The sequence below is a fragment of the Prosthecobacter gellanilyticus genome (assembly GCF_007992435.1).
In the GTDB taxonomy this organism is placed as follows: Bacteria; Verrucomicrobiota; Verrucomicrobiia; order Verrucomicrobiales; family Verrucomicrobiaceae; genus Prosthecobacter; species Prosthecobacter gellanilyticus.
This window is the reverse complement of sequence record NZ_BKAG01000009.1, coordinates 1-114,532: the sequence shown is the minus strand read 5'-3', so window position 1 is coordinate 114,532 and position 114,532 is coordinate 1. Positions and strand designations below refer to the sequence as shown.

Sequence of the window (114,532 nt, the reverse complement as noted above, 5' to 3'; positions counted from 1 at the left end):
TCACCGCCTGACGCCCTCCGGATCTTCAAATTTCTGTCTTCCCCTCCATGACTAAAGTACTTTTCATCCTCAGCGCTGTCATCATCCTGGTCTCCGCTTTCTTCGCCTACCAGAATGGCCGTGAGTTCACTCGCGTGCGCACGTCCGTCATCGCCCTTAACAACGACGTCAAAAAGGCTCTCGATGATGCCAACAAGATCGTGAACGACGTGAATGGCGTCGTCACCAACATCGGCACCGTCCAGGGTGAACTGGACGTGGAAGGTGAGAAGGTGAAGAGCCAGAAGCTGAAACTCGCCCAGATCGAAAACGACCTGAAGCGTGACCAGGATCTCCTGGAGTCCAACAACAAGAAGCTCGCTGATCTGCGCCAGAAGCTCGACAAGCTTCCGAAAGGCATGAAGCCTGAGACCATGGTGGAGGAAATCAACTCCATGAAGAAGTCCACCGCTGAACTCCAGGCCCAGGCCGAGCTGAAGAAGAAGGACGTCGTGGCCGAGGAAGAGAAGATGGGCCAGGCTCGCAAGGATTATGAGGAAGTCGTCCGCAAGATCGAAGACCGGAAAAAGTCCTTTGATCGCAACAGCCTCGTCGCCCGTGTGGTGGCCGTGAATGACGCCTGGGGTTTTGTGGTGATCGACGCCGGTCAGAGCAGTGGCATCAATGAAGCCACCAAACTGCTGGTTACCCGCGGCACCCACACCGTCGGCAAGCTCAGCATCATCTCCGTTCAGGGCAATCGCACGGTGGCAAACATCCTTCCGGAAACCGTCGCCAGCGGCATGAGCATCGCCCCAGGAGACCGCGTCATCCTGGAAAACCTGTATCATTGATCCACGAGGAAGCGTATCAGGAGCCATCGCCCAAAGCCATGATTGCCCCCCGCACTGTCTTTTCCCTGCTCTTTCTGCTCGCCGCCGCTTCCTCGATGACTTCCTGTGCATCGAACGAACCCAAACGACGTGAGCGTGTTCCCCCGCCTGTGGCTGATAGCACCATGCCATGGAACCGCCCCGCCAAATGGGAAGGAACCGGCAAATACGGATCCATGATGCAGGGCAGCCGCTGAGCTTCCTGACTCGGACTCCAACAAACCTTCAAACCAAGAACCCGCTGAAAACAGCGGGTTCTTTGCGTTCGGGAGTTCGCTGAAAGCTGCGGAGATCGTCAGTCCACAAACATGAACTCGTTCGCGACCATCAGCACCTGGACGAACTGCTCCCAGACATCGAGCTGGGACTTGGGCTGGGCAGAGAAATCCTTTTCAGCATCCCAGACCTCGGCGGAGGCATCGCCACCCGCGCCAATGGTCGCCGCCTGCTGGATCCGCATGGACCAGAGGAATTGATCGCTGTTCAGCACATCGCCAATATCGACAATGAAGTCCAGCGTCTCCCCTTTCTGAAAAGCCAGGGTGGCAAAGTTCAGATCTGCCGTACCCTGATGCAGCTTGCCTGCGTGCAGCCTTCCCTGCTCGCTATGACTGATAAAAGAGCGGATGCCATCGCCCGAGGCCGGCTCATGCAGCAGGGTGGACTTCACCGCATAGACACCGTCCGCAGGCGCGATCCAGCGCCGCACCACCGCATGCTTGCGGTCATTGCCCGGGTGGCCTCCCGCAGCCGTGATCTGCGCCCAGCCCAGCTCCTTGTTAGGCCATGCTTCCTCCCCCTGCCAGGCACTGCCCGTGAAATGCGGCAGGCGTTTGAACTCCTTCACCCGGCCCTCCGCTTCATCCCACTCGCCGTAGCCATACTGCCAGGACCTGGAATGATCCGCCTCCGCCAGGACCGGCGGCTGTCTCTCCCCCACAAAGCTCAGCGCGGAACCTAGTTCATCCACACTCGGACTGCGTTGGAAAAGGATCTCATAGATCCGCCGGATGCGCGCAGAGGGATCCGCTGACTTCATCTCCGGGCGAATCAGCAGCGCCCTGACCTGCTGCACAATGAAGGGGTGGTTCATCCCAAACAGTGCCTGCTGCGGCACCGTCGTTTCGGTGCGCTTCGGGATGGAAAGATCTGGATTCGCGAAATCAAAGGTGCTCATCGCCGCAGGCAGACTTTCCCGGTCCACCAGAGTGTAGAGCGTCCGGCGCTTGTTGTTCGCTGAAAACAGCGGCTGCGGGTTTCCACCCATGCTCAGATCCAGCTGCCCCGCGGCTGCCAGCCAGGCATCTCGTGCTTCCTCAAAGCTCAGCCGATGCGTGTTCATCCGCCACAGCAGGACGTTGTCAGGATCCACCTGCGCAGCGCCTCCGTCCACCACCCCACCATCACTCCTCTGCTGATAGGTTTGCGAGAGCATGATGAGCCGGTGCATCGCCTTGAGGCTCCAGCCTGAATCGACGAAGCGCTGCGCCAGCCAGTCCAGCAACGCCGGATGACTGGGCGGCGTGCCCTGCTTGCCGAAATCACTCGGCGTGCTCACCAGACCGCGCCCGAAGTGATGCTGCCAGAGGCGGTTCACCATCACCCTCGCCGTCAGTGGATTCAGCGGATCCGCAATGGCCTGCGCAAGCTCCAGCCGCCCACTGCCTTGAGCGAACGGCTTCTGGTCGCCAAAGAGGCTCAGAAACTGCCTCGGCACAGCATCACCCTTCGTCAGCGGATTGCCGCGCGTGAAGATTCGCGGAGTGCTGGGTTTCGCACGATCAGCCAAGATCGTCGCATGAGGTGTCCCGCCTGCGCTATTGATCACATGACGATCCACATCGCCTTGAGCTTTCCAGAGCGCCACAATGGTGCCAGTCGGGAAATACATCTCATTGTTGGAGATATGCTCGTCCGGCACATGGCAGGGTGAGTCAGTGCCATAAAGCACAAAACGCAGTCTCTCCTTCGGGGCATCCGGCAGCGACCTTGCCTTCGGCTCAGTCTTCAACAGCGCCTGCCACTGCTGCTCGATCTCCGTGAAGAGCTTGTCATACCGCTCCGCACACGCCTTCAGCTCCTCCACACTTCCCCTCTCGCGCAGCGCATGCCATTCGGAAAAGACAGGCTCCGCGCGCTTCGCATCTTCCGCCAGCCAGGCCTGCCAGCGCCGCACGATCACAGGGTTCAGATCGTCCGCATCCAGGATCTGGCTGAAGACCTCCTCCGGATACTGCTCCAGATGGAGCTGGGCTTCCAAATGCTCCTTCACCTGTGATCTCGTCATCGCCATGCGCTCCTCACGAGACTTCGTCATGAGGTCTCGATTCTTCTTCTGCAACTCGGCCAGTTTCTGACTGCTCTCGCCTTTGCCACAAGGAACGACAGCCTCCGCGCAGCTTTGGAACACACCATAAAGTGCATAGTAATCACGCGTCGGGATCGGATCGAACTTGTGATCATGGCAGCGCGCACAGGCCACCGTAAGCCCCAGCGTGCCGCGTGTGACCACATCAATGCGATCATCGATGATATCATGCGTCACACCAAGGAAACGCCGCCCCAGGGTCAAAAAGCCCATCGCGGCCAAGTCTGGCGAACCAGCTGGCACCATCTGATCCGCCGCGATCTGTAGGCGCAGAAAGCGGTCATAAGGCATGTCATCATTCAGCGCCTCCACCACCCAGTCGCGATACGGCGAGGCATGCACCCAGCGCTTTTCCTCTCGCGCATAGACATAGCCCTTCGTGTCCGAATAGCGCGCCACATCCAGCCAGTGCCGCGACCACTGCTCACCATAGTGAGGAGATGCCAGCAACTCATCCACCAGCCGAGCATAGGCTTGATCCGAAAGCTCCGTCATTCCCTCAGAAGGCGGCAAACCCGTGAGGTCCATGGTGGCGCGCCGAACCAAAGTGCGAGCATCCGCCCGAGGTGATGGTTTCAAACCTTGTTCGGCAAGCCTCCGCTGGATGAACTCATCGATGCTGCTGCCCTGCACCTTCTTCAACGGCTGAAATGCCCAATGCTCCGCCGCGAAGAGACTCGCGGAGGCCCACAGCGCACCCAGATGGATCATGGAACGGAGCATGACAGGACTACTACGCTGCCCAGTCCCAAACCTTTACCACCACCCCGCAGTCCGAAACCTTGGCGAAAGACTCTCCATCGCCCTGAGCTCCGTAGCCTTGGTGAAGGATCCTCCGATCAAAACAACCTGGATCAGGTTGGATTCACCTGGATTCCCTCAATCCACCTCGAACACCAACACCGCTAACACTCAGGCGCGGCAGCGCCCCCAAAACCCCGGTAGGGATGAGCTGTGCTCGTCCCTAACTCAAACTCACCGTACCCCGCCATCTTCCCGAGGCCCTACTTTTTCCAACCCCGCCCTCGCCCCCTGGAACAACACCCTCGCCCCTGCCTCCACCGACATTAAAATCAGCCGCAGCAGCAGCATCAGTTTCAGCATCAAGAAGACCATCAGATGAGTTCATAAAGGTAAGCGCCCACATGGGCTCCCCACCCTCCACGAACTCCCTCCAACCCCAAGTGACCCAAGCGGACCCTTTGGACACCGCGCCAATCGTACAACCCCATTCCAATGGGGTTGCCCCCTGATCCTCCCCGATTCACCTAACAAACAATAAATCACGAACACACCGCCCCTAGTTCCCGTCCCCCTTTCCGTGTCTTCCGCGCGTTCCGTAGGCCGTCCCCAAAATCTCTCTCCCAAATCATAAATCCCACGCCCCTCACTCCGACCTCACCGCCACCGGCGAACGCCCGCTCCACGCCTTGAAAGCTCGGGAGAAATGCGCCGCGCTCTTATAACCCAACTCCGCCGCCACCGCCTTCACCTGCGCTTCCGGCTGGCGCAGCTTGATCATCGCCTGAGACATCTTCAGCCGCGTCAAACAAGCCAGCGGCGTCTCCGTGTCATAACGTTTAAATAGACGGGTCATGTAAGCCGCCGAGACATGACAGTGCTTCGCGGCCTGCTCGATGCTGCCCAGCACTGGATAGTTCCGCAGTAAATGACCTCGACACCTCAGATACGTCGCATAAGCCGGATCAAATTTCATGGCCGCATGCTGCCGCGAATCCGAGCAAAGTGCCAGTGCATGCTCCAAAGCCGCGCCGGCCACACGCAGCGCCGTCTTGCCACCACGCAGCGCATGATCGATCACCTCTTCTAGCAGTGCTGTGACACGTCCCGCATCCAGCACACGAATCAGCGTTCCCGCCTTCAGTTCCAGATCTTCCAGCAGTGCGGCGGCACGGTTGCCAGAGAGATTGAAAAAGTACTTCACCATCGGTTCGGCATTGTCCGACTGAATGACATGCGGCGTCGCCGGATCATAGAAGAAGGCATGCCCCGCGCTCAGCTCATGCCGGCGTCCCGCCATCGTCACATGCCCGCCACCACGCGCCACAAACTCAAACGCCACAAAGGGGAACTGCCGGCGATCAATCACAAAGTCCGGCGCGCACCATTCGCAGCCCCCCGCCACCAGCATCGCAGCCTCAGCACCAGCCCGCTGTTTCTGGGATTCCTCCACAAAGAACCTCCGCGTGCGCAGCACCTGCTTGGAGAAGTATTCGGCCGTGTCGGAGATTTTCATCGCCCTAGCATCGTCAAAAGGTCAAGAATCGTCAAGAGGCTGCCAAAGATGGGAGCGGGGCATTTTTTGAGAAAGCCCTCCAGCCTCCGTTAACATCAGGCTCATCCATCCGACCATGAAGACCATCCACCTCGTCGCCAGTGGCGACCTCCGCATCGCCGCCAACCAAACTTGCTGGGCTGCCCAAAAAGCCATGGAGGACGGCCTCGCTGTCGCGCTGAAGGCGGAAGGTTCCACGCTGAAGCGCGCCCACCCTTATGACCGCGTGAAGAAGCACGGCTTCATCGACTCCCAGAAGATGGGCATTGAGGTCTTTCGTGGCATTGATCCCGACGCGCCCCTCATCGTCGCCGAAGCCGTGTGGCAGTATTCGCATCACGTGCTGGCCGGACTGACCACGCATCGCGGCCCGATCCTGACCGTGGCCAACTGGAGCGGCCAGTGGCCCGGCCTCGTCGGTCTGTTGAACCTCAATGCATCCCTCACCAAAGCAGGCGTAAACTACTCCACACTCTGGAGCGAGGACTTCACAGATGCCTTCTTCAAAAACGGTCTGCGTGAGTGGCTGCAAACTGGCACGGTCAAACATGATCAAAGCCATGTCCGCGACCTCAACCTGCTGCGCCTGCCCGCCGATGATGACCAAACCGGTCGCGATTTCGCCCGCCGTTTCCGTCATGAGAAAGCCATCCTCGGCGTCTTCGATGAAGGCTGCATGGGCATGTTCAACGCCATCGTGCCTGATCATCTTTTGCATCCCACAGGCTGTTTCAAAGAGCGCCTGAGCCAGTCCACACTTTACGCCGCCATGCGCGAGGTCAGTGATGAAGATGCCGCAGGTGTGCTCGCCTGGCTGCGTCGCAAAGGCCTGCATCTCGATCTCGGCACCGATGAAGCGACACAGCTCACCGAGCCGCAGGTGCTGCTGCAGTGCAAAATGTACATCGCCGCCGTGCGCATCGCGGATGAGTTCGGCTGCGCCGCCATCGGTATCCAGTATCAGCAGGGTCTCAAGGATCTCACGCCTGCCAGCGACCTCGTCGAAGGCATGCTCAACAACGTCGACCGCCCGCCCGTGCGCAGTGCCGATGGCAAACGCGTGCTCTTTGAAGGCGAAGCCGTCCCTCATTTCAATGAAGTCGATGAATGCGCCGGCCTCGACGGCCTCGTGACCTATCGCCTCTGGCGCGAACTCGGCTTCGCTCCCGAAAACACCCTGCACGACCTCCGCTGGGGCGCGACCTTCAAAGGCGACTACGTCTGGGTCCTCCTCATCAGCGGTGCAGCACCACCTGCGCACTTCATCGGTGGTTGGAAGGGCGCCAGCAGCGAGCGCCAGCCCGCCATGTACTTCCGTCTCGGGGGTGGCACAATGAAGGGCGTGAGCAAACCCGGCCACATCGTCTGGAGCCGCGTCTTCGTCATGGATGGCAAGCTCCACGCTGATGTCGGCGTCGCCGAAGTCGTGAAGCTTCCAGACGCCGAGACCGATCGCCGCTGGAAGGAAACCACCCCGCAGTGGCCCATCATGCACACCGTGCTGAAAGGTGTGTCCCGTGACCAGATGATGGCCCGCCACAAGTCCAATCACATCCAGGTCGTCTACTGCCCGAACGAAAAACAAGCCCACCGCGCCGCCCGCATCAAAGCCGCCGCCCTCGCCGAACTCGGCCTCGAAGTCTCCCTTTGCGGCGACGTGAAGCTCTCCTGATCTCAACCCTTGCTTACCACTAATATTCACTAATGGACACTTATGTCAGAGACTCTGAGGCTTGGTCACTAGTGCCCATCAGTGTCCATTAGTGGTTAAAAAAACCTGCTCTATATGTCTGAACCTCTCCGCGGCATCATCCCGCCACTCATCACTCCGCTCAAAGACCGCGACACCCTTGATCGCGAAGGCCTCGAGCGTCTCGTCGAGCATCTCATCAAAGGCGGTGTCTCCGGCCTCTTTGTTCTCGGCACCACCGGCGAAGGCCCCAGCCTCAGCTATCGCCTCCGTCGCGAGTTGATCGAGCATACCTGCAAGCTCACCAAGGGCCGCGTGCCCGTGCTTGTCGGCATTACCGACACCTCTTTCACCGAAAGCGTAAATCTCGCGCGTTACTCAGCGGAAGCTGGCGCCACACATGTCGTGCTCGCTCCGCCCTACTACTTCCCTGCCGCACCGCCGGAGATGCTCGAGTATGTGCAGGATCTCGTCACCGAGATGCCGCTGCCGCTCTTCCTCTACAACATGCCCGGCCTCACCAAAGTAAGCTTCGAGACCGACCTCGTCCGCCGCGCTCTCGACATGCCCGGTGTCTGCGGCGTGAAAGACAGCTCCTGTGACATGATCTACTTCCATCGCTTGATCGAAGTGGCGAAGCAACGCCCCGACTGGAGCGTGCTCGTGGGTCCGGAAGAACTCACCGCCGAAGCCGTGCTTCTCGGTGGTCATGGTGGCATCAATGGCGGAGCCAACCTGCATCCCGAACTCTACGTGAAGATGTATCAAGCCGCCGCCACGCAGGACCTGCAGCGCACCCGCGAACTCCACGCGGAAGTCATGCGCCTCGCCGGTAGCATCTACACCGTCGGCCGACACAAGTCCGCCATCATCAAAGGCATCAAGTGCGCCCTCTCCATCCTCGGCATCTGTGAAGACCACATGGCCGAGCCCTTCCATCGCTTCCGTGATGCCGAGCGTGGCATCATTCGTGAAAGACTCGTGAATCTCGGTTTGATCTCCTAAAAATCCTCTCCCCCCATCCAGCCATGAAATCCCTTTTGTTCGGCCTTCTTGCCACCGCAGCTCCATTGCTCGCTGCTGATCCTGCCATCCTTAAAACCGAGTACATCTACGATACTGGCCCTTATCCGCAGATCCATGCGACGACCATTGTCGAAACACCCACCGGCATGGTGTCCGCATGGTTTGGTGGCACGCACGAAAAGCACCCCGATGTCTGCATCTGGGTCTCACGCCTCGTCGATGGCAAGTGGACCGAAAGCGTGGAAACCGCGAATGGCGTGCAACCCGATGGCACCCGTCATCCAACGTGGAACCCCGTGCTCTTCCAGCCCAAAGATGCCCCCTTGATGCTCTTCTATAAGGTGGGTCCATCGCCCAGCACCTGGTGGGGCGAACTCAAAACCAGCACCGATGGCGGCAAAACCTGGTCCGCCGCCACGAAGCTGCCGAAAGGCATCTTCGGCCCCATCAAGAACAAGCCCGTGCAGCTTGCCAATGGCGACATCCTTTGCCCAACCAGCAATGAGACAGACACCAAGCCCAGCGCCTGGGCCATCTACTTCGAGCGCACCTCTGATCTCGGCAAAACATGGACACGCACCGAGCTTCTACACGATGGTATCAAGGTTGGCGCCATCCAGCCGAGCGTTCTCTTCCTCGGTGGTGACAAACTCGAAGCCGTCGGCCGCAGCAAGCAGGGCAAGGTCTTCCAGATCACGTCTGATGATGCCGGCAAAACCTGGGGCGAAATCTCCCTCACCAACCTGCCGAACCCCAACTCCGGCACGGACGCTGTGACACTCGCCGATGGCCGCCATCTGCTGATCTACAATCACACCGCCAAAGGCCGCAGCCCGCTGAACCTCGCCGTCAGCAAGGATGGCAAGACCTGGGAAGCCGCATTGGTCTTTGAGAATGAGCCGAAGAAGGAGTTCAGCTATCCAGCCATCATGCAGACCAAAGACGGCCTCGTGCACATCACCTACACCTGGCTGCGCCAGAAAGTGAAGCATGTCGTCCTCGATCCCACCAAGCTCACCACCAAGCCCTTCGTGGATGGCGCCTGGCCTCAGTAACAACTGAGATATCAGAGTCTGGGCAGCGAATTCACATAGAGGGATGATTTCATCCACGTAAGAAGGCACTCCACCATGCATCTCCGCCATCTTTTCGCCTCCCTCCTGCTTTCGCTGCCTGTCTTCGCCGAGACACAGCTTCCGCCGAATTCCCGCGTCGCCATCATCGGTGACTCGATCACGGAGCAGAAGCTGTACTCGCGTTTCATCGAGACCTACCTGCTCGCCTGCACCGGCCGCCAAGACATCAAATGCTTCCAGTTCGGCTGGAGCGGCGAGACCGCACAAGGATTCAGCCAGCGACTTGAAAACGACCTCGACGTCTTCAAGCCCACCGTAGCCACCACCTGCTACGGCATGAATGATGGTCGCTATGTGCCCTATGATCCCAGCATCGGCGCGAACTACGAGAAGTGGATGCGCCTCGTGCTGACCAAGCTCAAGGAAGTCGGCGTGAAGAACATCGTGGCAGGCTCACCCGGTGCTGTGGACACGCGCTGGTTCGTGAAGCAGAGCGCCACAGCGGATCAGTACAACGACAACCTCGCCCACCTTCGCGACGTCGACCGCAAGCTCGCCACCGAGTTTCAAACGGCCTTTGCCGATGTGCATGCCGAGATGATCAACGCCATGGGCCCTGCCAAGGCCAAGCTCGGTGCCGATTACGACGTTGGCGGTCGCGATGGTGTGCATCCCGGTGCGAATGGCCATCTGCTCATGGCAGCCGCTTTCCTCAAAGGCCTAGGCCTCGATGGCAACATCGGCGAAATCACCGTCGACATGACCGGCGCCAGCACAGGCAGTGAAGGCCACACCGTCAGCGGCAGCAAAGGCACCGCTGAGATCGAAAGCAGCAAGTGGCCCTTCTATCTCGAGCCAGAAACCCGCAAGATCACCGAGTTCTGCAAATTCAATGAAGAGCTGAACCGCTACACCCTGCGCGTGAAGAACCTCGAAGCTGCCAAAGCCAAAGTGACTTGGGGCACTGAAACAAAAGAGTTCACCAAGGAGCAACTCACCACCGGCATCAACCTCGCCGCCGAGTTCACCAAGTCTCCATTTGATGCACCCTTCATCAAACTCGCGACCGCCGTGAGTGCCAAGCAGGCCTACGAGACCCCAATGATCAAAGCCATGATCACCAACTTCCGTAACTTCGCCAATGATGCAAAGGATGACCCTGAGTTCGCCACCGCACTGAACACGCTGAAGCAGAAGATGATGGCCAAGCAGGAGAAGCTGGATGTGGATGCCCACGCCAAGCTCGTGCCAGTGAAGCACACGATCAAAGTCGAATCCCTCAAGTAATCCCATGAGATTCCTCGCGCTGCTTTTGCTCGTCACCACGGCCTGCCAGGCAGCGCCAGATGCAGAATCACCAGTCATGCTCTCCGGAGCATGGCTGCCATCAGATCCGCATCAACTCGACTTCACCAAGCTTCCCCGCGTGCCAAGCGAGCACGCTGTGGTCAATGATGTGCGTGCCAAAGGCAGCCCGACCGACAAGCTCAACAAAAAGGGCGGCGGCGTGAACCAGCACAACTACCTCGTGCATCACAACGGCCAGTTCTGGGCCATGTGGAGTGATGGCCCCGGCATCGAGGATCGCGTGGGCCAGCGAGTGAAGTATGCCACCAGCCCCGATGGCCTGAAGTGGAGCGAGTCCAAGTATCTCACCCCCATTCCACCGAACTCAGGCCCCGAATCGCCCTACTACGGTACTCGCAAGGACAACGGCATGCGCTACATCTCGCGCGGCTTCTGGAAGCGCGAGGGCGAGCTTCTGGCCCTCGCTTCTCTGGACGAAGCCGCCGGCTTCTTCGGAAAGAGCCTCGAACTTCGCGCCTTCCGCCTAACCAAAGACAACACCTGGGAAGACGCAGGCGTGGTGTATAAAAACGCCATCAACAACTTCCCTCCCCTCAAGCTGCGCACCGGCAACTGGATGATGTCCCGCCGCATGCATGACTACAAGGACACCGGCGTGCACTTCATCGTTGGCGGTGTGAAGTCACTTGATGATTGGCAGTCCTTCCCCGTGCTCGGCACCGCTTCCGAACTGAAAGCCGAGGAGCCTGATTGGTGGATCCTGCCAGACAACAACCTCGCCGCCGTCTTCCGCGACAACCGCCGCAGCGGTTTCCTTTATCGCGCCTTCTCCACCGATGATGGCCGCACCTGGAGCAAGCCCGTGAAGACCAACTTCCCTGACGCGACCTCCAAGATCAGCGGCCTGCATCTCAGTGATGGCCGCTACGTGCTTGTCTCCAACCCCAACCCGAAGAAGCGCGATCCCCTCACCCTTTCCGTCAGTCCCGATGGCCTCGTCTTCACCAAGATGCTCTACCTGGTCGGCGACCGTCACATCGACTACCCGCACGTCATCGAGCACGAAGGCTCCCTCTACATCGCCTTTGCCGGTGGCAAGCAGTCCGTCGAGGTGCTGAAGGTGAAGCTGAGCGATGTAGATGCCACACAGATGCCTTCCGCGCCCTTGCTCAAGTAGCTTCCATGGGCAATCGAGGCTCCATCATTCATCTGCATGAAGCCTCAACTCATCCTTCTCATCCTCGCAGCAGCCCTCATCGGTTCTGCTTCAAGGGCCGACGATGCATCCACGAACATCGAGCAAGCCTGGAATGTCACCTGGAACCGTTTCTATCTTCCCAAGGTCCAGACCTTTGGCGACTACCTCAGCAGCTATGAAAAGGGCAAGGAGCAGTCTCATCTGCCCACCGCCGAAGAGGTGAAGCGCCAGTATCCCAATCCCTGTGGCTACAGCACCGGAATGGAAGACGGCGCCATCCTCGGTGGTGCCATGCTAAGCCTTCTCTGTGATCGCTTCGCAGTCACGAAAGACGAATCACTGCGCGAGAAAGCCGCTGCTGTGTTCCAGGGCTTGCAGCGATGCGTGACCGTCCACGGCGTGCGCGGCTTTGTGGCCCGCAATGTGTGCCCAGAAGATGCCAGGAGCACTTATATCAACTCATCCCGAGATCAGGTCACACACCTCGCCCACGGCCTCTGGCAATACTATCACAGCCCGCTGCCCGATGAGGCCGCGAAGAAGCAGATCCAAAGCGTCCTCGCCGATGTGGCCGAGCGCATGATCGAGTTCGTCACACCAGAGAACGACTATGACTTCTGCCGCGCCGATGGCCAGCGCTGCCCGCTCGGCATCTGCCGCATGTGGAACGTGCAGCCCCACGAAGCCGCGCGACTCCCCATGATCTACGCCGCAGCCTGGGACGTGACCCGCAACGAACGCTACCGCGAGCAGTGGAGAAAGTATGCCGCTGATGCCATCGCCCAATCCGCCAACCCCGGCGAGCAAAAGCCCGCCTATGCCCTCTTGCAGATGCAGTGCTCATTGGAAGTGCTGCATGCCTTAGAACCTGATGCTGCATTGAAGGCCACTATCCTCGAACGCATGAAGTATGTGCGTCAACTGGCCGCCAAGCGCTTCAAGAGCGTGCTCTCAAGCCTGGCCAAGAAGACTCCTGAAGAGATGCTGATGCTCGGCCCCGACTGGCGGAAAGTCCCGGTGTGGAAGAACCAAAAAGGTTACCCCAATCCACAGTGGGGACCTTATCGCGAAATCTGGCATCTCACACGCGAGGCCGGTGAGTCCAGCCTCATCCTGCTCATGGGCGAGGCCGGCACTCTCTCGAGTGAAGAGCAGACAGCGTTGAAAGACCTCATCGCCCACTTCGATTACCAGCATAACTCCAGTTGCGGCATCATCTACCACCTTGCCGCTTACTGGAAAGCACGCCGCCATCAGATGCTCACTCCGTGAGATTTGTCCCCAACCTGAACACGAATGAAAATCACACCTCTCCTGATCGCGATTCTTGCTCAAATTATCCCGGCATTCGCAGACACGCCTGCACCTCCAGCCACCCTGATCTGCCAGCCAGATCAGCTGATCGCCGTCGAGAAGTTCGACCGCCCAGAATCCTTCGCCAAAGAAAAGCAACCCGGCACAGACGGGTGGCGCGCAGGCATTGGCACCTGGAGCATCAAGGGTGGTGCTGCCTATGCCCTTCAAGAAGCCCCGAGCGAGAAACGTCCCAATGGTCATGAAGCCGTCTGTGAGCATCTGGTGGATCTCGGCGACCTTGTCCTCACCGGCGAGTTCAAGCTTGGCGCCTCACCACAGATTGGTTTCGTCTTCCGTGACAATCACCAGCCTAACCATCACCAGGGTCGCGTGGTCATCACGCCCACCGCCATCTGGATTCAAAAGATGAGCGGCATCGCCAAGGAGACAAGGCGCGAGGAACTGAAGAAGATCGAGGTGAAGCTCGATCCCAACACCTGGCACTGCATCATCCTCGAAGTCTGCGGTGACAAGTTCATGGCCCGCATTGACGACCACGTGCTCGAAGCCACCCACGAGCGTTTCAAGGATCGCAAAGGCCGTGTCGGCATGGTCGCGAAGGCCGAAGGCGCACAGTTCCGCAATCTCACCCTCTGGAGCGCGAGACCAAAGTCTTGATCCTTGGCGCCCGCCTTATCTTCTGGCGTTTTTTCTGCCAGAAACCTACCCTGATTCTCTTTTCCTCTTTCTCACTGAACCATGAAAACCCCTGAAGCAGCCCCAAGCTCATCCCGTCGCCGTTTCGTCAAGCAATCCGTCGCCGCAGGCCTCGGCTTTAATTTCATCCCCGCCTATCTCACCAGCGCACGCGCGGCGGACAATCCCAAGCTGCCACCAAGCCGCCGCATCAATCTCGGCTGCGTCGGCATCGGTGGCCGTGCCGGCAGTGTGATTCCTGGACTCACCGCAGCAGGTTTCGCGGTGCCAGTGGCCTTCACAGATGTGGACTTTGCCATGGGCAAAGGCATCGAGAAAAACCTGGGCGCCTTCCCCGACGTGAAGCGCTTCGGCGACTTCCGCGAGATGCTGGACAAGATGGGCAAGGACATCGATGCCGTCAGCGTGGTCACCCCCGACCACACCCACTTCACCGCCGCCATCAGCGCCATGGCCCTGGGCAAGCATGTGTATGTGGAGAAGCCTCTGACGCACACCTTTGAAGAGGCGGAGATCCTCATGCGCGCCGAGAAGAAATTCAAGGTGGTCACTCAGATGGGCAATCAAGGCCACACCTCCGCTGGAGCCGAGCAGTTTAAGCAGATGCTCGCCGCAGGCCTCGTGGATGACATTGTGAAGATCGATGCGTGGAAGTCCCCTTCCCTCTGGTTCATGAACGCGGAGGAGCGCGCCAAGGTGAAAGGCTATCCGACCGAAGAACCGAAGCCCCAATCGCTCAACTGGGACCTCTGGTGCGGCCCGCAAGAAGTAAAACCCTTCAGCAAAATGTACCACCCCTTCAACTGGCGCGGCTTCCATCTGTATGGCGGCGGCATGTTTGGCGACTGGGGCGCGCACATCATCGATTTCGCCCATCATCATCTGAAGCTCGGCCTGCCCACTCGCATCACGCCTCTCGCGCTCGGAGACTACAATCAGATCGCCTATCCGCTGTACTCCGACATCCGTTTCGAGTTCCCTGAGCGCGGCGAAAAGATGCCCGCCGTGGAACTGCACTGGAAAGCCGGTGGCGATACCAAGATCGAGATCCCGGAAAAGTTCGGCGACCCCGGTGCGGACGGCAAAGTCTTCATCCCGAATCCCGGCAACACCGGCTCCCTCCTGCATCGCAAGCAGGGTGACTACCTCGTCCAGCGCGGCTCGCACGACCGTCATTCACAGATCTATCCGCGAGCCAAGATGGTAGAGAACAAGGACACCATGGCTCTCCATCCGCCGAAGTACAGCCACTACGAAAGCTTCATCCAGGCCTGCCTGGGGAATGGCACCACCGAATCACCTTTCAGTGTCTCCGGCCTGCTCACTCAAGTGCTGAACCTGGGCACCATCGCCGAGTATCTGAATGTCGATCTGAAGTTCGATCCTGCCACCAAGCGCTTCATCGGCAACGAGGAAGCCAATGCTCGTCTCTCCGGCCCTGCTCCACGCGCCGAGTGGGCAGATTGCTACAAGCTTGCCTAACCACCCGTGTATCATTGCGAGCCGCGAAGGACCGTTCCTTCGCGGCTTCTCTATCTCTAAAGTGATGCGAACGATCGTCTCTCTTTTCACCATCCTTGTTCTCATGGTCGGCCGATCATCCGCTCAGGATGTTGTCATCTATGGCGGCACGCCAGGAGGCATCGCGGCAGCGATTTCCGCAGCACGCCTCGGGCACGAGGTCACGCTGGTGGAGCATCATCAGCACCTCGGTGGCATGACCACGAGCGGCCTCGGCAAAAGTGACATCGAGAACCGCGCCATGATCGGTGGCATCTTCAAAGATTTCGTCGCAGGTGTCCTGGGGCACTACGTGAAGACCTACGGTGCCGAGCATGAGAACACGAAGCTCTGCCAGGACGGCTACTATGCTGAGCCACATGTCGCGGAGAAGGTCTTTGAGGCGATGATCGCCAAGGAGCCCAAGATCAATGTCATGAAGGGCTGGCTGCTCAAATCAGCACAAGTCCATGAGAACAAGCTGCGTGGCATCACCATCGTAAATCGCAAAGACGGAACCGAAAAACAACTCGAAGCCAGAGTCTTCATGGATGCCACCTATGAAGGTGATCTTTATGCCGCTGCTGGCGCCAAGTATCGCCTGGGTCGTGAATCAAAACAGGAGTTCGATGAGCCGCATGGCGGTGTCGTTTACTTCGACTACCAAGCTCATGAGTTTCTTCCTGGCAGCACTGGCGAGGCCGATGACCGCCTGCCCGCCTACACCTATCGTCTCTGCCTGACCAAAGATGCCGCCAACTCCGCGCGCATGACCGAGCCGCCAGCAGGTTATGACCGCAAAGACTACCTCGGTTACTTTGATGATCTCAAAGCAGGCCGTCTTGCGGGACCGAGAGTCTTCAAGGCCGGTCGTGGCTACAATCCCAAGCATTTCGACACACTGGTGCGCGCTTTGTCAGTCGCGGACATACCCAACAATAAGTGTGACGTGAACATCAATCCCCGTCCCCTGGCCTTCCCCTTCTGTGAGGAGAACCGCGGCTACATCGAAGGTGATGAAGCCACGCGAGAGCGCATCCGCCAGCGTCATCGCAGCCTCGTGCTGGGTTTGCTCTGGTTCCTGCAAAACGATCCCGAAGTGCCGGAAGCGCATCGCGCGCTCGCGAACGAGATGCACCTGCCCAATGATGAGTTCACGGACAACGCTCACTTTCCCTGGCAGCTCTATGTGCGCGAAGGCCGCCGACTCATCGGCGAATACACACTCACCGAGCACGACATCACCGGTAAAGGCCAGGAGCCGAAGCATCATGAGGACAGCATCGCCGTCGGCGAGTTCCCCATCGACAGCTTCCCTGCCCGCAAGCGCCAGCCCACCGACACCATCGTGCTGGAAGGCTATCTCGGCATGCTCGACTACATCACACGTCCCTACGAGATCCCGTATCGCATCATGATCCCGGAGAAGATCGATGGCCTCATTGTTCCCGTCGCCGCCAGCACCACGCATGTGGCCTTCTCCAGCATCCGCATGGAGCCAACCTGGATGGCTCTGGGACAAGCGGCAGGAGTCGCGGCTCATCTGGCCATTCAAAACAAAGTCGAGCCGCGCAAAGTGCCTGTTGATGAATTGCAGACCAAGCTCGTCAGCCAAGGTCAGGTTCTCCGCCACAGTCATTGAGTGGCTTTGAATGAGGTCGTTGAACAAAGCAGATAAGATTTTTGTTCTGTATCGTTTCGCTCGGACCAACCCTATGAAAAGCTGCCTCCCCCTGCTGCTGGTGATCTTTGCTGCTCAGCTTCATGCCGCTGAATTCGTGCTCGTTTCCAAGGAGGTGGCACCGCCCCCCATCATCGTCTTCAAGGATGCTCCACCACGAACACGCGAGGTCGCGAACGTGCTGGCAGGTTACATCAACAAGATCAGTGGTCAGAAGCCAGCCGTCCAGGAAGGCGAGCCCTCACCTCTTCCAGAGAGAGCCATCTGGATTGGCTTTCAACCCGCCATCAAACCTCTATTTCCCAATACGGACTTTGAGTTCAAGCATCCTGAGGAGATACTGATCACGGCCAATGAAAAACATGTGGTCATCGCCGGTCGTGACCGCTGGGATCCGACCAAACTGGACATCGAGACTCGCGAAGGAGTGATCAAAGGCAAGCAGCAGGAGTACGGCACCATCAATGCCGTGTATACATTTCTTCAAGATCAGCTCGGTGTGCGCTGGTTTTGGCCTGGCGAGCTCGGCGAAGATGTGCCGAAGAACGAGCGCATCGTGATCAGCACACCTCTGGAGCATCGTCATCACCCGCAGATCCGCTCTCGCGGTGGCGTGTTTAATTTTTCAAGCCTTGGCAATCGAGGCTATGGCGCATCCCACGAATGGACGATGCTCCAGCGTCTGCAACTCGACTCCTTCGCAATCGAAGGTGGTCATGGCTTTGCTGACTGGTGGGACAAGTATCATGACAAGCATCCCGAGATCTTCGCGCTGCAGCCAGACGGCACGCGCAGCGGCTTCCCGACACCACGCACGGCGAAGCTCTGCATGAGTAATCCCAAGGTATGGGAGCTATGGCTGGAGAGCGTGGCAGAGGATCTCAAAAGCGATCCACACCTCACGATCTTCAATGCCTCACCCAACGACAGTTGGTCCAGCGGCCATTGCGTCTGCGCCAACTGCTCAGCCTGGGATCATCCGGATGGCGAGTCACGTGTGTTCAATTGGTTTAAGCACAACGAAAAGCGTCCCGCCACCAGTGATCGTGATTTGACCTTTGCCAACAAGCTCGGCGAGCTTCTAAAACAAAAGTATCCAGGTAAAGATTACCGCGTGCTAATGCTCAGCTACGGGCATTCGCGTCCCGCACCAGTCAAGGCACGGCCTGCGGACAATGTGATCATGTCCATCGTCGCCAACTTTTTCGGTCGCGCTGGTCTGGTGGATCGTGGCTCGACACGTGGGGACACTTATCGCCAGCAGTTTGAGGCTTGGTCAGGCATCGTGCCAGCCATGCTCTGGCGGCCCAATACCGGCAGCCCGGCAGGCTGGCAGCAGGGACTGCCAGATATTCACATCGCGCAAACCGTGCGTGACTTGAAAGATGTGGCTGCCGCCCACTGCGAGGGCATCTACATTGATGGTGTGTGGGAGCATTGGGCCACTCAGGGACCGCTTTATTATGTGATGGCACAGCTCGTCTGGAATCCGGGGGCTGATGCGGATGTGATCCTGAAGGACTACTACCAGCGCGCATTCGGCCCCGCCGCAGATTCCGTGCGCGAGTATTTTGAAGCACTCGAAAGAGAACGCATGGCCTTCACGGCGAAGAACCTTGAGCCGGAAGTGTTCGAGTTTCCGAAACTCTACACCGCCGACGTCTTGAGCGCTGCCCAGTCCAGGCTTGATCGCGCCGCAGCAGCCGCGCCAGCAGATTCCATCTATGCCAGACGCGTCGCCTTCATTCAGACCGGCCTCACCTACACGCGCATGATGGTGGAGACCATTACCCTCATGGATCGCTACTGGCAGAAGAAGGATGAAAGCATTGCCGCACAGGTAAAGGCGAACTGGCAGGCCATCGAGAAGCTCACCGCAGTTCATCCTGCTGCCATCAATTGGAAGGCCGTGCGCCCCATCACGCCACGCATGGCGGGCCTGCATCCAGACAGCGCGAAGCCGAAGCCCAAAAAGAAGGCCAAGGCCAATGATCTCGACTTGTGACCGGGCCCTGCGAGAATTTTGACGTCCAATCTTCTGCGCCGCGCGACTCTCTCCCTAACAACCTGCCATGAACCGACGTCACTTTCTCCACACCTCCCTTGCCGCCAGCCTCGCCCCCATCACCACCATGGCGGCGGCTAAGGGCCGCAAGCCGCGCATCCTCCTGCGCAATGGCTGGCAGAGCCAGAACATTGGCGATATCGCCCATTACATGGGCATGATGGAGCTGCTGAAGCTCCACGGCATCGACGCCGAGGTGCGCTTCTGGGCGAACAACATGGAGAACGGCGCTTCGGAACTCTTCAAGAAGCACTACCCCGACGTGCCCGTCTTTATCAAGGATCAGGAGAGCATCGACAAAGCCTTCAAGGAGTGTGATTTCTTCATTCATGGTTCGGCTTCCGGCTTCGGTGCATGGAAAGACGCCAAGCGCTGGCATGAGGAAACCGGCAAACCTTTTGGCGTCATGGGCATCTCTATCACCGACTCTGGAGAGCAACTGATGGCCACGCTGAAGAAGGCGAGCTTTGTCTACTTCCGCGACGGCATCTCAGCCAAACGCGCGACCGAAGAGTTCGGCTTCACTTCACCTCCCGCGATGGGCTGGGGACCTGACACCGCCTTTGGCATCACGAAGCTTCGCAACGAAGAGAAGGCCACCGCCTATCTCAAGGAGCACGGCCTGGAGGAAGGCAAGTTCCTCTGCTGCATCCCACGCTACCGCTGGACCCCATTCTGGACGCTGCACAAGGATCGCCCTGTCGACAAAAAGAAACTCGCCCGCAGTGAAGAAATGAAGGAGCACGATCACGCTCCCTATCGTGAGGCAATCATCCGTCTCGTGCGCGAGGCCGGTGTGAAGGTGCTCGTCACCCATGAGGATCAGACGCAGATTCCCCTCGGCAAGGAAGTGCTCTACGATCCACTTCCTGAGGACGTGAAAAAGAACGTCGTCTGGCGTGAGACCTACTGGCTCACGGATGAGGCTCTCAGCATCTACGTGCGCAGCCTTGGCCTCTTTGGTAATGAAATGCACAGCCCCATCATGTGCATTGCCAATGGCATCCCTGCCATCGTCGGCCGTTGGGATGAGCAGACGAACAAAGGCTTCATGTGGCATGACATCGGCCTGAACGAATGGCTCTTCACCATGGATGACGAGGCGCGCATCGCCCAGATTCCAGAAACGATCCTAGCCCTCGCCAAAGATCCCGCTGCGGCGAAAGCAAAGGCTGAGAAGGCCAGGCAGGTCGTGCTGGCGAAGCAGAAGGAACAGTTCGCGACGCTGAAGAAGGCGATGGCCTAACCATTCATGCTTTTACTTCCCTTCGTCTGGCAGCCACACGCGGCTCTTTTGAGCGTCGCGGAAGCCTTCATTCGTCGGCTTGATCTTCCAGATCTCCACCTTCTTGAGATCGGTGGCCTCGCCGATGACGAAGGCATCCAGGCCGCGTTTGTTGCCGTGCTCAAGATGCGCGGCAACCGCTGACTGGCGGCCATTGGCAAAGACCTCGACGAGGTAGTTGTCGATGAAAATGCGCAGTTCCACGTCTTCACCAGCAGGCAGATCCGCGACCGCAAACGGAGCTTCGGTGGAGCCGACACGCAGCGTGCCGGTCTCAGGGCGCAGCAGCACTGGCAGGCCACCACCTTTGCCATCCGAGAACAAGGTGAAGCCCAGTAGCTTCCGAGCCGCCTGCTCGCGTGCGATGGTGATACGAACCTCTGCCGAATTTCCGGGGAGCTCGGCAAGGCGTTGCAATTGCGGCGCTGCGCTGGGCGGCAGTTTGCCGCGGAAGCCGGTGACGGGGCTCGCCAGTTTCACGTCATTGATCGTCACCAGATCACTGCGCTGTCCTTCCAGCTCTCGCAGCGGCTGGATGCGCAGGATGCCATCCGCCGGCAGCGTCAGCTCACGCGGCAGGGATTGAATGGTCCTGTTCAGCAGCTTCTGCTGCGGTGCCAGCGAGGTGAGCCAGGACCACATCACGCGACGACCATCCGGCGTCAGCACACTCTCAGGCGCAAAGAAATCCGTGCGGCTGAAAAGGCCCCACACGGGCTGCTGATCGCTCCGCCAGTTCATGCGTACGTGCTTCTCCGGCACGAACTGCTCCTTCTTCGCATCCCAATCACCGATGTAATAGCGGCAGCCCAGCGGATGGCTGATGCAGAGCAGCACCCACTTGTTCCCCAGCTTGAAAAAGTTCGGGCAAGACACGTCCTCGCCGATCGTGACATCCGGCATATCGTGATGGAGGAAGTCACCGATCAGCGTCCAGGTCTTGAGATCCTTCGACTTGAACACCGGAGGTTTCACACCGCCGGAGATCGCATAGTAGGTATCGCCGATCACGAAGCAGTCAGGATCCCAGTGGGTGACATTGGCCTCACTGCCATCGGCATTCTTGATCTGCAGTGGAAAAGGCTTCTCCCAAGCCGAGAGCGCATTGTCCTTGGCAATAGCGATCTGGTTGCGGTCCGAGCCTCGACCATGATAGATCGCTGCGGGCCTGCCATCCAGCGTCATGAATCCCGTGCCGCTGAACATGCCATGCCCCGTGAAGGCAGGCTGTAGTTTCGTCGTTTGCCAGCGCCAGTGCAGCATGTCATCACTGGTCACGTGAACGAAGGAAAAAGACTCCTCATTCTTCCAGGGATGGCGCAGGATGTAGTGCAGATGACAGACACCATCGAGATAGAAGGCCGGATTCGGATCCCCCGGACTGCTGGGGCCACCTGGATGCATCAGATGGTAGTTCAGCACCCACTCCTCCTCCGGTTGAATTCCCGGAGCCGCCGGTTGCGCTAGCAAGGGCGCGGCAGTGAAGATGAACCATGCGGAGGCGATCCTGGTGAACGAGTTCTTCATGGGAGTGAGAGGCACCTGGTTGCTGGCACCATCGCCTAAACGCGGCCTTCTTCCTAACCTATCGTGTCACGGAAAAGACCACCAGAAACGCCGCAACGGCGAGTTCCCGAATGTTGACCTTGGACAAATCGATTCGATGTGTCGCGACGCTTGTCTTCCGATCATGAACCGCCCTTTCCTAGCCGTCCTAGCGCTTTTCTCATTCAGCGGAGCTCCCTCATTCTCCGCTGACCCGCTCCAGGCCGACGTTTGCGTCTATGGCGCCACGCCTTCCGGCATCCTGGCTGCCGTGACCGCGAAGCAAGAAGGCAAGACGGTGGTGCTCATTGAACCGAGTCGTTGGTTAGGCGGCATCCTGGGCGCAGGCATCAAACCCAAGCAGGACTGCCCGGAACCCAAAGCCGTCGGTGGACTCACGCAGAGCAAGGTCTTCGTCGCGGGAAAGAGCCCGCCAGAGATCCGCGAGTTCTTCAAGAAGTGGCTCGAAGAAGAAAAGGTGCCGGTGATCTATGAGCACCGTGTCTCCCAGGTTACGAAAGAGGGCACGCGCATCACCGAAGTTCAGCTCGAGCTGGCTCCACCAGATGAGTATGGCATTCCCGTGGCCGAAGCCAAGGCTGGTCCGGGCAAAAGCGTCTCTGCCAAAGTCTTCATCGATGCCAGCTACGAGGGTGACGTGATGGCCAAGGCCGCCGTGACGTATGCCGTGGGTCGTGATGCCCGTGATCTCTACAACGAAGAACCTGCCGGTGTGCGTGAACCGACACTGTGGCGGCCCGTGGATCCCTATGTGGAGAAGGGCAAGCCGGAGAGCGGCCTGCTGCCACTTGTGGATGCAGACCATGGCAAACCTTTGGGCGCAGGTGATGACTACACCCAAGCCTACAACTACCGCTTCTACGTCACCAAAGAACCCCCGAAGCGAGTGGAGATCGCACCGCCATCGAACTATGATCCGAAGCAGTTTGAAGCTGTGGGTCGCTATGTGAAATACATCATGCAGTGGGCGGGTGGTGATATGAAGAAGGCCAAGCCACGGCTCGCGAGCATCTTTCCAGGCTGGAAGAATGCAGGCGAGTATAACTACCAGCGCGACTCGCTCATCACCATCGCTCCGCTGGGCGTGAGCCGCTACTATCAGGATGGTGACTGGGCTGCGCGCAGCCGTGTCTGGCACCAGCACAAGGATCATCTCAGCGGTCTGCATCACTTCCTGAGCACGGATCCACGTGTGCCAGAGTCATTCCGCCAGGAAACCGCCGCGCTGGGTCTGGACCGCACCATGCATGAGGACACCGGCGGCTGGCCGAACCAGCTTTATGTTCGCATCTCCCGCCGCATGATGGGCAGCTATGTGCTCACGCATGCGGACGTGTTGAACAAGACAGAAGCGGATGATGCCGTGGGCCTGGCGTTGTATGGCGTGGACATCTATCCAGTACGCCGTTATGCGGCCAAGGATCCCAAGACTGGCGAGATGGGTGTGGCCGTGGAAGGAAACATGTTCATCGGCGGAGCCAAGGGCACCGGGCAGCCCTACCCGATCCCGTATCGCTCCATCGTTCCGAAGGCTGAGGAGTGCACGAACCTCATCGTGCCGATCTGTTTCTCCTCCAGCTACATCGCCTATGCCTCCGCACGCATGGAGCCGGTCTTTTGTGTGCTCGGCGAGTCCGCTGGTGTCGCCGCTGTGCAGGCCATAAATGCGGGTACCAGCGTGCAGCAGATCGATACAGCCGCACTGCGCAAGCGTCTGCTAGATAGAGGTCAAGTTTTGTCATGGAAACCTGAGTGATCTTGGCACGCAGGCGGGTAGTACCCGCACATGCCTAGACGCTACTTTCCGACCGCATTTGCGACCTTCGCAGCCCTGACCACCCTGATCACCGCCCAGGACACCGTTCGCCTGGACCCCGGTGATCCTGCGACCAAAGCAAGCGCGACAAGCGCCGCGACGCTGAAGCCAGCCACTCAAGAAAACGTCATCATCTACAAGGAGCCAGGACGCTACGGCGGCTGGCCTGCGAACCAGGGCCTCTGGCAATGGGGAGATGAACTCGTCGCGGGCTTCACGGCCACCTATTACAAGGAGACAACGACCGATCACCGCATCGACCGCACCAAGCCGAGTCATCGTGTACAGGCACGCAGCCTCGATGGCGGCAAGACCTGGAAGGTGGAGCCAGACCAGCCTTACTCAGACCGCAAAAATGAACCGAAGGCAGTGCCCTTGAAGGAGCCTCTCGACTTCACCGCGCCTGATTTCGCGCTGATGTTCCGCTTCGGCAGCTTGCACACCGGACCCTCATGGATCTACACCACGCATGACCGCTGCAAGACATGGCAGGGGCCGTTTACATTCGCCGTCGAAGGCGTGGACAAGATCTGCACGCGCACGGATTTGATTGTGCTTGGAAAGCAGGATTGCCTGATGTTTGGCAGTTGCGGCAAGGCCTCCGACAACAAGGAAGGCCGCGTCTTCTGTGCCCGCACCACCGATGGCGGGCTGACCTGGAAGCTGCAGAACTACATCGGCGAAGAACCACCACCGGGCGGCTTCGCCATCATGCCGAGCTCAGTGAGAACCAAAGGCGGAGCACTGCTTACGACGATCCGTCGCGGCAAACCTGAGTATTGCATTGAACTCTGGCGCAGTGATGACCTCGGCAAGACCTGGACGAAGGTGAATGATGTGACCAGCAACATCGGAGGCAATCCACCGGCCACCGTGCTGCTACCAGACGGCCGCCTGTGCGTGACCTATGGCTTCCGTCGCAAACCGAGCGGCATGCGTGCCCGCATCAGCAGTGATGAAGGCAAGACCTGGACGCCGGAAGTGATTCTGCGCGATGACGGCTTCGATGGCGACCTCGGCTATCCACGCAGCCTTGTGCGCCCAGATGGCCGCATACTCACCGTCTATTACTTCAACGGGCCGCGTGGTGAGGACCGGGCCATCGAAGGCACTTTCTGGACACCGCCTGTTGCCACGGATCGCTGAACCTCGTTGACTGTCATTGAAGACCATGAAGCCTTTTCTCATCGTTTGTTTGGCCTCAGCCGCTTATTCCGCCGAGCCGATCACCAACTCCATCGGCATGAAGCTGGTGCCCATTGAGCCCGGAAGCTTCCTCATGGGGCAGGATGGTCCGGCGGCGGACCACCGGATGGTGAAGCATCCGGAGAAATTTGACGATGCAGACTGGGATGAGAAGCCTGCGCATCGCGTGACCATCACTCAGCTTTTTTACATGGGTGCCACCGAGGTCACAGTAGGGCAGTATCGCCAAAGCGATCCCGACTTTCGCAAAAACACTCCAGATGATGAGGCAGTGAACTCCATCTCCTGGGAGCAGGCGGTAAAGTACTGCGAATGGCTCTCGAAGAAGGAAGCACGTCCCTATCGCCTGCCGACCGAGGCCGAGTGGGAGTATGCCTGCCGCGCCGGAGCCACGACGCTCTTTCATACAGGTGATGCTCTGCCAGATGGCTTTCAACCTTGGTGGAGTGACAAAGGTTATGCGGAGCGATATTTTGGAAGTGGTGCCTTTCCGAAACCTTACCGCAAAGAAGAAACTGGCAGCCTGCGAGTGGCACAGACACCTGCCAATGCCTGGGGGCTGCATGACATGCATGGCAATGTAGCCGAGTGGTGCCAGGATTGGTATGGCCCCTATGAAGCCGGCGAACAAACAGATCCGTTAGGCCGCAGCGAGGGAGACTTCCGAGTCTTTCGCGGCGGACACCATTCGGCATTCGCTCGTTTGCTGCGCTCAGCGAACCGCGGTGCCTGGCTGCCCAACACCCGGAACAACAAAACAGGCTTTCGCGTGGTGCTTGGGGAGCTGCCTCCAGGAAAGACGTTGCCACCTCCCGCAGCACCTTTGAATGCGCAGAATGTGAAGCAGGAAGCGATCAAGATCGAGAAAGGTCCGCAGGACGTGCCTGTGTTCATCTCGGCCAAGCCTTACGTGAAGATTGCCAAGGACGCCTTGGGCCCACTTTACTTCACGCACAATCACAGCCCGGGCATCACCGAATGTCCAAACGGGGATCTGCTCGCGATCTGGTATTCCTGCGCGGATGAAGGTGGTGCCGAGCTCAGCAATGTCGCGAGCCGTTTGCGCCATGGCAGCACGGAGTGGGAGCCTGCTTCATCCTTCTGGGATGGAGCGGATGTCAATGATCACGGTCCGAAGATCTGGTGGGACGGCAAGAGTACGCTGTATCATCATGTGCGCGGTCGTGATGAGAACCTTATCCGCACCTCCACGGACAATGGCGTCACCTGGTCACGGCCAACGATCGCAGCGCCTGTGGGTGAGTTCGGCAACCAGCTCATCCGCCTCGCGGATGGCGCGCTCGTCATCACCAATGACATGCGGCAGTGCAGCCTGGTGTTCAGCAAGGATGGAGGCAAAAGCTGGGACTGGAATGACACCGAGAAGAAGCCGAGCGACTTCCGCCCTGGTGGCAAAGGTTTGCGCTATCCAGGTATTCATGCGCCCATCGTGCAGCTCAAGGATGGCCGCATCATGGCCATCAGCCGCAATGATCCAGAGCCCGACCAAGCCAAGTTTGATTTCAAAACACCGATCAGCTACAGCGCTGACCTCGGCAAAAGCTGGACCTACACGGCTAGCGAATTCCCGGCCATCAGCTCCGTGCAGCGTGCCACCATGATCCGCCTGAGTGAAGGTGGCATCCTCGTGTGCAGCTTCACGGATCAATGGAGCAACTGGAAGAACAGGAAGGGCATGACCTTCAAGTCGATGAAGGGTGAGTTCACCGGCTACGGCATGTTCGCCGCCGTGTCCTTTGATGAGGGCAAGACCTGGCCCGTGCGCAAGCTCATCACACCCGGCGGCAAAGACCACTCCATCAACATGATCGACCGCAACATGTGCGTGCTGAATGACACGATGGCCGAGCCCTGCGGCTATCTCTCCTCAACCCAAACACGCGACGGCAACATCCAGCTCATCACCAGCAAGAACCATTACGTCTTCAATCTCGCGTGGCTGAAAGAACTGCCAGAGGGACCCTAAATTTCTTGGAGATTTCAGATGATGGGCGGCGGTATCGTATAACCTTCATCCTATGAAACCTGACCACGACAAGATTGACGATGCCGTCCTGGCCCTGCTCCACCTTGGCTCGTCTCAAAGCAATATGGAGGAACAGTATGGCACGGCGACCGCCTGGAAATCTCATGACTGGGACGCGCTTTCAAGGCTGCACGAGAAGGGTTTGATCAGTGATCCTGTGAACAAAAACAAGTCCATAGCACTCACGGAAGAAGGGTTAAGGAGATCACGCGAGCTCTTCGAGCAGCTGTTCTGCAAGTCATAAGACACCGAACGAAACCAGGGGGACAATTTCGGGTCAAGAATCAGCATTCACAGTTCAAGCATGCGCACTCATTCAGCCGGATAGCCGATAGAAGACGAGCAAGGATGAGCGTCCGCCTCTTTTCCGACGTGAAATCCATCCTTCAGCTTTCTCTCTTCTTGATCGTCTCCGTGACATCAGGTCAGATCCGTCCACTAGCTCAGGATCATGTGGCCATCTGGACTTCGCCTGATCCTGCGCGCATCTATTGTTATACTCCAGCCATCTGCCGGTTGCCATCGGGTAGGCTGGTGGTGACACATGAGATATCTTCGGCCGGCAAACCCGTTCCGCCCGACAACAAGCCGTTTCATGAGGCGCGTGTCATGACGAGCGATGATGGCGGCAAGATCTGGACACAGCGCCATACCTTTAATCTCACCTTCGCGCGGCCCTTCGTGGCCGGAAAGTCACTCTACATTGTCGGGATGAAGTCGCAGGTCGGCGTGCTGCGTTCGGATGACGATGGTATCACCTGGAGTGAGCAGGTGTCTCTCAATGACAAGGGCATCTGGCATCAGTCCGCATGCAATGTCCTCTTCACCAAAGGCAATGTGTATCTGGTCATGGAAAAACATGCGCCACTGCGTGGCATCCAGGGATGGCAGGTGGGAGATCTGGCACCGGTGCTGATGCGGGCGAAAGCAGACAGCGATCTGCTCGATCGGAAGAGCTGGACCTTTGCCAGCGAGCTGGTGTTTGAGGATCTGCCAGAATCCCGGATGCCGAATGCATTCGGGTTTCCCTTTCACCCCATGGACCGGAAGAAGGTGACCTTTCTGGTGCCACCGAAAGGCCGCAGCATTGCTCCAGCAGGCTGGCTGGAGACAAATGTGGTGCAGTTCACGGATCCACAGCATCTGTGGCATGATCCTGCGGGAAAGACTTTTTATCTCTGGATGCGCGCCAACACGGGCATGACCAACTATGCCGCCATCGCCCAGGTGAAGGAGAACGAGGATGGCAGCATGACCACCTCCGTGGTGAAGTCACCGGCAGGCACGCCCATGCTCTTCGTCCCCTGCCCTGGCGGCCAGATGCGCTTTCATGTTGAGTGGGATGAGAAGACGAAGCTTTACTGGCTGCTCGGATCACAGACCACGGACTCCATGATCCGGCCTGATGCCATGCCGAAGGATCGCTGGGGAACACCGGACAATGAACGGCACCGCCTCGTGCTGCACTTCTCCAAAAACATGATCGACTGGTGTTTCGCGGGTGTCGTCAGCATCGGTGCCACGCCGAAGGAAAGCCGGCACTATGCCAGCATGTGCATCGATGGTGAGGACCTCGTCATCGTGAGCCGCAGCGGCGATGAAAAGGCTCATTCCGCGCATAACGGTAATTTGATCACCTTTCATCGCGTTCAGAGGTTCCGCAGCCTCGTCTACTGAACTGAACCATGAAACGCTTCCTTCTTCTCCTGATCGCCTGTTTCACCCTGCCCCTGGCAGCTCAAGACAACTTTCCCAGGAAAGCCGAGACCTTTGATCTGGCAGGAGGAAAGGGATTCATCTATGCCGCGCCGAAGCCCGGTGAAGGCAAACCCTGGCTCTGGTATGCGCCAACGCTGAAGGGTGTCTCGATCGTGGGCAAGAAGATGTATTTCGAGGCCTTCATGAACGCAGGCATCAGCATCGCCGGCTTTGACATCGGCGAAGTGCGCGGAGCCCCCGGCAGCACGGCGAAGTTTCATCAGTTCTATGAGGAGATGGTGAAGCGTGGCTACTCATCGAAACCCATCCTGTTAGGCCAGAGCCGCGGCGGCATGATGACGCTGGCCTGGGCCTTCCGGCACCCGGACAAGGTGAAGGCCTGGATCGGCATCTATCCTGTCTGCAACCTCGCCAGCTGGTCCCTGAAGAACTCGAAGCCGCAGACGCTGGCCGACTTTGGCATGACCGAGGAAGAACTCACCACCAAGCTCACGGAGTTCAATCCCATCGACAATCTGAAGGGCCTGCTGGAAAACAAAGTGCCGATGTTTGCCGTGCATGGCGACTCGGATCTCTCGGTGCCCTATGTGGACAACACGAAGATCCTCAAAGAGCGCTACGAGGCCGGTGGCGGGAAGTTCAGCGTGAAAGTCATCCCTGGAGAAGGTCACAAGGTCGGACCTTCGTTCTTCGAGTGCCAGGAGCTGGTGGACTTTGTGCTGGCAAACGCGAAGTGAAGTGATCTTGACGGCAGCGTCCACTCAGCTCGCAAAAAACATGCCGGGGATTGATGCGCACGGTCGGCAGTTCCTCAGGGAAACGGCAAGGGTGTCAGCTCACTTCGGGCCTTTTGCCACCATCCAGAAGACTTTCCGTAGTAGATGTTATTGGCCCAATATGCTTCATCCTCATGGAAAAAGATATGGTGGTCTCCGATATGGCCCCATCCTGCAAAAGAACGGTTGAGCCTTGCCAAAGCTTCACTGGGACTGATCCCAAACTCATTGACCATGTAGTCAATGATATCATGACAGTCAGCGATAGCTCTGACAGATGCAGTAAAGCTGAAAACATGACCGGACTCTTCCATATATCTGATTAAACGTTAGGCATCACACCCCCTTCGTCATTCGAAATTCGGAATTCGTCATTTCATTCCCATCTCTTCCCACCGCGCCAGCAGCCAGAGCACATCTGCAAGACGGTTCAGGAAGCGCATGATCACCACGTTCGGCACTTCCTGGTCCGTGCCCATGAGGTCGACAACATTCCTTTCCGCACGCCGGCAGGCCACGCGGGCGAGATCGGCATAGGCGCCGGTCATCACACCGGCCTCGCCGGGCAGGGCCCAGCCTTTGATCTGGAGGGCGCCACCCGCTTCCAGTTTTGCTACCCACTCGTCCAGCCAGGTGACCTTGCCTTCATCAAAGGGACCATGCTTCGCGGCATAGCGCTGCTCCTCACCGGGAGGTGTGGCCAGCTCTCCCATGAGGGTGATGAGCCAGGGCTGCACGGTGCTCACCACTTCGCGAGTCTCTGTGCGCAAAGCGGCCACGCGCAGGGGGCCGAGGGCGGCATTGAGTTCATCCACCGCACCGAGGGCGTGGACACGAGGATGGGACTTGGCAAGCCGGCAGCCGAAGAGGAGATCTGTCTCCCCCTGGTCACCGCGACGGGTGGCGATGGACATCCTCATCTATATGCATTTCTGAGAAAGCACCGCCAGTCGAGTGTGATCTTTTTGCTTCCCAAAGCAATCACTTGGACTCTAACATGCGTACTATCAGAGGCTTACAGCATATGAAACCCCTCTCCGCCCTTTGCCACCTGTGCATGCTCGCCTTGAGCATAAGTGTCAGCTTCGCGGATGCTCCGGAGACGGTGTCGCTCGCAGAACGGCCCCGCATGGCGCTCTATGCGGAAGAGGTCACGATCGATGGCAAGCCACGACCTGATCTTGCCAGAGCTCTGGCGGATACGCTAGGCACGTCTTTGCTGAAGCGCGGCCAGGTGCGTCTCTTCAGCCTGGAAAGCGCGGCCACGCAGGATGCCACTGGCATGATCGCCAGTTCCAACCAGATCGGCAGCGCACAGCGCCTCCAGCGTCTGATGGACGAGGGCCTGGACTACATTCTGACCTTCAATGTCGTCGGCATCGGCGGGCATCATCTCCTGAGCGTGAAGAAGACTCGCGCACGCACCAGCGAGGTGGTGGAGTCTCACCAATACACCAGCATCGGGCGGGAGACAGGCTTGTTCAAACTCATCGCCCAGGTGATGGAGGCGGTGGATCCCCTGCCCTATGGCAAGTCTGGTGTCTTTCCGCGTTCGCAGTCTCCAGCGGAATACTGGCCAGCGCCAAAGCCTGAGACACCGGAGTATGTCATCGCCCGGGCTCTACCAGCCGGACCTGCCGTGGTCACGGACGATGAAACGGAGTATGATCCATGGCAGGAAAATCTGGCACCTGCGCCCAGCTATGATCTCAGCCGGGTGCCCAAGGCGCTCGTCTACCGACATCTCGGTACGGTGAACTACATCAATCCCACCTGGAAGTTTTGCATCATCGATCCCGTGCGCGGATATCGCTTTCAGGAGCAGGATCCGATGCACATCCTCTGGGATGAGGGAGACGTGTATGCGCACCTGCGGGTGAGCGCGGTGGAGCGTGAGGGTGTCGTGCTGGACATGGGCCGCACGCCTGACCACCACCCCATTTTCAAAGGAGACAAAGTGTATGGCTGGGCACCGCTGCAGCCGCGCTGAGCAGAGCGCTTGAAAGCATTAATGATTAGGCGCTAGAGAACCTCAGCCGCGCCGGTTTTACAAATTTGTGACTTTCTCGCTCGCCGGGCTGATTTGGCATACGCCATGCTTTCGGAGGTGGTGTGGAAGAACCGACCCGAATCATTCCGCTCAGTCCTGAGCGGACCGCGCAGCAGCCTTCGAACATCGTTCGGATGCCGCCGGATCCTGGCTTGATCAAGCTCGACACAGCTTCGGGGCGCGAAACGATCTCAGGCGGCGAGGCGGACTCCGCGCAGCGCTTTACCAGCGAGGTGAAGTATGTGAGCTACTTCGCGCAGAAGCTGGCAGACACGCTGGGCATGCGCCAGCTCACGCTGGGCATCGTGGAAGATCGCGAAGGCCAGACGGCTTTCCGCGCCTCCTCCTCCGGCTGGCATGGAGCTGTCTCGAGCAACCGGCGCAGCCTCTGGCAGGTGCGTGAAACCCTGCAGCGCGGCTAATCGCGACACACCATGACTGCCAACTCGCTCATCGCTGCCGCAGCCTCCCTCCAGCGCCTCGAAGGCGTGGCCGGAGTCATTCTTTTCAAAGGCAGGAACACCGTGCACAAGCAGATGCCGTTCTCTGACGGGCGTGCGCTTGATCTGCAGGAAACTATCTCGCAGATGGTGGATGGATATCGGCAGGTGCGGAGGAAGATGCGACAACTCTACCTGGAGTTTGATGGCGGCACGCTGCTCATCATCATCCAGGACGAAAGCGTGCTGGTCATGCTGCTCACCGCGCGCGCGGACGCGGACCTCGTCGCCAGCGCGGCCAGTGTTTTGATGAGCGATCATGCGCTGATGCTGACACAACTTCCCAGTGATACGCCCACCACCCCTGCCAAGACTTCAGACGGCATCGAGGAACTTGTGGTCACAAGCCCGCTGCGCATTCAGGAGATGAATGAGAAAGCGGAGCCTCTGGTGAACAACTGGGGGCAGGTGCGCAAAGTGGTGGAATCACTGCTAGGCAAGGTCATGGGCCGCGCGCAGGTGGGCAACTTGATCGACCGCACTTTGGAAAAACGCAGCACGCCAGATCCCTACCGCCTGCCGGTCTCCGAGGTGCGCAAGCTCGCCATCTCGCTCATCGAGTATGTGCCCAACACGGCCAAGCGCCAGGCCCTGCTGAGCGAGCTGGAGCCGCAGCTTTCCGAACTTCTCCCCTGAGTCATCCTTTCATGAGATCCTACCTGCTCACCGCCCTCCTTTTTGTTTGCGCCTCTCTACCCGCCCAAACTCCAGCTCCCACTCCGGATGTGGCACCGCTGGAGCAGAAGCTGGACGGCATCCTTGGTAAGATTGACGCCAGCCAACGATTGGAAAAGCGCCTGGACAGCATCGCCACGAAACTGGATGCCACGGAGAGCGTGGCGGGAAAGCTGGACATCATCTTGGAGAAGCTGAGCGCCCATGAGAAGACGCTGGAAAAGATCTCCACACCGGCGGCGGCGCCTGTCACTGCCAAGGCTGCAGAACCCACACCTGTCCCAGCCACAGCTGCCACGGTTCCGAACGAAGCGCTCACCACACTCCAGTCTAACATTAACTATGTCTGGATCATCGTCACGGCGGCCATGGTGTTCTTCATGCAGGCGGGCTTTGTGATGCTGGAGATCGGTGCCTGCCGCGCGAAGAACACGATCAACATCGTGATGAAGTCCTTCCTCGACTTTTGCATCTGCGCCATCGTCTTCCTCTTCATTGGTTTCCCGATCATGTTCGGCAGCACGTGGAACGGCCTCTTTGGCACAGATCATTTCTGGATTTCAGATCTGCCAGGAGACCATCCGGTCTGGGTCTTCTGGTTCTTCCAGATGGGCTTTGCCGGTGTGGCCTGCACCATCCTCTCCGGGGCTGTGGCTGAGCGCACAAAGTTCCTCGGTTATCTCTTCTACTGCGCGCTCTTCACAGCCTTCATCTATCCTGTCATCGGTCACTGGGCCTGGGGGAGCTTCGGCGGTGCCTTTGGCATGGGCACGGACAAGGGCTGGCTGGAGGCCATGGGCTTCGTGGACTACGCGGGTTCCACGGTGGTGCATGCTTGTGGTGGCGCCTGCTCGCTGGCCGGCATTCTGGCGGTCGGACCACGTCACGGACGCTTTGCCAAGGACGGCACGCCGCGTCTGATCGCCGGTCACAACGTGCCCCTCGTCATTCTTGGCGTGCTGCTGCTGTGGTTTGGCTGGTTCGGCTTCAACGCGGGCTCCTCGCTGTCTGCCACATCGGTCATTGGAAGGCTCGTGGTCAATACCACCATCAGCCCGGCGGCGGCGGGCATTGCGGCCATGGCGGCCATGTGGTTCATCCAGGGCAAGCCGGATGTGAACATCGCCATGAACGGCGCGCTCGGCGGTGCGGTAGCCATCACGGCTTGCTGCAGTAATGTCACTCCAGCTTCAGCCGTGGTCATCGGCACCATCGGCGGCATCATCACCACCGTGGCGACAATCGCGCTGGAGCGCTGGCAGATTGATGACGCCGTCGGTGCGGTGCCGGTGCATCTTTGCTGTGGCTGGTGGGGCACTCTCAGTGTGGCGTTGTTTGATGAGAAAGGCTTCTCGATCGAGCGGCTCGGCGTGCAGGCACTGGGCACGGTGTCCGCCAGCGTCTATGCATTTGTCACCTGCTTCCTGATCTTCAAAATCATCAACTTCGCCGTCCGCACTCGTGCGACCGAGGAAGAACAGGTCAATGGTCTGGACTTCACGGAGCACGCAGCGAATGCGTATCCGGACTTCCACACGACGGAGCAGGCTTGATACATGCTTCAGTGTAAAGGATCGTGGTTCGCGAGCCTCCAGACTTGCAAGCGCCGCTTGAGATCCGCCTTGCGTTCCTGCTGCTTCGCATCGCCACTCAGATCCTTCAACTCATGCGGATCGCTTTGAAGATCGAAAAGCTGTTCACGGCCAAGCTTGGGATAGATGACCAGCTTCCAGCGTGAATCACAGATCATGCGCTGCGTGTCCGTGAACATGCCCGTGATAAAGTCATGCACGTGATCCGTCTTGTGCATGAGCATGGGCACGAGACTATCTGACTTCACGGTGTCTGGAATAGCGACGCCAGTGAGCTCGCAGAGCGTGGGGAACAGATCGCTCAATTGAACGAGTGCCGCACTGTGCTCGTTCTTCGGCAAACCTGGCCCGCAAATGATCAAGGGACTGCGGATGCTGTGCTCGTATTGGTTTTGTTTTCCAAGCAGGCCATGGCTGCCGAGGGCGAGGCCTTGGTCACTGGTGAAGATGATGATCGTTTCATCCAGCGATGGTAGTGCCGCGAGGATGCGGCCGAGATGTGCATCGAGATCCGTGACCATGGCATAGTAGAGAGCGAGCTCTTCCCGGACGGCGGCTTCTTCGCGCGGCGTTGGCAGAAGCAGTTCGTCGCGACCATCGATGTTGCCATGATCAAAGGGATGCTTCGTCGCGAAGTTGGGCGGCAGCGGAATCTTGGCAGGATCATAGCGCTCCTTCATGCCTTCGGGCCACTGGCGCGGATCATGAGGAAAGGCGAAGTTCACATGCACGAACCACGGTTTGTCTTTTGGCGCGGATCGAATCGCTTCGATGGCACCATCGGCAACGTGGCGACTGTTGCTCGGCTGTAGACCGATGCCTTTATCGAGCTCGGGTTTGTTTTGCGCATCTTTAAAAGTCCAGCCGCGGTAGCCGGTGAGCGGGCGGCCGCGCTCATCATTGTCCGGCTGCGCAGTGCCTTTGCCGCCGCCACTTGAGTAGAGGCCGCTGGTGGTCGTGTAGCCGCGCTGCTGGGGATGGCCGTCATTGTGCCATTTGCCGGTGTAGCTGGTGTGATAGCCGGCCTTTTGAAGAGTGCCGGCCAGCGTGGCCAGTTTGGGATCGATGGCGCCTTCCGGATACTTCGGCAGCGCCACAAAGGCGGGTGTGCCGGTGAGGATCTGCGCGCGGCTGACATGGCAGATCGGGTAGCCCGCATAGGCCCGGGTGAAGGAAGTGCCGAGCGTTGTCAGGCGGTCCAGGTTCGGCGTCTCGACCACCGCATTTCCCAGAGCATGGATGGTATCCGGGCGCTGGTCATCGGACACCACCAGGAGAATGTTTGGCGCGGCGGAGGCCGTCTGGGCCATGAACAGGGCGGCAAGGAGCAGTCGCATGGACCTGTGAACGCAGGGATTGGGGGCCAGCCTTCAGGGGAGGTGGCGATTACAAACCAAGTTTAAACTTTTCATCGCCCCGGGCTCCGCCTAGCCTACAAACACGCCTCGGAAAAACCAAACTTCTACACACATACGACCATGGGCCTGATGGATTACCTCAAAGGACAGTTCCTCGAAATCATTCAGTGGCAGGACGACTCGCGTGACACGCTGGTCTGGCGCTTCCCGGACGAGGACAAGGAAATCAAGCGCGGCGCGCAGCTCATCGTGCGCGAGTCACAGGTGGTGCAGTTTGTCTACCTGGGCCAGTTCGGCGATACCTTCCAGCCCGGCAAGCATGACCTCGTCACGGACAACATCCCCATCCTCTCCACGCTGAAGGGCTGGAAGTATGGTTTTGAGTCTCCTTTCAAGGCGGACGTGTACTACGTCACCACGCGCCTCTTCGCGGGCAACAAGTGGGGCACGAGCAATCCCATCATGATGCGCGACCAGGACTTTGGCATCGTGCGTGTGCGTGCCTTTGGCACCTTTGATTTCAAGATCAGTGATCCCAAACTCTTCCTGAAGGAAGTCAGCGGTTCGGATCATCATTTCCGTCTCGATGAATTTGCCGACACGATGCGCAGCCGCATTGTCAGTGTGTTCACGGATGCTCTGGCCTCCGCCAAAGTGCCGGTGCTGGATCTCGCCACGCGCTACAGCGAGCTCGGCGAGGCGCTGCTGCCGATCATCAATCCACAGACCCAGTCCAAATATGGCATCGAGATCACCAGCTTCATTCTGGAGAACGCCAGCGTGCCGCCTGAAGTCGAGGCCGCGATCGACAAGCGCAGCAGCATGGGCGCGATCGGCAATCTGAACGACTACGTGAAATTCCAGATGGCCGAGGGCATGGCGAACGGAGGCGGCGGCATGGCCGGCTCTGCTGCGGAAATCGCCATGGGCTTTGGCATGGCTAACCAAATGATGGGTCAAGGCGCCTTCAACATGAACCAGCCCCCGCCGCTGCCCGGCGCCGCACCTGCAGCCGCTGCTGCTCCGGCCGCAGCAGCCGCACCGGGAGGAGACATCCTCACGCCAGCCCAGGTCGCTCAGATCCTCGGTGTGACGGAACTGGATGTCATCGCCAGCATCGAGTCCGGGGACCTCAAAGGCAAAAGGATCGGCACTCAGTTCCGCATTACCAAGGCGGCTTTGGACGAGTTCTTGGCGCACTGAGTTTAACTTTGCATGAAGCGGGGAGATGGAGAGTCAGGTTATCTACAGGATAACAAAATATGACTTCCCAATCTCCCCGTTTTTTGTTGTCATGAACAGATGAATAGCCAGCCTCTGTCCATGGAAGAAGGACCGGATACCTACTGGCATCCCTGCTCACCACGCATACGCTGGCTCCTGCTCTTCTTCGGCCTGTTCAGCATTGGCTACGAGGCACGGGAATGGATGCTGGGACATGACGTCAAGGTCTTGATGGTGATCATCGGACTCTGGATGGTTTGGAACGGCAGGAAGCCCCCCGTGCTAAAGCGCAAATCCTGGACGGAAAGGCATATCGTCAGACTGCTCGTCGGATTGATCCTGGCGGTGGCGCTATCTCTTGCGGTATTCGCAGCCTACACGTGGATCAGATCTTGATCGCAGGACAGACTTTGTGCCTAATCGCGTTGTTTTTTCATCTCATGTTCTCCCGCCGCTCTCTTCTCGCCCTCACACTTGCATCCTCCTCTGTTTTCGCGCAGCAGCCGGCTGCCAAAGCACCAGCACTGACGCTCAAGGTCGTCACGGATCGCGCGGATGCCATTTATCATGCGGGTGACACGGCCACGTTTCAGATTGAGTCGAGTGATGCGTCATTGACGACGGTGAGCGCAAACGTGTCCGAAGACGGATGGAAGCCGCAGCCTGCGCAGAATGTTTCGCTGACCCAAGGCAAAGGCACACTGTCTGTGAAGCTCACCAAGCCGGGTTTCACACTGGTGCGCATCACCGCACCGAAGACCACTGTGTCCGCCATGGCTTCAGCGGCTTGTGATCCTGCGGAGATCAAGCCCAGCCTGCCGGTGCCAGATGATTTCGACAGCTTCTGGAGCGCACAAAAGGCAGCGCTGGCCAAGGTGCCCGTGAAATTCGCCCTCACCCAGGTGGCCACGCAGGCCAAGACAGCGGATGCTTTTGATGCGCAGATTGATTGCCTCGGCGCGCCGGTGTCCGGCTACTATGGCCGCCCGAAGGATGCGAAGGCGAAGTCCCATCCAGCGATCCTCTTCGTGCATGGTGCTGGTGTGGGTGGATCCAATCTCGGCAGCACCTACTGGGCGGAGAAGGAAGGCGGCATGCTGGCGCTGGATATCAACGCGCACGGTCTGCCGAACGGCAAACCTGCCGAGTTCTACAAGGAGCAGGAGAAGGGTGCGCTCAAAGACTACCGCTACGTGGGCCGCTCAGATCGTGAGACGAACTATTTTAAAGGCATGTTCCTTCGCCTTGTGCGTGCCATCGACTTCCTCACGGCGCAGCCGGAGTGGGATGGCAAGACGGTCATCGTCTATGGCAGCAGTCAGGGTGGCTTCCAGGCTTTCGCGGCAGGTGCGCTGGATGAACGTGTGACCTACATCTGTGCAGGGGTTCCGGCTGGTTGTGACCACACGGGCATCTCTGTGGACCGCATCAATGGCTGGCCCAAGCTGGTTACCATCACGGATGGCAAGCCAAACGAAGCCGAGCTGCAAACCGCGCGCTATTTTGACAATGTGAACTTCGCCCAGCGCTGCCATGCCAAAGGCGCGGCTGTCACGGTGGGCTTCATCGACACCGTCTGCCCGCCTACCAGCGTGTATGCCGCCTACAATGCGCTGACCGTCCCGAAGCAGATCCACATCGATACCCTCAGCGGTCACACCAGCACCCCGGGTGCCTCGAAGTTCATGCAGGAAGCGGCCTTTGCCCACGTGCGCGAGATGAAGGCTGGAAGGTAGTCTGCTCCAGCCGACATCCGGGGTTACGGCTCCATGAAAGGAAGGCCACTGCCCTCCTAAGCCCGACCGTGCAATCTACAGGGAACCTCCCAATCTCCAGTACTGATCAGGTCTCCTAGACACGCCCTGACCATCCCCTCAAAGCCACTGCTTTAGCCACGGCCACGCAGGGGCATCGGAGCGTTTTGGCCCTGAGGCGCGGCCAAAACAAGGCGGCAGGAGGGTGCGTAGCTGGACCGCTCTCGACCCCAAAAACACCCCCTCGTTACATAATACTGACTATAATTTTTATTGTTTATTATTATCTCAGCAAATACAGTGAATCATCCCATTTGGTGGGAGTTTAACCAAAAACACCGTGATGAAATTACCTTCGCTCCACATTGGTCTTGGGGTCATGCTGATGATCTCCCCCGCTCAGGCAGACATCCTGCTCGGTGCACCGGGCGTGGCCGCAGGGACCAAGATCGCCACCAAGGTCCCTTTCATGATCAATCATGCCCTGCCGGGATCATACAAATTCATCTTTTCGGGCATTGAGGCCCGGGGAGATACGCTGGGTGCCCCAGGTGCCTCTGGCACGAATGGCAATGGCGGGCAGTTCCACCTTCAAGCCACGGTCTCAGGAGGAAGCGGAGGTGAGAGATTGGGCAAGATCGAGTTCAGGGATGTTCAGGATTACAATACAGCTCCCCTGAAGACGATACCGCTGGCTCCCGTGGCGGTCTTCAGGGCCACGACAACCCCGATCACGATCAACCTCCAGTGGAAGGGGAACGGGAACGCTCACAAGCCTAACGGCATTTTCAACATCCTGGGTGAGTATCAAAAGGATCCTCCGATCCCCACGGGCTCGCTCAAATTTGGGGTGGGACGCTGGATTCTGGAAGACAACCCGAACCCGGCAGGCGTGGCCACCATTGTGCGCGAGTAGTTGTTGATCGCCACAGCTCATGAAGCTCCCCTCACTCATCTCTCCCGATGCTGGTGTGTTTTTCGCGGCCTGCCTGATGGCAGTCTGCGTGAGCCACATCCATGCGCAGCAAGCACGTGACGTGATGTCTGAGGATGAGCTGAAAAGACAGGCTGGCGCCGCCCCCTCTCTGAAAACACAACTGACCGCCAAGGCCAAGCCGCTGACGACAAAAGCACCGGCGATCCAAAGCTCGTTGTGGGCTCGTTCGATCATCCTTGGAGACGGGGAGAAGTACACGCTCATCCCGGTCGGTTCCATCTTGCATCTGCCAGAGGCACTCAGGTCCCGCGTGCTGAGCAAGCCGCAGGGAGAGTTCACCTTCTGGCCCAATTTTTTGAAGCGCAATGAAGCCTGGCTCGCTGCCAGGGAGGTTTCACTCACGATGTCTCGTGGCAATGCACAGGAGGCGAATGTCCTGCTGAAAAACATCTCCAGAGATCCACGGCTTCTGGTGGCCACCTACAAAGGCGGACCGATCACGATCCTGGAGGCCGCGCCTCCGAATCATGGGAGCAAGACATCCAAGCCATGAAATCCAAGATTCTCCTTTTCAGTCTGATCAGCTCCGCAGCCATGGCCCAGCAGCCCGAGGCGTGGGTGCGCCAGACCGATCTGGCAAACGGCCAGATCTATGACACTCCCATCACAGGAACAGGCGGTGCCTACACCGCCCCGGTGCGTGTGAATGAGACGGGGTCTTTGTATGAGCTCTTCGCACGCGGCACTGCCTGGGACAATAACATCTACCTGCTGGACACGAAACTCATCGGCACCTACAACCCGGAGGCCAAGATCAACATTGTCACGGAAGACGGCTACCTGCGCGGAGATGCCGCCAGCGGCACGTTCGTGAGGCGCACACGTGCAGACCGTCCCTTCAGCGTGAACATCGAGGTCACTGGTCTGATCGCTGACAGCACCAGCACCGCCGAGAGATCCGTGTACCTGGCAATCCAGGGGAAGAACTACGACGCGACGAATTATTCCTCCCTGAACCAGGCGCAGTATTTGATCGGGGAGGCGAACCTCGAAAACGGCACCTACAACTTCAGCCCTCTCTACCACCACCTGACCTCTCCGACATTCAGCTCCGGAAACGGCGAGCAGACTTTCACCATCGTTCGTTACGCCGCTTACCAGGTGCCTGACACGATCCTGGTGCAGCCGAAAGTGGAGATCTGGCCAGTGGCCTCCACAACGGTGAGCAACGTCACGGAAAACCAGGTCTTCATTGACCGCATCCCTCCGCTGGTGGTTGACCTGAATCATCTGTATCCCGACTCACGAACCTACGTGCAGATCTACAAAGGCGGGCAGGTGCTGGGGACCACGGGAACTCTGGTGACAGGGACTGAGCTGCTTTTCGGCTCGCATTACAATCCAGCCACCACGGGAGACTCTACGAATGTGCCTCAGAGCCTGTCCCTCTCGATCACGGACCTTTCGAACTACGCCGCTGCTGACGGGATCTACACCCTGGAAGTCATCACGCACACGCCGTTCTTCGGACGTGCCGCGGAGCGCCTCTACCACGTCACCTTTGAAGTGGACCGCGTGATCACTTCCCGCGGCCAGATCAGCACCACCGAGGTGTCCAGCGCGCCACCGCCATGAAGCATAGAAACAGCCAGAGGAGCCGCCCGCGCGGCAGCTTGCTGATCGAGGTATCAGCAGCCCTGGCACTGACTCTGGCGCTGGCACTGTTGATCATGCGTGCCTCCCTGCTCTCCATTTCTGGCAATCAGTGGACGATCATGCAGACGCTGACGGATGCCTACCTGTCACGTGAAAGCGCGCTGGCCAACCGGCTGCCCTTTGCCGATCTGACAGATGAGCAGTCTTCCTGGCCGGATCTGGCCGTGGACCCGGTGCCCGAGCAAACAGTCACGCTGGGGCGCACCGCCGGCGGTCAGGCGGTCAATGGCACGCTGAAACGCTTTCGCACCGCAGAAGTCAGCACGGTGGCCGAAGCTCAACTCTCCGTATGGCGGCTGCATTCCATCCTGACTTATAGAATCGGCAGCCAGGAATACATGAAGAGCCGGTCAACCCTCCGTCTGCAATGAAACAGCTTCTTCATCGCACACGCTTTCGCAGACAGGGCTTCACGCTGATGGAGGTCTCCACGGCGATGGGGCTGATGGTCATGCTGAGCGGTGCCCTGGTGGTGATGCTGCAGCAGCACCTGACTTTCATGCAGATGGCGCAGCGGCAGTCCTTTCTGGCCAAGGAGGCACCGCAGATCGGCAACATCCTGGGCCGCATCTTTCAGCAGGCGGACCACTATTTCATCTATCCAGACGGCGCAGGCGCCCGTGGTGGAGTAACTCCCGTGATCCAGAATGGCGCGGCCGTGCGCCTCTTTTTCAAGACCTCCTCCCAGACAACTCAGGAACGCCTGATCACGGCGGAGACTGACACGAGCGGCACCTCGCTACGCTTCTACACGCCGCTGGCGGATGGCAGGGAAACTTCCTGGCTCATCTGCAAGGGGCTGCAGGCGGCGGCCTTCAATGCCAACGAGGGCATCCTGACGGCCACGCTGACCGGACCGAATGGCGAGGTGATCACCTACTGCGGAGGTGCACGATGAAACACGGCTCAAAATATTGCACTTCTGGTTATGTCTCCCTGCCCATCGTGACCGGGCTGGCCATCATGTTCTCCCTGAGCCTGACGATGCTCTTCAAGAGCACGCTGATGAACCGTGACCAGGCCTCCAAGACACAGCTGCGTGTGGATTACCGTCAGCGCGAGGAGGCGCTGATGCGGGCGCTGATCGCCACCTTTCCGAGCAAAGCGATCGCCAGCATGAAGGCCAACCATGGGGATGGACCTGAGCATTCCTGGAGCACGATCTTTGCGGAGGCAGTGAGGCTTTCCTCATCTTCACAAAGGCTCTCGCCTCAAATCCTCCAAAGCCTGAACCTGCGCAACAAGCTCAGCGGTGACGTGGGTGACCACAGCAGCACGGAGGTGCGGAGCTGGATCACTTCACTCACAGGTGAACCTGGACGGGTCACCCCGGGCACCATGGCGTATGCGGAGGTCTTTGCCCAGCCGGCCTTTGCTGGAAAGGTGCCGCCGCTGCTGAGCGCCAGCTCCGATTTGCAGACAGCAGATGCGCTGCGCCCTGTTGTCAGTCCGCTGAAACGCTATGCCTCACAGGTTCCCGGTCTGATGGCGGATGTGACGCTGCACAGGGTCTATAACTTGATTGCCTACCCAAACATTCGCTTTGGTTATGCCGCTCCGGGAGAGCTCTTTGTGGCCAAACGCAACTGGTGGGCTTTCACGATCAACTACGGCAGCAGCCAGAGCACGGTGGCGCGTCACTACGTGCTGTCGTTGTATGAGGTTCCGTCCCAGATGCCCATCGAGGCCTCGGCCTTTGCCGCCATCGGCACCCACCAGGACGGCACGGCTTGGAATTCAGACACAGTGACCATCGATGGCGCCGTCTATGCGGGTTCCATGAGCGTGGCGGGAACGTATGGTGCTGCGCGGCTCGCAGGCCGCAGCCGTATCGACATGACAGACGAGGTCACTCTCGGCGGCTTGTCCGTGGGCGCAGACTTTGATGCCATGGGCGAGCGGGAACGCCTGCAGGCTGAACGAGGCACGGACGCACTGCCGGTGGCCTTGTCCGCCAACTCGGGCCGTCTGACCTTTCTACCACTGCCCACGGGCAACGGCTACCTTCGCCGCAGTGCTCCTGACACGACGTTAAATGCCTTTGAAGAGTACACAGCCGGCGGACAGAAGTGCCGCATCACGGTGGAGGCGACTGACATGGTGAGCATTGAAGATCAGACGCCGACCGCCCTGCGCATCCGCTTCCCCGACACCGCTGGCGCCATGCGCGAGGTGGTGCTGAAGCGCGGCAGCAACTGGCCGACTGCCTTTGAGCCAGGCGGCCCGGGAATCCCCTTCCAGACAGAGCTGACGAACAACAACCGTTCCTGCCTCACCTTCTACCCTTCCCTGCTGGATCCCTGGCTGCAGACGAATGGCGCGGCCAGTGTGGCCTCCAACAACAGCCTCCATTTCGGCGTGAATCCTTCACTCAACCCGCTCAACGTGCGTGTCTCCAGTGATCCTCCGGCCATCGAGGACATGTGCGTCATCATCCGGCGCGGGAAGAACCTAACGAACTATACCAAGGGCCTCAGCATCGTGGCGCCCCTGCGGGTTTACGTGGGAGATGACCTGAATGCAATTCCTGCGGCGGCTGTGCCTGCTGGTTCGGGCCTGGCAACCGGCTCCACCTTCTACCCGCCCCTCTCGATCTTCTCGGCAGAACTGCGCGTGGGCACGACAGCCTTCAACCGCCCCATCGAGCACCATGGCCAGCTGGGCAGCCTGGCCACGGGCACCACGAATGCCTGGCAGCCGCTGGACATGAAGTCAGGCAGTGATGATGCCGTGCATTCTGACAGCATCTCAGCCAACCTGAAGCCTCTCCGTAGTCCCGCCGAGCTGCCTCCGGTTCATCCGATGAACTGGCTGGTGGTCATCGAGGAGATCTCCCAAAACTGAACTGCTGCATGTGCTCCGCTCCCACGCCTAACAACATTCTCGGTGACCTTGCCACGGCCTATGCCGGGCGTGAGATATCCGACGTCCAGGTGCGCACCGGCGGACTGATCTATGTGCACACGAACCGCGGTCTGGAGATCGCCGAGTCCTTCGGCATCCAGGATGCGCAGGCGGTGGCAAGGCTGGCCGAGGCGCTCTTTTTACGGCAGTCCGTGGAAATCTGGACGGACACGAACGCGATCGGGAGTGTGGAGCGCATGTGGGAGATGGTGCGCAACCGGCGTGTGATCGACTTCAGTTGTGAGGAAGGAGCGCTGGGCTCTCCGGTGCGCATGCGTGTGCAGGTACACCTGAGCGAGCACGGCATGGGAGTCACCTGCCGCTGGCTGAGGGCGAAGATCAATCAACTCGAGACGCTGGGCATCGACCCGCTGATCTCGGACAGCCTGCGTGAGCTGATGCAGCGGCGCTTTGGCCTCGGCCTGATCACCGGTCCCACAGGCTCCGGTAAATCCACCACCCTGGCCGCCATTCTCGACTGGGTGCGGCGTAATTTCCAAAAGCACATCGTCACGATCGAAGACCCGATCGAGTATCGCTATGACACGATGATGGAAGATCCCAACCAGCCTCAGGTGCGGATCCCTTCCCCCTCACTCGTCACGCAGCAGGAGGTGGGCAGGCACACGATCTCGTATCAGAGCGGTTTGAAGGAAGTGCTGCGTAAAACGCCGAACATCATTCTGATCGGGGAAATTCGTGATCGCGAGACGATGGAGACCTGCATCGAGGCAGCGCAAACGGGTCACTTTGTGCTGTCCACACTGCACACGCGTGGCGCGGTGAAGACGGTGGACCGTATCCTGGAGTTCTTCCCGAAAGACCAGCAGCCGGGGATCCTCCACCGGTTGAGTGAGACACTGACCTTCGTGCTGTCCCAGGGACTGCTGACTGGTTTCAGCGGCCGTGTGCTGGTGACTGAGTATCTGCAAAACACCAGTGAAGCGGTGGCGGCCGGCATGCGCGCCTATGATGGCAGTGCCACGTCCCTGGCAGATGCGCTGCGCTACAAGGGGAACCTGCGCTGGGACCAGAGCCTGATCAATCTCTACCGCGCCGGACACATCTCAGAAGATGTCTTCAACGCGAACCTGCTGGGGTAGGCGCGGGAGTGCCTCCACCAGAACCCGTCCCGTTGGCAAGCGTGCGCTGGATCATGTCGCGGATGCGCATAAGCAGGCTGGCATGTTCCTCGAGGTCTTTGCGGCGCAGCGTGGGAATGCCCTCCCACCAGCCTTCGGCCTGAGCCTGGACTTTCAGGCTTTGATAACGCTGCAGACAACGTTCGAGGACCTGCCAGTGCCTCGCCACGGCCTGGTTGTCACGCTTTTGGTTGCCGGGCTGAAGCTGGTCGTTGAGCAGATTGATGGCCGCGCCTGCACCGGTGAGTGCATCTGACAAGCTGCCACCTTCACGGACAGCGTAGTCCATGGCACTGCGGGCCAGGGCATCCAGCGCGGGCCGCGCGGCTTCAGGCGGCTGGGTGCGGGAGGCGATGTGGAAATGCAGGATCTCATAAAGGACCGCGTCCCCTGGATCCAGTTGATAGGCGAGACGCAGACGCATGTCCGCAGCCACACGGAGGTAGTTTTGATGAGCGGCGGACAGCGGCACTGAGCTAGTGCGCTTGGTGCGGCTTTTCTCCAATCGCGTGAGATCATCCACCCTGCCCTGCAGCCATGAGATATCGGTATTGCTCACGCTCGGCGTCGGTGGCGCAGGCTGAGGCATGCCCTTTCTGGCAAAGCGGCCAGGAGGCGGTGGTGGTGGCGGAGCATTGGGCGCAGCCTTGTTTTCCGGTGCAGGTGCCGCGCTCTCTCCGCCATGCCAATAGCTGTAAAGAGAGTCACGGATCAGACGTGCCGTGAGACTGCCATAGGCACTGCCAGGCAAAGCAAAGGCGGGTGCCACCCCGGTGGCTCTCAAGGCCTGGTTCGAGCAGGACAAGGCATGCCCGGCCCACCAGAGCCCGGCAGTGATGCCGAGAGCTAGGAGCGAACGCGGAAGAGACATAGTCCAAGGATAGAAAGAGCCGCGCCCTGCAGCCCGAGAATGCCGGCGATGCCAAGAAAGTCCGCGGATGAAAGCGGCCCCATTTTGAAGACGAGACGAGGAGTCAGGTCCGCGAGATGATAGTGCGGCAAGGCCAGCCAGAGAGACTGCAGAGGACTCGAATCCGCACCACCCAGGATGGGTGCCAGCCAGGCAAAGCCAAACAGGCCCACCGCAAGCAGTGCAGTCGGCACCATGAAGGCGATGACCTCCGCGGTGCGTGTACCTAGAGCCACCGCCAGCAAGAGCAAGGGCACGGCACACAGGCTGAAGACAGCCGCATACTGAAGAGTGAGCGTGATCCACATCTGCGCTTCCTCGGGCCGCTTTGGCAGAGTCCAGGTCACACAGAAGATCACCGCGATGAGGACGATGGCCAGCATCCAGACCATGACGGCGGCCGTGAGCTGCAGACACTGGCTGACACGTCCAGTGCCACCGGCGCGAAGATGCTCGAGCATGCCTTCACGGCGCATGCGATGCCCCAGCGCGGAGGCTTGAAAAGGCAGCCAGGTGAAAAGGGCGAGCCAGGCATACACCCACGCGGCCTGGGCGCGGGCGGGTTGGAGAATCTGCGGGTTCTCTTCCCAAGGTGTGAGCAGCGGCGCGATCCAGATGAAGAGACTCGCGCCGAGTAGCAGGAGCCAGCAACTGCCGCGCCCCATGAGCCCGGAGTGACTGAGACGAAACAAAGGCCAAGAGCGCAGAGATCTCATGATTGCAGGGAGCGATAGGTTTCCATCCAGGTGGAGCCGGCACGTGTCGTGGCATGACGCAACCGACCGTGAGCGATGGTGAGCAGCGAGTCCGCCTGACGCACACATTCCAGTTCATGCATGATCACGAGGCGCATGGTGGGAGTCTTTGCCTCTGCCCAGAGCTGGGTCACCTGCTCACGCGTTTCTGCATCGAGTCCTGTGAGCGGCTCATCCATGAGCAGCAGGCTGGTGTCACTCTGCGCGGCCTTCACCTCCGCCATGATGAGGAGCACTTTCTGACGGTTGCCGCGTGAGAGCTTGCCGATGGGTGTGGTCAAACTCAGCCGCAAGGTTTCAGCAAGTTTCTCGGCAGCAGCGAGGGATTCACCAGAGAACCAGGCACGAAAAAAAGTCCGCGGCTTCATCTCAGGATCGACGCGCAGCTCATCCGCAAAATAATGCACCTGGGCTTCTGCTTTCACCGTGCCTTGCAAGGCAGGTGAGAGGCCTGCGAGTGTTCTGAGCAGGGTCGTCTTGCCGGAACCATTCGGGGCCACGAGCAGATGCAGGCCGGCACCGGCGCTCACCTCCTCTGCCACTTCAACCAGGCACCGGTCCACGCGCTTCCAGGGGAGGCGGGTGCGGTAGCCGAAGCGCGTGCCGCTGGTGATGTGTAAAAGACTGTCTTTGGCCATACAAAGGTGGCCAAAGATCACTGTCCTGCGTCCCAAAGTCCATCACTTCCCTTTCCAGAGGGGTCATAAATCGTCGTGCCCAGCATGAGTCGGGGAGGCATCACAGTGTGGTCGACGGTGAGCGTGTCGTTGTCCAGACTGGTGACGACAGGCATGACACTCCAGCCCTGTGGCAGATAAGGCACAATGTCCGCGGCGGTGACGGTGGCGATATCCGCCGTGGGATGGTCCGAAAGATAGGAACGCTGGGCCGCAAACACAGCCTGGAGTGACAGCGCAGCATCCTTCCCCTTCTGCCAGTTACGCACGGCGCCGATGTTCATGCCCGCAAAGGTGGCGAGCCCGAGCAACAAACCGATGACGAGACTGATCTCGATGAGCGTGAAACCCGCCCTGCGTCCGGCCTTGTGAATCTGGGTGGCTTTCATGCTTCAGGGTTTGGACGTGAGGATCTGGGCCACCTGCGCTTTCGGAATGATCTTCACCGCGCCCGGACGCATGTTCAGCATCGTGGCAGGCGCGGAGGCCGTGGCTTTGTTGACCGGCAGATCCTTCGTCAGTTCGGCGGGCAGCGTGGCGCGGCGGTGGATGTAAACCACACGGGCGCGATCAGGGTTGGTCATGAGCGCAGAGGCCTGTGGCACCACAGGCGCGAGCGGGGCTGGAGCCGCGGAGGTGGTCGTGGCTGTTTCAGCACCTTCAGCGGGTGCTGGCAGGCCAGGAATGGGACGCGGGACTAGCTGGGGCGCATCCGCCGCGAGGAGGGCGTTTGCAGAAACAACGAGGGCCAGGAGCAGTGATGATGTTTTCATATCTGTGATGTCCTTTTACATGTTACCTGACTGCATCATGCGCGGCCCCATCAGGAAGATGGGCAGCATGGAACCGGTGAAGACGAAGCCTATGAGCACCACGGCCATGGCCAGGGTGATGAAGTTGATGACCTGAGTGAAGTCCGCCATGACGGCGGCGGTGTCCTCCTCATAGATGTCACGAAGAAGCTCGAGCTGCTGCGGCAGGGATGCGGAGCGCTCACCGATGCCGATCATGTGGACGACCTGGGGGTCCAGGGAGGTGTTTCGCTTCAAGGCCTCGGCAAAAGGCACGCCGGAAGACTCATAGACCTGCGAGGCCTTGATGAAGTCTGGATACATGGGAGTGCCCTGCACCACACGCGCTGACAAGGCGGAGGCACGGGCGAGATTGATGCCGTTCGCATACAGCATCTGCAGGGTGCCGATGTAAGCACTCTGACGCAGGCCCATGACGAGCTTCGAGAGCAGACGCCAGTGCTTCATGAAGAAGACCAGCAGCTTCTGCCTGAAGTTTGCGGAGCGGAACAAGGCAGTGATGAACGAGACAAGCCCGATGATGAAGAAGGGCCAGGTGTTCTGCACCACGTGACTGAAGGCAAAAATGGCGACCGAGATGGGATCAGGCTCCTGGCGGACACTCTTCAGCGTGTCCTCCACCTGGGAGACCACAAATATCTGCGAATAGATGAAGAGGCCGATCTGGAAAAGGATAACCAATGATGGAACCAGAAGCGCGTTGCGCAGCTTGCTGGCAAACAGGAGCTCGATCTTGATGCGGCGTGCGAGGGAGGCAAAGGCCTCGCCAAGCTGGCCGGCATCCGCGCCCGCCTCGATGATGGTGATGATGGTGCCGTCAAACTTCTGCTCCTTGGCAAAGGCGATGTGAACAGGCAGACCGGCCTCAAGGCGGTTGCGGATGTTCATCAAAGAGGACTGAAGCTGGGGATCTGGAAGCCCCTGGGCATAATAGAGCAGGGCATCAGCAGTGCTGATGTTGGCCTTCAGCATGGAGGCAAGACCACGGAAGAGCTTGATGAGCTCCTTGCGGGAGACGGGCTTGTTCGTCTTCTCTTTTTTAGGCGTGCCTGCGAGGGACTTCACCAGCGCCACGCGGAACCCGGGCTTGGTGGCCAGCAGCACGGCCTGCTCACGGTTCGGCGCCTCGAACTCGAGGACCTTTGAAATCTCAGGTCGGTCGATGTTGCGGAGAGTGACTTGGAAGGCGTTCATGGCTCAAGATTCATAGGTGAGGTCGAGCACTTTCTTCAGCGCATCGAGGTCCGTCTTGCCCTCGGCCATGAGCTTCAATCCGTTGTCCCGCAGAGATGGCAGGCCGGACTCCCGGCGCACCTCCTGCTCCAACTCAAAGGGGGTGATCTCGCCTTTGGCCAGCTTGTCACCGACCTTGGGAGAGATGGGCAGGATCTCCAGGATGGCCGTACGTCCGGCATAACCACGACCACGACATTCAGCACAGCCTTCTTTGTGATGAACGAACACGGGACGCTTGCTCCACGCTGGATCGAGATGGAAGAGGCGGATGTCGCGGTCGGAGATGCCGTCAGTGCGTTCTTTGCAGGCGGGGCAGAGCAGCTTCACCAAGCGCTGGGCACAGGCGGCCTTCAGCGTCTGCGCGATCTTCCAGCGCTCCATGCCGAGCTGCTGGAACCGCTCAATGATCTGGGAGGCACGCGGGGTATGAATGGTAGTAAGCACCTTGTGACCCGTGATCGCTGCCTCGATGGCAAGCTCGGCGGACTCGCGGTCACGCACCTCCCCCATCAAGATGATATCCGGGTCAGAGCGCATGAAGCTGGCGATCATGGGCTTGAACTCGGTGGAGTCACGAAGGTCACAGTGAGTGACGCCGGGGATCTCATCCTCGACCGGGTTCTCTAGAGTGAGGATGTTGTCCTCGGGGTGGTTCAGCTCACGCAGCATGGCGTTAAGCGTGGTAGACTTCCCTGAACCAGTCGGGCCGGACATGACGATGATGCCGGAGGGCACAGCCATGGCCTTGTCCAGCTCAAACAAAGTCTCTTCATCAAAGGCCAGCGTGCCCATGCCAAGACGCGCCTCGAGGTGCGTCTTGTCCAGCAGACGCATGGTGACGTGATAACCGCGGTAAGTGCGGTGCCGCTCATAGCGCACGCCGACAGCACGACCGTAGTAATTGGCTGTGAAACGGCCCGAGATGCCAGGGCGCTTGCTACGCTCCTCTGGCGCGAGACGCATGAGGTTCAACAAGAAGGCATCCACACGATCCCGCAGTTTCACGGGCATCTCGACACGCTGGCCGAGATCTCCATCCACGCGGAAGCAGTATTGGAAGCTGGTCTTCTCCGTCTTGATATGGATGTCCGAGGCGTGCTGCTTGATGGCGTCACTCACCATGCTGGCGACAAGCTGGGCGATGGGCTCGTCATACTGGTTCGTGACGTTGAAGTCAGGAGTCTCATTGGAGAACTCCTCCACCTCCACGGCTTCAAGCTGGGCACGGCTGGGGCCGGAGGTGCTGGAGGAACCTTCGATGACCGCGGAGATCTCCGAGGCGAGCGTGACCACCTTCAGCACTTCGTCTTCCGGAAAACGAACCGCGCAGTAATCATCCGCGCGGTAGTCCCACGGATTGGCCACGGCCAGGAGCACCTGCTGGGAAGAGCGGCGCAGCGGCACGAACATGCCGCGAGACATGACGGCGGGATCACAGTAACCGACGAACTCCGCATCCGCCATCTCACGCACCTGGGGAAAGGCAGGCAGGCCTGAGGCATGACCCACAGCGCCAAGCATGCGTGTCTTCGAGGAACGACGCACAAGCGCCTCGTCTGACTGCATTTCCTGCCCGGCCGTGGCAGCCCGCAACTGGCTGATGATCAGCCGTTGGATGGTGTCATTAAACTCAATGCCGAGGTTTAGATTCATCAGGCAAAATGACGCTGCATGAGAGTCTGCCAGGAAGGCAGGTCTGTGAGAAAGGTGAAGATGAAGGGCGACTCGCCTTCCGAGGCGCGGCCCAGTTCCTGACCGATCAAGAAGGAGGCCACCAGCGCGGTGACAGGATTGATCGAGGCCACGTGCACAATGCTGGTCTCACCCGCCAGCGTGGCCGGGCAGCGCAGCACCGTGCAGATCCTGCGAAGGTCCGGACAGTGGTCGTAGAGGGACGAGGGCTTTCCGGAAAGAGGACCAAAGGTCCAGTAATGCACGCGATCATTCAGGCTGCTGCGCAGCACCTTCTGCATGCGCGCGACTTCACCATCCACGGTGAGAGTGTGCTTCTGAGCCTGGGTCTCGGCGATGAAGTGGAGAAAATCAGGAGCAGGTGAAGTGTTGCTGCCCAGCTTGCTGCGATAGGTCGTGAGCAGGGCCTCACCCTCATCCTCAGAAACGTAACCACCCTGCCGCAGATGCTTCAGCGTGGTGGCAGCAATGTTCTCCAACACCGAAGACAGACCAAAGCGGTCTGTCTGGGGAGGAGTGGACATGGCGGGCAGAGGTGTCGTCATGAGTTGGCAGTGCCAGTCGGGCGAGGTTCACGGCGCTCAGCCGTTTCCTGGAGTCTTTTTGCCGAACCATTTTTTCACCCAGGACTGCTTGGGTTCGGGTGTGATGCGGGTGGAGGGGACCATGGGTGGAGGTCCGGCGGCTTTCGCATCATCGAATTCGGCGGGCAGAAGGAGGTTGGTGTCCTGAATGTCGTCTGGCTGCATGCCGGAGAACTCACGGGTATGCCAGTTGACCTCAGGGATCTCCTCGGAGGAGGAGGCATCATAGATGCGCGGGGTGATGATGAAGACGAGGCTGACCTGCTCCAGCTTCTTTTTCTCCGAGCTGAAAAGCTTTCCGAACAGCGGGATGGTGCCGAGGATGGGCACCTTGTTGTTGCCATCACTGTTGTTGTAGTCGTAGAAGCCGCCCAGGAAGAGGGACTGGCCCGCAGGGATGCGGCTGATGGCCTCGACAGTGGACTCGCTCACACGCGGAAACACATTATTGGTTCGGCCAGGGATGAGCTCGACGATCTTGGCCACGCGCGGACGCAGCTTCATGCGCACGGTGCCGTCCGGCAGGATGGTGGGGGTGACGGAAAGGGTGACGCCGATCTCGCGGTTCTTCTCAGGCTCCTCAGTGGCGCTGGGATCCTCGCTGTCGATCTTGTAACGCACCTTGTCCGTGATGTTCTGGCCCGCAGCGGTATTGGTGATGTCCGAGGTGATGACGGGGAAACGATCGACGATGGAGATGATGCCCTGCTCGTTGTCTTCCGTGATGATGGTGGGGCAGGCCTCCTGAGTCACAAGATCTCCGTCCTCCAGCGCGCGGAGGATGGCCTGCACCTGCATGTTGTCGAAGACCAGTCCGGCCCCCTCGGCGTTCACCTTGTTCATGGCGACCGTCGGGTTGGCGGGATTTCCCGTTTTGGTCAGGGTGCTGACATCAGGCAGATTGAAGAGCGCATTCAGGCTCTGACGCACGGTGATGCTCGTGCCATTTTCACCAAGTGAGCGGCTCCAGTCCACTCCGACCTGGCGGCCTTGGTTGCGCTTGATGCGCAGGACCCTGACATTGACCATGATCTGCTTCTTGGCCTTGTCGATGTCCACCAGCAGCTTGCGCACGCGCTCCAGCTTCAGCGTGTTGTCAGTGACGAGCAGGGTGTTGGTCTTCTCCTCGAACTCGATCTGCCCGATCTCACGTGTGAGCATGGGGCGGATGATGGACTTGAGCTTTTCGAAGTCAGACTGACCTGCGGTGGAAGTCCCGGTGGACTGTTCACCGCTTTGAGTCGTAGCACCGCCACCGGCGGGAGCCGAGGCACTGCCGTAACTGCGGTTCAACGGAGCGCCGCGGAGGTACTTGAGCGGATAACTCATGACTTCCAGGGGCAGACGGGCCAGCTGCAGCTCAGTCATCAAACTCACCGTGGAGCGCTGCTGATACACAGTCAGGCCGTAAGCGATGGCGAGGTCCTCCATCTGCTCACGTGGATTGTCGAGCTTCAGATGACCGGTGACAGTGTACTGAGGGCCATTGAGCTCGTTGTTATAAAAATACTGCAGGCCGGCGCTGCGTGCGAGATACTGAAAGACCTCGTTGATGGGAGCATTGTCGATCCAGTAACCGTCTTCCGGCTGCGAGGGCAGATTCTCGAGGCCACCCGAGCGTGCGGCGACATCCATCGCCGCCGGGGAGGAGGTCTGCGGGAGCTGTGTCTGGACAAGCGGGGCGGCTACCTGACCTGAAGCGGTGAGGACCATGCCAAAGCTCAGCAGAGCCACGGATTTGGGGAGAAAAGTGATCATGGCTTGGTCGGAGGATTGGGCTCCACAGGGGTCATCCGGCTCTCAAACTGGGAGGCAATTTTCTGCAGCGGCTCGATGGCGAGCTGCGGGAGGATGTCGTGCCGCAGCACACCGGTTTCGTTTCTCTGCAGATCTCGAAACAAGAGCTGGGCTGCACCGACTTCGACGACCTGTGCCATGAACACCTCGCCTTTGAAAACCAGCTCCACCACGTCACCCTCGGCCGCCTGTCGGCCACCGATGAGGATCTCTTTCTTTTGCAGGTTCACGCCGTTGATCTTCAAGGTCTGCAAGGCCTGGTTGAGCGTGATCTTCGGTGTGGCCCGGTAGACGTCCTCGGTGACCACGGGAGCATCATCCTCACGTGGAAAAGTGGACAGGCCAAAGGGGTCCATGTTGCGCTTGCGCACGCCGAGCTTTTTGGCCTCGGCCTCGATGGCATCAGCATTAGGCAGCAGCTCCGTGCGTGGCAGCCAGCTCGCAGTGCCATTGCCGACAAACAAAGGAGCGCGCTTTGGTGCGGCGGCCTTGGGCCTGGCGGGAGCGGTCTGCGCCTGCACAGCGGCTGCGGAGAAACAACTGACGATGAGAATGAGAAGGAGCCGGCTCATTTTTTCTCCTCCTCGGCCTTCCAGCAGGTGTGAGTCATTTCCATCACGAGAAATTCGCGCTGGTTCAAAAGGAGGTCTGCCTTGCGGGTAACCTTAAGTTCTTCAAGCACGGCCTGGGGCATGAGTGACTCGACCTGCAGGAGCGCCTCCTGCATGGGGCCGAGCCCGCCCTGGAAGCTGCTCTTCACGCGGGCCATGTCCGTCTTGACCTGACGTCCGAGACGTCCGCGATCCAAAGGAAAGACGAGACCGCTGCGCTCAAGCTCGATCTCCTTGTACTTCGGCAGCAGAGAGTCCAGGATGCGGGTGAAGAGCTGGCCGGGATCTCCTTTGAGCAGTGTCTTTTGATCCAGGAAAGTCTGGCGCTTGGGGGCCAGCTCCGCCTCCAGCTTCTTCATGAGGGCGAGACGCTGGGTCTGCTCCTTGTAGCGCTCCTCCTTCTCAGCCCGCACGGAGCCCAGCTTGCTTGCACCAGCGATCACACCGCCTAACAACAAGCAGTTAAACATCGCAGGCATGATCAGCCCGTAGCGCAGAATGGGGCGTGTGTAGGTGCTCATGGCAGCGGGTTAAAAGGGTTTCTCCAGCGGCAGGGAGAGAGTGTCTTTTTCAGTCAGGGTCTGAGTGATGGTGGCCTCAAAAGTGAAGGGGAAGGCCAGGGCGGGGTCGCGTGCGAGATCACCTGCGGAGGCCTGCGGACTGAAGCGTGAGCTGCGGCCCTGGGTGAGAGTGACAGTCATCTGGCGGCTGGACTCCGGCTTGTAGGCAGCATCTCCCGTGGCCTCGGCCACGCGGTCAAAGAAGGCGCTCAAACCGCGCTGGCTGTTCAGGGTGCTGAGCAGTTCCAGCGCCTTGGGCTTGACCAGACCCTTCAGGGTCCAGGTGCGTGTCATGCCGGTGGATTCAGGCTTGGCCTCCTTGGGGCCAGAGACAGGCGGGCGGGAGGCTTCGACATTGTAAAGGAAGCTGTCCAGGCGCACCCCGGAGTCTTCCGGGAAGAGCTGCAGCAGAAACTCCAGGGTGACCCATCCCCGTGAGCGCGGCTGCAACAGACGCGTGGTGACATCGATCTGCCGCTTCTCCTCCAGCAGCTTCTTATGCTTGTCCTGCGTCAGCTTCATCTGATAAGGAGTCAGCTCCCAGGAAGGATGATTCATGGCCGCAAAGAGCGACCAGGTGCCGTAACCGCCGGTGACGACGAGGGAAAAAACGAGCACGTAGATGAACCAGGAAGAAAAGCGCAGCACCTGGAGATCCCGGCGTGTGGGATACAGGTGGTCCAGCCGCGCGGTGTCCATGAAGCTCTGGCGTGCCCAGCCGCTCCAGAGGGCGCGGAAGGTCTCCGTTTTCGCCAGCGGTGTGTAGCCGCTGCGGATCTGCTCCACCGCGGTCGCATCGTAAATCAAGAACTCCGGCCGGTGTCCAGGCATGCCCGTGAGCACCGTCCGCTCCGTAAGGTCCATCGTTTCAAACTGGATCGGCTGGCGTGTCAGGGAGTAGAGCTCCAGCTCCTGCACCGCAGACTGCAGTGCGTTTGAATTGGAAGAGATGAGCAGCACCTTCGGAGTGGCCAGCTCAGCCCCGAGGGCCATGTTCCAAAGGATGTCTCCCAGACCCGAGGGGACCAGAGACCCGCCGCGATGGGTCAGGCTGCGCGCGGTGCGGAGCTCTCCCGTGGGACTGATGGCGAAGACAGCCGTGAATTTATAAAAGCCGATGGCGACAAGGCCGCCACCTTCCAGGTTCGGCAGCAGCAGCGGCAACGCTGCCAGAGACTCCACCGCAGCACTAGAGACGGCGACGCGCACAGGAATCCGCAGTTCCTCCGCACAGGCCAGCAGCTTCTGCAAAAAGGCTTCCCTGGAGCGGGAAAGCGTGACGGCGGTGCAGCGTGCCTGGCCAGGAGAAGCGCCCCAGAAAGGCAGAAGCCGCCAGACATTGGATTCCACGGACACATCGCGGTCTGCGAGCACCTCACGTGGATCATCCACCAAATTATAACGGAGGATCTGGAAGTCGTCCCCCATTTCGCCCACGACCTCGCCCGCTTGGGCGATCTCAGCCAGGCCGAACTCATCCGCGACATGCAGGATGACCCCCAGAGCCTTGGGCTTGTCCGAAAAGTAGGTGGTGGACATCAGCTCCCCGAGGATCTCGCTGACGCCCTCGCCCGTGGTCAGGTTTGCCAGCGGCAGCGTGGGGCCTGACTGCCAGCGCTGATGGGTCTTTGAAAAAGTGGCCGAGCAGACTTCACGTCCGCCATCAAACCACAGATGCCACTGCCAAGGCAGTTCCTCCGGCATCCGATACCAGTGACTGTCCGTGCCACGACTCGTCTTTGACGACACTGTGCACGCCTGACGATAGATGTCAGCCGCTTTGAGTTCACAGGGGTCAGTGATGGTAAACATGACCGGACAGGCTGGTGATCAGATGGGGAGGTGACTGCTCAGCAAAGGGTGGAATTGAGGGTTGGAAGGGAATTACCAGTCCGTGGTGTCAGCGGCGACCAGGATGTGGGTGGACGTAGGTCCAGTGCCGGCGAAGTCACAGTTGCCATAAGGTGTGCCAGTGGCTGGGACGTTGCCGGTCCAGGTGTAGGCACCGCCGGAGGGGCAGGTAGGCTCATTTTCCAGCAGCAGGCCGGCTCCGAAGACGGCGGTGTCAGGGAGGGTGGCCGCGATGGAGAGGTTCTGCATGTTGGCTCCCGAGCGAACAGCCTTCTGCACGGCAGCGAGCTGCATCTTGCACTTGGCTTTGTCAGCCCCCGAGCGGTAGCTGCCGATCCCGAGGAAGACGACGGCAATAAGCCCCAGGAGAAGGGCGATCACCAGACTGATCTCAATGAGAGTCATACCGGCGCGAAGGTTACGTGGAAGAAACGAGGTCTTGAGGGTGGGTGTATTGATTTTCATGGTGTTTATATTTTCCAACCAGAACTATAATTTTCACAAAACTAGCAAGTTCGCAACCGAAAAAATGTGCTTTTCCCTAAATTCGTTCGCGACATTCCTGTAACAATTATTGTCAGATAATTGTAATTTTTATTTCATACATTTATAATTCGGGATGTTTTATCATATTTAAGGTTTACATGTTTCTGCGCTAATCATGCTCTTTTGGACAGATTTTGACAGAGCGTGGCTAACCCCATGGTGCATTGGTCAGTTTTTGATCCGCTCCTGTCGGGCTCAGGGTTTACAAAGCCATGACGACGTCACGCCCTGATGCCAGCTTGAAGAAATTTGGCTCTCTAAATTAGAGAGTCTCAAAGGTGAGTGTTCGGCTCAAGCACGGGCTTAGCATGCCGTCGCGCCCCGCATGATGCCTTGTAGCGCATTTCATTACACTCACATCAGGCGGCAGCCTGAAGGGAAGAACCTGAGCGGGCAGGCCCCGCGCTACCTCCAGCGCCCCCCTTTTCCCAGGCGCAAGCTCACAGCCCCAGGGAGACGCATGCGGTGCCATGAGATGCTAAGCGGCAACAAGGGAGGCTCCAGCCCCCCATGAACCACGCCTGGTCCTGGCGGCGGCTCCAGCTCCCGTCACAAGGTGTTGGACAGTGCGTGCTGTGGCTTTTGAGCCCCGGGTTTGGCGGAGCCAAGAATGAACTCAACGAATGCCGGCAGGCGCCAGCCAAATAGCTCGAAGAAAAGGACTCATCATGCCTCGATCAGGGATGGCGCGCGCTATCTACAAACCATGCAGCATGCGCCAAGCAAACCGCCTAACTTACTATTAATAAGGCGCCTCTTTTAGATTGTCAGAATCTAAAAGTGGCTCGGGACGGAATCGAACCGCCGACACGGGGATTTTCAATCCCCTGCTCTACCGACTGAGCTACCGAGCCATTTCCTTCACTTGGAAGGGCCGCGATAGTGCCAAGTGGTGACGAACACGCAACGTGTTTTTCATGCTACGTCACACATTTTTCCAATCAGGCATTGTTCGAAGGATGTTTGGCGGGCTGGCGTATGGATAAGCCCACCATGTTTTGCCGCCCCACCGCACTCCTTTTTCTCCTGCTTGCCTCCATCTCCCAGGCTCAAACCAGTGTGCTCACGGAGGGCGCGAAGGGTGATGGAACCACGGACGACACGGCGGCCATTGAGAAAGCCATCCTCGCCCACGGCAGCGTGCAGTTTCCGCGTGGCACGTATCGCCTGACACGGACGATCACCATTCCGCTCGGTGAGACTGGCTTTGCAGCGCTTTCCGGTGATGGCACGGCGCGCATCGTGATGGCGGGTGCAGGCCCTGCTTTCCTCTTCAAAGGCAGTCATGAAGGATCCGCTGCACCGAGCTCCTTCAAACCACTGGCATGGGAAAAGGAGCGCACGCCGATGGTCAGCGGCATTGAGATCGTGGGCGAGCATGCAGAAGCCGATGCCATCGAAGCCACGGGCACGATGCAGATCACGATTGCACGAGTGGTGGTGCGCGAGTGCCGTCATGCCGTGCATCTCACCACGCGTAATCGCAATGTGCTGATCGCCGACTGCCACTTTTATCACAACAAGGGCATCGGTGTGTTTCTGGACAATCAGAACCTGCACCAGATCAATATCGTGGGCAGTCACATCAGCTACAATGGCGGCGGCGGCGTGGTCTCGCGCGGAGGCAATGTGCGCAACCTGCACATCGGCACCTGTGACATCGAAGGCAATCATAGCACAGAAGGACCACCTTCAGCGAATGTGGAGCTGAACTCCACGGGTGGCTCCATCGGTGAAGTGGCGATCACGGGCTGCACGATGCAGCACACCAGCAAAGCCCCTGGATCTGCGAACATCCGCATCCTCGGCGCGGGCACAGATCCGAGCCTGGAGCGCAAGCTCGGCCGCACGCACACGCGTGAAGGCAATGTGACGATCAGCGCGAACATTTTCAGTGATGTGCGGACCAACATCGAGGTGCGTGATTCACGTGGCGTGGTGATCAATGGCAACACCTTCTGGGAAGGTTTTGAGCAGGACATTCTGGCGGAGAACTGCGACCATCTGGTGATCAGCAACAACAACTTTGATCGCAATCCTCGTTATGCCGTGAATGGCTTTGAGAATGCGGAGAACAATGGTTTGAAACTCACGCGTTGCTCGGACACCAGCCTCACCGGAAATGTGATCTCCGGTGTGTGGCGCCAGCGTGCGGCGGTGGATGTGGTGGAGGGCAGCCGCCTGATCATCTCCAACAATCACATCCTGGATTCGGATGGCGTGGGATTGCGCTTGGAAAAGGTGAAGAACAGCCTGGTGAGCGGGAATCTGATTCGCGATGACCGTGAGGATGAAAAGAAGAGCAAGGAGGCATCCCTGATGGAGATCGAGGGCGAGGGGAATCAGATCTCGGGCAATTTGGTGGATCGGAAGTGAATCTCGTTGGAGGTGGATTCAGGAGTACGTTGTTCACGCTTTTAGCGTGTGCTTCGATGGTCATTGAACACGCTAAAGAGTGAACAACGTACTTGTGGGCTCGCCCGCAGGGATATTCAGGGTTCAAGGAACCATAGGTCCGCCGCGCCTTAAAATCACATACAGTGTTCATTTAAACTGTATTAGAGCGACTTCGTGTCACGAAAAAACACGAACTCTATGATTGATATAAACTTCGCGACTATGTATTACACATGTCCAAAATATCAAAATTTTGGAATTATCAATGCTATACGACTTCTCGCCTTAACCTTCACTCCCTTCAAGCCATGTCTCCCGCCTGTGCCTTTCATGCCCCGACTTCCGCGGCGGCTCCCGGGTTGGGGACACTTTTGAGAGACGGTTGGAAAGAGGTCTGCGAGCTGTTCCATGTCGGCATCTGGCCCTGGTTTGGAGCCCATGATGCGATGGATGACCTGATGCCCTGGGGGCGTGGATCGCTCAAACAGAGGCACACACCGCCAGGCGGTGGTAAGGAACCCGATATGTCCGAAGAACCCTCCACGCCTCAGCGCGACCTGCCCTTTTACCATCTGCCTGTGCTCATGCAGGAGGTGCTGGACTTCCTCCAGCCCGCTCCTGGGAAGCTCATCTTTGATGGTACTCTGGGTGGTGGAGGCCATACCGAGGCGCTGCTTCAGCAGGGTGCCCGCATCGTGGCCATGGACCAGGATGACGAGGCTCTGGCCTATGCGCGCGAGCGGCTGAAAGGCTATGCCGACCGCTTCTGCGCGCTGAAAGGCAACTTCCGTGACTTCCCCACCGTGCTGACTGAGGCGGGTGTGGGCGGGCTTGATGGCATGCTGATCGATATCGGTGTGAGCAGCCGGCATCTCGATGCGGCTGAGCGTGGCTTCTCCTTCGCCAAGGACGGTCCGCTGGACATGCGCATGGACAACAGCGCACCTCTCACCGCTGCGGACATCGTGAACACCTGGGCGCAGGAGGACATCGAGCGCATCCTGCGTGAAAATGCCGAAGAGCAGAATGCCCGCCGCATTGCGCGCGCCATCTGCCAGGACCGGGTGAAGGCACCCTTCACCACCACTCTGCAACTGGCGGAGATGATCGGCCGCGTGTGCCCGAAGCATAGCAAGAAAAATCCGGCCACACTCACCTTCCAGGCTCTGAGGTGTGAGGTGAACTCAGAACTACCTGCGCTGCGAGAGTTCCTAGCCGCAGCGCCGAAGTGGCTGAAACCCGGAGGGCGGCTGGTGATCATTGACTTCCACTCCATCGAAGACCGCATCGTCAAACAAGCCTTCCAGAATTACGCAGCCCCTTTCATTGACCGCCCCGAATGGCCAGCCCCGAAAACGAATCCGAATCACTGCCTGAAGTTGCTCACGAAGAAGCCCGTGGAAGCAAGCGAACAAGAGCTGGAGCTCAATCCCCGCGCCCGCAGCGCGCGGCTTCGCGCCGCCGAGCGGCTCCCATGATGAAACGTAACCAGTATCGCAACACCATCGGCCTGCCGGTCATCACGGCGGTGCTGATCGTGTGTGCTGCGGTGCTGCTGGCCGCGCTGAGCGTGGTGGTGAACAAGAACCGTGTGGCAGCGCTGGCGGAGCAGCAGCGCCAGGTGGAGCAGGAGATGCGCCTGCTAAACATCGAGATCACGAACCTGGAACGGAAGATCGACCAGATGCTCGATGGAGCCAAGGTGCAGCCCATCCTCCAGGCGAAGGGCACCTGGCTTCAGAAGCTGAATCCGCAGACCCGATCCATCATTCATCTGAAGCCCATCCCAGCCGCCAAGGCTGTGGCTAATAACGACAGCGCGCCTGCCAACAACCTTTCCAAGCCATGATGCCTGCTCCCGCCCCCACTCAGCGCCAGATCCGTCGTGATCGTCCGCTCGTGCAGCGGATGCTTGTCGTCACCTGCGGCCTCACCCTGGGTTTCTCCGCGGTCGTGTGGCGCCTCTACGATCTGCATTTGAAGCGCGGCCCTGCCCTCGCGGAGCTGGCCTCCGGCAAGTTTCGTGAAATCCGTCCCCTGCCCGCGCAGCGTGGCTCCATCAAGGACCACGGCGGCCGCTACCTGGCCTATGATGAGGAAATCTTCCATCTCAGCACGAACCGCGTGCACCTGCATGAGCCACCGACGGTGAAGATGGCGCTGGCGAAGGTGCGCAAGGTCGGTGTGCGTGATCTCACGCGCAGCATGAGTGATGCGCAGATCATCGCCGCGTATCATGAACACATCGCCACCATCATCGCGCCAAAGCTTGGCGTGACCAAGGAAGCGGTGCTGGCCAAGCTCAGCTCCACCGAGCAGGTGGAAATGCTGGCTGAGAAGATGAGCGAGGATCAGGCGAAGGAGTGGAAGAAGCTCTTTGCCGATAACTACATCAAGGGTGTCTACGTAAACTCCACGGTGTGCCGCCGCTATCCGACCGAAAACCGCCTGGCGCTGATCGTGGGCGGTGTGGAAGATGGCAAAGGCGGTGTGCGTGGCGTGGAAAAGACCCGTGAGGACATCCTGCATGGCATTCCCGGCAGCGTGGAAGTGGAGCATGACAAGGCGGGCCGCGAGCTGCCGCTGTACCGTGGCGATGTGCAGGAGCCTGTGCATGGCCGTGATGTGCATCTCACGATCGACATGCCTTTGCAGGATGCCGTGGACCGCATCGTGGAACAGGCGAACCTGGCCTGGAAGCCTAACAAGATCATGGCTGTGGTCACCGAAGTGGCCACCGGCTCCGTGCTGGCGATGAGCTTCCGCCCCGATCACGACCGCAACACACCTGCCTCCACGAACTGGAAGAATCTGGCCATCTATGAACCTTATGAGCCAGGCTCCACCTTCAAGATCGTGACCTTCACCGGCGCGCTCGACTCTGGCAGGATCACCACCAACTCCACCTTTGACTGCGAGCTCGGTGACTACACTGACCCCGTCTTCAAAGTACCTCTGCACGACTTGAAACGCCAGGGCGTGGTGCCTGTGCCGGATGTCTTCAAGCACTCCAGCAACATCGGCACCTTCAAGATCTTCAAGAAACTGGGCCAGGAGAAGTTCCTGAGCTACGTGAAGTCCTTCGGTTTCGGCCGCCTGACGGGCATTGACCTGAATGGCGAGAGCAGGGGCTATGTGAACGAGACCTCCTGGTCAAACGCCACCTACTCCCGCTTCCCGATCGGTTACGAGATGAGTTGCACGCCCATCCAGATGGCCATGGCCTATGGAGCCATTGCCAATGGCGGCATCCTCATGAAGCCGCGCCTCGTGGACCGCATTGTCAGCGACGGGGGCCGCAAGGTGGACGTCATGCCTCCAGAAGTGGTGGGTCAGGTCTGCAAGGGCAAGACCGCTGAAACCATGCGGGAGCTGTTGCAACTCGTTGTCGACGAGGGCACCGGCAGCCGGGCCAAGTTCGAGGGCCTGGAAGTGGCCGGCAAGACCGGCACCAGCCGCCGCTACGACCCTGAATTTAACCCGATCTATGACAAAAAAGGCGAGCTGATCCGCAAGGGCGGCTACCCTGAGGGCCAGTGGATTACATCCTTTGCGGGGTTCGCGCCGGCCAAGGATCCCAAAATCGTTTGTGTGGTTGTGCTTGATTATCCCAAATGTGAGGACAAATCAGCCATCGGCGGCGGCAAGGTGGCAGCACCGATCTTCGGTGAAATTGCCTCGGAGGTCTTGAAACAGCTTTCCATCCGGCCCAACCGCCCTCTTGCCCTCGAAGGAGGGGCTCAAGAATGACACTGCGCGACCTTATTTCCCATTTCGACAAACCTGTGACCAGCGGCAGCCTGGACACGGAGATCACAGCGCTTGCCTACGATTCGCGAAAAATCGCGCCCAAGACCGCCTTTGTGGCCCTCAGAGGGAGCAAGTCGGACGGTCATGACTTCATCCCAAAGGCCATCGAGTCCGGTGCGGCGGCCATCATTTCCGAACAGGCACCGCCGAATGACTGCACCATCCCCTGGGTGCATGTGAAGGAAACGCGCATCGCGCTCGCCCAAGGTGCAGCGGCGCTGAATAACTTCCCAGCCAAGGATTTAATCGCGCTGGCTGTGACCGGCACGAACGGCAAGACGACCACGGCCTTCCTCATGCATCATCTGATGAATGCAGGTCAGAAGCGTTGCGGACTGCTGAGCACCGTGTTTTATGATGTAGGTGGCAAGCAGGTTCCCGCCACGCATACCACGCCTGAGTCCCTGGAGATCCAGGGCCTGTTTTCCCAGATGCTGGGCAATGGCTGCAAGGCGGTGGCCATGGAAGCCAGCTCCCATGCCCTGGACCAGCATCGTGTGCACGGACTTACCTTCGCCGCGGGCATCTTCACGAATCTCACGCAGGATCATCTGGACTATCACGGCACCATGGAGGCCTACTTTGTGGCCAAGGTGCGGTTGTTTGAGATGATCGCCTCTCAGCCGAAAGGCAGCATGGTCATCAACATGGATGACATGTGGGGCCGCAAGCTGATCACCCGCTATGAAAGCACCGGCCGCGTGCTGAAGTTCGGCTTCGGTGTCGGCGCTGACTACCGCGCAGTGAACCCGCGCTATGACCTGACGGGCTGCACCTTTGAGCTGGAGATCAAAGGCCGCTCCTTCCTGGTGCGCCTGCCACTCATTGGCGATTTCAATGTCTACAATGCCCTCGGCGCTCTCGCGGCGGCACACTCCGCAGGTCTCAATCTGCGCGAGACCATCACCCATCTGAAAGCCTCGCCGCAGGTTCCCGGCCGACTGGAGCGTGTAACGAGTGACTCGAGCCGCTTCCAGGTCTTCGTGGACTATGCGCACACGCCCGATGCGCTGGTGAATGTGTTGAAGACCATCCGTGCGCTGCGCCCGCGCCGCATCATCACGGTGTTTGGCTGTGGTGGTGATCGTGACCGCAGCAAACGTCCGCGCATGGCCGCCGCTGCCGAAGCGAACAGCGACATCTGCGTGGTGACCAGTGACAATCCGCGCAGCGAGGCTCCCGAGTCGATCGTCGAAGATGCGGTCAAAGGTTTTGCGAGGCCGAAGAGTCATGCAGCCATCGTGGACCGTCGTGAAGCCATCAAGACGGCTCTCGAGAATGCACGCGAGGGTGACATCGTGCTCATCGCTGGCAAGGGCCATGAGGACTATCAGGAGATCCAGGGTGTGAAGCATCCGTTTGATGACCGTCGTGTGGTGCGCCAGTTGCTGGTGAAGATCACCGGTGATCGTGATGCCGAGCGAGTCGAACGCGAGGCCGTGTGGGCAGCAGAGCGTGAAGCACGTGATGCCGAGCGCGCCGCGCGTGAAGGTGGCATGCCTGGTGGCACGGGTGACCAGCGTCCGCCGATGCGTCCCCGTTTTGATGGACCGCCACCACGCCGTCCCCGTTTTGAAGACCGTCCAGGAGGCCCTCCAGGCGGACGCCGCCCGCCCCCCAGCCGATGAAGTCTCTCGATCTCCAGACTCTTGCCAGCTTCGCGGACGGCACTTTGTCCGGAATGAGCAGCGTGCCTGTGTCACGCGTGATCACGGATTCACGCAAGGTGCAGCCCGGTGATCTCTTCGTGGCCCTGAAGGGTGGCAAATTCGATGCTCATGATTTCCTGCCGCAGGTCATCTCTGCGGGAGCGAGTGCCGTTCTGATCGAAAGAGGCCGTGGCACTGGCAGCGACGGCTGCGCGCTGATCGAGGTCGATGACACACTCGTGGGCCTGCAGAATCTCTCCCGGGGATATCGCTCCCTGCTGCAGCCGCTGATCATTGGCCTAACAGGAAGCAACGGCAAGACTTCCACCAAGGATCTCACGGCCATCGTCATGGCCAGCAAGTATCAGACCCGCGCCACGCTGGGGAATCTGAACAACCACATTGGCGTGCCTTTGACGCTGCTGGCACTCGAAGAAGCGGATGAGTGCGGTGTGGTGGAGATGGGCATGAACCATCCAGGCGAGATCAAGACGCTGGTGGACATCGCTCTGCCGGATGCGGCCATCGTCACGAACGTCGGCATGGCGCACATCGAATACATGGGCTCGCAGGATGCGATCGCCTGGGAAAAAGGCACCCTGCCTGCGAATGTCCATGGCGAGGGTGTGGTGGTGCTGAATGCGAATGACAAGTATAGCGACCTCATCGCCCGTCATTGCCAGGCCACGGTTTACCGCGCAGGCACGAATGCCGGTGATGTGCGTGCCTTTGACCTCCGCGCCGATGCTGCGGGCACGGCTTTCAAGCTCGATTTCGCGGGCGAGGTCGTGGAGACCTTCCTGCCGATCATCGGGGATCACATGGTGGGCAATGCCGCTCTCGCCGCCTGCATGGGCTGGGCGCATGACATCGCTCCCACAGACATCGCCGAGGCACTGCGCTATGCGAAGCTGACGGGTGGACGCATGGAGACCAAGGCGGTGCAGGGCATCCAGTTCATCGATGACTCCTACAATGCGAATCCTGACTCGATGAAAGCCGGGCTCGCTGCTCTCGCCGCGCTGCAAACACGCGGGCAAAAGATCGCCGTGCTTGGCCGCATGGGCGAGCTTGGCACCCATGCCGTGGAAGGACATCGCGGAGTCGGCACTCATGCCGCCGGGCTCGGTCTCACAGCCATCTACACGGTCGGTGATGAAGCCGCGCTGATCAGCGAGGCCGCGAAGGCCGCCGGCCAGGCAGAAACACGTAACTTTACCACGCATGAAGCCTGTGCGGCTCATCTGAAATCCGTTCTCCAGCCCGGAGATGCCGTGCTGCTCAAAGGCAGCCGATCCGCCGGCATGGAGAAGGTGCTCACCCATTTCTCCCACTCATGATTTACTGGCTCTACGAACTCCGCAACTGGCTCGAGTCCACGGGCGTGATCAGCGACGACGCGTTCGTCTACAAGCTGCTGAACATCTTCAAGTATCACACCTTCCGCGCAGGTGGCGCGGCCATCACGGCGTTCTTTTTGTCCCTGATGTTTGGGGACCGCCTGATCCGCAAGCTCATCTCTCTGAAGATCGGCCAGCCCATCCGCACGGCTGAAGAGGTGCACAAGCTTTTCGAACTGCATGGCAAGAAGGCAGGCACCCCCACCATGGGTGGTATTCTGATTCTAGGCACCATCGTGGTCTCCACGCTGATCTGGGCCAAATGGGACAACATCATGATGTGGAACATCCTCTTCTGCACCATCGGCCTCGGCGCCCTCGGGTTCAGGGATGATTACCTGAAGATCAGCAAGAAGAACTCCAAAGGTGTCAGCGCCCGCACCAAGCTGGTGTGGCAGACAAGCGTGGCCGTGATCACGGCGCTCGTGTTCTGCTACCTCGTGCCCACGGATGCGACGATCGACGCCGCGAGCAAGGCCAACACCTCAGCCTTTGTCCAGTTCGGCGGTGATTCGACACTGCGTGCGCTGTTCATGCCCTTCTACAAAGGCCCGATCATCGCAGACATGAGCTTCATCGCGGTGATCTTCTTCACGCTGATCATCGTGGGTGCCTCCAATGCCGTGAACCTCACGGACGGCCTGGATGGTCTCGCCACGGGCTGCTCCCTCACCACGGCCATGGCGTACACCGCTTTTGGTTATGTCTCAGGCAGCGCGCTCTATTCGAACTACCTCGGCGTGCCTCATCATGCCCTGGCGAATGAGATCCCGATCATTGCCATGGCACTCGCAGGCGCCTGCGCTGGTTTCCTGTGGTTCAATGCGCATCCGGCAAAGATGTTCATGGGTGACACGGGCTCCCTCGCGCTCGGCGGCTGCATTGCCAGCATCGCCATCGCCTGCCGCCAGGAGATCGTGCTTGCCCTCGTGGGCGGTGTCTTCGTCATGGAGGCAGCCAGCGTGATCATCCAGGTCATCAGCTTCAAGAAGCGTGGCAAGCGGGTCTTCCGCATGGCACCGATCCATCACCATTTCGAGCTCGGCGGCTGGCATGAAAACCAGGTCATCGTGCGATTCTGGATCCTGTCATTCTTCTTCGCCCTCATGGGCCTGGCGACCCTCAAGCTGCGCTGAGGTCTTTTTGAAATTTCCCTTATCTGCGCATCACTTCATCAAAAATTATTAACTTTAGCTAAATTTTAATAACCTTTAAGAGTTATCGTGCTATATTAGAGGCTGTAGCATTGCCTCACGGACAGCTCCCACTCCTCCCGATTCATGTTCACCCATCAACACTTCGCCATTCTTGGTGCTGGTCGCAGCGGCCTTGGCGCTGCGCGTCTGGCGCGGTTGAAAGGCGCTGAGGTGACGGTGTTTGACGAGGGAGATCCGGCAAAGATCCAGGGTGCCCTGGACAAGCTGCACGCGGAAAACTTCCACACCGTGGCCGGGCAGGCAGCGCGTGAGCTGGTGGTAAAGCCGGGTGAGTTTCAGCGTGTGATCATCAGCCCTGGGCTGGATGCTGGCTGGCCGCTGCCAAAGAAGTTCACCGATGCTGGTGTGCCTCTGGAAGGCGAGATGGAGTTTGCCTTCAACCTCACGGACATGCCGATGGTGGGCATCACCGGCACGAACGGCAAGAGCACCTGCACGGAGCTCATCGCGCATATTTTCACCGCCTGCGGCAAGCGCTCCGTCCCCTGCGGCAATCATGGAATGTCGCTGAGCGAGGTGGTTTCTTCTGGCGAGCCCTATGACGTGCTCTCGCTGGAGATCAGCAGCTTCCAGCTCGAGACGATCAAGCATTTCCGCGCCAAGGCCAGCCTGTGGCTGAACTTCGCCCCGGACCATCTGGACCGCTACCCGGGCATGGTGGAATACTATGCGGCCAAGGCGCGCATCTTTGAAAACGTCACCGCGAATGATGTCGCCATCGTGCGCGCAGGTGAAACGGTTTCCTCCGGTGCTGCGAAGCGCCTGACCTTCTCCGCCTATGGCATGGAAGCGAACGCCACCTACAGCCAGGGTGAGTTCTTCATCGATGGACAGCGCATTGGCGATGCCTCCGCGATCCCTCTGCGTGGCAAGCACAACATGGAAAACATCCTCGCCGCCATGATGGCCTGCCATGTCCATGGCGTGCCCTATGCGGACGCGCTGGCCGCTGTAGCGAGCTATGAGGTGCCAAAGCACCGCTGCGAGCTCGTGCGCGTCCTGAACGACCGCGAATACATCAACGACTCCAAGGCCACGAATCTGCATGCGCTGGAAGCCTGCATCGGTGCCATGGACCGCCCCATCGTGCTCATTGCCGGTGGCAAGCAGAAGGGTCTCGACTACACACCGCTGAGAGCGGAACTCAAAGGCCAGGTGCGTGCGATGGTGCTGATCGGCGAGATCAAGCAGCCGCTGCACGATCTCTTTTCGGATCTCCTGCCCTGCCGTCTGGCGGCAGACATGAACGAGGCGGTGCGGATCGCCACAGAGATCTCACAGCCTGGGGACAGCATCATCCTCAGCCCGGGCACCTCGTCCTTCGACATGTACACCGGCTATGGCCAGCGCGGCGAAGCTTTCCGCACGGCATCGAATGCGCTGGGCTGATTTGCGTCAGACCACGCCCTCCCCTTTTCACAGACAACAACGAACCCGAGCAACACCATGAAAAAGAACAAAAACAGACTGCTCTTGAACCTCGTCGAGGGGGAGAAACACAAGCACCGCGTCGCCATGGTCAATGAAGAGGCGGAGTGGAACCAGCATGAGCCGAACACCGGCATGGCCCGCATGTTCTTCGTCATGCTGCTCATCCACGTCGTCGTGATCGGCGGCATCATTGTCTATGACTGGCTGAACGGCGAGGACGCCGCGCCTGCCACCAGCGTGGTCAGCAGCACGACTTCCAGTAGTTCCTCCGCCAGCGCGCTGCCACCTCCGGCGGTGAACGCCGCGGATCTGGCCGCCCAGATCCCGATCGAAGACTGCGCGACCTATGAGTGGCGCTCCGGCGACAGCATCGCCAGCGTGGCGAAGAAGCTGAATGTCAGCGAGGACGTGCTCATCAAGATGAACATGCTCGACAAAGGCACTCAGCTTGAGGCGAACAGCATCATTCGTTATCCCAAAGAGCCGGTGGTGAGAGCCCAGGGTCTCGGTGTGGCTGGTGTGAATGGCGAGCTGCCTGTCGCTGCCCCTTCGATTCCGAAGACGAGCATCGCTGCCTCTGAGTCACCCATGTCCCTCACGGCTCCTGGCGAGCAGACCTTCTCCTTCCAGTCCACCATTGAGAATGAACTGGCTCCGACTCCTGGCGCCAGCACGACAGCCCTGGTGACACCTAGCGTGCAGGAAACTCCGCCGCCTGCTGTGACCAAGGAAGCCACGGGCGAGCCTGCGGTGAAAGCGCCTGCCAAGATGGAAGTGGCTGAAGCACCTCCTGCTCCTGTGGTGAAGAAAGATCTGCCGAAGATCGACGAAGCTCCTCCTGCCAAGCCCGCTCCAAAGCCTGTGATCGCCAAAGCTGAGGACGATGTGCCGAAAGCCATCCCGGTGAAGCGCTACACGCCTCCTGCCGTGGCTGAGAAGTCCGTGGCGAAGAAGTCCGCTCCCGCACCTGCCACCGCTCCGAAGTCCACGAAAGCTTACACCGTCAAGCCAGGCGAGACTCTTTACAGCATCGCCAGCCGCAATGGAATCAGCGTGAAGTCCCTGCAGGCTGCCAACAAGATCACCAAGCCTGAGGCTCTGCGTGATGGCATGAAGCTGGTGATCCCAGGCAAGTGATCCGCGATTCCCGTTCGCGTCACTTTTGTCTGCATCTGCCTTTCTCCCGACCCACTCTCATCTCCCAACTCCTGCTCTGACATGGCCAAACGTTCCATCGTCTTCCTCATCCTTGCGGTCGCGCTGCTCACAGGTCTGGGCATCACGATGCTGGCGAGCACAAGCTTCTTCACGAAAGAAGGCGGCGGTGAGGCCTATGTGACCGTGTGGAAGCAGGTCATGTGGGTGGGCTTGTCCCTCGTCGGTTGCTTGGTGATGGCCGTGGTGGACTACAACCGCTGGTACAAGTGGCGCTGGTGGCTGCTCGGCATCGCGGGAGTCGGCCTGCTCATCTGCTATGAGTGGCATCTCTCGCAGTTGCTTGGCTTCAAGCCGTTGCTGGCGAAGCGTGTGAACGGCGCGGCACGATGGATCGGCTTTGGCTCGATGACTTTGCAGCCTTCCGAACTGGCGAAGATCGCCCTCATCATCGCGATGGCGGGCTGGTTTGCCACGCATCAGGATCTGGAGCGCACCTTGAAGCATGGTCTTCTGCTTCCTGGTGTTCTGCTCGGTGGTGTGGTGCTCATGATCGGTGGCGAGGTGGATCTCGGAAATGCTGCCGTAGCTGCCGCGGTAGGCACGGGCATCATGTTTGTGGCCGGCACACGCTGGCAGTATCTTGCCGTTATTATTGGTTCGGGCATCGGAGCGCTGCTCACGGGCATCAAGTTTGCACCCAACCGCTTTGAGCGTGTGATCGCCGTGCTTGATCTGGAGAAGTACAAGGACGGCATCGGCCTTCAGCAGTGGGTGTCCTGGCTTGCCTTCGGTTCTGGCGGCATGGATGGTCGCGGTCTCGGCGAGGGGCGCATGAAGCTTTCCTATCTTCCTGAAGCGCACACGGACTTCATCTTCCCGATGGTCGGTGAAGAGCTGGGTCTCTGGGGCGTGCTTGGCACCGTGGCAGCCTTTGTGGTTCTGATCTTCGCCGGAATGTGCATCAGCGCCTATGCGCCGAACCGTTTCGGCAAGCTGCTCGGCTTTGGTTTGACCATGCTGCTGGGCCTGGAAGCCTTGCTCAACATGGGCGTGACCACCGCGCTGCTGCCGAACAAAGGTCTTCCCCTGCCCTTCGTCTCGTATGGCGGATCCAGCATTCTCGCCGCCATGATGGCCATCGGCATCCTGATCAACATTCATCGTCAGGGTGTGCACCTGACTTGGCAGGACCTCCCCGTCATTCGTCGCAATCGACGCTGGACGCCGCAGTTGTAGAGGCCGTGGTGCGTCGCTAAGAAAAACCAAGGGCGGCGGAGTTGCACGCTGGAAACGGTCACGTGATTCGGCACGTTGTCGGTCGATGAAAACCACCCCTGTCTCCCCTGCCCCGAAGCGCAAAGGCAGCCTGCGCATGGCTGACATCCCGCGCGATGTTATCGCCGGACTGAATGTCGGCGAACTCGAGGCAGTGACGCTGGTGGAAAGCCTTTCCGTCGACTATGGCAAACTTCTGCAGGCCGTGGCTCCGGATGCTGGAGATGAAACCATCCGCCTCATGCAGGAGGCACAACTGCTGAAAATCACCGGGCGCATGAAAGCCAGCGGGAACATCCTGCATGCGCGCTACGGACTGAAGGGCATCGAGAAGTTCGCCAAACATCGCAGTGATACTGTGCGTGGCTGGGCAGCGGCGATTGTGAGCGTGGCTCCGAAACTCACACTGAAGCAACGCCTGGCCCACATTGCAGATCTGGCGGATGATCCAAACGCAGGCCTGCGTGAATGGTCCTGGATGGCCTTGCGGCCACACATCATCGCGGAACTGGAGGTGGCTTTAAAGCACCTCGAAGACTGGTCTCACGATGCCTCGGCAAACATCCGCCGTTTCGCCTCTGAGGCCACTCGTCCCCGTGGTGTCTGGTGCGCGCATATCGAGGTGCTCAAACAAGATCCGAAACTGGCCCTGCATCTCCTCGAGCCATTGCACACCGATCCCTCCCGCTACGTGCAAAACAGCGTGGCCAACTGGCTGAATGATGCCGGCAAATCCAAGCCCGACTTCGTGCATCAAACCTGCGCCCGCTGGCAGAAGCAGTCGAAGTCCAAGGAGACTGCCTACATCCTCAAACGGGCGACGAGGAGTCTTTGATTTATCACCCAGGCTCGCCACATCTGCATCGACTCCATGCCCAAACCTCAGGAACAACCTCACCCGCTCGCTGATCTGCTGCTCACCGTCATTCTGCCCTCGGTGGTGCTGGAGTCTTTGAGCAAGCCGGAGCGGCTGGGGCCGGCCTGGGCGCTGGTGGCGGCGCTGATCATGCCCATCGGGTTTGGCATCTACTGCTTCGTGAAGAAGCGCGGGCTGAACTTCTTCTCCATTCTCGGCTTCGTGGCAGTGGTGGTCACGGGCGGACTCGGCCTGCTGAATCTGAGCTCGGGCTGGTTTGCCGCTAAGGAAGCCGCATTCCCGGTGTTCCTCGGACTGGCGTTTCCATTGAGCTTCTACTGGAAGAAGCCGCTCGTGAATGAACTGTTGCTGAATCCGCAGGTGATCGATCACACCATGCTGAATGCGGCGCTGGATTCCGAGCCGAAGCGCCAGCATTTCCGTCATTTGTTAGGCAAGGCCTCCTGGGCGCTGGCGGGGACGATGTTTCTCTCAGCCATCGCCAATGCGTGGATGATCCTCATTTTCCTGGATGGCAAGACGCCAGGCAGCGAGGAGTACATCAAGGCCATCGGCCGGCAGAATTGGGTAGGCTTCCTGGTGATCGGCATTCCGATGATGGCAGCGCTCATGCTGCTGCTCTTCTGGGTGCTGGGAAAAATTCAAAAGCTCACCGGACTGGATCGCGCGGACCTGATGAATCCCGGACAGACCGTGAGACGGACGGTGGAGTAGTGCAAAACTACTCTCCCCAGATAAAGATCGTGGCACCGCGAGCACCGTGAGCGCCGATGACGAGGCACTGCTCAATGTCCGCAGTCTTCGAAGGACCGGCGAGGAAGAGGCCGAAGCCGCTGCCGATCTTTCCGACACGTCCATAAGCCGCGTGCATGTCCGCGACGATCTGGTCCGCGCGCACGACAATGAAGAGATGCTCTGCGATCATGGGCAGCACGCGATGCCCGAGATCCGTCTCCTCGATCCACACCGCACCGTTTTCACAGACACCGAAGCGCGCTGGAAACACAGCGGTGTGAACGCCATCGAGATCATGAGGATCGCTGATGCCGCTCAGATCCACGGTTCCTGGAAGCTGCGGCACAGTGGAGGCGATGGCCTCATTCACGGGAATGTTCTCACGCAGCCAGGTGGTCGCATCCTCCAGCTTCGCGGCACGCACCACTCGCGCGCCGATGAAGTCGAGCATGGCGATGAAATTCACCAGCGTTCCCTCCATCCTGCCGCCGACGCCGAGCGCATCCAGATCCGGCAGTGACAACGCTTTTGGTTGGGCGCTCCGAATAGCACCGAGAATGGCTTCGCGACTGCTCATCGTGACCTCCCTTGCTTTTGCATCCACTCACGGAAGGACTCCTTCGGGGCATCTGGCAGCGTGCGCGCTTTCGTCCATGGATCCAGCTTCAGCGCATTCACCAGCGGTGTGAATCTGCGGGTCATGCGACCGGCGAAGGCATACAGCGCAGGCCGTTTCAAAACAAAGGCCGTGGCATGCATGGCCAGCGTCTTCCACCACGGTGAATGCCCGGCCGCCGTGATCTCCTGACGCCATTTGAGAAGCTGCGCGTGGATATCGATCTTCACCGGGCACACCGCGCTGCAGGAACCGCAGAGTGTGGAGGCAAAGGGCATGTCACCATGCGCGGCCTTGTCCACATTCGGTGCGAGGATGCTGCCGATGGGACCTGAAATGAAGAAGCTGTAGCTGTAGCCACCGCTGCGGCGATATACGGGACAGGTGTTGAAACAAGCCGCGCAGCGGATGCAGGCGAGACTCTTGCGGAAATCCTCGCGGCCTAACTGACGGCTGCGGCCATTGTCCACCAGCACGATGTGCATCTCCTGCCCGGGACGTGGCTTGAGGAAGTGCGAGCTGAAAACGGTGCTCGGCTGCCCCGTGGCACTACGGGCCAGCAGACGCAGAAAGACACCGAGATGCTCCTGCTTGGGGATGAGCTTTTCAATGCCCATGCAGGCGATGTGCACCGGAGCGAGATGCGCGCCCATGTCCGCATTGCCTTCATTCGTGCAGACCACAAAACCACCGGTCTCGGCGATGGCAAAGTTCACGCCGGTGAGTGCTGCATCAGCCGTGAGGAAATGCTGACGCAGATGCTGACGTGCGGCTTCAGTCAGCTGCTGCGCATCATCAAGCCCGCGCGGTGTGCCGAGATGCTCATGGAAAACCTCGCCTACTTCTGCGCGCTTCAGATGAATGGCCGGCATCACGATGTGGCTCGGCGGCATCTTCTGCAGTTGCACGATGCGCTCGCCCAGATCGGTGTCGATGACCTCGATGCCATGCTGCTCCAGATGATGATTGAGATGGCACTCCTCGGTGAGCATGGACTTGCTCTTCACCAGCTTCTTTGCACCTCGCCTGGCCAGGATGTCATGCACGATGCGGTTGTGCTCCTCGCCATCACGCGCCCAGTGAACCTGGACCCCATTGGCAATGGCATGCGCCTCAAACTGCTCCAGATACTCTGACAGGCGTGAGAGAGTGTGCTCCTTGATCTTCGAGGCTGCCTCCCGCAGAGCCTCCCAATCCGGGACCTTCACTGCCTGCCGGTCGCGCTTCGTCCGCACCATCCACAATGTCTGGTCATGCCATGAGGCACGCGCAGGATCGCGGAGAAACTCGTGAGCAGCAGCAGCGTGAGACATGACGCTCATTTTTCCTTCCGCCCAAACAAGCGCTTCAAAATGCCTACCTTCGCTTTCGGTGCTTCCCCGGTGGGTGCGACCGGGACTGGGAGACGGCGGGATGGCGTCCCGTCTTGGGAAGTCGGCGCCACCGTGATGCGCTTGAGCCTGGCCTTGGCGATGGGCTCCTCCGCCGGCTGCCACCAGACGGCCTGCAGCATCCCCGCCTCTTTCCACGCCGGCATGCCATCATGCCAGATGAGTGTTCTCGAGGTCAGCCTGCCGCTCTGGATGAAATCCAGCATCGCCGGCTCATCATGAGGGCCGTCGGCCATGCCATCGTTGTTATAAAACCAAGTCATCTGCTGGATTGATGCACGAATGAGAACGGATGTGAAGCCTCATTTCTCCACATCATGTGCGCAGAATGCGTCATCCAAGACCGAGTTCCTCCACCCGGTCCTCATCCATGCCGAGATAATGCCCCAGCTCATGCAACAAAGTTACCCGCACCTCCTCGCGGAACGTTTCCCGGTCCTGTTCCGCGTAGTCCCAAAGATTGTCCAGAAACAAGCGGATGCGCGGCAGGTCCCCTGGCCCAGAGGCAAACTCACCCGCCTCGTGAGACTGCCCCTCAAAGAGGCCGAGCGTGTCCTCCGCGAGATCTGGCTCATGCTTCACCGCCTCAGCCATCCACGCCGTCTCGATGAGACAGGCCTCCGCCGCTCTGCGGATGGCCTCTGGCAGACGCCTGAGGGTCTGCTCGATCACGGTGGAGGCGAGGTTTTCGAGATGCTCAGGACTCATGCGGGAGCGTGACTTGACTCACTGATCGTACACGGTCCCAGCACGGCGCTCGTTGAAGTTCGAACCACCCACGTCACGCATAAAGTTCCCCTGGATCTGATTGCCCAGGCCATTCATGCGCGAGGAGGAATAGAGCGACCCCTGCACTGAACCGACTCCCGGAGCATCCAGAAGCACCGGTCTGTCCGGCGTGGGGATGCCATTCGCCTTCATCTCGCTCTGCGCCAGTTCGTGGCGGGTCCACAGCATGGTGTCCACCTTGCTGTGCACCTGGTGGTCCAGCTTGGTCTTTTCCGTCTCATACTCCGCCTGTGTCAGCTGCCCTGCCGCACGGCGCTGGTTCAAATCATCGTAATAGACCTGATGATCTGCCCTGACCTTCTGCTCCAGGGCATCCAGCTGGTCAGGGGTGGGGGCAGTGGACTCACAGGACACCAACAAGGCGGCCAGAAGGCAAAAAAGAGGCAGGCGGGCGATCACAGTCTCTAAAATACCCCAAACCAGCCCCCCTGGCAAGAACCGCAGCGGCACCCGGGCCGGCATGAAATGGCAGGGCAGATCAAGATGCGGGTTGCATCAGCCGGTTCCATAGCCAATCTCGCTCTCCTACCTTTTTCCATGCCCCACGCTCTGCTGATCAAATTTCCCGGCACGAACTGCGATGTCGAAACCTCTCGCGCTCTCGAGGCGGCCGGGTTCACCGCCGAAGTCCTGCCTGTCTCCGAACTGGCTCCTGAGGTCCTGGGCAAGGCCCAGCTCGTGGTCTTTTCCGGCGGCTTCAGCTATGGCGACTACGTCATGAGCGGCCGCATCTCCCAGCTCATCACCAAGCACAAGCTGGGTGACCGCCTGAAGCAGTTCGTCGCGGATGGCGGCTACGTGCTCGGCATCTGCAATGGTTTCCAGATCCTCACGCAGCTGGATCTCCTGCCCCGCGGCAGCCTGATCCACAACACCACCGGCCGTTTCATCTGCCGCTGGGTGCCTTTGAAGAAGAACAGCAGCACCAGCCCTTACCTCAAGCTGCTGCCAGACAATTTCGAGCTTCCCGTGGCCCACGCTGAAGGCCGCTTCGTCGGTGAAACGGGCGATGCCGACAAATACGTCAAAGACGGTCACGGAGCCCTGCTCTATGGCAAGAACGTCAATGGCTCCAGCGCCCAGATCGCCGGCCTGCAGGATGACACCGGCCGCGTCTTCGGCCTCATGCCGCATCCCGAGCGCTTCATCGGCAAGGACACCCACTACGATCCAGATTGGAACGGTGCCGAGCGTGGCTGGGGCTACTACCTCTTCAAAGGCGTGGCCGAAGCCCTCGCCGCGTAAGCAGCGAGCTCAGTAAAAGCAGATGTCATTGTAATTCCACGTTGCGGATGTCCGTGCGTGATGCATGATTCGCGCCCGCTGAAAGGAACACCTCTCAGCGGCGACCAAGCCGGGATAGCTCAGTGGTAGAGCAGTTGATTTGTAATCATCAGGTCGTCGGTTCAAATCCGACTCTCGGCTCCATTGAAAATCAATGGATTGCAGCAGTGGCGAAGATGGTAAAAATCTTCAACCGCGCATTTTCGCGCGATACCCATTTTTCGATGAGCTATCCAGGGTCAAGGCACTGGCTGACTGTGAGGTCGAGAGCAATCGAGCAACGGACCAGATTCCCGCACGGGCGATCAAAAGTCTGCCGTTCCGTACTCCTCCACCCCCATGCAGGACGCAGCGAAACGGCGGAGGGCCTGGCGCACTTCCTGGATGGTGGCTGGCTTAACCAAATGTTCCACAAAACCCGCCTCCGCGGAATCACGGAGGTCTTCATCCGTGCCATAGCCGCTGAGCGCGATGCCGCGCAGGCCGTATCGGGAGCGCAGCTCGGCCATGAGATCAAAGCCGGTTCCGTCCGGCAGGCCGATGTCTGAGAGCACCACGTCAAAAGTGGCGCGCTCTGCCGCGGAGAGCGCGCTCCTCACGTCCGCTGCGGTGATGACATCATGCCCGGCACGGCGCAGCAGGCGCGCCAGCACATTCCGCGTGGTTTCATGGTCATCCACCAGCAGAATTCGCAAGGACTCCTCCGGCTCTGAGGCGGAGTCGTTTTCCCGTTGGGCGGGAACGCTGCCTGTGGCGCCATCCAAGGCCATGGGCAGCGCCACGGTGAAGGCAGCTCCTTTGCCAGGCCCTGCACTCCTGGCGGTGATGATGCCGTGATGCATCTCAATGATGGCACGCGCGATGGAGAGTCCGAGCCCGAGGCCAGGGTAGCGCTGATCCCCCGTGATATTCCCCTGCTCAAAGGGTTCGAACAGGCGGCTGGCGAACTCTGAGGAGAAGCCGATGCCAGTGTCACTGACCTCGATCAGCAGACTGGCTGGCTCGCTGCACCCCGCCAGCCGCTGGCCATGGCGGGAGGTGACACGCACATGACCGCCCGGCGGTGTGAACTTCACCGCATTTCGCAGCAGATTCCAGATGACCTGTTGCAGGCGCGCCGGGTCTCCGTGGATGGTTCGGTGTTTTGCCTGCAGATCGGCAGTGAGGTGAATGCGCTTCTGGCGAGCCTCGTCACGCACGATGTCCACGGCGAGCTCGATCATACGGTCAGCATCACAGGTTTCAGCATGGAGAGTGAGCTTTCCATGCGTGATGCGCGTGAGGTCCAGCAGGTCATCGATGAGCCGCGCTTCCAGCTCCACATTGCGCCGGATCATGGCCAGCTGTTCACGAGTGTCTTCAGGGAGAGAGGCATCCTCACTCAAGGCCGCCGCCGTCATGAGCACGGGAGTCAGCGGTGTGCGCAGCTCATGAGAAAGCTGCGCGAGGAATTTGTCCTTGGCTCTCGAGGCTGCCTCAGCCCGCTCTTTCGCGGCACGCAGCACTTCCTCGCTCTCCTTGAGCTTCGCCTCGGCGAGCTTGAGCTCGTTGATGTTCACACCAGTGCCGATGAACCCGGCAAACTGGCCGCCCACAAAGCGCGGAACGCCTTTGAAAAAGTTCCACTCATACTCGCCAGTGCGCAGGATGCGGTGACGGATCTCCAGCGTGTAGGGCTTCTGCTGGCGCACGGCCTCGCTGTAGACGCGGTGCACCACCGGAAGATCATCAGGATGCAACCGGCTTTCCCAGCCGCGCCCGGTGAACTCACTCACATCCTTCAATTCCAGAAACTCCAGGAAGGGACGGTTCGCATAGGTGATGTTGATGTCAGCATCCGCCTGCCAGATGAAGACAGGCGTGTCATCCGCGAGCGCACGGAAGCGGGCCTCGCTTTCACGCAGTTCATCCTCGACGCGTTTGCGCTCCGTGATGTCGCGTGAGATGGCCACCAGGCCGAGCACCTCTCCATCTTTTCCAAGCCAGCGCGTTTTCACCGAGTGAAAGACACGGGTGATCTTGTCTGGGCCGGTGAAGGTTTCCTCAAAGGTGCCCGTCTCCTCACCCGCGATCACGCGGCGATCATTTTCAAGGATCCTGCGCGCCTGCGGTGTGTCACCTGCGAGATCAATGGCGTTCTTGCCGAGAAAGTCTTCGGCTTCACCGCAGAGCATGCGGCAGGTGGCCGGGTTCAGATAGATCAGGCGGCTGTCAGAGTCCTTCACATAGACCAGGTCGGGACTGTTTTCCGCCACGGCGCGCATCACGGCGCTGGCGCTCGCGAGCTCAGCCTCCACACGTTTCATTTCCGTGATGTCCGCCACGGCATCCGTGGACTGCGCGAGCTTCTCGTCCTCTGATCGCTGGCGGCCACTGTCACGCAACCGGCCCACAGAACCGTCCGGTTGTGGGATGCACGAGCGTATGTCATCAGGCGAGGTCATGGAAGCATATGTCGCTCTAGGACCTTCGCATCTCAGTCTCCCGCTGGATGCCTCTGTGGCTATCCGCACCCTGCCTGCACCCGTCGAGAAGCGGCAAAGAAGGGCGCATTCTTGCACGAATTGGACTTGGAGTGGGGCGCACACTCCCGCAGACTATGTATCGATGAATCCCGTCCTGGCTGCGAGCATCTATCTCTTGGCGCTCACCCTTCACTGCGCGGCCTGGGCGGGAGAACCACCGGAGCCCTCATCAGAGACGGAAAGACTTGTCACACGTATCTATTCCATTCCGCCTGATTTCGGCGCCTATGGAGCCGGTGAAGGATTGATGGATCCATTTGTCGTTCCTGAGGTTTATCCGGCGGTCCCGGGGAGGTCCTTCACCCTGAGCCGTCACAGCACGAAGGGCTGGCCTGCGGGTGCGGGTGTGGTGATCAACCGCCAGACTCACCGGATCGTCATCCGTAACATCAAGGCGAACATGAAGGGGATCGAGTCCTTGATCGCCCAGTGGAATGCGGACTGGCAGAAGAGGCAAAAGACACAGGAGCCGCTCATTTACTATGATGAGGTGACCTTTATAGTAACTCCGCGCAAGCAGGCCGGACGCCTGCTGGAAGCAGTCTGCCTGCTGCCAACCAACTTTACTACCACCGATCTGGCGGAGGAGCTGAAACAGCAGGGGGTGCCCTTTCCGAAGGATGCTGCTGCACACTGGAACGCAGCGACCCGCCAGGCGACGATTCGCAGCACCAGCGCCAATCTGGATCTAATCATCCCCTGGTTCGCCAGCCTGTGGGAAGCCTCGAAGGAAACGCCGCCTTATCAGAATAAAGCTCCATCCCCGGTGCTGCTGGAACAAGGCCAGGTAGACCAAGCCATGCGTGACCTGGCTTCCCAAAAGCCATGAGCCCGCAAGTGAACGTGCGGAAGCGATGCCTCACACTCGCGCGCCCATCAGCACCTTCATCACGTCATCCATCGTGATCCAGCCGATCACGGAGCCATCGGGAGCATCCACCAGCGCTGCGACTTCACTTTTTTCAAGGAAGAGTGCCAGGAGCTGGGTCAGCGAGGCCTTGCCATCCACATGCAGCACAGGCCGGATGAGATCCTGCCAGGAGGCTGCGGCATCTTCCGTGATGTTCCGCACGAAGAGCTCACGAACACGAATGTAGCCACTGACAGACTCCAGCTTGCCGATTGGGCTCACGGGATAGCTGCGGTGAAGCTTCGGCCCCTGAATCTTCACGTTTTCCTTCAGGTCATGACCCGCATGGAAGACACGCACGGCCTCCAGAGGCACCATGGCACTGCGCACACGGCGCGCGCTCAACGTGGCGGCGTGGATCATGATGATCTCCTCCTGGTTGTGCAACAGCTGCTCCGCACGCGCTGACTCCACCAGCGTGATGATGTCCATGATGCGGTCACTCTGAGTCTGGCCGCCGACAGCCTTGCTCTTCAAGCGCTCGCAGAACTTCTCCATCACACGCACCAGCGGATGACAGATCCAGAGCATCCACGTGAGAGGATTGATGAGCTTTGGGGCCAGTGAGCTGGCGAAATGCACGCCGATGATCTTCGGCGTCATCTCACCTCCAAAGAGCATGGCCACCGTCATGAAGGCTGAAAAGGCCCAGAGCCAGTCCGGACCGTATAGATCCACAAACTGCGCCCCCGCCAATGTGGCAAGGCCGGTGTTCGCCAGCGTGTTGAAGACCAGGATGGCAGAGATCGGGCGCTCGATGCGCTGTTTCATCGCCAGCCAGCGCCCCGCTTTGGCGATGCCCTTTTTCTCCTGCACCTGAAGCTCCAATGGATTCAGGCTGAGCAGCACTGCTTCCGTGAGCGAGCAGAGCGATGAGACACCGATGACCGTGAGGGTCGTGAGGATGAACAGGAGAATCATAGACATGACCTCGCCATTGCCGGGATTGGCATCAGGCGAAGGTTTTCAGCAGCGTGCGGACGCTCAGACCGATCACCACCAGGCCCACCAGGATGAGGAAGGGACGATGTGGCACACGCTTGCAAACCCAGGCACCCAAGGGTGCCGCGACAACACCGCCGGCAGCCAGGCTGAGAATCACGTCCCAGTGATCGATGCCGATGCCTAACAAAAAGCCGATCGAAGCCGAGAGCGTGACGAAGAACTCCACCGCATTCACACTGCCGACCGTCTCGCGAAACGGACTGCCACGCGCCAGGAGCGTGGAGCCGACGATGGGTCCCCACCCACCGCCACCGACGGCATCGATGAAGGCACCAAAGAAGGCCAGCGGCCTGACGTGGGAGGTCACCGACTTCGGCGGGAAAGCACGGCCAGCCTTGATGATGAGCACCACGCCCATGAGCAGCAGATACACGGCGATCCAGGGCTTGATCGCATCTCCTGGAATCTGCGTGAGCAGGTAGGCACCCACGAAGGCACCGATGATTCCCGGCAGCAAAAGACGGAAGAAGAGACTCTTGTTGATGTTGCCAAAAGCGTGATGAGACACTGCCGATGCACCGGTGGTAAAGCACTCCGCCGCATGCACCGTGCTGCTGACGATGGCCGGGGGCAGACCGAGGCCGATCAGAAGGCTGGAGGCGGTGACGCCATAGGCCATGCCCAGCGCACCATCCACCAGCTGGGCTGCAAAACCAATGAGCGCGTAAAAAATCAGATCTTCGTTCACAATGTGACTGATTAGATGTTAGGCGCGTAGGCCTGGAGCAGGCGGTATCTGGCCAGGATGGCCTTCACAGCATCCACGGTGGCAGCCACCTGGCGGTGCATGGGAGCGAGGCCGGGAGTCTCAAAGACGATTTCCAGAGGCTTCACCTCCTGCTCAGGCGGTGCACTGAGGATGCCCAGGTAACCTTCCTTGATGATGCCGTCTTTGGCCAGAAAGCCATCGATCAGGTGCTCGGAGTTGCGTGGCAGATGAGCGTCCGCAGCTTCCAGCGCTGGCTTGAGCAGTTGCTCGCTCAAAAGCGCGCCGCTGACAAAGCCGTAGCAACCATCGGAGTCCGTGTCCGAATGAAGAGAGATGATACCGTCATAGCGCTCACGACGCAGCTCGCTCTCGAGATACATGACCTCGGGCTCGAGGGAGCCATACCAGAACTCGCGGTTCAGATCGAGGTCGCTCTGGTTGTGGCGTGTGCCGAGATTTCGGCCGGTCGGATTGCAAACAGGGAAGAAGTGCAGCTCGAAGTCACCGAGCTCTTCAGGCTTCTCCGAGGCCCAGCGGATGAGCTGCTGCGTGGCCAGGATGCCAGCTTCCTCATCTCCATGAATGCCGGCGAAGATGCCGAACTTGAAGCCAAAGCCTTTCTTGAGCGGCTTGCTGACGATCTTCGGGATATAGATGCCCTGGTCAGGCGGCACGCTTTCCAGGATGATGCGCGGCACCGGCCGTGTATAAGCTGGAAGCGTGGCAGGCGAGAGACGATCACTGACAAGTGAGGTGAGAAGCATAACCAACTAGATGCTAAAAACGTTGAAGAGACTCAGGCGGTGACTTTGCCGCGGGCTTCATCAGCCAGGGCGGTGGAGAGGTAGCGCTCACCAGTGCTACACCCCACGGTCACGATCAATTTGCCTGCGTTCTCGGCACGTCCGGCCACTTGCAGGGCCGCCCACACGTTCGCTCCAGTGGAGATGCCGGCGAGGATGCCTTCCTCGGCAGCAAGACGGCGCGCCGTGTTGATGGCATCTTCATTGGAGACCTGGATCACTTCATCCACGATGTCGAGATGCAGGTTCTTCGGAACAAAGCCAGCTCCCGTGCCCTGGATCTTGTGAGGGCCTGGCACCAGCGGCTCACCGCGAAGCGTCTGCGTGATCACCGGAGAATCCTTGGGCTCCACGGCGATGGACTTCACTTCTGGTTTGCGGCCTTTGATCACTTCACTGACACCTGTGATGGTGCCGCCCGTGCCCACTGCAGCCACAAAGACATCGATCTTGCCATCGGTGTCGTCCCAAATCTCCACGGCGGTGGTCTGGCGATGCACTTCAGGGTTGGCTGGATTCGCAAACTGCTGCGGCACCCAGGCACCTGGGTTCGCTTCGAGCAGTTCCTCGGCTCTGCGAATGGCACCCTTCATGCCTTCCTTCGCAGGAGTCAAAACCAGCTCCGCGCCGAGCAGCGCGAGCAAAGTGCGGCGCTCCACACTCATGCTTTCCGGCATGGTCAGTGTGAGCTTGTAACCCTTTGCCGCAGCCACAAAGGCCAGGGCGATGCCGGTATTGCCACTCGTAGGCTCAATGATATGACCGCCAGGTTTCAGCGAGCCATCCGCTTCCGCAGCTTCAATCATTGCACGACCGATGCGGTCCTTCACGCTGCCGAGCGGATTCTTGAACTCGCCTTTCAGAGCCACCGTCGCACCAGTGTTCGCGGAAAGGCGGTTCAACTTAACGAGCGGCGTCTTGCCGATGGAGTCAATGATGCTGGAAACGAGTGCCATGATGAGAATGTGAGATGAACAGTTTAAAAAACTAGTGACGCGTTTTCGCAGACTTGGGGCTGGTGCTCAGCCAGTGGGAAAACCAAGCCAGGATCTTTGACGTGATGAGGCCTTCAGGAGGCTGACGGTAGGCGATGACGGGCTTGGCATTCATGACGGTGAAAAGCAGATGAAACGGACAGACCAGGCTCACTTCGAGAGCGGGACCACCTCAGTCGGGATGCGGGTCTTCTCGAGGCTCTCGACCTGGGTCACACGGCCCTCGTGGACGATGAGCTGGATGGAGCCAAAACGCATGCCGGCCAGCTTCTGGCGGACGATTTCGACCCAGGGTTCGGCGGATTCAGAGGTGGGAGGGAGAACTGACTTGCTCATGTGATGGTGATTCAGACCTTGTCATTGTATGTATATCCGTCAAGTAGGAATTAAAGATTAAAAAGACACTGTTTCGAATGAGAAATAAGGGCTTGGCACAGCTTTGCTGAGCGCTGCCTAGATGCTGAACTCGCCGATCTCTTTCTTCGTCTTCTTAGCGTTCTTGTCCAGGATATGCAGACCGGCTTCCTTGGTCACCACAAGGGAGTTAGGCGGCACGCTGTGCATGAGGGTGACGTTCGCGCCGATGGTGCTGCCTTCGCCGATCTTGGTCTCGCCACCGAGGATGGTGGAGTTCGGATAAATGGTGACGTTGTCCTCCACATCGGGATGCCGCTTCGTACCGCGGATGAGCTGGCCTTCACCATCCTTGGCGAAGCTGCGTGCGCCGAGAGTCACACCATGATAAAGCTTCACGTTGTTGCCGATTTTGCAGGTCTCACCAATCACGACGCCGGTGCCGTGATCGATGAAAAAGTGTGTGCCGATGCTGGCTCCGGGATGGATGTCAATGCCCGTGCGGGAGTGCGCCCATTCGGTCATCATGCGCGGGATGATGGGCGCGCCTTCCTTGTAGAGACGGTGAGCGAGCCGCTGGATGGCGATGGCTTCCAGGAATGGGAACGAGAGAATGATTTCCTCCTGCATGTGCACGGAAGGGTCACCTTCAAGAGCTGCCTCGACATCGTGCTTTAGCAGTTCGCGCACGGCGGGGATGGCTTTCACGAATCTCTTCATGATGGGCACCGTCCTGCCAGTTGGCTTGTCGGGATTGCCAATGCGCACCGCTTTGCGGACCTGCTCCTGAAGGCGGCGAACCACGGAGAGCATGCGCTCCACCGTCAACTGCGCGAGCGTGCCATCCGGAATGGCATCGTGATCATGAAAGCCGGGAAAGAGAAGCTGCAGGAGATCGTGACAGATCTCATTGATGGCGCCTTTGGAAGGCAGGTTGCTGGAGCCATTCTCATTGAAGCCGCCGAAGCGCTCATAGGAGGCTAGCAATTCAGGGATGTGCCAGTCCGCGAGAGCGAGGGCTGGGTTCTGCGTTTGGCGCGAGGACATGAACTAGGCTTTTTGATTCCACGGGGCCTTTGCCAGCAGCAGGCCCATGCCGCACCAGTCAGTGATGCCGGCAAAGATGAGTCCCGCGCCGACAAAGCCCGAGAGCCAGATGAAGGCAGGATTCACGAAGTAGGAGAGCAGCACACCGCTAAGCACCAGAGTGCCTGCGGCGATGCGGACCTGGCGCTCAAGGCCGATGACCTTGGTCTTGCCACGATTCACCGGCAGACCTGCGGCGATCCATGCGAGCGTACCACCTTCAACGACGATGGAGTTCGGATAACCAGCTTTGGCGAGCTGATCCGCAGCCTTGGTGGCGCGCTGACCGCTGCGGCAGAGGATGTAGATGGGCTTCTCGATGCTAAGGCGATGGGTGTCGTGAAGCTCATCCGGCTTCAGCGAGTCCAGCGGCACGTTCTTCGCGGAGTCGACATGCACCTCGGCGAACTCCACAGGAGTGCGCACGTCGATGACGTTCTGGAAGGTCTTGTCCTGCAGAAGCTCGTGAAGCGCGACAGGTGAAATGGTGGCCATGATGGATCAGCGTTTGGGAAGTTGGTGCAGGGCGGCGACGAGGGCATCGACTTCGCCGAACGTATTATAGAACGCCAGCGAGGGCCGCACGGTTGTGTCCTGGCCAAAATGACGCTGCGCAGGAAGCGCGCAATGATGTCCTGCACGAACAGCAATCCCTTGCTTGTCGAGATGATGCGCAATGGCCTCATTCGAAACACCCGGGATCACGAACGACAGCACGCTGGCCTTGTTCGTGGCCGTGCCGATGGGACGAAGCCCGGGCACGGTGCTCAAGGCATGCGTGGCATACTCCAGCAAGGTGTGCTCATAAGCAGCGATGCCGGGAATGCCGACACGGAAGAGATAATCAATGGCAGCACCGAGACCGACGACTCCGGCGATGTCTGGAGTGCCTGCTTCAAACTTCTCCGGCGCTGGACGGTAGATCGTCTTCTCAAACGTCACGTCCTGGATCATGTGTCCCCCGCCCTGCCAGGGTGGCATGGCATCCAGCAGATGCTTCTTGCCATAAAGCGCACCGATGCCGGTGGGACCAAAAATCTTGTGACCACTGAAGACGTAGAAGTCGACATCGAGCGCCGAGACGTTCACCGGCAGATGCGGTGTGGACTGCGCGCCATCGACAAGAACCACCGCACCGACCGCATGAGCGAGAGGGATGATCTGTTCGACAGGATTGACGGTGCCCAGTGCATTGGACACATGCGTCACGCTCACAATCTTTGTTTTCTCGCTGAGCAGTTTGGCAAACTCCTCGAGGATCAGTTCACCGCGATCATTGATGGGCACCACACGGATGACAGCGCCAGTCTGTGCAGCGAGGAGCTGCCAGGGGACGATGTTCGCGTGATGCTCCAGCTGCGTGAGCAGGATCTCGTCACCAGGACCGACGTTGTGACGTCCGTAGCTGTTGGCGACGAGGTTGATGGCCTCTGTGGTGCCACGAAGGAAGACGATCTCTTTGGCATCACCCGCGCCGAGGAACTGGCGCACCTTTTCACGGCCTGCTTCAAAGAGCTTCGTGGAGCGTTCTGCCAGCGCATGCGCAGCGCGATGGATGTTGGAATTGTCGCGACCGTAAAACTGCGAGGTGGCATCCAGCACGGACTGCGGTTTGTGAGTCGTCGCCGCGTTGTCGAGATAGATCAGCGGATGTCCGTTCACGCGCTGATGCAGCGCGGGAAAGTCACGGCGCACACCTTCCACATCAAAGGCGGTCAAGGGAGCCGCCACCGGAGGCAGCGAGGCACCTTTGAGTCCCTTGAGGAAGTAGAAGTCAGGCTCGTCAATGACCTGCACACCTTGAGGAAACGAGGGCTCGCGATACAGCGTGTCCAACGGATGCTCCACCGGCGAGTCCTTCTGACGTGTGCCTATGAGGTCATTGTAGTAGCTGGGTTCGCCATACTCGAAGGAATGAGAGTCTCCGCGTGAATGACCTCCCGAACGAGGCTGCGATGATGATTTGGAGACAGGCTCCGGCTCGGATGAAACCACGGTGGGATGCACCGGTGGTGCGGAGGAAGTGGTGGTGGGGAAACCACCATTCAAACCTGCATCGCGTGAGTCCACGGAAGGAGGCGCAGCTTGCGGAGAGACCGGAAGCTGTGTCGGAAGACCGGCAAGGGTAGCGGGCACGGTGGCAGGCAGCTCAGGCACTTGTGGCTGACCACCATGAAACAGCTCACCCACAAGGCGGGTGATGAGTGAGGTATCCTCCCCGCCCAGGTCCACACCGGCCAGCGGTGATGGGAGATCAAGCCTTGGGGTAGACATACTCGTGGTAGTTGGTCACGGAAACATTCTCCAGCAGGCCAATCGCGTCCTCATCGAGGGCAGCGACGGAGAAGTATCGGGTCACGAGATGGGAGGCGATAGAATTCTCATTGGTGCCCATGTAGCGCACGGAGAGACCGGGTTCGATCTCGCCCGTAACGCCGGCTTTCTGCAAACCGACCACACCACGCTGGTTCTCGCCCACGCGAAGGAGCAGAATGCTGGTGAGACCCTTCTTGGAAAGCGGCAGCTTGTCACTCGGGATAAGCGGAATGCCGCGCCAGGTGATGAAGGGCGAACCAAAAAGAGAAACGGTAGGCGGCGGCACGCCACGACGGGTGGCCTCACGACCAAAGGCAGCGATGGCCTTCGGATGCGCAAGGAAGTAGGCGGGCTTCTTCCACACAAGGGAAAGCAGCTCATCAAAGTCATCCGGTGTCGGAGGGCCGTAGCGTGTCTGGATCTTCTGCTGGGGCGCCACGATGTTCAGAATGCCGAACTTGGGATGGTTGAGGATCTCACGCTCTTCCTTCTCTTTCAGAGCTTCGACGGTGAGGCGCACCTGCTCACGCAGCTGGTCAAAACGATTGCTGTAGAGATCCGTGATGCGGGTATGCGTGTGCAGGATCGTCTGGATCGTGCTGAGGTGATACTCACGCGGCGTCTCTTCATAATCGATGAAGGTATTCGGCAATTTGGGTTCGCCTTCATCGACGGTGAGGAGATCAACGGTAGGACCTGGAATCTTCGAGACCACACGGTTCACGCGGTACACGCCACCGTCGACATCGACGTAAGGCAGCAGCTTCAAAAGCCAGCGCGGGGAGATTTCATCCCACTGCGGGGCGGTGACGGTGGCGGTGGCCAGATTGCGCGCGGCCTTGGCGTTGAGAGCGGGAAAGGATTGGGGAGTGCTCATAGGGAGAGTTGAGGTTGATGCGTTGACGGAAAATGGCTGCCTCAGCCAGGGGACGGACTCTTGCTAATGCCCCTAGCGGGCAAGGACTGCTGCATGATGCGGGCCAGACTCTTGACGAGTTTTCGGCCGACACGAAGGCCTTGCAGAATCTGCGCGCATCAAAGCAAAGCCCTCGCGTGACGCGGCGGAAATGGTTGAAGACTTTCTCGCGCTAAGCTCGGGAAAGGCGAGCTGCACGCGCTCCGGGCTGGAAGGGCTCAGGTTCAGCCAGACCTTCTGCTCCTGGGTGGCATGAGGTCCCAGCAGGGCATGGCACAGGCCGCCTTCGCTAAAGCGGCGGATGAGATCCACCACACCTCGCCTGCTCAGAAGAGCCTTGTATGCAGCCTCGACCACCGTGGCCCCTTCATTCAGCAGGAGCAGGGCCCTGGCACGAGTGCGGGTGCGGGCATGGGTGGATGGATTCTGGCTCACCAGAGTGGCGAGCAAAGCCTGCTCACCGGAAAGACCAGTGAAACGCAGGGTCTCCAAAAGCGCAGCATGGGGAAGGTGAAGATTCATGACGATATAGATGGGTTTTGATGGAGAAGGCCGGGCCGGAACATTCGCTGCTTCAGCGGGCTTCCATCGTGGTGGATCACCCTTCATCATTCGCGGCCTCGGCTTATATTATACTCAAACAGTATGTATTACTTCGCCTTTAAATCCTATTCGTCAAATAGGTTTTAACTTCTCACGCGCTTTTTTTCTTCGAGTTCACTCAGGCCGGAAGCTGTTGATGTGACCGGTCACGGGATCGAGCTGCAGGGCGACGAAGTTCTTCGAAAGCACGGTGGGATCAGCCGTGGGCTGGCGAACCAGCGTCAGAGTCCAGGAAGTGGTCTCGGCCAGATCCGTGGAGCCATCCGGACGGAAACGAAAAGCAACGTAGGGGCGCTCGCCCTGGTCCGTCACCAGAGTGCGTTCTGGCAAGGTCCAGAGAGAGCTGAACTCATCACTGGTGCTGATGCCGACGGAGTTCGGCAGCGGATCCTCATCACCTTCAGGCACGAACTCAATGCTCAGCGGCTCCTCTGCATCTCCTTCCTCAGCAGCAGCATCGACCTCGCGGAGACGGAAGACCTGGATCCCCTGCCCTGAGCCGCCATCCACAGGGGGTGTGATGCTGTTGCGGAAAATGCGCACCTCCACATCCGAGGCAAAGGTCACGGCGATTCCGCGAGCTTCCGTGAGACGTCCCTGCACCAGATCCGCAGCCTGCGTCATGCGGTTCGCATCCAGCACATCCAGCAAGGTGGGGGTGGTGAGAGCCACCAGCAGGAGCACGGTGCCCACGCCCACGCAGAGTTCGATCAAGGTGAACGCAGCTTTGGAGAGACGGATTGGCAGATGGCGGAGGTTTTTCATGAGATCAGAAAGTCTGGGCGTCCCAGCGTGCATTGCGGAGGGTGATGACCTCGCTGAAGACGCGGTAGTTGATCTTGCGGGTCTGGAAGTAGTCCTTCACGCTCTGGAGGTCTGCGTTATACTGCTTCGAGGAGGGATCCGTGAACGCGGCTTTGGCATCCACCTGAAGGTCCACCGGTTCATCACCAGAAAGCTCCGCCCAGCGGGCCGCGCCTGCTTCATCCAGCGCCACGAGAGTCAGGCGCAGCTGCGGTGGCAGCAGATGCTGCGTGCCCTGGCGGATGTTGTTCAGGACATCCACACTCACAGGATCCACCTGCGGATCCTTGTTGAAGGCATCCCGGGAATTGTAGCGGTAAACCGGCGCGATCCACCAGGGATCCGGGAGTTGACCCGTCGGCCCCGGTGTCAAGGACTCCTCCGGCACGAGAGGCATGATCACGAGCAGGACGATGTTGTCCGCCACCACGCGTGAAGAGGTCGCGAGTCCTTCACGGAACCAGACGTCCGGCTTGGTGTAGACGGCATTTCCCGGTGCATTGGCAGTGGCGATCTCCGCCGGCGGACGATACTCCATCAAGCGATAGCGATGGTGCACACGGGTGACCGCTTCCGGCAGGAAGTCCGGACGCCGGGCCTCGTCACTGCCGAACTGAATGTAGTAACCACGCGCATTCAGCAGGGCTGCAAGCCCGCGATGCCGCTCACTCTGGCCGAGGGGGGCCTGGAAGAAGACCCCATGTCCCGGATAAGTCCTCTGGTCAGCCGTCGCCGCCACCGCTTCACGCGCAGGACCGCTCCAAAACTGCAGTTCTGACTGGCGGACGTAACCTGCGGGCGGCGTGGAGCCGTTCACCGGCGGCACGTTCGACTTGGTCTCCGTGTAGTAGTAGTCCCAGTAGGTGTTCAGCGTGGCCTGGCTGAGATTGCGTGAGAGCGTCTCAAAAGCGGTGCGCGCACCACGAAACTGCTCCACCCGCACGCGGGTGGACTTCCAGGACCGCTGCATGCTTTCCAGCGAGGTCAGCGAGATCAGCATGAGGATGGAAAGCACCACGGTGGAGACCAGGATCTCCACGAGAGTGAATCCATGCCTAACACGATGTGCGGTAAAACTGGAGATCGGAGTCTTCATCGGCCGGCTCGTGCGATGAGCGTGGTGTGGCTGCGAATGGCGAGACGCGGGCCGTTGTCGAAATCAAAGTCCGGATCACCGATGCTGGCGACCTTGACCGTGACACGGCGGAGGTAGGGATCATTCACCGGGCCTGCCTGGGCCGTGCTGCCGATGCCGGAGGAAGGCAGCACGACATCCTGCGGAGGCACCTTCACCTCGGCAACATAGGCCAGCCAGCCACTGGTGCGGGCCTCCGTGGCCCCCATCTCGATGCCCTGATCGTCAAAGTAGAAACGCTTGTTGTTAAACTTTGAGACCAGGTTGTCCTGGCCGGCGGCGAGCGACCAGGGAGACTGCGCCATGTTGCCTAACAAATGACGTGTGATGTGGCTCTCGGCGTGCAGGTTGCCAGCCTGGCGCACATTAGCCAGCCCCTGCGGCACCAGGCCGAGCACGGAGGTGATGGCGATGGCGGTGATGCCGGTGGCCAGTGTGACCTCGACCAGCGAGAAGCCGGAGCGAAGCTGGCGCATCATGCGCTGGCGCAGGGAGGAGCGGAGGTTTTTCATGAGGTTTTCGGGGGGGGGAGGTGAAAGGATCAGAAGCCGAAGCGGCGGGTCTCGAGCACGCGGAGCTGATGGAAGTGGTCGAGAGTCTGGCCGGCGGCGTTCGTGGCGAAGTCAGGCAGGTCAGACTGCGTGGGATCCAGATGACGCTCGATGAGCGAGGAGCCGCGATACTCACCCGTGACACGGTCTTCGATCTCCATCTTATCCGGCTTGGAGGCACGCGCCTTCTTCAGAGTCTGGGCGATGAAGTGAACACGGAAGGTGTTAGACCGGGTGGTGACACGCGGATAGATGCCGGCATAAGGGCGCTCGCGGGTGTTGTCGCCGGTGAGACGCCTCTCACTCCAGAAGGCTTCCATCTGATCCTTGCCATTCACGCCAAGCGCACCTTTGGGAACCAGATAGATATCGCAAATCTCGCTGGCGCTGATGAAGGCCTTCCCTTCCGCGAAGCGCTCCTCGAACTGGGCGAGCGTCTTGTCCGCATCGATCTTGTAGTGCCAGGTCTTGCTCTGACCTTCTCCCCAGAAGGCATTGGGGTTCTTGGAATCCGGGAAGCTCTTGTAAGCAGCGGCATCCACGGTGGGAACGGCATGAATGACCTCTCCCGCCAGCACGGCATGCATGCCGGTGGCCCGCTTGATGTGAGTGAAAGGAAAGATCTGATAGTTCAGGTTCACCTTTCCTGCGGTCGAAAACGGTTCGCTGATGGCATACGGCTCGACCACCGGCATCCAAAAGAACTCGAGGAGCAGATGATCCGGGGGATTGCTACCACCCAGCCTCGGCGGTCCACCTGGATGGCCTTGCTGAGGACGGAAGAGGAGCGTGCGCCAGGGATCATTGGCCAGCACACGAGACGGCAGCGAGCCGAGGACCGCAGGTGATGAGATGAGGCGGTTGGGCGAATAGAAGTCCTTCTCCGTGGAGCGGTGCTGGCCGGTCTCGGTGAAGTAGCCGAGGCCGTTGTTGTCAGTGATGATGTTCAGGTTTCCCTCATCCGGCTTGTTGATGTAGGGGCCGTCACGCGCAGGGCCGACACCATTGTCAAAGTCGCCATAGCGGTGAGCAGAAAGCACGGCCTCATCATTGTAAGGGAAGTCCGGCACACGATCGACTGGATAGGTGGCGCTGCTGGTGGTGCCCACCAGGGTGTTCTTCAAGTCGGTCTCATCACCATAGTCATAGCCAGGCAGATGATCGGAGACGCTCTTGGTGAAGTTATGAGCGAGACGACGCTGCCCGAAGTAGCGGTGTTTCTTCCACATGCTGGCAGGCACCACGGGCAGGGCTGCACTGAGGCGATAGTCCCCATGTGCGATCTGCGTGGTCTGCACGACATCGCAGCCCTCCGTCTCCTCGGCGATTTGCACCTCCTCCATGGAGTCCCCGTGAAGCTGGCGGGGGCGGAAGGTGCGCTTCGCCCCGCCCTGAGGATAGTCGAACCCGTAGAAGAATGAGCCCTTGCGCGGGACCGTGGGACGCTGTGCACCGGCATAGGGAGCGCCCTGGCTGTTATGGAATCTGCCACGCTGGTCCGCGACGCGTGCGGTGGTGTTCTGGGCGAGACTTTCCACATCAAAACCGAAGGCGCCCTTGGAATAGAAAGTCCAGTAGGCCACGGGCTCCACGTCCGGTGTGGACTGGTTCACCGCCACCGTGGGAAGTGTGTTGCGCACAAGCGTGGGCGCCTTGAGCTCTGCGGCAGGAAAGTCCAGGTTCAAGGTTTGCACGACTGCGGCAGCCCTCTCGTCGGCAGCCACGGAACGTCCATAGTGACCGCTCCAGAGTTCCAGAGTCAGGGGAGTGTCCGTGAGGGTGCCGGTGCCAGAAGAGAGTGCCATAGGCTGGCTGCCATCACGAGCCACGTTCACATCCACAAAGTTGCTGAGCAGGTCGTAGTTGATCACGCACAGGCGGTCGCCACCGGGGATGGTGGCGGGTTTGACCTCCCAGGCGTCCGAGCCCCAGTTGTTGTCCGCAGGCATGGGCTGGCGCGCAGGGGCGAAGCGGGAGGTCTGCATGCCCGTGACACCGATGCCATAACCACCGATGCGCTGGTTGCCATTATGAATGGCGCGGCGGCTGCTCCAGATGATCTCCTCATCATTTGGGAACAGGCGCTGGCCGTTCAGCAGGAACTTGCTCAGGCCGGTGACGCGCACGGTCAGCTCGGGCTCGAGGATGGTGTAACCTGCGGAAGGCACGAAGAACTCCAGCAGCAGGCGCGCCTGCACACGGCGGTAACCGGGCTGCAGCGGTGTGTTCGCCTCCAGCTGGTGATTCCAATTCTGCTTCTGGTAACCTGGATGCTGCTGATTCTTGCCGTAGGGGAAGCCGTCGGTGAGCGGATACTTCACATTATCCGCAGGATTCTTTCCTGGGAAGGGATTCGGACGCGGAGGGAAGTTCGAGTACCAGCGGTCTTCGGGAGCGTTGCCGCCTGCGATCTTCGGCGCGCTGCCACCACCAGGCTTGCCGAGGAAGCCGTATTTTTCCTCGAAGGGATTGTTCGGATCATCCGTGTTGTCCGCGGCGCAGATGAAGTGCAGGCCCACTTCCGTGATGGTGGGAAAGCGGCCGATGCCCTGCACGGTGACGCCACCCGTGGTCCAGCGCGAGGGAGTGACCTGACCATGGCCAGGAAAGCCCTGGCGCTCGGTCTGGCCGGACTCGTCCGCGTTCGCGTTATCCGGGTCCGGCGCGAAGAAGCGCGGGTCCGTGAATGTTTTAAAGTTGGTTGGGCGTGCCGAGCCCGGAGCGTAACCGAGCATGAAGTTCTGCGCCTTGCCCTCGCCGTTGAACTTGTCCGTGGGCTTCACCAGCGTGCCATCGTGAAGGTTGATGCCGCGGATGTAGTCAAAGATCTCCACGAGGATCTGCGGGGCATCATCACCATACTTTTTGGCGAAGGTGTCCGCAGCGCTGCTGGCGAAGCCCGGGTTGGGCTTGGCGAGCAGTTCCTTCAAATAGCCGAGGAGCTCCGAGTTCGCCGCATAACCCACGTCCTCCGTGGGCGAGTCCGCCCAGCCGCGCTGGAAGACATAACCACGACGGGCACCTGAGGCCGTCCTCAGCGTGGCGCAGTGCATGACCATCTGGTCAAACGGCGTGCGATACTGGTTCAGCGGCTCGCGATAGCTCACCGGCCAGACCGCGATCTTGGGCAGGCCGAAGGGATTCGACTCTGGCGCGCGGCTGCTCGCCGTGAGGAAGAAGGAGGAGCGCTGTACGGTGTCCGGGGTGATCTCAACACCACCCAGTTTGTTAGGCTGCCGGTTCTCTCCGAGCAGGAGCTCGTCCACACTGGCGAAGAGCCTTTCACGGCGGGCCTGGGTGAGCGGCACCGCAGCGGCATCAGGATCACTGAAGGCACGCGTGCCAGCCAGGCTGCCGCCAGTGGAGACCTTCGGAATGATCTGATAGATGGACTCCTTCTGGGCCACGGTCACGTTTTGGCCGGGAAACAGCACGGGGCTGAGAGCCGTCATGGCCGGGTGTCCTGGGTAGCGCTGAAACTCGCCGTTCAGCGGCTGATAGCGGGCATAACGTGCATCTTGGTCATAGAAGAAGGTTGGCTGCGCCCAGGCCGTGGGCTCAGAGGAGGTGTTGATGTTGATCTTGCTCGACTCATCATCCGTCCAGAAGGCGATGCGGCCCACGATGGGATTGGTGGCCGTGGCCTCGCTGGTCCCCTGGAAGACACCACCCTCGCTCAGCGAACCCAGACTGCCGTCCTTCAAGACATACAGCCATTCCACAGGCATCGGCACGCGCTGGCGGTCACCCCCCGTGACGCGGACGCCGTTGAGCTTGGTTCCGGCGAGATTGGTCTCCTGATAAGAAAAGCCGCCGACGGTGGTGATGGCAGAGCCTGTCTGCGCACGCGGATCGATGATGGGGAAGAGCAGCAGCGGTGTGCCATCAGAGGCAGCGCGCACGGCGGGCTTGTTCAGATCCACATAGCGGTTGGGCTGCAGGTCCCAGTTGGCCGATGGCACATCCGCGATGAGCTTCTGCTCGATCTGCCCGGCATCACGCAGCACGAGGTGCTTGCTGGAGTAGAGCTTGTAAGCTTCCTGCGTCACACCGGTCGTGGAGTAGCGGCGCACCAGGCCTGGCTGTGAGGTCCAGGCTTCCCAACCATTAGTGCCGACATTCTGCGAGGTGGCCTTGCGGATCTGGGACATGGCCAGATTCACCGCCACTTCAGAAAGCTGCCGGGCCTCCTGGCCATTGGAATGCGTGTGCGCCGCCTTCAGTTCCGACTCCGAGACCGAGAACATCGCGAGCATCAGCATCGTGATCAGGCCCACAAGGGCGAGAACGATGATGAGCGCGAGACCGCGGCGGCGTGAGCGTGGAGAATGAGACAACTTCATGGGAAATAAGGGAAAGGCGCGAAAACAGACCGCGCTGGTGCCTTCCCTGGCGCGGGATCGGCGAAGTGGCGGATGAACGACCTTCCTCTGTGAGGATCGGCCTGTGCCGTGGAGCACGTTAATTCATTCCGATATGGTATGCTTTAACCTGTTAATCCCACCTGTCTAGTGTGAATTTAAAATTCATTCACGAACGCCTTGGCACGGGGCAAGCTGTCAAGAGTGATCTAAGTGGTGATCAAATTTCTTCGCCTTTATCCATGAGCAGGCGCCTCCCTGACTGCCGTCAGCAGCTTCATGAGTATCGCCGTGCAGGAACAGGCCCCGTTCAGATCTTGCCAGTCTTCAACAGGGCCAGGAAGCCATCCGCCGGATCGGCATTGCGGGAACGCCCGACTTTCTTGGCGACTTTCTTCTTCGGCACATCCGCCTCCATCTCCTGCTTGCGGAGAGTGACCTCGACCACATCAAAGAGAGTGTACTTGTCCAGGATGTTGGCGATGGCGTTGCGCACATCGATCATCAGCATTCGCAGACCGCAATGCTCTTCATCCGGACAGGAGCACTTTTCATATTCCGTCTCGCTGGCGCAGCCGATGGGGGCCAGCTTGCCGTCAATGAGGCGGACGATGTCTCCCATCTTGATGGCCTTCATGGGCTTGGCGAGACGAGCACCGCCGTATTTGCCACGCACGCTCTCCACATAGCCGGCGGTGCGCAGCTCAAAAAGGATGGCCTCCAGGAACTTGAAGGGCAAGTGTTCCTGGTGGGCGATGTTCGAGACCGAAATGACTCCCTCATTGTTCCATTCGGCGACGCCGAGACGGATCATGGTTCTCAGGGCATACTCTCCTCGCTTGGTCAGTGTCATGGTGGCACTCTATGAATAACCGGCAACTCAGACCGTGTAAATAGGGATTCATCGTCTTCAAGAGAGACACCCGGACAAAGACCCGGAAGCCGTTTTGCCCCTCCCGCTCGAAACAAACCTGTCACCATCTGCCACGAGCCAGACCTGGATCTCCAGCTAGGGGGGTGGTGCTTTTCTCACGAAACCACACCCGAAGAACCTCCCGGAGACGTCTTCCGAGGGTGTGGTCACCATAATTCCCTTCCAAACTCCTTGCCACCCTCGAAGCCGCTGCTTAAAAAGGCACATTCGCCCCATTTTTTTGACGGCACGCCCTATGAAGTTCACGATCAGCAAGGAATCCCTCCAGCAGGCCCTCAACCAGGTCCAGCACGTGGTCAGCACGCGCACCACTCTGGCCATCCTCTCTAATGTCCTGCTCCGTGCCCGCGACGGTGTGCTGGAACTGACCACCACCGACCTCGATGTGGGGGTGACCTGCACGGTGCCGTGTGAAGTCACGGAAGACGGTGCCACCACTCTGCCCGCCCGCCGTCTGGCCACGATCATCCGCGAGCTGCCCGCTGCGGAGATCGACATCAGCGTGGACGAGAAGAACTACGCCTCCATCCGCAGCGGCCCCTCCTTCTTCAAGGTCGTGGGCCTGACGAGCGAGGAGTTCCCTGCCCTGCCGCGCTTTGATGAAGCCCGTGAGTTCAGTCTGCCACAGGCGGTGATGCGTGACTGCCTGCGCAAGACCTCCTACGCGATCTCCACGGATGAGACCCGCTATGTGCTCAACGGCATCCTTTTCTCCTTCAAGAACAACGCGCTGACCATGGTGGCCACAGACGGCCGCCGTCTGGCCATGGTGGAGCAGGAAGTGGAGTTCCCGCAGAGCCAGGAGATCGACATCATCGTGCCGACGAAAGCTGTGAACGAGCTGGCCCGCCTCTGCGGTGATACCGGTGAGGTGATCATCCGCGTGACCGGCAGCCAGGTCGGCTTTGATCTCGGTGACAGCCTCCTCATCAGCAAGCTGATCGATGGCAACTACCCGAACTACCGCCAGGTGATCCCAGGCGAGGCCAAGGAGCGCATCGTGCTGGAGCGCGAGACCTTCCAGCGTGCCATCGGCCGTGTGTCCCTCCTCGCCAGTGACAAGTCGAACTCCGTGAAGTTCCAGTTCACGGAAGGCCAGGTGGAGATCATCGCCAGCAGCCCCGACATCGGTGAGGCGCGCGAGACGATCGCCATCAACTACAAAGGCAAGGACATCACCATCGCCTTCAATCCTGAGTTCACCATGGCTCCGCTGAGGAACCTGAGCGCCGATGAGATCACTCTGCATCTGATCGACGAGATCAGTCCTGGCGTGATCCGTACCGGCACGAACTTCCTCTACGTGCTGATGCCGATGCGCGTGAACAGCTGATCCCCCTCTCTCTCAACCCCGACAAAAAACCGATGCCACGTCTCCTTCCCCTCCTTGTCGTCGCCACCGCTGCCCTGACCTCCTGCCAGTTTCCTCAAAGCGGAAATCAGCAACCGCGCCCCTTCGCAGGACGTGCCGGTCGAAACCTGGACAACCCGCCCCAGCGCTACGGCGAGGAAAACCGCTATGTCGCCCCTTCCTCCGATCCGAACGCGGGCGTGACGCTGGCCATCGACCCACGCACGGCCGCTGAGGCTGCTGCAGCTGGCATCGACCCGCGCACCATCCCGCCGACCGCCAACACCACGCCTCCTTCCAATGTTCCACCTCCCTCCGCAGGCTCCGGCCCTGTGGACCAGGGCCTGAGCGTGGCTCCTCCGAGCAACACGCCTCCGCCTGCAGGTGCCACCCCGCCTCCAGCCCCGGGTGATGTGCCCTTCGCCCGTGCCGTTCCTGGCAAGCCAGGTTACGTCTACAGCCCGAAGGATTCCCGCAAGGTGATCAGCGTCGAAGGTCTCCGCCCCGGCTCCAAAGCCAAGGATCCTGAGACCGGCGAGATCTTCCGCGTGCCTTATCAGTGATCAGCAGGCGAAAGCCGTGAATGTTTTCAAAGCTCCGGTTCTCACGAGCCGGAGCTTTTTTGCGCTTGGGCACCGAGTAGCAACAGCAGGTGTGGCCTCAAGTATGTTGTTCACGCTTCAGCGTGTGATTGGAAGCTCATTGCACACGCTGAAGCGTGAACAACGGACGAGTCACACGCGGTCCGCCATGGCCAGCACGGTCTGGAAGTGCGGGCTGCGGGATTCGCGGTGGACGATGCTGGTCTCGATGTGCTTGAACCCGGCATCTGAGAGCATCTCATGCAGCTCGGCCTCGGCGAAGCCTAACCAAAGATCCGCATAAAGATCGCGGGCCTTTTCAAACTGATGCTTCAGCAGCTCCAGCACCACGATACGGCCGCCGGGCTTGAGGAGAGTGAAGGCCGCACGGATGGCCTGCGCGGGTCTCTGCGCGTGATGCAGCGCCTGGCTCAAGATCACAAGGTCCACGCTTCCAGCATCGATGGGCGGATTTTCCAGGTCACCGAGACGAAACTCGAGATTGGTGAAGCCGTGCTGCTTCGCCAGACCTGAACCGTAGGTCACCATGTTCTCGCTGTTGTCGACGGCGATGACCTTCTTCGCTCGCTGGGCCAGCAACTGCGAGAGCGTGCCTTCACCAGCCCCCAGATCCGCAATCACAAGAGGCGGAAGCAGCTTCAGCAGCACCTCACCGAGACCTTTCCAGGAACGGCCCGGTATGTAATGACGGCCAAACTTGCCTGCCAGCGCATCAAAGTAAGCCTGGGCGGTGCGCTCGCGCTTCTGCAGCACCACTTTCAGCGCGTGGCTGTCCTGTTTGACCTCACGCAGTTCGTCGCCTGCGGATTCCAGCAAGGCCATGAAATGTTCCCAGGACTCGGCAGCACGCGCGGAGGGCTGCTCCAGCTGATACAGGCGGTTCTTGCCGGAGCGGCGGTCACTCACAAGACCCGCGGTCTTGAGCTTGCCAAGCTGGGCGGAGATGTTGGACTGCGGCAGGGAGAGAATCTCCTGAAGCTCGGCCACGCTGAGCTCCTCTCGTTTGAGGAGCAGCAGCAACCTCACCCGTGTGGGGTCGGCGATGAGGCTGAGGGACTTGAGGAGAGACTGCAAAGCATCGCCAACGTATCAACGCATCGTGATTCATCAATACGAAAAGGTTAGTCACGTAGCCAGCCTGAGCTTTGCATGATCTCCGTGAGCTGACGAGAGTCTTTGGACAGCGGCTTGATATGCAAGCCCACGTTCTCGCGAGTCCACCAGGCGCCCTCGGCATTGCCAGGCTCGGCAAAATGGTAGCGATAGACACTCACGCGGATCCAGCGCGGTGGCTCATCCGGGAATGGATTGCGCTCAATTAGACTGAGGGTGCCGGGATCATTGTGGAGGAGCTTCCAGAGGAAGTGGGGCACCCATTGATTGCGGCCCGGCAATCTGGACCACGGGAACCATGCGGCCCAGTCGAGCCGGTAATGATAAGGCGTGATGATCACCGGCCGCCGCATCGGATCCGTGGGCTTGGCCTTGAACTCATACTCCTTCCATTCCGAAAACATGCCGGGCACGTTGTCCGTGGTTCCTTCGAAAACGAGTTCGTAGCGCTCTCGATCAATGCTGCCAAAGGCACCGTAGGTGTTCACAAGGTGCAGCTTGTCAAAGGAGCTGTTCATCGCCTGCTGCTCGGCGAAGAAGAGATTCTTCACGGGCTCAGCGCTGAGCCACAGCACCACGCCTGCGTAGAGAAGCGTGATGGCGAGCTGCGTGCGTGAACGGCGTTTGCCCTCACGTGAAACTGCCTTGTCTGACCATGCAACTAGACGACGTGGCAGTACTTTCCTCCAGAAGCTGTCATCCAGACAAGCGAGTGCCGGGATGATGGTGAGCCAGTTGAGGAAGGAGAGATTGCCCGTGATGATGAGGGTCACCATGAAGCCGATCATGAGCACACCGGCGATGTGCCGCGCCCAGCGTCCGTAGAAGCTGAACCAGGGCACGACGAGCTCGACGAAGTGGTTCGAGAGCACACCCGCCTGATGAAACCACTTCGGTGCGAAGTGCAGCCAGCGGCTCAGCGGATTGGGTATGGGCTGCGTTTCGTAGTGATAGTAGAGGGCGGTGAGATCTCGCCAGCACGCGTCGCCACGGATCTTGATCAAACCCGCGCCGAGCATGATGCGGAAAATCAGCCATCGATAAAGCCAGATGATCACTACCGGTGGCGCACGGCGAGGAAAGGGCCGTGGATCGAGTATGGGACAGAGCAAGGCTCCGAGGAAGCCGGTTTCGAGAATCTGAATGTCCCAGCCATAACTGAACCACTCCTGGCCGATGGGCAGCAGGGACATGTAGAGTGCCCACAGAGCCAGCATCATGAGGCTGTTTGCAAAGCCGCACATGACCAGCGCTGAGATGACCACGCCGGTCCAGGTCACCGCCATGATCATGGCATCGTCACAGCGGAACCAGAAGAGTGAGGGCATCTCCCAGAACGCTGCGGAAGGAGAACCAAAGTGCTCGGCGACTTTCGTGATCCAGAGGTCGGCAGGCAGAAGACCCTCATGCCCCACCAGCGGGATGAACTGCTGCGCCGCTGACAGGAAAGCCGCAAACCACACCAGACCTGTGAAGCGCAGCAGCACGAAGCGGGTGAGGCGATAGTTCTCCCCTGCTCTTTCGAGCCAGGACTCGAATCTCCGCCAGCGCGATTCAATCGCCACGGGAGCGGCGAGGTCGGCGGTGAGCGGGATGGCTTCTTCGGACATGAAGAGGCAATGGTGAGAAATCTTTGAGAGAGCGTCAATGCTCAAGCGATGCTGAAGTCGCGGCAGCAAAGTAGCCATCTCACTCCATGAGATGTGCGGTGTACTCGCGAACTCAGAAACGACCTAGCGAACTTCGCGAATCTCTTCTGTCTTCCGACTCCCCCGTCCTCTCGACGGAGCGAGAGGACTACTTTGCCTCGCGCGAATGCTACCTCCCGCTTTCTGCCCAGATCTTGTAACAGCGTGTTGTCCCAGCCTCAAAACCATCCAATCAGTCACCATGAACGACACCTTGGCCATCAAAGAGATTTCCATCATCGAATGGTATGACGGGTTCGTTTCCGGGGTGCTGGAAACGAACAAGGGTGACTACATTGGAATCCTGCTGTCGTTTGAACCCGGAACAAACCACAGGCTGTTCGCCCTTATCCCGCTGGATGGAAGTGCTGATGTCCAACAAATTGTCGATGAGCTGTCGAGCCTACTAACTCAGGAAAAATCGCTCTCACAAAGCCCTTTCGGAAGTCGGTCCGGCGTCCTGCTAACACTTGGTTTGATTGAGAAAAACAAGACCTTCTTTATTTATCCCGCCAGCAAGTGTGAAACGGACAGAATCTTTGACCTCCAATGGCCTGTGATAGAGCAGTCGGTCGATCCCGAATCGAACTCAGCATGGAAAGAGGCTGGGGAGCGCTGTTTACGATACAACTAGTCTGGAGGAGCAGTGAAGGCAGAGCGAGAGGACCACTTTGCTGCGCGCGACTCCGGCCTTTGCGACCTCAGCGCTTACGCAGATTCTGAAAGCGACTGCCGCAAAGTCTGAATGACAGGCGGCTTTTCACCCCGTATTCCCATGCGCTGACACCCAACCCCACCTTACCCATGCCAGAAGCCAAAGTCCTCGTCGTCGTCGGAGATGCCACGGAAACCGTGGATACCCTCTACCCTTTCTTCCGCCTCATCGAAGGCGGTTACAAGCCTGTCGTGGCCGCGCCGGAAAAGCGGAAGTACCAGATGGTGCTGCATGAGGTGAAGCCCGGCTGGACCATCACCAAGGAGTGGGAAGGCTACAGCATCGACGCGGACATCGCCTTCAAGGACATCAATCCCGAGGAATACGTGGGCATCTTTTACAGCGGCGGCCGTGCTCCTGAATACATCCGCGAAGACCAGGACCTGATCCGCATCGCCAAGTGGTTCTGGGAAAACAAGAAGCCCTGCGCCAGCGTGTGCCACGGCGTGGAGATCCCGGCGCGTGCGGACATCGTGAAAGGCCTGCGCATGGCCACGGTGGCGAAGTGCAAGTTCGACCTCGAGATCTGCGGAGGCATCTATGTGAACGAGCCCTGCGTGATCGACCAGCACATGTACTCCGGCCGCACGTATCATGACAGCGGACACTTCATTGGACCGTGGATCAAGGCGCTGGACGCTGAACGCGCCAAAATGGGCCTTTGAGGCTCAACGTGCCCAATGACGAATGACTAAATCCGAATGACGAAAGAAATCCAAAGCCCGAAATCCGAATCCATCATGCCCTTCGCTCTTCGCGCTTCGTCATTTCTTCGTCATTCGTCATTCGTGCTTCGTCATTGCGCGCTGCCCTTTGCCTTGCTTTCACTCATCGCTCCGCCAGCGCACGCTCATCCGCTTCAGGCCGAGCCAATCAATCACGCCTACGTCTTCAACTTCGACCAGTTCAATCTGCCCGAAGATCCGGACGAGCATGTAACGGAAGGTGGCTATCTGCTGCTGGCAGAACTGAACTGCACGCAGTGTCATAAGGCGCCTGAAGCGTGGAGTGAAAGGCTCGCGCCGAAAGATGGGCCGATCCTCAGCGGTGTGGGTTCACGACTGGACGCCGACCAGCTCTGGCTCTTCATCCGCAGCCCGCAATTTTTGAAGAAGGGCACTCAGATGCCGGGGCTCTTCGCCGGTGAGGAAGGTGATGCAGAGAAGGTGGAGGCACTGACGGAATACCTGAGCTCCCTGAAGCAGGACAAGCCGCAGATGCCTGCGGGTGATGGCGCGCATGGCAAGGAGCTGTATCACAAGATCGGCTGCGTGGCCTGTCATGAACCTGGCACGGATTTCCGTCCGGAGAAAGTGCCCGCGAGCATGGAGGTCGAGAAGCCTGGCAACGCTTCGGTGCCCATTGCTTTCGCGGATGTGTATGATGTGAACTCGCTGGCGTATTTCCTAAAGGATCCATTGGCTCACCGCCCCTCCGGAAGGATGCCAGACCTGCATCTCACGGATCAGGAGGCGGCAGACATCGCCGCGTATCTGCACGTGGGCCGTCAGCAGGCTCCAGCCAGCGAGCGCAAGGCGCTGAAGATCAAATCGCAAGGTGTGGAAAAAGGTCGTGAGCTCTTTTTGAGCATGGGCTGCTCCAACTGCCACACAGCGGACCGGAAAGCGGTCTCGAAGGTGAGCAAAGAGCTGGCTTCACTTAACACCGCGAACGGATGTCTTTCCGCCAAGCAGAAGACCGGCACGCCACGCTTTGACCTGAATGATCTGCAGAAGCGTGCGCTGAAGCTGGCGATCGCAGCCATCAAGAAAGGCGAGGCACCTCAGTTCACCGCGCAGCAGAAGGTGGACTGGCAGATGACGAGGCTGAACTGCTACGCCTGCCATGATCGCGATGGCAAAGGCGGGCCTGAAGATCCACGCGCGCAGTATTTCACCAGCAATGACGGCAGCGCTGAATCCCTTGGCGAACTGGCGCATCTACCTCCACGGCTGGACAACACAGGCCGCAAGCTGACGCGTGGCTGGTTGGAGAAAATCTTGTTCGGCGAAGGTGGCAGCGTGCGTCCCTACATGAACACACGCATGCCGAACTTTGGCCGGAAGCAGACGGAGATGCTGGTGAGCTTGCTGCCCGAGGCTGACAAGCGTGAGAAGCCGATTGAGATCGATGTCAGCGGACTGGCGAAACATCATCGCGCGGAAGCCGGGCGCAAGCTGATCGGCATGACCGGGCTGGCCTGCGTGGGCTGCCATGGCTTGAAGGATCGCAAGTCCCTCGGGCCACCAGTGATCCGCCTAACCAATACCATCGACCGACTTCAGCCGGAGTACTTCAAAGAACTGCTGCTCAATCCGCAGGCCACCCAGCCGGGCACGATGATGCCGCCCATGTTCATGGGCCGGAAATCCGCAGACAAGGACGTGGAGTCCATCTGGACCTACCTCAAAGAAATCCAGGGACAGCCTCTGCCAGATGGTCTGATCTCGACCGAGGACTTCGAGTTGAAACCCGCGAAGGATGGCAAGCCGGTCATCTTCCGCAGTTTCATCGAAGGTGCCGGCACCCACGCCATCGCCGTGGGCTTCCCGGAAGGTGTGAATGCGGTGTTTGACTCCGTGCAGGCACGCTGGACCACCCTTTGGAAGGGCCGCTTCCTGGATGCGATGAGCAACTGGCAGAGCCGCGAGATGCTACCCATCAAGCCGCTCGGCAAAGACGTGAAGGAGATGCCTGCCAGCACCGGCAAGCGTGAGTTCAGCGGCTATCGCCTGAGCAAGGAAGGCGTGCCGACGATGCTTTACACCCTCGATGGCAAAAACGTGGAAGACACCCTGAAGCCCTCCGGCAAAGGCTTTGAGCATAGCGTGACCATCAACGGCAAGACGACGAAGGAGGAGATCCAATGGTAAAGACAGTTCTCAGTTCCCTGTTCACGGTTCTCAGTGCTTCCGCGCTCTTCGCGCAGGAGCAGGATCAAGGTGAATACTACCGCACAGTCACGCTTGAGACGCCTGCGGGCGTGAACATGGAGGCGAGTGGTCTGGCCGTGCTGCCCGGTGGCAAGCTGGCCGTTTCCATCCGCAAGGGTGAGGTGTGGATCATTGAGCATCCAACCGCCGAACCGCCCACCGCGGCTAACCTGGGTTACAAGCTCTTTGCCAGTGGCATGCATGAGATCCTCGGCCTCGCGTATCATGAAGGTGATATCTACGTGACGCAGCGTGGCGAGGTGACCCGTCTGCGCGATACCGACAAGGACGGCGTGGCTGATGAATACTTTGCCGCGAGCAAGGGCTGGGGCGTTTCAGGCGCCTATCATGAGTATGCGTATGGGCCCGTTTTTGATCGCGAGGGCAACATGCACAACACACTGAACTGCTCCATGGGCAAGAAGTGGGATGGTGCGGGTGATGAGGCCAAACATACTTTGTGGCGTGGCTGGAGTGTCATCACAAAAAAGGGCACCACGACCGCCACGGGTTTCGCGGCCGGTTTCCGCAGTCCTTGTGGCATCGGTTTGAATGCCGAGGGTGATATCTTTGGCACGGACCAGCAGGGCAACTGGACTCCGACGAGCCCGATCATGCACATCCGCCAGGGTGCTTACTTTGGTCATGCAGAAGCGCTGGAAGATGCGAAGCGTCCTGATTCACCCGTGAAGCCGCCGGCAAAGATTCTGGATGGCATCACCGTGGCAGAGGCCGTGACGAAAGTGCCGGGCTATTGCCTGCCTGCGGTGTGGCTGCCCTATGTGAAATTTGGCCAGAGCACCACAGGCCTGCGCTGTGATCTCACGGACGGCAAGTTCGGTCCGTTTGAGAAACAAATGTTTGTTGGGGAGTTCGTACTGTCCGGGGTGAACCGTGTGTTCCTGGAAAAGGTCGGTGGCGAGTATCAAGGGGCCTGCTTCCCGTTTGTGAGCGGGATGCAAAGCGCGGTGCTGACGCTGAACTTCCTGGATGATGGCTCCATGATCGTGGGTCAGAGCAACCGCGGATGGAACAGCTATGGCAGCAAGCCGTATGGCCTGCAGCGTCTTGTGCCCACGGGCAAGGTGCCGCTTGAGATCCAGAAGCTGGAGGCGCTTAAAGACGGCTTCCGCTTCACCTTCACGCATCCGGTGAAGGGTGCCGACTGGTCGCAGACGAAGGCGCAGAGCTATACGTATCTGCACACGGCAAAGTATGGCAGTCCGGAGATTGATCCGCAGCCGATCGAGTTGAGTGAGTGGACGCTTTCCGACGATGGTCTGAGCCTCACCGTGAAGGCAGACAAGCGCCGTGAAGGTTATGTGCACGAGTTTGAGCTGCCGGAGGTGAGCACGAAGGATGGCAAGCAGGCGCTGTGGCACCGTCTCTGTGCGTATACGCTGAACAAGCTGCCTTGATCACAGGATCTAAAGCCTCGGAGAGGCGGAAGGAAATAGCGCATGGCTTCAGCCATAATGCCGTAAAGCAATCACGAGTTTGGAGCCTCGAAGAGGCGGCACTCCTCAGCCCAGGCCAACGGCCTGGGAAACGCGCCAGACAACGTCGGGTTACCCGCCCCCGAGGCCTGTATGGCCGGCACTCGACGCCGGACATTGCAGCGGCAAATGGACGCGAGGAGGCGAGTGTCGCACCTTCGGCGCTCTGGTTCATTGGCGGGCGCGAAACGTCCTGAATCCCAGGCCGTTGGCCTGGGCTGAGGAGTCTCAGGCCCTTGGCCCTCAAAGCATAAGATTACTGCCATCCCATATTGCTTAGCGGCATTGGCTTTAGTCATGCGTTGGAGCAGCTCACGCTTCATGCGGATCAAAGTCCGAGAGGGACGGAAGAGGCGAGCTCCTCCTCCCTCCTTTTAGTTATCCACCGGCTTCTTCGTGGCGCGGGAGATCACAAGGTTCCGCACGATGAGCGAAGGCTTGTCGGCGGTGCCTGCGGTGAGGACGAGAGATGAACCGGAGGCGTCTTGATCCAGCTTGATCTGGCCGAGGCGGAGGAGGCGGAAGTTTTTGCCGTCCTTCGTGGCCTTGGCGGCATCCAGCGTCTGGGTGAGCTTCTGTCCGGCGAGTTCGACAGAGACAGGCACCTCGGCATCTGCAAGCACGCTGGCGTAGTGCAGCACCAGGTCATACTCGCCCGCAGGCAGGGCATCGAGCTTCCAGGTCAGTTGACCGATGGATGCGCCCACAGGACTGGCGCTGCTTTCCGGGACGGGCATGATGCTCTGCGCCAGCGAGGGTGTGAGCATGAGGGTCATGCGCCGGGGACGGTCAGGCATGGGCGGCAGGGCCGGAGCGGGAACGGCGGGATTCAGTTCACGTGCGGCGGCAGTGAGATCCACCACACCGCCCGCCGTGATCACTGACTGCACACGCACGATCTCCGCCTGCAAAGCCGGAGTGGGAGCCCCACGGCCCGCCTGCTGGAGTTCTGTGAGATGCTTGCCTAACAAAGGAATGTGACGCGAGCGGAGCTGCTGCTGGTAGATCGTCTCCAGCTGGCGCAGACGGGAATCAGGACTGCTGGCATCCACGGCTGGAGAGCCGGTGGAGACCGGCGCTGTTGAAACAGGAGCCGCAGCGGGAACCGGCGCCGGAGCAGGCACGGGAGTCTGGGCATGCACAAGGCAGGCGTTCGAAATTCCGAAGACGGTGAGAAGCAGCCGTGAGGTCTTCATTTCTTGTCCTCCTCAGAAAGAGCCCAGGCACCGTTTTTCAGACGCTTGGCACCAGCCTCATGCTCCAGCACGGTCGTGTAAAGGCCGCGCTCCATGAGGCCGGCGCGAGCATTCTTCGGGAAAGGCTCCACTGCGGCGAGGCCCTGGTCGACAAGCACGTTTTGATACAGCCCCACTTCCGGCAGGAAGACGAGCGCGGGCTGAAAGCCGTCCTTGTCCTTCATGGGCCGCAGCAGGAGGCGGAGCGACTTGCCATCCAGATAACCGAGCGTGAACTCGCGCGCGGTGCGGGAAAGACGCCCCACATTGTCCATCTCGATGTCGAAGTGGTCCGCAAAGTTTTTCCGGGCCATGCTCTTCTCATCTGGAGGAGCGCAGCTGACCCACATGAGCCGGATAGCGATCTGCCTGCCATCATGCTCCACGGTGAAACGATCACCCGTGGACGTGACGGTGGAAAGGTATCTCGCACCATCGATGTCCTCAAAGCCTGCCACGCCTCCGAGCTGGCGGATCATGCGTTCGAGGATGATGGAAGGTGTGCTGGCGTAGTTCTCGAGCTGGGTGAGGCGCTTCGTCTCCGCCTCCACGGCTTCCTTCATCTCCGGCGTGGTCGACGGCAGTGTCTTCAGAGACTCCTTGTAAGCGGTGAGCACCGGCTTTTGCACCTTCACCAGCTCACGCTGAAGCAGCTCACGCGTGGCCGCCAGGGCATCTCCTTCAGGCAAGGAAGCCGCTGTTTGCACCACGTCGACGACGGCTGGCACCAGACGGAACTGCCGCAGAGAGATGGCGTTTGCCGGATAGCCCATGGCAGGAGCCAGACGCAGCGTGACAGCATCACGGCTGAAGTTCAGCGGCCCGATGCGCAGCGGGGCATAGGTTTCGTCCTTCCCCGGCATGATGTCGAACGAGCGGCGGTTCTCCTGGGCGCCCGGCAGAAGCGAGACCTCATAAAAGGCAAAGGTGGCCTTCTCCTGGGGCACCATGCGTCCGGCAGTGGAAGGCAGCGCGCTCATGCTGGCCTCCAGCTCCAGGTAATAGGAGCCCGGTGTGACATGCACGGCAGCCCACTCCGCCTGGCTGGTGGCAGTGCGCCAGTTCGTCAGGGTGTCACCACGAGCTTCCGCTGTCCCGACAAGACGGGCACGCTCCGGTGCCAGTGGGATGGCGGGGCTGGTCAGAGTCGTGCCGCCGGGGTAGATGGCGCGCAGTTCCTCACGCCGCCGCTGCACCAGCTGGGCCTGCTCGTAGTCAGCATCTGCGGCGAGGTCACTCTCCAGCTTCGCTAGCGCACGCTCATACTGGTCCGTGAGCATCTGGGAGTCGGAGAGGATGAGCTTCAAAAAGTCCGCCCGCATTTTGGCCGCGTCCTGCGCCTGGATCAGCGGAGAGACGAGCATCAATGCCACCCAGCCTGCGGGGAGGCAGAAGAAACGATGGCGGATGGCTCGAGGAAGGGGCATCGGGACAGGAGGGCTCAATCAAACGCAGCTTGGGCCGTCTTGCAAAAGCCTTTCCACATCGCGCGCGCCCTTCCTTACTGGGCCGCAGGTGCCGGTGCCGATGCTTCCCGATGACGGGCAAGGTAGGCCTGGCACTTTTCCTCGCCCATGTATTTGGCGAGCAACTTTGGCTCTGTCTCCGTGAGGTCCACAAGGATGAGGCCATCGACGACCGAGGAGAACTCCTTGTCGACATTGAAGCTGAGGATGGTGCCGTTCAGACGCAGGTAATGCTTCAGCAGCACGGGAATGCCTTTGCCATCCGTCTCCAAGCTGGAGATGAGGGCGGAGCAGTCATCCACGTCCTGAAGCTCGGCACTGATGAACTCACGCATCAGCTTGCGACCGCGAAGGTAGCGGAAGGGATTCCGCGGTTTCACGAAACTGGCCAGGTTCTCATGCAGGCAGTTCTCCTGGAGGAACTCGACGATGAATTTGCGGCTCAGCTTGTCGTAGTCCTTGCTGATGCTGACAGGACCGAAAAGCTTCTTGTAACCCGGATTCCGGGCGATCCAATGGGCGATGCCCTTCCACAGGAGAGGCAGCGAGGAGAGATTCCTCTGGTAGTCTTTGGTGATGAAGCTGCGCCCCATCTCCACCGCCGTCTCAAGGTTGGCGAGGAAGGGTTTTTCGAAACGGAAGAGCGTGTTCGTGTAGAGCCCCTTGGGACCGTACTCACGCAGGATGATGTCCGCACGGCCTAGGCGATAGGCACCGGCGATGCAGAGCCTGGCCTCGTCCCAGAGGAAGAGGTGCTCGTAGTAGCGGTCGAACTTGTCGAGGTCGATGTCCTGTCCGGTACCTTCACCGACCTGACGGAAGGTTACTTCACGCAGGCGGCCGATCTCCTGAAGCGTGTCCGGAATCTCGTGGGAATGAGCTGTGAAGACGCTGAGTCCACCCTGACCGACGAGGCACTTGCCACGGGCGCGGAGGGCCTCCACCTCGCGGACGATGCGCTCTTTTTGACTGGCAGCACGCATCAGGGCCACGGTCTCCTCAGGGGTGGCATTTCCCTCGGCCTCCTGGGCGATGCGGTGGCGCTCTTCGAGAACAAGGGTGTGCAGGCGCAGATACTTCGTGAGAGCCTCGTCATCCTCGAACTTGCGCAGCTTGCCGAAGGGGATGGTGGAACCCACGATCATCTCCACATCGCTGCCATTCTGGCGGTTGAACTCACGTAAAAGCAGCCCGGTGCGCAAACGTGGATGCAAGACGCCCGCCGCCTGGAAGAGGGTGCTGTTCGAACCCGGGAAAAAGACAGGTAGCACGGAGGATTGAGTGCGGCGGACCAAGGAACCGACATGCGAAGTCCAGGGTGCCTCCTCGATCCCCTTCCCCGGCTTGTAGGCCGCGACCTCTCCCGAGGGGAAAATGAGCAGGGCACCGCCTTTTTTGAGATGGATGAGGGCCGCCTTCATCCCGGCCAGATTCTCCTTCACGGCTTCTTTGCCGCCGAAAGGGTTCACCAGGATGGCGTGCTCGCTGACCTCTGGCATGGCACCCAGGAGGGAATTGGTCATGACCTTCAGATCACGGCGGTGCTTGCCCACATACTGGGCCAGCAGGCAGGGATCCAGGATGCCAAAGGGATGATTGGCAATGATGACCAGGGGACCAGTCTTCGGGAACTCGAAGCCGCCGGGTTCATTCACCTCGCATCGGGCACCCACGGAACTGACCACGCCGTCAAAGAAGGCTCCACAGGTCTGCTCTTCAGGCGGCAGACTGTGGTAATGCCTTTGCCCGGCTTGATAGTGGTTGTCCAAATTTCGCAGCCCGAGCGCGCGCTCCACCAGCGGTCCAAAGGCACGATAAAGGGTGCGCTGGATCGGAGTGCGGAACTGCTCGCTGAGGTCGAAGATCATGGGTGGGGGATTACGGCTGTCGACGAGCCGGAGAGTTCCCAATTTTCCGGCCTGTGCAAGCCCGGAAAGGTTACACCGCAGTCATAAAAAGGGGGTGTTCCCGGCGGAAAAACCAGACAATCCCGCCGCTGGTTTGCTGAAAAGCAGACAGCCAGCGGAATGTTTTGCGTTGAAACAAGGCTTTCCGCTAAAAAAGCGGCCTCCCGACCATCATGATCTCCCTTTCCCGAGAAGCCACCGTCGCGCCCCCTGGATTCAACCGCTGGCTGGTCCCTCCCGCCGCCATCGCTGTGCATATGTGCATCGGTCAGGTGTATGGGTTCAGCGTCTTCAAGAAGCCCCTGGCCAAGGTCCTGGGCATCACGGCCCCCGTGGCGGGTGACTGGACGGAGGCGGATGTGGGTGTGGCATACTCCATCGCCCTGGCACTGCTGGGCCTCTCGGCGGCGGTGTTTGGGAAATGGGTGGAGAAGAGCGGCCCGCGGAAGACCATGCTGGCCAGCATGGTGTGCTTTTGCAGCGGTCTGATCCTGTCCTCCATCGCGGTGAAGACGCACAATCTCTACCTGCTCTATGCGGGCTACGGCTTGATCGGCGGCGTCGGGCTCGGGCTGGGCTACATCTCGCCCGTCTCCACCCTCATGAAGTGGTTTCCGGATCGTCCTGGCATGGCCACGGGGATGGCGATCATGGGTTTCGGCGGCGGCGCGCTGATTGGCGGCCCGTTGGCGGAAGAGCTGATGAAGCGTTTTGCCTCGTCGACCTCCGTGGGTGCCCATGAGGCGATGCTGGTCATGGCCGGGCTGTATGCGGTGTCGATGGTCTTCGGGGCCTTCATCATCCGTGTGCCTGCGGCGAACTGGAAGCCGGAGGGCTGGGTGCCGAAGGAAACAACGGCGAGGCTGGTGACCACGGCCAGTGTGTCAGTGGACACGGCGTGGAAGACCCCGCAGTTCTGGATGCTCTGGGTGGTGCTGTGCATGAACGTGAGCGCCGGCATCGGCATCCTCGGCCAGGCATCGCCCATGATTCAGGACATGTTCAAGGTCACGCCAGCAGCGGCCGCTGGCTATGTGGGGCTGCTTTCACTTTGCAATCTGGGCGGCCGTTTCTTCTGGTCCTCCATGTCCGATATCATCGGCAGAAAGGGCATCTACTGCATCTACTTCATCCTCGGCGCGGTGCTGTATGCCAGCGTGCCGTGGACCCAGGGACAGGGCAGCGTGACGCTCTTCGTCATCGCCACTGGGCTGATCCTGACGATGTATGGCGGCGGGTTTGCCACCATTCCGGCGTACCTGCGTGACCTATTCGGCAGTTATCAGGTGGGGGCGATTCATGGTCGTCTGATCACGGCGTGGTCCATGGCCGCAATCATCGGACCGCAGCTGGTGGACCGGCTCTCCGTGGCGAACAAGAAAACCATGGCGCCTGAGCAGGCCTACAACTCCATCTTCCATCTCATGGTCGGACTTCTGATCGTGGGCCTGATTGCCAACCTGCTGGTGCATCCGGTGAATGCGAAGCATCACCTGCCGGAGACCTCCAAAGCTTAACCTAACCAGATTTGCCATGAACAACATCCGTCTTTTCATCGCCTGGATCTGGGTCGCCCTGCCGCTGGGCTGGGGCGTGTATCAGTCCGTGAACAAATCCCTGCCGCTGTTTCGTGGCGGCGCGGCCCCCGCAGCGGCGGTGGCGCCCGCGCACTGACGTACTCGGGCGATTCTTCGTCCGTCTGAGGGGGCAGGAATGCCCCCACTACTTAAGCTATGCCGTGAGCGGGTAGATCCGCACATTTACGCCCGGCGAACCAATGATGTGATCAGGCGGACGCTGCGGATGTTTGAACCCCGCCAACGTCAGTGGTGTGGCCTCCCAGCTCTCCACCTTGGCTTTTGCCATGGGATACGGAGCGTGATGCACCTGGCCGCAAAGCAGCCCGCGTGGTGAGGAGGCGAAGAGCAGGTAGCGCTCCAGGAGAAAGAACTCCAGCGTCCCGGGTTCAGCATGACCATGGGGCGGCTCCAGGAGATAACGAAAAGTATCGGAAGCATCCGTGCCTTCCCGCTGAGAGGTGTAGTGCACACCATCATCCGTGTGGGTAGATGACATGCCCGCATGCTGATACGGCAGATGAAAGAAGGTGCGCGCCGTCCACACCGCCAGAGGCAGATTGCAGTCCAGGGAGTAGAACCACACACCGTGGCGGCCCTGCTCATCCCGCACATAAGTGCGCACATTCATCTCCAGGAAATTGCTGATGCGCGGCAGGGAGGGAAAGAACCTCGGCCGGATGCCCCGCATGAAGAACGGCACCACGGCCAGCCAGGCCGAGCCATCAAAGGTATCCACTTTCAAACCGGTGGGCAGCGTGCGCTGGATCTCCTCCGGATCCCAGCGCCAGTGCAGGAAGAGCAGTTGCTCCCACCTCTGATGCATCACATGCCAGCGATCCGGCTTCTCCCGTGCCGCGAGAAGCGCACGCGTGGCTGCAGCGATGGCATCGGGTTGATCCAGCATGGGTCAAATATGCATCATGGGTGGCCAGGCTGCCAGTGTGAAACATCGGGAGATGCTTGGGGAGGGAGTGCGGACACTATTGTCCGCTTCCCTTGTGCTCTCTCCAGATTCTGTG

General features: G+C 59.5%; 101 protein-coding genes and 2 tRNA genes. 56 read left to right on the top strand and 47 right to left on the bottom strand.

Going from position 1 to position 114,532, the window contains the following annotated elements:
* Window positions 1-47 precede the first annotated feature (47 nt).
* Together BGE01nite_RS08260 and BGE01nite_RS08255 are read left to right on the top strand one after the other, a co-directional pair.
* Window positions 48-833, top strand: a complete 786-nt coding sequence (locus tag BGE01nite_RS08260) for a hypothetical protein (protein WP_146849965.1) — start codon at window positions 48-50, stop codon at window positions 831-833.
* 38 nt (window positions 834-871) lie between these two features.
* The gene (locus tag BGE01nite_RS08255) at window positions 872-1,069 is read left to right on the top strand and encodes a hypothetical protein (RefSeq protein ID WP_146849964.1); all 198 of its coding nucleotides are present in this window, start codon (window positions 872-874) and stop codon (window positions 1,067-1,069) included.
* A 98-nt stretch (window positions 1,070-1,167) separates the two neighbouring features.
* Here BGE01nite_RS08255 and BGE01nite_RS08250 read toward each other — a convergent pair whose 3' ends face one another.
* Window positions 1,168-3,963, bottom strand: a complete 2,796-nt coding sequence (locus BGE01nite_RS08250; protein WP_146849963.1) for a DUF1549 and DUF1553 domain-containing protein — start codon at window positions 3,961-3,963, stop codon at window positions 1,168-1,170.
* A 664-nt stretch (window positions 3,964-4,627) separates the two neighbouring features.
* Window positions 4,628-5,497, bottom strand: a complete 870-nt coding sequence (locus tag BGE01nite_RS08245) for a helix-turn-helix transcriptional regulator (protein ID WP_146849962.1) — start codon at window positions 5,495-5,497, stop codon at window positions 4,628-4,630.
* A 115-nt stretch (window positions 5,498-5,612) separates the two neighbouring features.
* Here BGE01nite_RS08245 and BGE01nite_RS08240 point away from each other — a divergent pair, with 115 nt between their 5' ends.
* The 11 genes from BGE01nite_RS08240 (at window position 5,613) to BGE01nite_RS08190 (ending at window position 20,339) form a co-directional block, all read left to right on the top strand.
* Entirely contained in the window at window positions 5,613-7,208 is a 1,596-nt protein-coding gene (locus BGE01nite_RS08240; RefSeq protein WP_146849961.1) for a fucose isomerase, read from the top strand.
* Window positions 7,209-7,322: 114 nt separating this feature from the next.
* Entirely contained in the window at window positions 7,323-8,231 is a 909-nt protein-coding gene (locus BGE01nite_RS08235) for a dihydrodipicolinate synthase family protein (RefSeq protein ID WP_146849960.1), read from the top strand.
* A 23-nt stretch (window positions 8,232-8,254) separates the two neighbouring features.
* Window positions 8,255-9,307, top strand: coding sequence for a sialidase family protein (locus BGE01nite_RS08230; RefSeq protein WP_146849959.1), 1,053 nt, complete (start codon window positions 8,255-8,257; stop codon window positions 9,305-9,307).
* A gap of 75 nt (window positions 9,308-9,382) precedes the next feature.
* Window positions 9,383-10,615: an SGNH/GDSL hydrolase family protein gene (locus tag BGE01nite_RS08225; RefSeq protein ID WP_146849958.1), complete on the top strand. Its 1,233-nt coding sequence runs from the start codon at window positions 9,383-9,385 to the stop codon at window positions 10,613-10,615.
* A gap of 4 nt (window positions 10,616-10,619) precedes the next feature.
* The gene (locus BGE01nite_RS08220; protein WP_146849957.1) at window positions 10,620-11,813 is read left to right on the top strand and encodes an exo-alpha-sialidase; all 1,194 of its coding nucleotides are present in this window, start codon (window positions 10,620-10,622) and stop codon (window positions 11,811-11,813) included.
* Window positions 11,814-11,849: 36 nt separating this feature from the next.
* Window positions 11,850-13,106 carry a hypothetical protein gene (locus BGE01nite_RS08215; RefSeq protein ID WP_218032936.1) on the top strand — a complete coding sequence of 419 codons (1,257 nt, stop codon included), beginning with the start codon at window positions 11,850-11,852 and terminating at the stop codon, window positions 13,104-13,106.
* 24 nt (window positions 13,107-13,130) lie between these two features.
* On the top strand, window positions 13,131-13,808 hold the full coding sequence (locus BGE01nite_RS08210) for a hypothetical protein (RefSeq protein WP_146849956.1): 678 nt from the start codon (window positions 13,131-13,133) through the stop codon (window positions 13,806-13,808).
* An 81-nt stretch (window positions 13,809-13,889) separates the two neighbouring features.
* Entirely contained in the window at window positions 13,890-15,329 is a 1,440-nt protein-coding gene (locus BGE01nite_RS08205) for a Gfo/Idh/MocA family oxidoreductase (protein WP_146849955.1), read from the top strand.
* 64 nt (window positions 15,330-15,393) lie between these two features.
* On the top strand, window positions 15,394-16,989 hold the full coding sequence (locus BGE01nite_RS08200; protein ID WP_218032935.1) for an FAD-dependent oxidoreductase: 1,596 nt from the start codon (window positions 15,394-15,396) through the stop codon (window positions 16,987-16,989).
* 73 nt (window positions 16,990-17,062) lie between these two features.
* Complete coding sequence (locus tag BGE01nite_RS08195) at window positions 17,063-19,033, top strand: DUF4838 domain-containing protein (protein ID WP_170266674.1); 1,971 nt, start codon at window positions 17,063-17,065, stop codon at window positions 19,031-19,033.
* 67 nt (window positions 19,034-19,100) lie between these two features.
* Entirely contained in the window at window positions 19,101-20,339 is a 1,239-nt protein-coding gene (locus BGE01nite_RS08190; protein ID WP_146849953.1) for a polysaccharide pyruvyl transferase family protein, read from the top strand.
* Between the two features lie 12 nt (window positions 20,340-20,351).
* On the opposite strand, the gene BGE01nite_RS08185 is transcribed toward BGE01nite_RS08190, so the two are convergent.
* Entirely contained in the window at window positions 20,352-21,905 is a 1,554-nt protein-coding gene (locus BGE01nite_RS08185; protein WP_146849952.1) for a glycoside hydrolase family 32 protein, read from the bottom strand.
* Window positions 21,906-22,068: 163 nt separating this feature from the next.
* Between BGE01nite_RS08185 and BGE01nite_RS08180 the strand changes: the two genes are divergently transcribed.
* From BGE01nite_RS08180 to BGE01nite_RS08155, 6 genes are all read left to right on the top strand, one after another.
* Window positions 22,069-23,700 carry an FAD-dependent oxidoreductase gene (locus tag BGE01nite_RS08180; RefSeq protein WP_170266673.1) on the top strand — a complete coding sequence of 544 codons (1,632 nt, stop codon included), beginning with the start codon at window positions 22,069-22,071 and terminating at the stop codon, window positions 23,698-23,700.
* Window positions 23,701-23,730: 30 nt separating this feature from the next.
* Entirely contained in the window at window positions 23,731-24,906 is a 1,176-nt protein-coding gene (locus tag BGE01nite_RS08175; protein ID WP_146849950.1) for a sialidase family protein, read from the top strand.
* A gap of 25 nt (window positions 24,907-24,931) precedes the next feature.
* A complete protein-coding gene (locus tag BGE01nite_RS08170) occupies window positions 24,932-26,953 on the top strand; it encodes an SUMF1/EgtB/PvdO family nonheme iron enzyme (protein ID WP_146849949.1) in 2,022 nt (673 codons plus the stop codon).
* 52 nt (window positions 26,954-27,005) lie between these two features.
* Window positions 27,006-27,257: a DUF6429 family protein gene (locus BGE01nite_RS08165; RefSeq protein WP_146849948.1), complete on the top strand. Its 252-nt coding sequence runs from the start codon at window positions 27,006-27,008 to the stop codon at window positions 27,255-27,257.
* 128 nt (window positions 27,258-27,385) lie between these two features.
* The gene (locus BGE01nite_RS08160) at window positions 27,386-28,690 is read left to right on the top strand and encodes a sialidase family protein (protein WP_146849947.1); all 1,305 of its coding nucleotides are present in this window, start codon (window positions 27,386-27,388) and stop codon (window positions 28,688-28,690) included.
* A gap of 8 nt (window positions 28,691-28,698) precedes the next feature.
* The gene (locus tag BGE01nite_RS08155) at window positions 28,699-29,469 is read left to right on the top strand and encodes an alpha/beta hydrolase family protein (RefSeq protein ID WP_146849946.1); all 771 of its coding nucleotides are present in this window, start codon (window positions 28,699-28,701) and stop codon (window positions 29,467-29,469) included.
* 410 nt (window positions 29,470-29,879) lie between these two features.
* On the opposite strand, the gene BGE01nite_RS08145 is transcribed toward BGE01nite_RS08155, so the two are convergent.
* The gene (locus BGE01nite_RS08145) at window positions 29,880-30,422 is read right to left on the bottom strand and encodes a cob(I)yrinic acid a,c-diamide adenosyltransferase (protein ID WP_170266672.1); all 543 of its coding nucleotides are present in this window, start codon (window positions 30,420-30,422) and stop codon (window positions 29,880-29,882) included.
* 110 nt (window positions 30,423-30,532) lie between these two features.
* Between BGE01nite_RS08145 and BGE01nite_RS08140 the strand changes: the two genes are divergently transcribed.
* The 4 genes from BGE01nite_RS08140 (at window position 30,533) to BGE01nite_RS08125 (ending at window position 34,286) form a co-directional block, all read left to right on the top strand.
* Window positions 30,533-31,498, top strand: coding sequence for a hypothetical protein (locus BGE01nite_RS08140; RefSeq protein WP_146849943.1), 966 nt, complete (start codon window positions 30,533-30,535; stop codon window positions 31,496-31,498).
* A 122-nt stretch (window positions 31,499-31,620) separates the two neighbouring features.
* Window positions 31,621-31,980 (top strand): hypothetical protein, encoded by a 360-nt coding sequence (locus BGE01nite_RS08135; RefSeq protein WP_146849942.1) that lies wholly within the window; start codon window positions 31,621-31,623, stop codon window positions 31,978-31,980.
* 12 nt (window positions 31,981-31,992) lie between these two features.
* Window positions 31,993-32,694, top strand: a complete 702-nt coding sequence (locus tag BGE01nite_RS08130; RefSeq protein ID WP_146849941.1) for a hypothetical protein — start codon at window positions 31,993-31,995, stop codon at window positions 32,692-32,694.
* 11 nt (window positions 32,695-32,705) lie between these two features.
* Entirely contained in the window at window positions 32,706-34,286 is a 1,581-nt protein-coding gene (locus tag BGE01nite_RS08125; protein WP_146849940.1) for an ammonium transporter, read from the top strand.
* 8 nt (window positions 34,287-34,294) lie between these two features.
* On the opposite strand, the gene BGE01nite_RS08120 is transcribed toward BGE01nite_RS08125, so the two are convergent.
* Window positions 34,295-35,662 carry a sulfatase-like hydrolase/transferase gene (locus tag BGE01nite_RS08120; protein ID WP_146849939.1) on the bottom strand — a complete coding sequence of 456 codons (1,368 nt, stop codon included), beginning with the start codon at window positions 35,660-35,662 and terminating at the stop codon, window positions 34,295-34,297.
* 141 nt (window positions 35,663-35,803) lie between these two features.
* On the opposite strand from BGE01nite_RS08120, the gene BGE01nite_RS08115 reads away from it, so the two are divergent.
* The 10 genes from BGE01nite_RS08115 to BGE01nite_RS08070 all read left to right on the top strand — a co-directional run bounded on the left by BGE01nite_RS08115 (window position 35,804) and on the right by BGE01nite_RS08070 (window position 45,321).
* Window positions 35,804-36,886: an SPFH and helix-turn-helix domain-containing protein gene (locus BGE01nite_RS08115; protein ID WP_146849938.1), complete on the top strand. Its 1,083-nt coding sequence runs from the start codon at window positions 35,804-35,806 to the stop codon at window positions 36,884-36,886.
* 99 nt (window positions 36,887-36,985) lie between these two features.
* The gene (locus tag BGE01nite_RS08110; protein WP_146849937.1) at window positions 36,986-37,303 is read left to right on the top strand and encodes a hypothetical protein; all 318 of its coding nucleotides are present in this window, start codon (window positions 36,986-36,988) and stop codon (window positions 37,301-37,303) included.
* A gap of 44 nt (window positions 37,304-37,347) precedes the next feature.
* Window positions 37,348-38,643, top strand: coding sequence for an acetylxylan esterase (locus BGE01nite_RS08105; RefSeq protein ID WP_146849936.1), 1,296 nt, complete (start codon window positions 37,348-37,350; stop codon window positions 38,641-38,643).
* A gap of 403 nt (window positions 38,644-39,046) precedes the next feature.
* Window positions 39,047-39,577, top strand: coding sequence for a hypothetical protein (locus BGE01nite_RS08100; protein WP_218032934.1), 531 nt, complete (start codon window positions 39,047-39,049; stop codon window positions 39,575-39,577).
* Window positions 39,578-39,596: 19 nt separating this feature from the next.
* Entirely contained in the window at window positions 39,597-40,151 is a 555-nt protein-coding gene (locus BGE01nite_RS08095; protein WP_146849934.1) for a hypothetical protein, read from the top strand.
* Window positions 40,148-41,233 carry a hypothetical protein gene (locus BGE01nite_RS08090; RefSeq protein ID WP_146849933.1) on the top strand — a complete coding sequence of 362 codons (1,086 nt, stop codon included), beginning with the start codon at window positions 40,148-40,150 and terminating at the stop codon, window positions 41,231-41,233. Before BGE01nite_RS08095 ends, BGE01nite_RS08090 begins: the two co-directional genes overlap by 4 nt.
* Window positions 41,230-41,685 (top strand): hypothetical protein, encoded by a 456-nt coding sequence (locus tag BGE01nite_RS08085; RefSeq protein ID WP_146849932.1) that lies wholly within the window; start codon window positions 41,230-41,232, stop codon window positions 41,683-41,685. Before BGE01nite_RS08090 ends, BGE01nite_RS08085 begins: the two co-directional genes overlap by 4 nt.
* The gene (locus BGE01nite_RS08080) at window positions 41,682-42,212 is read left to right on the top strand and encodes a PulJ/GspJ family protein (RefSeq protein ID WP_146849931.1); all 531 of its coding nucleotides are present in this window, start codon (window positions 41,682-41,684) and stop codon (window positions 42,210-42,212) included. Before BGE01nite_RS08085 ends, BGE01nite_RS08080 begins: the two co-directional genes overlap by 4 nt.
* Entirely contained in the window at window positions 42,209-44,158 is a 1,950-nt protein-coding gene (locus BGE01nite_RS08075; RefSeq protein WP_146849930.1) for a hypothetical protein, read from the top strand. Before BGE01nite_RS08080 ends, BGE01nite_RS08075 begins: the two co-directional genes overlap by 4 nt.
* A gap of 8 nt (window positions 44,159-44,166) precedes the next feature.
* Entirely contained in the window at window positions 44,167-45,321 is a 1,155-nt protein-coding gene (locus BGE01nite_RS08070; RefSeq protein WP_146849929.1) for a type IV pilus twitching motility protein PilT, read from the top strand.
* Here the strand turns inward: BGE01nite_RS08070 and BGE01nite_RS08065 are convergent.
* The 14 genes from BGE01nite_RS08065 to BGE01nite_RS08000 form a co-directional block, all read right to left on the bottom strand.
* Complete coding sequence (locus tag BGE01nite_RS08065) at window positions 45,299-46,231, bottom strand: hypothetical protein (RefSeq protein ID WP_146849928.1); 933 nt, start codon at window positions 46,229-46,231, stop codon at window positions 45,299-45,301. The genes BGE01nite_RS08070 and BGE01nite_RS08065 overlap by 23 nt on opposite strands.
* Window positions 46,207-46,986 carry a hypothetical protein gene (locus BGE01nite_RS08060; RefSeq protein WP_146849927.1) on the bottom strand — a complete coding sequence of 260 codons (780 nt, stop codon included), beginning with the start codon at window positions 46,984-46,986 and terminating at the stop codon, window positions 46,207-46,209. The genes BGE01nite_RS08065 and BGE01nite_RS08060 overlap by 25 nt, the downstream gene beginning before the upstream one ends.
* Window positions 46,983-47,663 (bottom strand): ATP-binding cassette domain-containing protein, encoded by a 681-nt coding sequence (locus tag BGE01nite_RS08055; protein ID WP_146849926.1) that lies wholly within the window; start codon window positions 47,661-47,663, stop codon window positions 46,983-46,985. Before BGE01nite_RS08055 ends, BGE01nite_RS08060 begins: the two co-directional genes overlap by 4 nt.
* Before the next feature lie 17 nt (window positions 47,664-47,680).
* Complete coding sequence (locus tag BGE01nite_RS08050; RefSeq protein ID WP_146849925.1) at window positions 47,681-48,091, bottom strand: type II secretion system protein; 411 nt, start codon at window positions 48,089-48,091, stop codon at window positions 47,681-47,683.
* A 3-nt stretch (window positions 48,092-48,094) separates the two neighbouring features.
* Window positions 48,095-48,475: a hypothetical protein gene (locus tag BGE01nite_RS08045; RefSeq protein ID WP_146849924.1), complete on the bottom strand. Its 381-nt coding sequence runs from the start codon at window positions 48,473-48,475 to the stop codon at window positions 48,095-48,097.
* A 15-nt stretch (window positions 48,476-48,490) separates the two neighbouring features.
* Entirely contained in the window at window positions 48,491-49,708 is a 1,218-nt protein-coding gene (locus BGE01nite_RS08040; protein WP_146849923.1) for a type II secretion system F family protein, read from the bottom strand.
* 3 nt (window positions 49,709-49,711) lie between these two features.
* Window positions 49,712-51,403 carry a GspE/PulE family protein gene (locus BGE01nite_RS08035; RefSeq protein ID WP_146849922.1) on the bottom strand — a complete coding sequence of 564 codons (1,692 nt, stop codon included), beginning with the start codon at window positions 51,401-51,403 and terminating at the stop codon, window positions 49,712-49,714.
* Entirely contained in the window at window positions 51,403-51,966 is a 564-nt protein-coding gene (locus BGE01nite_RS08030) for a hypothetical protein (RefSeq protein ID WP_146849921.1), read from the bottom strand. The genes BGE01nite_RS08035 and BGE01nite_RS08030 overlap by 1 nt, the downstream gene beginning before the upstream one ends.
* Window positions 51,967-52,023: 57 nt before the next feature.
* Window positions 52,024-53,784 carry a type II secretion system protein GspD gene (locus BGE01nite_RS08025; RefSeq protein WP_146849920.1) on the bottom strand — a complete coding sequence of 587 codons (1,761 nt, stop codon included), beginning with the start codon at window positions 53,782-53,784 and terminating at the stop codon, window positions 52,024-52,026.
* Window positions 53,781-54,395, bottom strand: a complete 615-nt coding sequence (locus tag BGE01nite_RS08020) for a hypothetical protein (protein WP_146849919.1) — start codon at window positions 54,393-54,395, stop codon at window positions 53,781-53,783. The genes BGE01nite_RS08025 and BGE01nite_RS08020 overlap by 4 nt, the downstream gene beginning before the upstream one ends.
* On the bottom strand, window positions 54,392-54,955 hold the full coding sequence (locus BGE01nite_RS08015; protein WP_146849918.1) for a hypothetical protein: 564 nt from the start codon (window positions 54,953-54,955) through the stop codon (window positions 54,392-54,394). The genes BGE01nite_RS08020 and BGE01nite_RS08015 overlap by 4 nt, the downstream gene beginning before the upstream one ends.
* A gap of 9 nt (window positions 54,956-54,964) precedes the next feature.
* Window positions 54,965-56,806 carry a hypothetical protein gene (locus BGE01nite_RS08010; RefSeq protein WP_146849917.1) on the bottom strand — a complete coding sequence of 614 codons (1,842 nt, stop codon included), beginning with the start codon at window positions 56,804-56,806 and terminating at the stop codon, window positions 54,965-54,967.
* A 72-nt stretch (window positions 56,807-56,878) separates the two neighbouring features.
* On the bottom strand, window positions 56,879-57,310 hold the full coding sequence (locus BGE01nite_RS08005) for a type II secretion system protein (RefSeq protein ID WP_146849916.1): 432 nt from the start codon (window positions 57,308-57,310) through the stop codon (window positions 56,879-56,881).
* A gap of 862 nt (window positions 57,311-58,172) precedes the next feature.
* Window positions 58,173-58,245 (bottom strand) — tRNA-Phe (locus BGE01nite_RS08000).
* Between the two features lie 139 nt (window positions 58,246-58,384).
* Between BGE01nite_RS08000 and BGE01nite_RS07995 the strand changes: the two genes are divergently transcribed.
* The 12 genes from BGE01nite_RS07995 (at window position 58,385) to BGE01nite_RS07940 (ending at window position 73,319) form a co-directional block, all read left to right on the top strand.
* Window positions 58,385-59,767 (top strand): right-handed parallel beta-helix repeat-containing protein, encoded by a 1,383-nt coding sequence (locus tag BGE01nite_RS07995; protein ID WP_170266670.1) that lies wholly within the window; start codon window positions 58,385-58,387, stop codon window positions 59,765-59,767.
* Window positions 59,768-60,312: 545 nt separating this feature from the next.
* Window positions 60,313-61,266, top strand: a complete 954-nt coding sequence (rsmH, locus tag BGE01nite_RS07990) for a 16S rRNA (cytosine(1402)-N(4))-methyltransferase RsmH (RefSeq protein ID WP_146849914.1) — start codon at window positions 60,313-60,315, stop codon at window positions 61,264-61,266.
* Window positions 61,263-61,637: a hypothetical protein gene (locus BGE01nite_RS07985; protein WP_146849913.1), complete on the top strand. Its 375-nt coding sequence runs from the start codon at window positions 61,263-61,265 to the stop codon at window positions 61,635-61,637. The genes rsmH and BGE01nite_RS07985 overlap by 4 nt, the downstream gene beginning before the upstream one ends.
* Window positions 61,634-63,538 carry a peptidoglycan D,D-transpeptidase FtsI family protein gene (locus BGE01nite_RS07980; RefSeq protein WP_146849912.1) on the top strand — a complete coding sequence of 635 codons (1,905 nt, stop codon included), beginning with the start codon at window positions 61,634-61,636 and terminating at the stop codon, window positions 63,536-63,538. The genes BGE01nite_RS07985 and BGE01nite_RS07980 overlap by 4 nt, the downstream gene beginning before the upstream one ends.
* Complete coding sequence (locus BGE01nite_RS07975; RefSeq protein ID WP_146849911.1) at window positions 63,535-65,226, top strand: UDP-N-acetylmuramoyl-L-alanyl-D-glutamate--2,6-diaminopimelate ligase; 1,692 nt, start codon at window positions 63,535-63,537, stop codon at window positions 65,224-65,226. Before BGE01nite_RS07980 ends, BGE01nite_RS07975 begins: the two co-directional genes overlap by 4 nt.
* The gene (locus BGE01nite_RS07970) at window positions 65,223-66,587 is read left to right on the top strand and encodes a UDP-N-acetylmuramoyl-tripeptide--D-alanyl-D-alanine ligase (RefSeq protein ID WP_146849910.1); all 1,365 of its coding nucleotides are present in this window, start codon (window positions 65,223-65,225) and stop codon (window positions 66,585-66,587) included. The genes BGE01nite_RS07975 and BGE01nite_RS07970 overlap by 4 nt, the downstream gene beginning before the upstream one ends.
* Window positions 66,584-67,783 carry a phospho-N-acetylmuramoyl-pentapeptide-transferase gene (gene mraY / locus BGE01nite_RS07965; RefSeq protein WP_146849909.1) on the top strand — a complete coding sequence of 400 codons (1,200 nt, stop codon included), beginning with the start codon at window positions 66,584-66,586 and terminating at the stop codon, window positions 67,781-67,783. Before BGE01nite_RS07970 ends, mraY begins: the two co-directional genes overlap by 4 nt.
* A 144-nt stretch (window positions 67,784-67,927) precedes the next feature.
* Window positions 67,928-69,253 carry a UDP-N-acetylmuramoyl-L-alanine--D-glutamate ligase gene (gene murD / locus BGE01nite_RS07960; RefSeq protein ID WP_146849908.1) on the top strand — a complete coding sequence of 442 codons (1,326 nt, stop codon included), beginning with the start codon at window positions 67,928-67,930 and terminating at the stop codon, window positions 69,251-69,253.
* A 57-nt stretch (window positions 69,254-69,310) separates the two neighbouring features.
* A complete protein-coding gene (locus BGE01nite_RS07955) occupies window positions 69,311-70,432 on the top strand; it encodes a LysM peptidoglycan-binding domain-containing protein (protein WP_146849907.1) in 1,122 nt (373 codons plus the stop codon).
* 81 nt (window positions 70,433-70,513) lie between these two features.
* Window positions 70,514-71,689, top strand: coding sequence for an FtsW/RodA/SpoVE family cell cycle protein (locus BGE01nite_RS07950; RefSeq protein ID WP_146849906.1), 1,176 nt, complete (start codon window positions 70,514-70,516; stop codon window positions 71,687-71,689).
* Window positions 71,690-71,774: 85 nt separating this feature from the next.
* Window positions 71,775-72,563, top strand: a complete 789-nt coding sequence (locus BGE01nite_RS07945; protein ID WP_146849905.1) for a DNA alkylation repair protein — start codon at window positions 71,775-71,777, stop codon at window positions 72,561-72,563.
* Window positions 72,564-72,599: 36 nt separating this feature from the next.
* Complete coding sequence (locus BGE01nite_RS07940) at window positions 72,600-73,319, top strand: VC0807 family protein (protein ID WP_146849904.1); 720 nt, start codon at window positions 72,600-72,602, stop codon at window positions 73,317-73,319.
* Window positions 73,320-73,326: 7 nt separating this feature from the next.
* Here the strand turns inward: BGE01nite_RS07940 and BGE01nite_RS07935 are convergent, their stop codons facing one another.
* The 5 genes from BGE01nite_RS07935 to BGE01nite_RS07915 form a co-directional block, all read right to left on the bottom strand.
* The gene (locus BGE01nite_RS07935) at window positions 73,327-73,917 is read right to left on the bottom strand and encodes a LutC/YkgG family protein (protein WP_146849903.1); all 591 of its coding nucleotides are present in this window, start codon (window positions 73,915-73,917) and stop codon (window positions 73,327-73,329) included.
* On the bottom strand, window positions 73,914-75,269 hold the full coding sequence (locus tag BGE01nite_RS07930; protein WP_218032933.1) for a lactate utilization protein B: 1,356 nt from the start codon (window positions 75,267-75,269) through the stop codon (window positions 73,914-73,916). The genes BGE01nite_RS07935 and BGE01nite_RS07930 overlap by 4 nt, the downstream gene beginning before the upstream one ends.
* A 5-nt stretch (window positions 75,270-75,274) precedes the next feature.
* Window positions 75,275-75,610, bottom strand: coding sequence for a DUF4339 domain-containing protein (locus tag BGE01nite_RS07925; RefSeq protein ID WP_146849901.1), 336 nt, complete (start codon window positions 75,608-75,610; stop codon window positions 75,275-75,277).
* A gap of 70 nt (window positions 75,611-75,680) precedes the next feature.
* Window positions 75,681-76,055: a metallopeptidase family protein gene (locus BGE01nite_RS07920; RefSeq protein ID WP_146849900.1), complete on the bottom strand. Its 375-nt coding sequence runs from the start codon at window positions 76,053-76,055 to the stop codon at window positions 75,681-75,683.
* Window positions 76,056-76,073: 18 nt separating this feature from the next.
* Complete coding sequence (locus BGE01nite_RS07915; protein ID WP_218032932.1) at window positions 76,074-76,598, bottom strand: hypothetical protein; 525 nt, start codon at window positions 76,596-76,598, stop codon at window positions 76,074-76,076.
* 75 nt (window positions 76,599-76,673) lie between these two features.
* Between BGE01nite_RS07915 and purQ the strand changes: the two genes are divergently transcribed.
* Window positions 76,674-77,381, top strand: a complete 708-nt coding sequence (gene purQ / locus BGE01nite_RS07910; protein WP_146849898.1) for a phosphoribosylformylglycinamidine synthase I — start codon at window positions 76,674-76,676, stop codon at window positions 77,379-77,381.
* Window positions 77,382-77,489: 108 nt separating this feature from the next.
* Window positions 77,490-77,564, top strand: a tRNA-Thr gene (locus BGE01nite_RS07905).
* Window positions 77,565-77,725: 161 nt separating this feature from the next.
* Here BGE01nite_RS07905 and BGE01nite_RS07900 read toward each other — a convergent pair.
* Entirely contained in the window at window positions 77,726-79,864 is a 2,139-nt protein-coding gene (locus BGE01nite_RS07900) for a PAS domain-containing hybrid sensor histidine kinase/response regulator (protein WP_146849897.1), read from the bottom strand.
* Window positions 79,865-80,027: 163 nt separating this feature from the next.
* Between BGE01nite_RS07900 and BGE01nite_RS07895 the strand changes: the two genes are divergently transcribed.
* On the top strand, window positions 80,028-80,774 hold the full coding sequence (locus BGE01nite_RS07895; protein WP_146849896.1) for a hypothetical protein: 747 nt from the start codon (window positions 80,028-80,030) through the stop codon (window positions 80,772-80,774).
* Between the two features lie 30 nt (window positions 80,775-80,804).
* On the opposite strand, the gene BGE01nite_RS07890 is transcribed toward BGE01nite_RS07895, so the two are convergent.
* The 16 genes from BGE01nite_RS07890 to BGE01nite_RS07820 form a co-directional block, all read right to left on the bottom strand.
* Window positions 80,805-81,782, bottom strand: a complete 978-nt coding sequence (locus tag BGE01nite_RS07890) for a CNNM domain-containing protein (protein WP_146849895.1) — start codon at window positions 81,780-81,782, stop codon at window positions 80,805-80,807.
* A gap of 25 nt (window positions 81,783-81,807) precedes the next feature.
* Window positions 81,808-82,548 (bottom strand): sulfite exporter TauE/SafE family protein, encoded by a 741-nt coding sequence (locus BGE01nite_RS07885; protein ID WP_218032931.1) that lies wholly within the window; start codon window positions 82,546-82,548, stop codon window positions 81,808-81,810.
* Between the two features lie 11 nt (window positions 82,549-82,559).
* On the bottom strand, window positions 82,560-83,333 hold the full coding sequence (locus tag BGE01nite_RS07880; RefSeq protein WP_146849893.1) for a M14 family metallopeptidase: 774 nt from the start codon (window positions 83,331-83,333) through the stop codon (window positions 82,560-82,562).
* Between the two features lie 32 nt (window positions 83,334-83,365).
* Entirely contained in the window at window positions 83,366-84,328 is a 963-nt protein-coding gene (gene cysK, locus BGE01nite_RS07875; RefSeq protein WP_146849892.1) for a cysteine synthase A, read from the bottom strand.
* Between the two features lie 31 nt (window positions 84,329-84,359).
* Window positions 84,360-84,482: a hypothetical protein gene (locus BGE01nite_RS29705; RefSeq protein WP_281292041.1), complete on the bottom strand. Its 123-nt coding sequence runs from the start codon at window positions 84,480-84,482 to the stop codon at window positions 84,360-84,362.
* Between the two features lie 35 nt (window positions 84,483-84,517).
* Window positions 84,518-84,703, bottom strand: a complete 186-nt coding sequence (locus BGE01nite_RS07870) for a YezD family protein (RefSeq protein ID WP_146849891.1) — start codon at window positions 84,701-84,703, stop codon at window positions 84,518-84,520.
* 117 nt (window positions 84,704-84,820) lie between these two features.
* Window positions 84,821-85,768 carry a serine O-acetyltransferase EpsC gene (gene epsC / locus BGE01nite_RS07865; RefSeq protein WP_146849890.1) on the bottom strand — a complete coding sequence of 316 codons (948 nt, stop codon included), beginning with the start codon at window positions 85,766-85,768 and terminating at the stop codon, window positions 84,821-84,823.
* A 3-nt stretch (window positions 85,769-85,771) separates the two neighbouring features.
* Window positions 85,772-86,302: a rhodanese-like domain-containing protein gene (locus BGE01nite_RS07860; RefSeq protein WP_146849889.1), complete on the bottom strand. Its 531-nt coding sequence runs from the start codon at window positions 86,300-86,302 to the stop codon at window positions 85,772-85,774.
* 6 nt (window positions 86,303-86,308) lie between these two features.
* A complete protein-coding gene (locus tag BGE01nite_RS07855) occupies window positions 86,309-88,081 on the bottom strand; it encodes a cysteine desulfurase (RefSeq protein WP_146849888.1) in 1,773 nt (590 codons plus the stop codon).
* Window positions 88,062-89,000, bottom strand: coding sequence for a family 2A encapsulin nanocompartment shell protein (locus tag BGE01nite_RS07850; RefSeq protein ID WP_146849887.1), 939 nt, complete (start codon window positions 88,998-89,000; stop codon window positions 88,062-88,064). Before BGE01nite_RS07850 ends, BGE01nite_RS07855 begins: the two co-directional genes overlap by 20 nt.
* A gap of 72 nt (window positions 89,001-89,072) precedes the next feature.
* On the bottom strand, window positions 89,073-89,561 hold the full coding sequence (locus tag BGE01nite_RS07845; protein ID WP_170266668.1) for a helix-turn-helix domain-containing protein: 489 nt from the start codon (window positions 89,559-89,561) through the stop codon (window positions 89,073-89,075).
* 195 nt (window positions 89,562-89,756) lie between these two features.
* Entirely contained in the window at window positions 89,757-90,407 is a 651-nt protein-coding gene (gene vccD, locus BGE01nite_RS07840; RefSeq protein WP_170266667.1) for a Verru_Chthon cassette protein D, read from the bottom strand.
* Window positions 90,408-90,411: 4 nt separating this feature from the next.
* Window positions 90,412-91,542 carry a Verru_Chthon cassette protein C gene (gene vccC / locus BGE01nite_RS07835; protein ID WP_146849884.1) on the bottom strand — a complete coding sequence of 377 codons (1,131 nt, stop codon included), beginning with the start codon at window positions 91,540-91,542 and terminating at the stop codon, window positions 90,412-90,414.
* The gene (vccB, locus tag BGE01nite_RS07830) at window positions 91,539-92,093 is read right to left on the bottom strand and encodes a Verru_Chthon cassette protein B (RefSeq protein ID WP_146849883.1); all 555 of its coding nucleotides are present in this window, start codon (window positions 92,091-92,093) and stop codon (window positions 91,539-91,541) included. The genes vccC and vccB overlap by 4 nt, the downstream gene beginning before the upstream one ends.
* 29 nt (window positions 92,094-92,122) lie before the next feature.
* Window positions 92,123-96,475: a Verru_Chthon cassette protein A gene (vccA, locus tag BGE01nite_RS07825; RefSeq protein WP_146849882.1), complete on the bottom strand. Its 4,353-nt coding sequence runs from the start codon at window positions 96,473-96,475 to the stop codon at window positions 92,123-92,125.
* A 328-nt stretch (window positions 96,476-96,803) separates the two neighbouring features.
* The gene (locus BGE01nite_RS07820) at window positions 96,804-97,346 is read right to left on the bottom strand and encodes an RrF2 family transcriptional regulator (protein ID WP_146849881.1); all 543 of its coding nucleotides are present in this window, start codon (window positions 97,344-97,346) and stop codon (window positions 96,804-96,806) included.
* 316 nt (window positions 97,347-97,662) lie between these two features.
* Between BGE01nite_RS07820 and dnaN the strand changes: the two genes are divergently transcribed.
* Complete coding sequence (dnaN, locus tag BGE01nite_RS07815; RefSeq protein ID WP_146849880.1) at window positions 97,663-98,760, top strand: DNA polymerase III subunit beta; 1,098 nt, start codon at window positions 97,663-97,665, stop codon at window positions 98,758-98,760.
* A gap of 32 nt (window positions 98,761-98,792) precedes the next feature.
* Window positions 98,793-99,341: a hypothetical protein gene (locus BGE01nite_RS07810; protein WP_146849879.1), complete on the top strand. Its 549-nt coding sequence runs from the start codon at window positions 98,793-98,795 to the stop codon at window positions 99,339-99,341.
* Window positions 99,342-99,512: 171 nt separating this feature from the next.
* Here the strand turns inward: BGE01nite_RS07810 and BGE01nite_RS07805 are convergent, their stop codons facing one another.
* Together BGE01nite_RS07805 and BGE01nite_RS07800 are read right to left on the bottom strand one after the other, a co-directional pair.
* Entirely contained in the window at window positions 99,513-100,454 is a 942-nt protein-coding gene (locus BGE01nite_RS07805; RefSeq protein WP_146849878.1) for an ArsR/SmtB family transcription factor, read from the bottom strand.
* A 47-nt stretch (window positions 100,455-100,501) separates the two neighbouring features.
* Window positions 100,502-102,103 carry a lipase maturation factor family protein gene (locus BGE01nite_RS07800; RefSeq protein ID WP_146849877.1) on the bottom strand — a complete coding sequence of 534 codons (1,602 nt, stop codon included), beginning with the start codon at window positions 102,101-102,103 and terminating at the stop codon, window positions 100,502-100,504.
* A gap of 280 nt (window positions 102,104-102,383) precedes the next feature.
* Here BGE01nite_RS07800 and BGE01nite_RS07795 point away from each other — a divergent pair, with 280 nt between their 5' ends.
* From BGE01nite_RS07795 to BGE01nite_RS07780, 4 genes are all read left to right on the top strand, one after another.
* Window positions 102,384-102,815 carry a hypothetical protein gene (locus BGE01nite_RS07795; protein WP_146849876.1) on the top strand — a complete coding sequence of 144 codons (432 nt, stop codon included), beginning with the start codon at window positions 102,384-102,386 and terminating at the stop codon, window positions 102,813-102,815.
* A gap of 170 nt (window positions 102,816-102,985) precedes the next feature.
* Window positions 102,986-103,561, top strand: a complete 576-nt coding sequence (locus tag BGE01nite_RS07790) for a DJ-1/PfpI family protein (protein WP_146849875.1) — start codon at window positions 102,986-102,988, stop codon at window positions 103,559-103,561.
* A 75-nt stretch (window positions 103,562-103,636) separates the two neighbouring features.
* Window positions 103,637-105,769, top strand: a complete 2,133-nt coding sequence (locus BGE01nite_RS07785; protein WP_170266666.1) for a c-type cytochrome — start codon at window positions 103,637-103,639, stop codon at window positions 105,767-105,769.
* Window positions 105,763-107,247, top strand: coding sequence for a hypothetical protein (locus BGE01nite_RS07780; RefSeq protein ID WP_146849873.1), 1,485 nt, complete (start codon window positions 105,763-105,765; stop codon window positions 107,245-107,247). The genes BGE01nite_RS07785 and BGE01nite_RS07780 overlap by 7 nt, the downstream gene beginning before the upstream one ends.
* Window positions 107,248-107,699: 452 nt before the next feature.
* On the opposite strand, the gene BGE01nite_RS07775 is transcribed toward BGE01nite_RS07780, so the two are convergent.
* From BGE01nite_RS07775 to BGE01nite_RS07765, 3 genes are all read right to left on the bottom strand, one after another.
* Window positions 107,700-108,521, bottom strand: coding sequence for a hypothetical protein (locus BGE01nite_RS07775; protein WP_146849872.1), 822 nt, complete (start codon window positions 108,519-108,521; stop codon window positions 107,700-107,702).
* Window positions 108,518-109,987, bottom strand: a complete 1,470-nt coding sequence (locus tag BGE01nite_RS07770; protein ID WP_146849871.1) for a hypothetical protein — start codon at window positions 109,985-109,987, stop codon at window positions 108,518-108,520. The genes BGE01nite_RS07775 and BGE01nite_RS07770 overlap by 4 nt, the downstream gene beginning before the upstream one ends.
* Window positions 109,988-110,061: 74 nt before the next feature.
* Window positions 110,062-111,894 carry a bifunctional lysophospholipid acyltransferase family protein/GNAT family N-acetyltransferase gene (locus tag BGE01nite_RS07765; RefSeq protein WP_146849870.1) on the bottom strand — a complete coding sequence of 611 codons (1,833 nt, stop codon included), beginning with the start codon at window positions 111,892-111,894 and terminating at the stop codon, window positions 110,062-110,064.
* A 212-nt stretch (window positions 111,895-112,106) separates the two neighbouring features.
* Here BGE01nite_RS07765 and BGE01nite_RS07760 point away from each other — a divergent pair, with 212 nt between their 5' ends.
* A complete protein-coding gene (locus BGE01nite_RS07760) occupies window positions 112,107-113,450 on the top strand; it encodes an L-lactate MFS transporter (protein ID WP_146849869.1) in 1,344 nt (447 codons plus the stop codon).
* Between the two features lie 16 nt (window positions 113,451-113,466).
* Window positions 113,467-113,607, top strand: coding sequence for an MFS transporter small subunit (locus BGE01nite_RS28925; RefSeq protein ID WP_170266665.1), 141 nt, complete (start codon window positions 113,467-113,469; stop codon window positions 113,605-113,607).
* Window positions 113,608-113,664: 57 nt separating this feature from the next.
* Here BGE01nite_RS28925 and BGE01nite_RS07755 read toward each other — a convergent pair whose 3' ends face one another.
* Window positions 113,665-114,417, bottom strand: a complete 753-nt coding sequence (locus tag BGE01nite_RS07755) for a YqjF family protein (protein ID WP_146849868.1) — start codon at window positions 114,415-114,417, stop codon at window positions 113,665-113,667.
* Window positions 114,418-114,532 lie beyond the last annotated feature (115 nt).

Bases quoted from the DNA above. Each gene is read 5' to 3' on its own strand.
- BGE01nite_RS08100 (WP_218032934.1), top strand. From the start codon at position 39,047: ATGATCTCCCCCGCTCAGGCAGACATCCTGCTCGGTGCACCGGGCGTG.
- BGE01nite_RS07890 (WP_146849895.1), bottom strand. From the start codon at position 81,782: ATGTCTATGATTCTCCTGTTCATCCTCACGACCCTCACGGTCATCGGT.
- mraY (WP_146849909.1), top strand. From the start codon at position 66,584: ATGATTTACTGGCTCTACGAACTCCGCAACTGGCTCGAGTCCACGGGC.
- BGE01nite_RS08095 (WP_146849934.1), top strand. From the start codon at position 39,597: ATGAAGCTCCCCTCACTCATCTCTCCCGATGCTGGTGTGTTTTTCGCG.
- BGE01nite_RS08115 (WP_146849938.1), top strand. From the start codon at position 35,804: ATGGGCCTGATGGATTACCTCAAAGGACAGTTCCTCGAAATCATTCAG.
- BGE01nite_RS08125 (WP_146849940.1), top strand. From the start codon at position 32,706: ATGAGATCCTACCTGCTCACCGCCCTCCTTTTTGTTTGCGCCTCTCTA.
- BGE01nite_RS08130 (WP_146849941.1), top strand. From the start codon at position 31,993: ATGACTGCCAACTCGCTCATCGCTGCCGCAGCCTCCCTCCAGCGCCTC.
- vccD (WP_170266667.1), bottom strand. From the start codon at position 90,407: ATGAAAAACCTCCGCCATCTGCCAATCCGTCTCTCCAAAGCTGCGTTC.
- BGE01nite_RS08020 (WP_146849919.1), bottom strand. From the start codon at position 54,395: ATGAGCCGGCTCCTTCTCATTCTCATCGTCAGTTGTTTCTCCGCAGCC.
- BGE01nite_RS08010 (WP_146849917.1), bottom strand. From the start codon at position 56,806: ATGTTTACCATCACTGACCCCTGTGAACTCAAAGCGGCTGACATCTAT.
- BGE01nite_RS08190 (WP_146849953.1), top strand. From the start codon at position 19,101: ATGAACCGACGTCACTTTCTCCACACCTCCCTTGCCGCCAGCCTCGCC.
- BGE01nite_RS08040 (WP_146849923.1), bottom strand. From the start codon at position 49,708: ATGAACGCCTTCCAAGTCACTCTCCGCAACATCGACCGACCTGAGATT.
- BGE01nite_RS07925 (WP_146849901.1), bottom strand. From the start codon at position 75,610: ATGACTTGGTTTTATAACAACGATGGCATGGCCGACGGCCCTCATGAT.
- BGE01nite_RS08025 (WP_146849920.1), bottom strand. From the start codon at position 53,784: ATGATCACTTTTCTCCCCAAATCCGTGGCTCTGCTGAGCTTTGGCATG.
- purQ (WP_146849898.1), top strand. From the start codon at position 76,674: ATGCCCCACGCTCTGCTGATCAAATTTCCCGGCACGAACTGCGATGTC.
- vccB (WP_146849883.1), bottom strand. From the start codon at position 92,093: ATGAAAAACCTCCGCTCCTCCCTGCGCCAGCGCATGATGCGCCAGCTT.
- BGE01nite_RS08140 (WP_146849943.1), top strand. From the start codon at position 30,533: ATGAAACCCCTCTCCGCCCTTTGCCACCTGTGCATGCTCGCCTTGAGC.
- BGE01nite_RS07785 (WP_170266666.1), top strand. From the start codon at position 103,637: ATGCCCTTCGCTCTTCGCGCTTCGTCATTTCTTCGTCATTCGTCATTC.
- BGE01nite_RS08180 (WP_170266673.1), top strand. From the start codon at position 22,069: ATGAACCGCCCTTTCCTAGCCGTCCTAGCGCTTTTCTCATTCAGCGGA.
- dnaN (WP_146849880.1), top strand. From the start codon at position 97,663: ATGAAGTTCACGATCAGCAAGGAATCCCTCCAGCAGGCCCTCAACCAG.
- BGE01nite_RS07755 (WP_146849868.1), bottom strand. From the start codon at position 114,417: ATGCTGGATCAACCCGATGCCATCGCTGCAGCCACGCGTGCGCTTCTC.
- BGE01nite_RS08210 (WP_146849956.1), top strand. From the start codon at position 13,131: ATGAAAATCACACCTCTCCTGATCGCGATTCTTGCTCAAATTATCCCG.
- BGE01nite_RS07930 (WP_218032933.1), bottom strand. From the start codon at position 75,269: ATGTCTCACGCTGCTGCTGCTCACGAGTTTCTCCGCGATCCTGCGCGT.
- BGE01nite_RS08030 (WP_146849921.1), bottom strand. From the start codon at position 51,966: ATGTCCACTCCTCCCCAGACAGACCGCTTTGGTCTGTCTTCGGTGTTG.
- BGE01nite_RS08005 (WP_146849916.1), bottom strand. From the start codon at position 57,310: ATGAAAATCAATACACCCACCCTCAAGACCTCGTTTCTTCCACGTAAC.
- BGE01nite_RS08250 (WP_146849963.1), bottom strand. From the start codon at position 3,963: ATGCTCCGTTCCATGATCCATCTGGGTGCGCTGTGGGCCTCCGCGAGT.
- BGE01nite_RS08110 (WP_146849937.1), top strand. From the start codon at position 36,986: ATGAATAGCCAGCCTCTGTCCATGGAAGAAGGACCGGATACCTACTGG.
- BGE01nite_RS08215 (WP_218032936.1), top strand. From the start codon at position 11,850: ATGAAGCCTCAACTCATCCTTCTCATCCTCGCAGCAGCCCTCATCGGT.
- BGE01nite_RS07940 (WP_146849904.1), top strand. From the start codon at position 72,600: ATGCCCAAACCTCAGGAACAACCTCACCCGCTCGCTGATCTGCTGCTC.
- BGE01nite_RS08155 (WP_146849946.1), top strand. From the start codon at position 28,699: ATGAAACGCTTCCTTCTTCTCCTGATCGCCTGTTTCACCCTGCCCCTG.
- BGE01nite_RS08195 (WP_170266674.1), top strand. From the start codon at position 17,063: ATGAAAAGCTGCCTCCCCCTGCTGCTGGTGATCTTTGCTGCTCAGCTT.
- BGE01nite_RS07915 (WP_218032932.1), bottom strand. From the start codon at position 76,598: ATGCCGGCCCGGGTGCCGCTGCGGTTCTTGCCAGGGGGGCTGGTTTGG.
- BGE01nite_RS07800 (WP_146849877.1), bottom strand. From the start codon at position 102,103: ATGTCCGAAGAAGCCATCCCGCTCACCGCCGACCTCGCCGCTCCCGTG.
- BGE01nite_RS07765 (WP_146849870.1), bottom strand. From the start codon at position 111,894: ATGATCTTCGACCTCAGCGAGCAGTTCCGCACTCCGATCCAGCGCACC.
- BGE01nite_RS08070 (WP_146849929.1), top strand. From the start codon at position 44,167: ATGTGCTCCGCTCCCACGCCTAACAACATTCTCGGTGACCTTGCCACG.
- BGE01nite_RS08015 (WP_146849918.1), bottom strand. From the start codon at position 54,955: ATGAGCACCTACACACGCCCCATTCTGCGCTACGGGCTGATCATGCCT.
- BGE01nite_RS07975 (WP_146849911.1), top strand. From the start codon at position 63,535: ATGACACTGCGCGACCTTATTTCCCATTTCGACAAACCTGTGACCAGC.
- BGE01nite_RS08075 (WP_146849930.1), top strand. From the start codon at position 42,209: ATGAAACACGGCTCAAAATATTGCACTTCTGGTTATGTCTCCCTGCCC.
- BGE01nite_RS08255 (WP_146849964.1), top strand. From the start codon at position 872: ATGATTGCCCCCCGCACTGTCTTTTCCCTGCTCTTTCTGCTCGCCGCC.
- BGE01nite_RS08060 (WP_146849927.1), bottom strand. From the start codon at position 46,986: ATGAGATCTCTGCGCTCTTGGCCTTTGTTTCGTCTCAGTCACTCCGGG.
- BGE01nite_RS07935 (WP_146849903.1), bottom strand. From the start codon at position 73,917: ATGAGCAGTCGCGAAGCCATTCTCGGTGCTATTCGGAGCGCCCAACCA.
- BGE01nite_RS07995 (WP_170266670.1), top strand. From the start codon at position 58,385: ATGTTTTGCCGCCCCACCGCACTCCTTTTTCTCCTGCTTGCCTCCATC.
- BGE01nite_RS08145 (WP_170266672.1), bottom strand. From the start codon at position 30,422: ATGTCCATCGCCACCCGTCGCGGTGACCAGGGGGAGACAGATCTCCTC.
- BGE01nite_RS08165 (WP_146849948.1), top strand. From the start codon at position 27,006: ATGAAACCTGACCACGACAAGATTGACGATGCCGTCCTGGCCCTGCTC.
- BGE01nite_RS08200 (WP_218032935.1), top strand. From the start codon at position 15,394: ATGCGAACGATCGTCTCTCTTTTCACCATCCTTGTTCTCATGGTCGGC.
- BGE01nite_RS08245 (WP_146849962.1), bottom strand. From the start codon at position 5,497: ATGAAAATCTCCGACACGGCCGAATACTTCTCCAAGCAGGTGCTGCGC.
- rsmH (WP_146849914.1), top strand. From the start codon at position 60,313: ATGTCCGAAGAACCCTCCACGCCTCAGCGCGACCTGCCCTTTTACCAT.
- vccA (WP_146849882.1), bottom strand. From the start codon at position 96,475: ATGAAGTTGTCTCATTCTCCACGCTCACGCCGCCGCGGTCTCGCGCTC.
- BGE01nite_RS07795 (WP_146849876.1), top strand. From the start codon at position 102,384: ATGAACGACACCTTGGCCATCAAAGAGATTTCCATCATCGAATGGTAT.
- BGE01nite_RS08175 (WP_146849950.1), top strand. From the start codon at position 23,731: ATGCCTAGACGCTACTTTCCGACCGCATTTGCGACCTTCGCAGCCCTG.
- BGE01nite_RS07920 (WP_146849900.1), bottom strand. From the start codon at position 76,055: ATGAGTCCTGAGCATCTCGAAAACCTCGCCTCCACCGTGATCGAGCAG.
- BGE01nite_RS07895 (WP_146849896.1), top strand. From the start codon at position 80,028: ATGAATCCCGTCCTGGCTGCGAGCATCTATCTCTTGGCGCTCACCCTT.
- BGE01nite_RS07955 (WP_146849907.1), top strand. From the start codon at position 69,311: ATGAAAAAGAACAAAAACAGACTGCTCTTGAACCTCGTCGAGGGGGAG.
- BGE01nite_RS07810 (WP_146849879.1), top strand. From the start codon at position 98,793: ATGCCACGTCTCCTTCCCCTCCTTGTCGTCGCCACCGCTGCCCTGACC.
- BGE01nite_RS08050 (WP_146849925.1), bottom strand. From the start codon at position 48,091: ATGAAAGCCACCCAGATTCACAAGGCCGGACGCAGGGCGGGTTTCACG.
- BGE01nite_RS07880 (WP_146849893.1), bottom strand. From the start codon at position 83,333: ATGCTTCTCACCTCACTTGTCAGTGATCGTCTCTCGCCTGCCACGCTT.
- BGE01nite_RS08090 (WP_146849933.1), top strand. From the start codon at position 40,148: ATGAAATCCAAGATTCTCCTTTTCAGTCTGATCAGCTCCGCAGCCATG.
- BGE01nite_RS08045 (WP_146849924.1), bottom strand. From the start codon at position 48,475: ATGAAAACATCATCACTGCTCCTGGCCCTCGTTGTTTCTGCAAACGCC.
- BGE01nite_RS07970 (WP_146849910.1), top strand. From the start codon at position 65,223: ATGAAGTCTCTCGATCTCCAGACTCTTGCCAGCTTCGCGGACGGCACT.
- murD (WP_146849908.1), top strand. From the start codon at position 67,928: ATGTTCACCCATCAACACTTCGCCATTCTTGGTGCTGGTCGCAGCGGC.
- BGE01nite_RS08260 (WP_146849965.1), top strand. From the start codon at position 48: ATGACTAAAGTACTTTTCATCCTCAGCGCTGTCATCATCCTGGTCTCC.
- BGE01nite_RS07780 (WP_146849873.1), top strand. From the start codon at position 105,763: ATGGTAAAGACAGTTCTCAGTTCCCTGTTCACGGTTCTCAGTGCTTCC.
- BGE01nite_RS08080 (WP_146849931.1), top strand. From the start codon at position 41,682: ATGAAACAGCTTCTTCATCGCACACGCTTTCGCAGACAGGGCTTCACG.
- BGE01nite_RS08120 (WP_146849939.1), bottom strand. From the start codon at position 35,662: ATGCGACTGCTCCTTGCCGCCCTGTTCATGGCCCAGACGGCCTCCGCC.
- BGE01nite_RS07775 (WP_146849872.1), bottom strand. From the start codon at position 108,521: ATGAAGACCTCACGGCTGCTTCTCACCGTCTTCGGAATTTCGAACGCC.
- BGE01nite_RS07860 (WP_146849889.1), bottom strand. From the start codon at position 86,302: ATGGCCACCATTTCACCTGTCGCGCTTCACGAGCTTCTGCAGGACAAG.
- BGE01nite_RS07790 (WP_146849875.1), top strand. From the start codon at position 102,986: ATGCCAGAAGCCAAAGTCCTCGTCGTCGTCGGAGATGCCACGGAAACC.
- BGE01nite_RS08220 (WP_146849957.1), top strand. From the start codon at position 10,620: ATGAGATTCCTCGCGCTGCTTTTGCTCGTCACCACGGCCTGCCAGGCA.
- BGE01nite_RS08055 (WP_146849926.1), bottom strand. From the start codon at position 47,663: ATGGCCAAAGACAGTCTTTTACACATCACCAGCGGCACGCGCTTCGGC.
- BGE01nite_RS08225 (WP_146849958.1), top strand. From the start codon at position 9,383: ATGCATCTCCGCCATCTTTTCGCCTCCCTCCTGCTTTCGCTGCCTGTC.
- BGE01nite_RS07980 (WP_146849912.1), top strand. From the start codon at position 61,634: ATGATGCCTGCTCCCGCCCCCACTCAGCGCCAGATCCGTCGTGATCGT.
- BGE01nite_RS07770 (WP_146849871.1), bottom strand. From the start codon at position 109,987: ATGCCCCTTCCTCGAGCCATCCGCCATCGTTTCTTCTGCCTCCCCGCA.
- BGE01nite_RS07850 (WP_146849887.1), bottom strand. From the start codon at position 89,000: ATGAGCACTCCCCAATCCTTTCCCGCTCTCAACGCCAAGGCCGCGCGC.
- BGE01nite_RS29705 (WP_281292041.1), bottom strand. From the start codon at position 84,482: ATGAATGCCAAGCCCGTCATCGCCTACCGTCAGCCTCCTGAAGGCCTC.
- BGE01nite_RS08185 (WP_146849952.1), bottom strand. From the start codon at position 21,905: ATGAAGAACTCGTTCACCAGGATCGCCTCCGCATGGTTCATCTTCACT.
- BGE01nite_RS07870 (WP_146849891.1), bottom strand. From the start codon at position 84,703: ATGAGCAAGTCAGTTCTCCCTCCCACCTCTGAATCCGCCGAACCCTGG.
- BGE01nite_RS07945 (WP_146849905.1), top strand. From the start codon at position 71,775: ATGAAAACCACCCCTGTCTCCCCTGCCCCGAAGCGCAAAGGCAGCCTG.
- BGE01nite_RS07855 (WP_146849888.1), bottom strand. From the start codon at position 88,081: ATGTCTACCCCAAGGCTTGATCTCCCATCACCGCTGGCCGGTGTGGAC.
- BGE01nite_RS08065 (WP_146849928.1), bottom strand. From the start codon at position 46,231: ATGTCTCTTCCGCGTTCGCTCCTAGCTCTCGGCATCACTGCCGGGCTC.
- BGE01nite_RS07950 (WP_146849906.1), top strand. From the start codon at position 70,514: ATGGCCAAACGTTCCATCGTCTTCCTCATCCTTGCGGTCGCGCTGCTC.
- BGE01nite_RS08235 (WP_146849960.1), top strand. From the start codon at position 7,323: ATGTCTGAACCTCTCCGCGGCATCATCCCGCCACTCATCACTCCGCTC.
- vccC (WP_146849884.1), bottom strand. From the start codon at position 91,542: ATGAAGACTCCGATCTCCAGTTTTACCGCACATCGTGTTAGGCATGGA.
- BGE01nite_RS08205 (WP_146849955.1), top strand. From the start codon at position 13,890: ATGAAAACCCCTGAAGCAGCCCCAAGCTCATCCCGTCGCCGTTTCGTC.
- BGE01nite_RS07820 (WP_146849881.1), bottom strand. From the start codon at position 97,346: ATGACACTGACCAAGCGAGGAGAGTATGCCCTGAGAACCATGATCCGT.
- BGE01nite_RS08085 (WP_146849932.1), top strand. From the start codon at position 41,230: ATGAAGCATAGAAACAGCCAGAGGAGCCGCCCGCGCGGCAGCTTGCTG.
- BGE01nite_RS28925 (WP_170266665.1), top strand. From the start codon at position 113,467: ATGAACAACATCCGTCTTTTCATCGCCTGGATCTGGGTCGCCCTGCCG.
- epsC (WP_146849890.1), bottom strand. From the start codon at position 85,768: ATGTCCTCGCGCCAAACGCAGAACCCAGCCCTCGCTCTCGCGGACTGG.
- BGE01nite_RS08230 (WP_146849959.1), top strand. From the start codon at position 8,255: ATGAAATCCCTTTTGTTCGGCCTTCTTGCCACCGCAGCTCCATTGCTC.
- BGE01nite_RS08035 (WP_146849922.1), bottom strand. From the start codon at position 51,403: ATGAATCTAAACCTCGGCATTGAGTTTAATGACACCATCCAACGGCTG.
- BGE01nite_RS07985 (WP_146849913.1), top strand. From the start codon at position 61,263: ATGATGAAACGTAACCAGTATCGCAACACCATCGGCCTGCCGGTCATC.
- BGE01nite_RS08240 (WP_146849961.1), top strand. From the start codon at position 5,613: ATGAAGACCATCCACCTCGTCGCCAGTGGCGACCTCCGCATCGCCGCC.
- BGE01nite_RS07900 (WP_146849897.1), bottom strand. From the start codon at position 79,864: ATGACCTCGCCTGATGACATACGCTCGTGCATCCCACAACCGGACGGT.
- cysK (WP_146849892.1), bottom strand. From the start codon at position 84,328: ATGGCACTCGTTTCCAGCATCATTGACTCCATCGGCAAGACGCCGCTC.
- BGE01nite_RS08170 (WP_146849949.1), top strand. From the start codon at position 24,932: ATGAAGCCTTTTCTCATCGTTTGTTTGGCCTCAGCCGCTTATTCCGCC.
- BGE01nite_RS07760 (WP_146849869.1), top strand. From the start codon at position 112,107: ATGATCTCCCTTTCCCGAGAAGCCACCGTCGCGCCCCCTGGATTCAAC.
- BGE01nite_RS08105 (WP_146849936.1), top strand. From the start codon at position 37,348: ATGTTCTCCCGCCGCTCTCTTCTCGCCCTCACACTTGCATCCTCCTCT.
- BGE01nite_RS07845 (WP_170266668.1), bottom strand. From the start codon at position 89,561: ATGAATCTTCACCTTCCCCATGCTGCGCTTTTGGAGACCCTGCGTTTC.